At 40.6% G+C, this 115343-nt stretch carries 97 protein-coding genes, 5 tRNA genes and 1 rRNA gene (1 of these 103 only partly in view); 59 read left to right on the top strand and 44 right to left on the bottom strand.

Annotation, left to right across the window (positions count from 1 at the left end; genetic code table 11):
• Together pstS and GSQ84_RS08790 are read right to left on the bottom strand one after the other, a co-directional pair.
• Window positions 1-1013, bottom strand: partial view of a phosphate ABC transporter substrate-binding protein PstS gene (gene pstS / locus GSQ84_RS08795; protein WP_158796861.1) — the 5' portion only. It extends 97 nt beyond the left edge of the window; only the first 1013 of its 1110 coding nucleotides appear in the window; it begins with the start codon at window positions 1011-1013; its stop codon lies off the left edge, out of view.
• A 201-nt stretch (window positions 1014-1214) separates the two neighbouring features.
• Window positions 1215-2966: a lysophospholipid acyltransferase family protein gene (locus GSQ84_RS08790; protein WP_158796860.1), complete on the bottom strand. Its 1752-nt coding sequence runs from the start codon at window positions 2964-2966 to the stop codon at window positions 1215-1217.
• A gap of 81 nt (window positions 2967-3047) precedes the next feature.
• On the opposite strand from GSQ84_RS08790, the gene GSQ84_RS08785 reads away from it, so the two are divergent.
• The 21 genes from GSQ84_RS08785 (at window position 3048) to GSQ84_RS08685 (ending at window position 21353) form a co-directional block, all read left to right on the top strand.
• Window positions 3048-3929: a helix-hairpin-helix domain-containing protein gene (locus GSQ84_RS08785; RefSeq protein ID WP_158796859.1), complete on the top strand. Its 882-nt coding sequence runs from the start codon at window positions 3048-3050 to the stop codon at window positions 3927-3929.
• Complete coding sequence (locus GSQ84_RS08780) at window positions 3922-4449, top strand: adenine phosphoribosyltransferase (RefSeq protein WP_158796858.1); 528 nt, start codon at window positions 3922-3924, stop codon at window positions 4447-4449. The genes GSQ84_RS08785 and GSQ84_RS08780 overlap by 8 nt, the downstream gene beginning before the upstream one ends.
• Before the next feature lie 164 nt (window positions 4450-4613).
• A complete protein-coding gene (locus tag GSQ84_RS08775; protein WP_174238638.1) occupies window positions 4614-5786 on the top strand; it encodes an acyl-CoA dehydrogenase family protein in 1173 nt (390 codons plus the stop codon).
• A gap of 193 nt (window positions 5787-5979) precedes the next feature.
• A complete protein-coding gene (gene rpsU / locus GSQ84_RS08770; protein WP_041878250.1) occupies window positions 5980-6174 on the top strand; it encodes a 30S ribosomal protein S21 in 195 nt (64 codons plus the stop codon).
• 116 nt (window positions 6175-6290) lie between these two features.
• Window positions 6291-7175 (top strand): tyrosine-type recombinase/integrase, encoded by an 885-nt coding sequence (locus GSQ84_RS08765; protein WP_158796856.1) that lies wholly within the window; start codon window positions 6291-6293, stop codon window positions 7173-7175.
• Between the two features lie 14 nt (window positions 7176-7189).
• On the top strand, window positions 7190-7537 hold the full coding sequence (hpf, locus tag GSQ84_RS08760; RefSeq protein ID WP_158796855.1) for a ribosome hibernation-promoting factor, HPF/YfiA family: 348 nt from the start codon (window positions 7190-7192) through the stop codon (window positions 7535-7537).
• Window positions 7538-7714: 177 nt separating this feature from the next.
• Window positions 7715-7787: transfer RNA gene (locus GSQ84_RS08755), tRNA-Thr, on the top strand.
• A 42-nt stretch (window positions 7788-7829) separates the two neighbouring features.
• A tRNA-Tyr gene (locus GSQ84_RS08750) sits at window positions 7830-7912 on the top strand.
• A 10-nt stretch (window positions 7913-7922) separates the two neighbouring features.
• A tRNA-Gly gene (locus GSQ84_RS08745) sits at window positions 7923-7995 on the top strand.
• 75 nt (window positions 7996-8070) lie between these two features.
• A tRNA-Thr gene (locus GSQ84_RS08740) sits at window positions 8071-8142 on the top strand.
• A gap of 129 nt (window positions 8143-8271) precedes the next feature.
• On the top strand, window positions 8272-9459 hold the full coding sequence (gene tuf / locus GSQ84_RS08735; protein ID WP_158796854.1) for an elongation factor Tu: 1188 nt from the start codon (window positions 8272-8274) through the stop codon (window positions 9457-9459).
• Window positions 9460-9573: 114 nt separating this feature from the next.
• A tRNA-Trp gene (locus tag GSQ84_RS08730) sits at window positions 9574-9644 on the top strand.
• A 13-nt stretch (window positions 9645-9657) separates the two neighbouring features.
• A complete protein-coding gene (gene secE / locus GSQ84_RS08725; protein ID WP_158796853.1) occupies window positions 9658-9855 on the top strand; it encodes a preprotein translocase subunit SecE in 198 nt (65 codons plus the stop codon).
• Between the two features lie 7 nt (window positions 9856-9862).
• Window positions 9863-10405 (top strand): transcription termination/antitermination protein NusG, encoded by a 543-nt coding sequence (nusG, locus tag GSQ84_RS08720; protein ID WP_041878241.1) that lies wholly within the window; start codon window positions 9863-9865, stop codon window positions 10403-10405.
• A 75-nt stretch (window positions 10406-10480) separates the two neighbouring features.
• Window positions 10481-10924, top strand: coding sequence for a 50S ribosomal protein L11 (gene rplK / locus GSQ84_RS08715; protein ID WP_158796852.1), 444 nt, complete (start codon window positions 10481-10483; stop codon window positions 10922-10924).
• 23 nt (window positions 10925-10947) lie between these two features.
• Window positions 10948-11646 carry a 50S ribosomal protein L1 gene (gene rplA / locus GSQ84_RS08710; protein WP_158796851.1) on the top strand — a complete coding sequence of 233 codons (699 nt, stop codon included), beginning with the start codon at window positions 10948-10950 and terminating at the stop codon, window positions 11644-11646.
• A gap of 2 nt (window positions 11647-11648) precedes the next feature.
• On the top strand, window positions 11649-12176 hold the full coding sequence (gene rplJ / locus GSQ84_RS08705; RefSeq protein ID WP_158796850.1) for a 50S ribosomal protein L10: 528 nt from the start codon (window positions 11649-11651) through the stop codon (window positions 12174-12176).
• 64 nt (window positions 12177-12240) lie between these two features.
• Complete coding sequence (gene rplL / locus GSQ84_RS08700; RefSeq protein WP_158796849.1) at window positions 12241-12615, top strand: 50S ribosomal protein L7/L12; 375 nt, start codon at window positions 12241-12243, stop codon at window positions 12613-12615.
• A 153-nt stretch (window positions 12616-12768) separates the two neighbouring features.
• Window positions 12769-16572: a DNA-directed RNA polymerase subunit beta gene (gene rpoB, locus GSQ84_RS08695; RefSeq protein WP_158796848.1), complete on the top strand. Its 3804-nt coding sequence runs from the start codon at window positions 12769-12771 to the stop codon at window positions 16570-16572.
• Between the two features lie 75 nt (window positions 16573-16647).
• A complete protein-coding gene (gene rpoC / locus GSQ84_RS08690; RefSeq protein WP_158796847.1) occupies window positions 16648-20940 on the top strand; it encodes a DNA-directed RNA polymerase subunit beta' in 4293 nt (1430 codons plus the stop codon).
• Window positions 20941-21038: 98 nt separating this feature from the next.
• Complete coding sequence (locus tag GSQ84_RS08685; protein WP_158796846.1) at window positions 21039-21353, top strand: DUF3467 domain-containing protein; 315 nt, start codon at window positions 21039-21041, stop codon at window positions 21351-21353.
• A gap of 12 nt (window positions 21354-21365) precedes the next feature.
• Here GSQ84_RS08685 and miaA read toward each other — a convergent pair whose 3' ends face one another.
• The 6 genes from miaA to GSQ84_RS08655 all read right to left on the bottom strand — a co-directional run bounded on the left by miaA (window position 21366) and on the right by GSQ84_RS08655 (window position 27064).
• The gene (gene miaA, locus GSQ84_RS08680) at window positions 21366-22283 is read right to left on the bottom strand and encodes a tRNA (adenosine(37)-N6)-dimethylallyltransferase MiaA (RefSeq protein ID WP_158796845.1); all 918 of its coding nucleotides are present in this window, start codon (window positions 22281-22283) and stop codon (window positions 21366-21368) included.
• Window positions 22284-22292: 9 nt separating this feature from the next.
• A complete protein-coding gene (locus tag GSQ84_RS08675; protein WP_158796844.1) occupies window positions 22293-22952 on the bottom strand; it encodes a hypothetical protein in 660 nt (219 codons plus the stop codon).
• Window positions 22953-23002: 50 nt separating this feature from the next.
• On the bottom strand, window positions 23003-24418 hold the full coding sequence (locus GSQ84_RS08670) for a CCA tRNA nucleotidyltransferase (protein WP_158796843.1): 1416 nt from the start codon (window positions 24416-24418) through the stop codon (window positions 23003-23005).
• A 107-nt stretch (window positions 24419-24525) separates the two neighbouring features.
• The gene (locus tag GSQ84_RS08665; RefSeq protein ID WP_174238637.1) at window positions 24526-25092 is read right to left on the bottom strand and encodes an L-threonylcarbamoyladenylate synthase; all 567 of its coding nucleotides are present in this window, start codon (window positions 25090-25092) and stop codon (window positions 24526-24528) included.
• Window positions 25093-25118: 26 nt separating this feature from the next.
• On the bottom strand, window positions 25119-26246 hold the full coding sequence (locus GSQ84_RS08660; protein ID WP_158796842.1) for a glycosyltransferase family 1 protein: 1128 nt from the start codon (window positions 26244-26246) through the stop codon (window positions 25119-25121).
• The gene (locus tag GSQ84_RS08655; protein WP_158796841.1) at window positions 26246-27064 is read right to left on the bottom strand and encodes a 2,3,4,5-tetrahydropyridine-2,6-dicarboxylate N-succinyltransferase; all 819 of its coding nucleotides are present in this window, start codon (window positions 27062-27064) and stop codon (window positions 26246-26248) included. The genes GSQ84_RS08660 and GSQ84_RS08655 overlap by 1 nt, the downstream gene beginning before the upstream one ends.
• 79 nt (window positions 27065-27143) lie before the next feature.
• On the opposite strand from GSQ84_RS08655, the gene GSQ84_RS08650 reads away from it, so the two are divergent.
• Window positions 27144-27554, top strand: a complete 411-nt coding sequence (locus GSQ84_RS08650; RefSeq protein ID WP_158796840.1) for an RNA-binding S4 domain-containing protein — start codon at window positions 27144-27146, stop codon at window positions 27552-27554.
• Here the strand turns inward: GSQ84_RS08650 and GSQ84_RS08645 are convergent.
• Entirely contained in the window at window positions 27548-28030 is a 483-nt protein-coding gene (locus tag GSQ84_RS08645) for a nucleoside deaminase (RefSeq protein ID WP_158796839.1), read from the bottom strand. The two genes, GSQ84_RS08650 and GSQ84_RS08645, sit on opposite strands and share 7 nt — an antisense overlap.
• A 105-nt stretch (window positions 28031-28135) precedes the next feature.
• On the bottom strand, window positions 28136-28747 hold the full coding sequence (locus GSQ84_RS08640; RefSeq protein WP_158796838.1) for an OmpH family outer membrane protein: 612 nt from the start codon (window positions 28745-28747) through the stop codon (window positions 28136-28138).
• Between the two features lie 224 nt (window positions 28748-28971).
• On the opposite strand from GSQ84_RS08640, the gene gyrB reads away from it, so the two are divergent.
• Window positions 28972-30930: a DNA topoisomerase (ATP-hydrolyzing) subunit B gene (gene gyrB / locus GSQ84_RS08635; protein WP_158796837.1), complete on the top strand. Its 1959-nt coding sequence runs from the start codon at window positions 28972-28974 to the stop codon at window positions 30928-30930.
• 416 nt (window positions 30931-31346) lie between these two features.
• Here the strand turns inward: gyrB and GSQ84_RS08630 are convergent, their stop codons facing one another.
• Both GSQ84_RS08630 and GSQ84_RS08625 read right to left on the bottom strand, forming a co-directional pair.
• Window positions 31347-31781, bottom strand: a complete 435-nt coding sequence (locus GSQ84_RS08630) for a retropepsin-like aspartic protease (protein WP_158796836.1) — start codon at window positions 31779-31781, stop codon at window positions 31347-31349.
• Window positions 31781-32719 (bottom strand): malate dehydrogenase, encoded by a 939-nt coding sequence (locus GSQ84_RS08625; protein WP_158796835.1) that lies wholly within the window; start codon window positions 32717-32719, stop codon window positions 31781-31783. The genes GSQ84_RS08630 and GSQ84_RS08625 overlap by 1 nt, the downstream gene beginning before the upstream one ends.
• 201 nt (window positions 32720-32920) lie before the next feature.
• Here GSQ84_RS08625 and GSQ84_RS08620 point away from each other — a divergent pair, with 201 nt between their 5' ends.
• From GSQ84_RS08620 to trxA, 3 genes are all read left to right on the top strand, one after another.
• Window positions 32921-33403: a lipocalin family protein gene (locus tag GSQ84_RS08620; RefSeq protein ID WP_254070809.1), complete on the top strand. Its 483-nt coding sequence runs from the start codon at window positions 32921-32923 to the stop codon at window positions 33401-33403.
• A 139-nt stretch (window positions 33404-33542) separates the two neighbouring features.
• Window positions 33543-37976 (top strand): DNA polymerase III subunit alpha, encoded by a 4434-nt coding sequence (gene dnaE / locus GSQ84_RS08615; RefSeq protein WP_158796834.1) that lies wholly within the window; start codon window positions 33543-33545, stop codon window positions 37974-37976.
• Window positions 37977-38110: 134 nt separating this feature from the next.
• Window positions 38111-38440, top strand: coding sequence for a thioredoxin (gene trxA / locus GSQ84_RS08610; RefSeq protein ID WP_158796833.1), 330 nt, complete (start codon window positions 38111-38113; stop codon window positions 38438-38440).
• An 88-nt stretch (window positions 38441-38528) separates the two neighbouring features.
• Here trxA and GSQ84_RS08605 read toward each other — a convergent pair whose 3' ends face one another.
• Window positions 38529-38948, bottom strand: coding sequence for a GNAT family N-acetyltransferase (locus GSQ84_RS08605; RefSeq protein WP_158796832.1), 420 nt, complete (start codon window positions 38946-38948; stop codon window positions 38529-38531).
• Between the two features lie 29 nt (window positions 38949-38977).
• A complete protein-coding gene (locus GSQ84_RS08600; RefSeq protein ID WP_158796831.1) occupies window positions 38978-39409 on the bottom strand; it encodes a hypothetical protein in 432 nt (143 codons plus the stop codon).
• A gap of 39 nt (window positions 39410-39448) precedes the next feature.
• Between GSQ84_RS08600 and GSQ84_RS08595 the strand changes: the two genes are divergently transcribed.
• The gene (locus GSQ84_RS08595; protein ID WP_158796830.1) at window positions 39449-40372 is read left to right on the top strand and encodes a DUF58 domain-containing protein; all 924 of its coding nucleotides are present in this window, start codon (window positions 39449-39451) and stop codon (window positions 40370-40372) included.
• Here the strand turns inward: GSQ84_RS08595 and GSQ84_RS08590 are convergent.
• The 9 genes from GSQ84_RS08590 to GSQ84_RS08550 form a co-directional block, all read right to left on the bottom strand.
• Window positions 40369-40821 (bottom strand): hypothetical protein, encoded by a 453-nt coding sequence (locus GSQ84_RS08590; RefSeq protein WP_158796829.1) that lies wholly within the window; start codon window positions 40819-40821, stop codon window positions 40369-40371. The genes GSQ84_RS08595 and GSQ84_RS08590 overlap by 4 nt on opposite strands.
• Before the next feature lie 10 nt (window positions 40822-40831).
• Window positions 40832-41494, bottom strand: a complete 663-nt coding sequence (locus GSQ84_RS08585; protein WP_158796828.1) for a hypothetical protein — start codon at window positions 41492-41494, stop codon at window positions 40832-40834.
• A gap of 92 nt (window positions 41495-41586) precedes the next feature.
• Window positions 41587-42147: an RNA polymerase sigma factor gene (locus GSQ84_RS08580; RefSeq protein WP_158796827.1), complete on the bottom strand. Its 561-nt coding sequence runs from the start codon at window positions 42145-42147 to the stop codon at window positions 41587-41589.
• Between the two features lie 3 nt (window positions 42148-42150).
• Window positions 42151-43107 carry a transketolase family protein gene (locus tag GSQ84_RS08575; RefSeq protein WP_158796826.1) on the bottom strand — a complete coding sequence of 319 codons (957 nt, stop codon included), beginning with the start codon at window positions 43105-43107 and terminating at the stop codon, window positions 42151-42153.
• 76 nt (window positions 43108-43183) lie between these two features.
• Window positions 43184-44029, bottom strand: coding sequence for a transketolase (locus tag GSQ84_RS08570; RefSeq protein ID WP_158796825.1), 846 nt, complete (start codon window positions 44027-44029; stop codon window positions 43184-43186).
• Window positions 44030-44243: 214 nt separating this feature from the next.
• On the bottom strand, window positions 44244-44708 hold the full coding sequence (gene bcp / locus GSQ84_RS08565; RefSeq protein ID WP_158796824.1) for a thioredoxin-dependent thiol peroxidase: 465 nt from the start codon (window positions 44706-44708) through the stop codon (window positions 44244-44246).
• Between the two features lie 4 nt (window positions 44709-44712).
• Window positions 44713-46431: a M23 family metallopeptidase gene (locus GSQ84_RS08560; RefSeq protein WP_158796823.1), complete on the bottom strand. Its 1719-nt coding sequence runs from the start codon at window positions 46429-46431 to the stop codon at window positions 44713-44715.
• Between the two features lie 5 nt (window positions 46432-46436).
• Window positions 46437-47048 carry a fumarylacetoacetate hydrolase family protein gene (locus GSQ84_RS08555; protein WP_158796822.1) on the bottom strand — a complete coding sequence of 204 codons (612 nt, stop codon included), beginning with the start codon at window positions 47046-47048 and terminating at the stop codon, window positions 46437-46439.
• A gap of 87 nt (window positions 47049-47135) precedes the next feature.
• Window positions 47136-47591 carry a T9SS type A sorting domain-containing protein gene (locus GSQ84_RS08550; protein WP_254070808.1) on the bottom strand — a complete coding sequence of 152 codons (456 nt, stop codon included), beginning with the start codon at window positions 47589-47591 and terminating at the stop codon, window positions 47136-47138.
• Window positions 47592-47830: 239 nt separating this feature from the next.
• On the opposite strand from GSQ84_RS08550, the gene GSQ84_RS08545 reads away from it, so the two are divergent.
• Complete coding sequence (locus tag GSQ84_RS08545; RefSeq protein WP_158796821.1) at window positions 47831-49786, top strand: KUP/HAK/KT family potassium transporter; 1956 nt, start codon at window positions 47831-47833, stop codon at window positions 49784-49786.
• Window positions 49787-49832: 46 nt separating this feature from the next.
• A complete protein-coding gene (locus GSQ84_RS08540; RefSeq protein WP_158796820.1) occupies window positions 49833-50750 on the top strand; it encodes a DUF3078 domain-containing protein in 918 nt (305 codons plus the stop codon).
• Between the two features lie 74 nt (window positions 50751-50824).
• On the opposite strand, the gene GSQ84_RS08535 is transcribed toward GSQ84_RS08540, so the two are convergent.
• From GSQ84_RS08535 to yihA, 4 genes are read right to left on the bottom strand one after another with little or no spacing between them, the layout of a single operon-like run.
• Window positions 50825-52777 (bottom strand): amino acid permease, encoded by a 1953-nt coding sequence (locus tag GSQ84_RS08535; RefSeq protein WP_158796819.1) that lies wholly within the window; start codon window positions 52775-52777, stop codon window positions 50825-50827.
• 50 nt (window positions 52778-52827) lie between these two features.
• The gene (locus GSQ84_RS08530; RefSeq protein ID WP_158796818.1) at window positions 52828-54543 is read right to left on the bottom strand and encodes a M3 family oligoendopeptidase; all 1716 of its coding nucleotides are present in this window, start codon (window positions 54541-54543) and stop codon (window positions 52828-52830) included.
• Window positions 54544-54548: 5 nt separating this feature from the next.
• Window positions 54549-55415, bottom strand: a complete 867-nt coding sequence (locus GSQ84_RS08525; RefSeq protein WP_158796817.1) for a UbiA-like polyprenyltransferase — start codon at window positions 55413-55415, stop codon at window positions 54549-54551.
• Window positions 55416-55427: 12 nt separating this feature from the next.
• Window positions 55428-56057, bottom strand: a complete 630-nt coding sequence (gene yihA, locus GSQ84_RS08520; protein WP_158796816.1) for a ribosome biogenesis GTP-binding protein YihA/YsxC — start codon at window positions 56055-56057, stop codon at window positions 55428-55430.
• 52 nt (window positions 56058-56109) lie between these two features.
• Between yihA and ubiE the strand changes: the two genes are divergently transcribed.
• From ubiE to GSQ84_RS08450, 14 genes are all read left to right on the top strand, one after another.
• The gene (gene ubiE / locus GSQ84_RS08515) at window positions 56110-56844 is read left to right on the top strand and encodes a bifunctional demethylmenaquinone methyltransferase/2-methoxy-6-polyprenyl-1,4-benzoquinol methylase UbiE (protein ID WP_158796815.1); all 735 of its coding nucleotides are present in this window, start codon (window positions 56110-56112) and stop codon (window positions 56842-56844) included.
• Window positions 56845-56855: 11 nt separating this feature from the next.
• Window positions 56856-57605, top strand: coding sequence for an outer membrane beta-barrel protein (locus tag GSQ84_RS08510; RefSeq protein ID WP_158796814.1), 750 nt, complete (start codon window positions 56856-56858; stop codon window positions 57603-57605).
• Between the two features lie 58 nt (window positions 57606-57663).
• A complete protein-coding gene (locus GSQ84_RS08505; RefSeq protein WP_158796813.1) occupies window positions 57664-58419 on the top strand; it encodes an SDR family oxidoreductase in 756 nt (251 codons plus the stop codon).
• A 14-nt stretch (window positions 58420-58433) separates the two neighbouring features.
• Window positions 58434-58880 carry a GatB/YqeY domain-containing protein gene (locus GSQ84_RS08500; RefSeq protein ID WP_158796812.1) on the top strand — a complete coding sequence of 149 codons (447 nt, stop codon included), beginning with the start codon at window positions 58434-58436 and terminating at the stop codon, window positions 58878-58880.
• Between the two features lie 143 nt (window positions 58881-59023).
• Window positions 59024-59788 carry an alpha/beta fold hydrolase gene (locus GSQ84_RS08495; protein ID WP_158796811.1) on the top strand — a complete coding sequence of 255 codons (765 nt, stop codon included), beginning with the start codon at window positions 59024-59026 and terminating at the stop codon, window positions 59786-59788.
• Entirely contained in the window at window positions 59788-60450 is a 663-nt protein-coding gene (locus GSQ84_RS08490) for a CBS domain-containing protein (RefSeq protein WP_158796810.1), read from the top strand. Before GSQ84_RS08495 ends, GSQ84_RS08490 begins: the two co-directional genes overlap by 1 nt.
• A gap of 9 nt (window positions 60451-60459) precedes the next feature.
• Window positions 60460-61341 carry an NAD kinase gene (locus tag GSQ84_RS08485; RefSeq protein ID WP_158796809.1) on the top strand — a complete coding sequence of 294 codons (882 nt, stop codon included), beginning with the start codon at window positions 60460-60462 and terminating at the stop codon, window positions 61339-61341.
• A gap of 2 nt (window positions 61342-61343) precedes the next feature.
• Complete coding sequence (locus GSQ84_RS08480; RefSeq protein WP_158796808.1) at window positions 61344-62138, top strand: DUF6089 family protein; 795 nt, start codon at window positions 61344-61346, stop codon at window positions 62136-62138.
• Between the two features lie 275 nt (window positions 62139-62413).
• Window positions 62414-63154, top strand: a complete 741-nt coding sequence (locus tag GSQ84_RS08475) for an isoprenyl transferase (protein ID WP_158796807.1) — start codon at window positions 62414-62416, stop codon at window positions 63152-63154.
• 63 nt (window positions 63155-63217) lie between these two features.
• Window positions 63218-65806 (top strand): outer membrane protein assembly factor BamA, encoded by a 2589-nt coding sequence (gene bamA / locus GSQ84_RS08470; RefSeq protein WP_254070807.1) that lies wholly within the window; start codon window positions 63218-63220, stop codon window positions 65804-65806.
• A 7-nt stretch (window positions 65807-65813) separates the two neighbouring features.
• Window positions 65814-66347 (top strand): OmpH family outer membrane protein, encoded by a 534-nt coding sequence (locus GSQ84_RS08465; protein WP_158796806.1) that lies wholly within the window; start codon window positions 65814-65816, stop codon window positions 66345-66347.
• A gap of 39 nt (window positions 66348-66386) precedes the next feature.
• Window positions 66387-66974 (top strand): OmpH family outer membrane protein, encoded by a 588-nt coding sequence (locus GSQ84_RS08460; RefSeq protein WP_158796805.1) that lies wholly within the window; start codon window positions 66387-66389, stop codon window positions 66972-66974.
• Between the two features lie 59 nt (window positions 66975-67033).
• On the top strand, window positions 67034-67864 hold the full coding sequence (gene murI / locus GSQ84_RS08455; protein WP_158796804.1) for a glutamate racemase: 831 nt from the start codon (window positions 67034-67036) through the stop codon (window positions 67862-67864).
• Window positions 67865-68045: 181 nt separating this feature from the next.
• Window positions 68046-69947 carry a class II glutamine amidotransferase gene (locus GSQ84_RS08450; protein ID WP_158796803.1) on the top strand — a complete coding sequence of 634 codons (1902 nt, stop codon included), beginning with the start codon at window positions 68046-68048 and terminating at the stop codon, window positions 69945-69947.
• A gap of 83 nt (window positions 69948-70030) precedes the next feature.
• Here GSQ84_RS08450 and GSQ84_RS08445 read toward each other — a convergent pair whose 3' ends face one another.
• Complete coding sequence (locus GSQ84_RS08445; protein ID WP_158796802.1) at window positions 70031-70657, bottom strand: LysE family translocator; 627 nt, start codon at window positions 70655-70657, stop codon at window positions 70031-70033.
• Between the two features lie 150 nt (window positions 70658-70807).
• Here GSQ84_RS08445 and GSQ84_RS08440 point away from each other — a divergent pair, with 150 nt between their 5' ends.
• The 5 genes from GSQ84_RS08440 to GSQ84_RS08420 are packed head-to-tail and all read left to right on the top strand — an operon-like array spanning window position 70808 to window position 76759.
• Window positions 70808-72415, top strand: a complete 1608-nt coding sequence (locus GSQ84_RS08440) for an MFS transporter (RefSeq protein ID WP_158796801.1) — start codon at window positions 70808-70810, stop codon at window positions 72413-72415.
• Between the two features lie 4 nt (window positions 72416-72419).
• Entirely contained in the window at window positions 72420-72872 is a 453-nt protein-coding gene (locus tag GSQ84_RS08435; RefSeq protein ID WP_158796800.1) for a dCMP deaminase family protein, read from the top strand.
• An 8-nt stretch (window positions 72873-72880) separates the two neighbouring features.
• Window positions 72881-74410: a glutamine-hydrolyzing GMP synthase gene (gene guaA / locus GSQ84_RS08430; protein ID WP_158796799.1), complete on the top strand. Its 1530-nt coding sequence runs from the start codon at window positions 72881-72883 to the stop codon at window positions 74408-74410.
• Window positions 74367-75599, top strand: a complete 1233-nt coding sequence (locus GSQ84_RS08425) for an ABC transporter substrate-binding protein (RefSeq protein ID WP_158796798.1) — start codon at window positions 74367-74369, stop codon at window positions 75597-75599. The genes guaA and GSQ84_RS08425 overlap by 44 nt, the downstream gene beginning before the upstream one ends.
• Entirely contained in the window at window positions 75596-76759 is a 1164-nt protein-coding gene (locus tag GSQ84_RS08420; RefSeq protein WP_158796797.1) for an RsmB/NOP family class I SAM-dependent RNA methyltransferase, read from the top strand. Before GSQ84_RS08425 ends, GSQ84_RS08420 begins: the two co-directional genes overlap by 4 nt.
• Before the next feature lie 58 nt (window positions 76760-76817).
• Here the strand turns inward: GSQ84_RS08420 and GSQ84_RS08415 are convergent, their stop codons facing one another.
• From GSQ84_RS08415 to GSQ84_RS08405, 3 genes are all read right to left on the bottom strand, one after another.
• Window positions 76818-77384, bottom strand: coding sequence for a MarC family protein (locus GSQ84_RS08415; protein ID WP_158796796.1), 567 nt, complete (start codon window positions 77382-77384; stop codon window positions 76818-76820).
• A gap of 96 nt (window positions 77385-77480) precedes the next feature.
• Complete coding sequence (locus GSQ84_RS08410) at window positions 77481-78995, bottom strand: amino acid permease (RefSeq protein ID WP_158796795.1); 1515 nt, start codon at window positions 78993-78995, stop codon at window positions 77481-77483.
• A 132-nt stretch (window positions 78996-79127) separates the two neighbouring features.
• On the bottom strand, window positions 79128-81380 hold the full coding sequence (locus GSQ84_RS08405; protein WP_158796794.1) for a sodium-translocating pyrophosphatase: 2253 nt from the start codon (window positions 81378-81380) through the stop codon (window positions 79128-79130).
• A 202-nt stretch (window positions 81381-81582) separates the two neighbouring features.
• Between GSQ84_RS08405 and GSQ84_RS08400 the strand changes: the two genes are divergently transcribed.
• Together GSQ84_RS08400 and GSQ84_RS08395 are read left to right on the top strand one after the other, a co-directional pair.
• Window positions 81583-83004, top strand: coding sequence for an APC family permease (locus GSQ84_RS08400; protein WP_158796793.1), 1422 nt, complete (start codon window positions 81583-81585; stop codon window positions 83002-83004).
• 692 nt (window positions 83005-83696) lie between these two features.
• Entirely contained in the window at window positions 83697-84653 is a 957-nt protein-coding gene (locus GSQ84_RS08395) for a TIGR01212 family radical SAM protein (protein WP_158797376.1), read from the top strand.
• Here GSQ84_RS08395 and GSQ84_RS08390 read toward each other — a convergent pair.
• Window positions 84632-85114 (bottom strand): SRPBCC family protein, encoded by a 483-nt coding sequence (locus tag GSQ84_RS08390; protein ID WP_158796792.1) that lies wholly within the window; start codon window positions 85112-85114, stop codon window positions 84632-84634. The genes GSQ84_RS08395 and GSQ84_RS08390 overlap by 22 nt on opposite strands.
• A gap of 327 nt (window positions 85115-85441) precedes the next feature.
• Here GSQ84_RS08390 and GSQ84_RS08385 point away from each other — a divergent pair, with 327 nt between their 5' ends.
• A complete protein-coding gene (locus GSQ84_RS08385; RefSeq protein WP_158796791.1) occupies window positions 85442-86818 on the top strand; it encodes an ammonium transporter in 1377 nt (458 codons plus the stop codon).
• A 235-nt stretch (window positions 86819-87053) separates the two neighbouring features.
• Here the strand turns inward: GSQ84_RS08385 and GSQ84_RS08380 are convergent, their stop codons facing one another.
• Window positions 87054-87527, bottom strand: coding sequence for a ribonuclease H-like YkuK family protein (locus tag GSQ84_RS08380; RefSeq protein WP_158796790.1), 474 nt, complete (start codon window positions 87525-87527; stop codon window positions 87054-87056).
• A 215-nt stretch (window positions 87528-87742) separates the two neighbouring features.
• On the opposite strand from GSQ84_RS08380, the gene GSQ84_RS08375 reads away from it, so the two are divergent.
• Window positions 87743-89935 carry a bifunctional alpha,alpha-trehalose-phosphate synthase (UDP-forming)/trehalose-phosphatase gene (locus GSQ84_RS08375; RefSeq protein WP_158796789.1) on the top strand — a complete coding sequence of 731 codons (2193 nt, stop codon included), beginning with the start codon at window positions 87743-87745 and terminating at the stop codon, window positions 89933-89935.
• A 65-nt stretch (window positions 89936-90000) separates the two neighbouring features.
• On the opposite strand, the gene GSQ84_RS08370 is transcribed toward GSQ84_RS08375, so the two are convergent.
• On the bottom strand, window positions 90001-91782 hold the full coding sequence (locus GSQ84_RS08370; protein WP_158796788.1) for a glycoside hydrolase family 15 protein: 1782 nt from the start codon (window positions 91780-91782) through the stop codon (window positions 90001-90003).
• A gap of 230 nt (window positions 91783-92012) precedes the next feature.
• Between GSQ84_RS08370 and GSQ84_RS08365 the strand changes: the two genes are divergently transcribed.
• From GSQ84_RS08365 to GSQ84_RS08350, 4 genes are all read left to right on the top strand, one after another.
• Window positions 92013-92231, top strand: a complete 219-nt coding sequence (locus GSQ84_RS08365; RefSeq protein WP_158796787.1) for a hypothetical protein — start codon at window positions 92013-92015, stop codon at window positions 92229-92231.
• A 50-nt stretch (window positions 92232-92281) separates the two neighbouring features.
• Window positions 92282-93589, top strand: a complete 1308-nt coding sequence (locus tag GSQ84_RS08360) for a DEAD/DEAH box helicase (protein ID WP_158796786.1) — start codon at window positions 92282-92284, stop codon at window positions 93587-93589.
• 2 nt (window positions 93590-93591) lie between these two features.
• Window positions 93592-93840, top strand: a complete 249-nt coding sequence (locus tag GSQ84_RS08355) for a DUF1456 family protein (protein WP_158796785.1) — start codon at window positions 93592-93594, stop codon at window positions 93838-93840.
• A gap of 162 nt (window positions 93841-94002) precedes the next feature.
• Window positions 94003-96672: an outer membrane beta-barrel protein gene (locus GSQ84_RS08350; RefSeq protein WP_158796784.1), complete on the top strand. Its 2670-nt coding sequence runs from the start codon at window positions 94003-94005 to the stop codon at window positions 96670-96672.
• 1 nt (window position 96673) lies between these two features.
• Here the strand turns inward: GSQ84_RS08350 and ettA are convergent, their stop codons facing one another.
• Window positions 96674-98353: an energy-dependent translational throttle protein EttA gene (gene ettA / locus GSQ84_RS08345; RefSeq protein ID WP_158796783.1), complete on the bottom strand. Its 1680-nt coding sequence runs from the start codon at window positions 98351-98353 to the stop codon at window positions 96674-96676.
• Between the two features lie 556 nt (window positions 98354-98909).
• On the opposite strand from ettA, the gene GSQ84_RS08340 reads away from it, so the two are divergent.
• Window positions 98910-101435 (top strand): ATP-dependent Clp protease ATP-binding subunit, encoded by a 2526-nt coding sequence (locus GSQ84_RS08340; RefSeq protein ID WP_158796782.1) that lies wholly within the window; start codon window positions 98910-98912, stop codon window positions 101433-101435.
• An 808-nt stretch (window positions 101436-102243) separates the two neighbouring features.
• Here the strand turns inward: GSQ84_RS08340 and GSQ84_RS08335 are convergent.
• The 9 genes from GSQ84_RS08335 to GSQ84_RS08295 all read right to left on the bottom strand — a co-directional run bounded on the left by GSQ84_RS08335 (window position 102244) and on the right by GSQ84_RS08295 (window position 112530).
• Window positions 102244-103317 (bottom strand): PA0069 family radical SAM protein, encoded by a 1074-nt coding sequence (locus GSQ84_RS08335; RefSeq protein WP_158796781.1) that lies wholly within the window; start codon window positions 103315-103317, stop codon window positions 102244-102246.
• A 43-nt stretch (window positions 103318-103360) separates the two neighbouring features.
• Complete coding sequence (locus GSQ84_RS08330) at window positions 103361-104590, bottom strand: carboxypeptidase-like regulatory domain-containing protein (RefSeq protein ID WP_158796780.1); 1230 nt, start codon at window positions 104588-104590, stop codon at window positions 103361-103363.
• A 136-nt stretch (window positions 104591-104726) separates the two neighbouring features.
• The gene (gene recN, locus GSQ84_RS08325; RefSeq protein WP_158796779.1) at window positions 104727-106388 is read right to left on the bottom strand and encodes a DNA repair protein RecN; all 1662 of its coding nucleotides are present in this window, start codon (window positions 106386-106388) and stop codon (window positions 104727-104729) included.
• Window positions 106389-106610: 222 nt separating this feature from the next.
• Window positions 106611-108485: a M56 family metallopeptidase gene (locus tag GSQ84_RS08320; RefSeq protein WP_158796778.1), complete on the bottom strand. Its 1875-nt coding sequence runs from the start codon at window positions 108483-108485 to the stop codon at window positions 106611-106613.
• A gap of 2 nt (window positions 108486-108487) precedes the next feature.
• Window positions 108488-108871: a BlaI/MecI/CopY family transcriptional regulator gene (locus tag GSQ84_RS08315; RefSeq protein WP_174238636.1), complete on the bottom strand. Its 384-nt coding sequence runs from the start codon at window positions 108869-108871 to the stop codon at window positions 108488-108490.
• A 112-nt stretch (window positions 108872-108983) separates the two neighbouring features.
• Window positions 108984-109883 (bottom strand): DUF4835 family protein, encoded by a 900-nt coding sequence (locus tag GSQ84_RS08310; RefSeq protein ID WP_158796777.1) that lies wholly within the window; start codon window positions 109881-109883, stop codon window positions 108984-108986.
• A gap of 146 nt (window positions 109884-110029) precedes the next feature.
• Window positions 110030-111229, bottom strand: a complete 1200-nt coding sequence (coaBC, locus tag GSQ84_RS08305; protein WP_158796776.1) for a bifunctional phosphopantothenoylcysteine decarboxylase/phosphopantothenate--cysteine ligase CoaBC — start codon at window positions 111227-111229, stop codon at window positions 110030-110032.
• A 45-nt stretch (window positions 111230-111274) separates the two neighbouring features.
• On the bottom strand, window positions 111275-111601 hold the full coding sequence (locus tag GSQ84_RS08300; RefSeq protein ID WP_158796775.1) for a DNA-directed RNA polymerase subunit omega: 327 nt from the start codon (window positions 111599-111601) through the stop codon (window positions 111275-111277).
• Window positions 111601-112530: an outer membrane protein assembly factor BamD gene (locus GSQ84_RS08295; RefSeq protein ID WP_158796774.1), complete on the bottom strand. Its 930-nt coding sequence runs from the start codon at window positions 112528-112530 to the stop codon at window positions 111601-111603. The genes GSQ84_RS08300 and GSQ84_RS08295 overlap by 1 nt, the downstream gene beginning before the upstream one ends.
• Window positions 112531-113233: 703 nt before the next feature.
• On the opposite strand from GSQ84_RS08295, the gene GSQ84_RS08290 reads away from it, so the two are divergent.
• Together GSQ84_RS08290 and GSQ84_RS08285 are read left to right on the top strand one after the other, a co-directional pair.
• Window positions 113234-113392, top strand: a complete 159-nt coding sequence (locus tag GSQ84_RS08290) for a hypothetical protein (RefSeq protein ID WP_158796773.1) — start codon at window positions 113234-113236, stop codon at window positions 113390-113392.
• Window positions 113393-113649: 257 nt separating this feature from the next.
• Window positions 113650-115169: ribosomal RNA gene (locus GSQ84_RS08285) — 16S ribosomal RNA — on the top strand.
• The last annotated feature ends 174 nt before the right edge of the window (window positions 115170-115343 follow it).

Below are 115343 nucleotides of genomic sequence, written 5' to 3'. Positions count from 1 at the left end.
GCACAGTTCTTTTGTCCTTCATGGATATTCCACCATAATAATTTTAACAACTGTTCTGCTTTAGTTGCAGATCTGCTATTGTAGTTTTGTTCTTTATAGATCAGTGCCCAGGTAAAACTGCTGATTGGGTAACCATCAGGACTGCTGGTATCCGTTAAAGATACTTTAGCATCGGCAGGCAGCTCGATATTGCTGGCTGCTGTGATCGAAGCTAAATTAGGCGTGATGAATTTACCAGCTTTGTTTTTAATCTGTGCAACAGGCATTTTATTTTGGATAGCATAAGCTAATTCTACATACCCTACAGCACCTGGTGTTTGTTTAACCAAACCAGAAACGCCTTCGTTACCTTTGCCGCCTAATCCTGCAGGCCAGTTTACAGCAGTTGCTTTACCAACTTTTTTAGCCCACTCAGGACTAACCTTTGTTAAGTAATCTGTGAAAATATAAGAAGTACCACTACCGTCAGAGCGGTGAACAACTACCAATGGAAGATCGGGAAGTTTGGTACCCGGGTTGGCTGCTGCAATTTCAGGACTGTTCCATTTGGTAATTTTGCCCAGATAGATAGACGCGATCAGTTCAGGTGTCATTTTAAGTGATTCTTTAACATCCGGAAGATTGTAAGTAATAACATCGGCTCCTGAAGCCATCGGGATATGTAATACAGGGGCACCAATTTTAGTAGTCTGTTCTTCATTTAATGGTGCATCTGAACCGCCGAAGTCTACGGTTTTATTGGTTAACTGAAGGATGCCGCCACCTGAACCTATCGATTGGTAGTTTACTTTTACATCGTTGGTTTTACCATATTCTGCAAACATTTTAGAGAACAACGGATATACAAAGGTACTGCCGGCTCCTAACAATGCATTTTCTTGATTAGCACCTTTAGCTGCTGTGCTGTCGGCCGTACTTTTAGGGGTTGAGCTATTGTTGCATGAGCTAAACAGCATACTGCTGCCGGATGCAATGATCAGCCCCGCGATGAGTAAAGATTTTGATTTTAACATAGTAAGATTTTTGATGTTTTATTCGGTAAATAATAAATCAAAAATACAGCTATATTAATTCGATTTACGCTGATAATTAAAGCTTAACATAAGCTTAACATTGGTCTTTTACATTTGTGGTATAAATATTTGGTTAGTATTTATAAAGTTTAGGTTTAGTTGATAAACAAAAGGCCACGATGGATGTCGTGGCCTTTTGGATTAAAAGTTTTTACCAATTTTTTCCAGCATCTCTGGGGGTATATTTCTCATGTCTACCAACAGAAATCCATCCAGGCAATCTGAAAATTTAGGATCTATATTGAAACAGATAATTTTAGCATTGAGGTTCATGTACTGCCTTAACATTACAGGAATTTTAATATGTGAGTTTTCTATATCCGAGATCAGCCCATCGAGATCTTTCAGTGATTCACTGCTTTCAATCAGGAGGTCTTTATCTATGGCAGACAGGTCTGCTTTAAATTTGTTTCTCGGTTTCACATATTGGCCCAGCTCATAATCAAAATGGTTTTTGGTAATAAAATTAACAATCAGCTCTTTGGAGAACTTGGAAAAATTATTGCTGATACTTACCGGCCCAAACATATAACGGTAGTGCGGGTTATCCAGCAGATATTTTAAGATCCCTTTCCATAAGAGGAAAAGGGGTAAGGCTTTTTGCTGATATTCTTTGCGTATCCATGAGCGGCCCAGTTCTATTCCCTTATTTAGTATAGGGTAAAACTCGTCCTGTATTTTAAAGAGTTCTGAAAGATAAAAACCTCTTTTGCCCATGGTGTTTAGGATCTCATCTCCTTTACCGATACGGTAAGCCCCTACAATATTATGCAGTTCTTTATCCCATATAAAAAGGTGATGGTAATAGATATCATAATTATCCAGATCAATCTTTTTATTAGTGCCTTCGCCCACTTCCCTGAAGGTGATTTCCCGTAAGCGGCCTATTTCCCTTAATATATTGGGAATACTGGCTGTAGGAGATATATAAACTTCATACTGCTTTTCTGTCCATACGCGGAAAGTTTCCAGCTGTGCAACCTCTTCTACGATCAGGCTCCTCGGTGTTTCTTCTACAACAGGCTCCGGTTTCTTTTTGATCTTGAAAAGGTTGATGGGGTTAAACAGCTTTTTTTCCTGTTCTATACCGGTACCCAGCGCATAGGTGCGGGCGCGGAGGAAGTCGAGCAGTTTATTGGTGTTGTTACGGTAAGAAATATCTTCAATATGGATAGGCTTACCGATCCTTACTTTTATTTTTAGTCCCTGTTTGTTCAGGAATTCTGACGGCAGCTTAGCCGTGCGCAGGGTAGGATGAATAAAACTCAGGATATTAAATAATACGCCGTTGTTACCATGGAAATAAATAGGTACAACCGGCAATTTTGCCCTCGCAATCAGCTTTCCTACCACGGGATGCCATAACCTGTCGGTAATTTCCTGTTTGTCCAGGCTAAAGGTAGAAACCTCACCGGCAGGGAAGATTCCTATAGGCGTTCCGCTTTTCAACAGATCGAAGGTTGTTTTTAATCCGCTGATACTGGAGGAGTGCTGTACGTTTTCGAAGGGGTTTACAGCTACAAAAAATTCATTCAGGTTAGGTATCTTCTGAAGGATAAAGTTGACCATCACTTTAGATTCAGGCCGCACCGTACATAACAATTTTACCAGTGCCAGGCCTTCCACACCACCATAAGGATGATTGGCAATTGCAATGAAAGCACCGGTTTTAGGTATGTTTTTCAGATCATCATCATCGAAGTCAATAGATACCCCTATAGTTTCCAATATTTTATCCACAAATTCCAATCCGTTGAAGTGCTGGTTTTGTGAGAAAACTTTATTAATGTCATTTAACTTCATTACTTCCATCAGCAAAGCCGCCAGCCCGGGAACCCCCAGTTTGTCGATCTTAGTGGCTTTTGCAAATTCTTTGGTTGTGATGATTTTCATAGTTAGGTTTAAAGTGAATCTTACTTCGATCTCAAAAATAAGATTTATATTTTTAAAATAACCGAAGTACATTAGAAGGTCATGAGAAAATGGCTAAATAGTTACTTCAATATCTCCAAACGGGAATATAATGGCTTAATGATGATGGTTCTTTTAATTGCGGTGGTCACCGTACTCCCCGATGTGTATGAATTTTTTGTACCTGAGCAGGAAGACCTGGTTGCAGAACGCGCTGCGATAGGGAAATTATCACTCGTAGAGGCCGAAAAAAAGAGGGTAGGGGTGTATAGGAAACCCTCGCGTGCAAAAATAACGTTGTTCAATTTTGATCCCAACCAGCTCGATCTTTCCGGTTGGCAGCGGCTGGGTTTATCTGTCAGGCAGGCGGCTGTGATGGCGCGTTATCAGGCTAAAGGCGGAAGGTTCCGTAAAAAGGAAGATCTGCAAAAGATGTACCCGATCAGTGCGTCCTTATATGAGCGGTTGATACCTTATATACATATAACGCCTCTACCTTCTGTCGAACATTCGTTTTCAACCGCAGTTAAGCGGCAAGCTGTGGTCGTGGCCCTCAATTCTGCTGATACACTGGCTTTGGATGAAGTGAGGGGTATAGGTCCTGCTTTTGCAAGACGGATTGTAAAGTACCGCGACCGGTTGGGGGGCTTTTGTAAAAAGGAGCAGCTCCTGGAAGTATTTGGATTGGATAGTGTAAAATATCGTGAAATTAAGGATCAGGTGAGCATTGACGAACATTCTATAAAAATGATTTATATCAACAGGGTTGAGTATGCCGACTTGCAGCATCATCCTTATTTAAATTTTAAACTCATAAATGCTATCTTACAATATAGGAAACAACACGGAAATTATGGTAATATTGCTGACTTAAAAAAGATAGCTATCCTGCCTGCTCAAATAGCAGATAAATTAGCTCCCTATATTTCTTTTGATCATGATTGAAGCCAGAATAAAACAGACCGTCCGTGATGTGAATGATTTTCCAAAGCCCGGAATTATTTTTAAAGATATTACCCCTATTTTAAAAGATTCGGTTTTATGCGGAGAGATCACAGCGGCACTAGCTGAACAGCTTTCGTCTATACAAATCGATGTTGTTGCTGGAATTGAAAGCAGGGGCTTTTTGTTTGGCATGTCGCTGGCCAATTTACTGGGTGTTCCTTTTGTACCGATGCGTAAAGCGGGGAAGTTACCTTATAAAACTGTACAGCACTCTTATGATCTGGAGTATGGCAGTGCAACGCTTGAGTTACATGAAGATGCTTTTCTTCCTGGACAGCGTGTGCTGATCCATGATGATCTGCTGGCAACCGGTGGTACAGTAGTGGCAGCTTCTCACCTGATCCATAAACTGGGTGCAGAGGTGGCAGGTTATTCTTTTATTATCGCGCTCGACTTCCTGAACGGAAGGGAAAGACTGGATGTTTTTTCTCCAAACCATTTTGCACTGGCTTCTTATTAGTTTGTGTGAAAAAATAAAAAAATAATTTCCGGCTGTTTTTAGGCATCTAAAACATTAAGGTCAGGTAATTGGACTAAATACCATTTCGTTCTGTTTAAGGGCAAATATTGCATTGTTGCTTCCGTGGTTATAATTTCTATACTTGCCACATGCAAACAGCAATCATGCAAGATCCAGAGTCACAAACTATAGGATATAATTTTACAACTTCTGAAAACCAGGAGATGGTCAGAAGTATGGTTAAACATTTTGCGGAGAAAAATATTCGTCCCCATGTAATGGAATGGGATGAAGTACAACATTTTCCTCTGGAAGTTTTTAAACAGCTTGGTCAGCTTGGGCTGATGGGCGTTCTGGTACCTGAAATTTACGGCGGGTCTGGATTTGGCTATCAGGAATATGTTGACGTGATTGTTGAAGTAGCTAAAGTTTGCGGATCTATAGGTTTATCACTGGCGGCGCATAATTCTTTGTGTACCGGGCATATCCTTGCTTTCGGAACCGAAGAGCAAAAACACAAGTGGTTGTCTAAGTTAGCTACAGCCGAGTGGATTGGAGCCTGGGGCTTAACGGAAGCAAATACAGGGTCTGATGCATTAAGAATGATGACCACCGCTACGTTGGATGGAGATCATTATGTGCTGAATGGTGCCAAAAATTGGATTACTCATGGTAAATCTGGCGATATCGCTGTAGTGATGGTGCGTACCGGAGAAAAAGGGGATTCCAAAGGTATTTCTGCCATCGTGGTAGAACGTGGAACTCCTGGTTTTTCTGCCGGTAAGAAAGAGAATAAAATGGGTATGCGTGCTTCTGAGACTACGGAGATGATATTCGACAATTGCCGTGTACCTGCTGCCAATTTATTAGGCAAGGAAGGTGAGGGTTTTAAACAGGCGATGAAAGTGCTTGACGGAGGAAGGATTTCTATTGCTGCGCTTTCCCTGGGTATTGCCAAAGGCGCTTATGAAGCTGCTCTGGCTTATGCACAGGAAAGACATCAGTTTGGTCAGCCGATATCAAGTTTTCAGGCGATCAGTTTTAAACTGGCAGATATGGCTACGGAGATTGAAGCGGCAGAGTTGCTGATTAGACAAGCCGCAGATATGAAAAACCGCGGGTTGAAAATGACTAAAGAATCAGCCATGGCTAAATACTTTGCTTCTGAGGTTGCTGTAAGGGCTTCTACAGAAGCGGTACAGATCTTTGGGGGGTATGGTTATACAAAAGACTTTCCTGTAGAGAAGTTTTACCGTGACAGTAAGCTGTGTACGATAGGGGAAGGAACTTCAGAAATTCAAAAGATTGTTATTGCAAGAGAAATACTGAATGGGTAAGTCCCGTTCCATCAAAAATACTATTCTAACCAAACAGTAAATATTCTAACCAAATATACTATGAATGGCCCGGTGCGTGAAAACGCACCGGTTTTTTTATTTAATGCCTGATTTTCAAATTAATATTTAATATTAAATATTATTGTGCTATCTTTGCAATCCTAAAAACAACGAGAGGAGGTATTTTAACGTTATGATCATTATTAATATTAAAGACGGCGAATCACTTGACAAAGCCCTTAAACGTTTCAAAAAGAAATTTGAGAAAACTGGTGTGTTGAGAGAACTTCGTAGCCGTCAGGCATACGAGAAAAAATCTGTAGCTCGTCGTACACTAGTTAAACACGCTATTTACAAAGAAAATATGCACCTGGAAGGAAAGATTTAATCCAGTCTATTTTTAAAACATATGAGTAAAACGCCGAAGGAATTTTCTTTCGGCGTTTTCTTGTTTATAGGCAAAATTGTGTACATTCACTTCACAGGATACATAAATTTGATGAGATGCCGGTTGAATCCTTTATCACCTATATTCAGCATGAGAAGCGTTATTCTCCGCACACCATTCTCGCCTACAGGACAGATCTGGTACATTTCGCTGCCTTTATGAGCCACACTTATGAACTGCAGCCTGAAGAGGCTAAGTATGTACATATACGCGACTACATGGTGCAGCTGATGGACGAAGAGATTGGCCCAAATTCTATCGGCAGAAAATTATCCAGTCTGCGCAGTTTCTATAAATTTCTGCAAAAGCGTAAAATTATTCCCGCAAGCCCAATGTCGCTGATCAGGGCGCCAAAATCACCGGAACGTTTACCTGTATTTGTAGATGCGGAAAAAATGGACCATTTACTGGATTCCGGAGAATTTTTTGATGATAGCTTTCCATCGGTGCGCGACAAACTAGTAATAGAAGTATTATTTGGGACCGGCATGCGTTTAGCGGAGTTGTTGGGATTAAAGAACGGTGACATTGATTTTTATGAAGAAACCATCAAAGTTTTTGGAAAGAGGAAAAAAGAAAGAATTATTCCAATCACCAAACAGCTTGTAAATCAGTTGAAAGAATACATCGAACTGAAATCAGTGCAAAAATTTAATAACAAAACGGAAGATTTATTCGTTACAGATAAAGGAGCGAAAATTTACCCTTTGTTCATCTATAAATTAGTGAAAAGTTATTTGACATATGTATCCACACAAGATAAAAAAAGCCCGCATGTACTGCGGCATTCATACGCAACCAGCCTGCTGAACAGGGGAGCGGACCTGAATGCCATTAAAGAGCTGCTGGGGCATGCCAGCCTGGCGGCTACGCAGGTATATACACACAATTCCATTGAAAGATTAAAAACAATATATAAACAAGCCCATCCAAAGGCATAAAAAAGGAGGAAAACATGAAAATTACAGTTCAAGCAATCCATTTCAGTGCAGACCACAAATTGTTAGATTTCATTCAAAAGAAAGTTGACAAACTGGAACAGTTCCACGACCAGATTATAAGTGGGGAAGTCTATTTAAAGTTAGAGAATGTAGAAGATGAGGCGAATAAAATAAGTGAGATAAAACTGAGTGTTCCGGGCGGTGTATTGTTTGCCAAGGAACAATGCAAGAGCTTCGAAGAAGCAACAGATTTATCGATTGAATCGTTAAAAAAGCAAATCACCAAACATAAAGATAAAACAAGAGCAAAACTTTCAGAGCATAAAGCTTTGTTAAATGCTGATGAAGTGACTGATTATTAGGAGACTATTTTCAGATCTTTAAAGATTAAAACCGGCAGTGACAAAACTGTCGGTTTTTTTTTGAAAATAGTTTTGCAAGTGTTAAATATTCTCGTAGATTTGCATTCCAATTCGGAACAAGGGTTAACCTTTAAAGAGCTGGTTTGTTCTGTGAATGTTTAATAAAAAATAATAAAAGCCTCCTTAGCTCAGCTGGTAGAGCAACTGACTTGTAATCAGTAGGTCATTGGTTCGATCCCGATAGGAGGCTCTTTTAAACTTACATCTCTGGATGGGACGGTTTATTAGAAATGGGGGGATACCAGAGTGGCCAAATGGGACAGACTGTAACTCTGTTGTCGCGAGACTTCGAAGGTTCGAATCCTTCTCCCCCCACATTATAAAAGCGAAAGTAGCTCAGTTGGTAGAGCGATAGCCTTCCAAGCTATAGGTCGCGAGTTCGAACCTCGTCTTTCGCTCTTACATTCAAAGAGCAGTCGGTAGGAAGGTCACCGTTAATACCGGACCGGTATAGATTGTGAAGAGAATAAAAAGCCGACGTAGCTCAGCGGTAGAGCACTTCCTTGGTAAGGAAGAGGTCATGGGTTCAATTCCCATCGTTGGCTCAGGAATAAAAATAAGCAGGCTTTGTTAACTCTGTAAGATATAGACAGAATCAACAAGGTTTTTTGTATTGAAATTGTATCAAAGCAATAATTAAAAATAAAAGTTAACCTACTAATAAGTATAAAAACATGGCAAAAGAAAAGTTTGACCGCAGCAAGCCGCACTTAAACATCGGCACTATCGGTCACGTTGACCACGGTAAAACAACCTTAACAGCAGCTATCACTAAAGTGTTATCTGATGCTGGTTTATCTGAGGCGCGTTCATTTGAATCAATTGACTCTGCTCCAGAGGAAAAAGAAAGAGGTATCACTATTAACACTGCACACGTTGAGTATTCAACAGCTAACCGTCACTATGCACACGTTGACTGTCCAGGTCACGCGGATTATGTGAAAAACATGGTTACTGGTGCTGCGCAAATGGATGGTGCTATCATCGTTGTTGCTGCTACAGATGGTCCGATGCCACAAACTCGCGAGCACATTCTATTGGCTCGTCAGGTAGGTGTACCTTCATTGGTGGTTTTCATGAATAAAGTGGATATGGTTGACGATCCTGAATTACTAGAATTAGTAGAGATGGAAGTTCGTGAATTATTATCTTTCTATGATTTCCCTGGTGATGACATCCCTGTGATTCAAGGTTCTGCCTTAGGTGGTTTGAACGGCGATCCGAAATGGGTTGGTAAAATCATGGAACTAATGGATGCTGTAGATAGCTACATTCCAATTCCTCCACGTTTAACTGAACTTCCATTCTTAATGCCTGTTGAAGATGTATTCTCGATCACTGGTCGTGGTACTGTTGCAACTGGTCGTATTGAGCGTGGTGTAATCAACTCTGGAGATCCTGTTGAGATCCTGGGTATGGGTGCTGAAAATCTTAAATCAACTGTAACAGGTGTTGAGATGTTCCGTAAGATCCTTGATTATGGTGAAGCTGGAGATAACGTAGGTCTATTGTTACGTGGTATTGAGAAAACTGATATTCGTCGTGGTATGGTTATCTGTAAACCAGGTACTGTAACTCCTCACACTGATTTCAAAGCTGAGATCTATGTATTGTCAAAAGCAGAAGGTGGACGTCACACTCCATTCTTTAACAAATACCGTCCGCAATTCTATTTCCGTACCACAGACGTTACTGGAGAGATCACTCTTCAAGAAGGAACTGAAATGGTTATGCCAGGTGATAACGTTACTATCAATGTTAAATTGATCAACGCAATCGCAATGGAAAAAGGTTTACGTTTCGCTATCCGTGAGGGTGGTAGAACAGTAGGTGCTGGTCAGGTAACTGAAATTGTAAAATAATTTCTAATCCTCAGGGAAAAGAGATTGAATAATACACAAAGTACTCAGGAATTAACCCCTGAGTACTTTGTTCTAATAAAATGTTTGTATTGGCCTTTAGGCTCAATAAAATACACGGGAATAGTTCAACGGTAGAATAGAGGTCTCCAAAACCTTTGATCAGGGTTCGAATCCTTGTTCCCGTGCAAAAACTTAGATATGGCTGGCATAGTTCAATTTATTAAAGAATCGTATGAGGAGATGACCCAGAAGGTTACCTGGCCTACATGGGGAGAACTGCAAAGTTCTGCAGTGCTGGTTCTGGTAGCATCATTAATCATTGCAGTAGTTGTTTTTGCAATGGATAAAGGGTCTACATTTGTGTTGGATACTTTTTATAAATCACTTTCTAATTAATAGCTAAATGAACGATCAGTTAAAATGGTATGTAGTTAGGGCGGTAAGCGGAAAAGAGAAGAAGGTAAAACAGTATATCGATTCTGAGATTAGTCGTTTAGGTTTCTCTCACTTAGTTCCGCAGGTATTGATCCCAATGGAGAAATACTACCAGATGAAAGAAGGTAAAAAGATTGCAAAAGAGCGCAACTTTTATCCTGGATACGTTTTGATCGAAGCTACATTAGACGGGGAATTAGAACACATTATCAAAAATGTGAACAGTGTAATCGGCTTCTTAGGCGATAAAGGTGGTAATCCGGTTCCAATGCGTCAGGCAGAGGTTAACCGCATCTTAGGTAAAGTAGATGAAATGAGCCAGCAGGGTGAAACCATGAATGTGGCTTATTATGTTGGAGAAAACGTCAAAGTAATGGACGGTCCATTCAACGGATTTACCGGGGTGATTGAAGAGGTGAACGAAGAGAAGAAGAAATTGAAAGTTATGGTTAAGATATTTGGACGTAAGACCCCACTGGAACTTAACTACATGCAAGTAGAGAAAGAATAGAAATATTATATAGACCTTAAATGTTACATGCTTCCAACATTTTAACATTGAGTATTACAATTAACAAATCAGAAAATGGCAAAAGAAGTCAGTGCGCTTGTTAAATTACAGATCAAGGGTGGAGCCGCAAATCCATCACCACCAGTAGGACCTGCATTGGGTGCTAAAGGGGTGAACATTATGGAATTTTGCAAGCAATTTAATGCTCGTACCCAAGATAAGCCTGGTAAAGTATTACCCGTTGCTATAACTGTTTACGCTGACAAGTCTTTCGAATTTATCATCAAAACCCCTCCGGTTGCTATCCAGTTAAAAGATGCAACTAAATTAACGAGTGGTTCTGCTGAGCCCAACCGTAAGAAAGTTGGTTCGGTGACTTGGGATCAGGTTAAGTCAATTGCTGAAGATAAAATGACTGATTTAAATGCATTCACTATCGAATCGGCAATGAGTATGGTTGCCGGTACAGCACGCAGTATGGGAATCACCGTTAGCGGCGATGCACCCTGGACAAATTAATTAACAAAAAACAGTTTACAACAGTGGCTAAATTAACAAAAAATCAAAAAAAGGCACATGCTAAACTAGAATCTGGTAAAACGTATTCTTTACAGGATGCGGCTGCATTGGTAAAAGAGATCACTACCACCAAATTTGATGCTTCGGTTGATATCGACATCGCTTTAGGTGTTGATCCGCGTAAAGCGAATCAAATGGTACGTGGTATCGCTACTTTACCACACGGTACAGGTAAAACTGTACGTGTATTAGTTCTTTGTAATCCTGATAAGGAAGAAGAGGCTAAAGCAGCAGGTGCAGATTTCGTGGGTTTAGACGAATATGTAGCCAAGATTGAAGGTGGATGGACTGATGTTGACATTATTATCACTACTCCTGCTTGTATGGCTAAAGTAGGTAAACTGGGCCGCGTTTTAGGTCCACGTAACCTTATGCCAAACCCTAAATCAGGAACTGTTACCAACGATGTTGGAAAAGCAGTTACTGACGTTAAAGGCGGAAAGATTGATTTTAAAGTTGACAAAAGTGGTATCATTCATGCTTCAGTAGGAAAAGTATCATTCCCAGCGGATAAAATATATGAAAACGCATTAGAAGTACTTCAGGTAATTTCTAAGCTGAAACCATCATCTGCTAAAGGAACTTATTTTAAAAGCATTCACGTGTCTTCTACAATGAGTCCTGGAATTGCAATCGAAACTAAATCAGTAGCGGGTATTTAATTATGAACAGAGAAGAAAAAAACGAAGTAGTTTCGGCTCTTCAAGAGAAGATGCAGGAATTCGGTAATTTCTATATTGCCGACACATCAAGCTTATCTGTTGAGAAAATTAACAACATCCGTCGCAAATGTTTCGAAAGCGGTATTGAAATGCAGGTTGCTAAAAATACTTTGATCAAAAAAGCGATCGAAGGATTAGAAGGCGATAATTCAGAAATATTTGAAGCATTAAAAGGTCAGTCGGCTTTATTATTTTCAAAAACAGGTAATGGTCCAGCTAAGCTGATCAAAGCTTTGAGAAAAGTTAAAGGCGCAGATAAACCACTTTTAAAAGGTGCGTTTATTGATACGGCTATCTTTGTTGGTGATCACCATTTAGATGCATTAGTAAGCTTGAAATCAAGAGAAGAGCTTATTGGAGACATCATTGGATTATTACAGTCACCAGCTAAAAATGTTATTTCTGCCCTTAAATCAAGTGGTGGTAAAATCGCAGGAATTGTTAAAACTCTTCAGGAAAGAGAAGGTTAAGGAACACCTCATAAGTTCTATATTAATAAATCTATTTTACGTAAAATTTTAAAAACTCTATAAAATGGCAGATTTAAAAGCGTTTGCTGAGCAATTGGTAAACTTAACAGTTAAAGAAGTTAACGAATTAGCTCAAATCCTTAAAGACGAGTATGGTATCGAACCAGCTGCTGCTGCAGTTGCTGTTGCAGGTCCTGCTGGTGATGCTGCTCCTGCAGCTGAAGAAAAATCTACTTTTGATGTAATCTTGAAAGAAGCTGGTGGTGCTAAACTAGCAGTTGTTAAGTTGGTAAAAGACTTAACTGGATTAGGTTTGAAAGAAGCTAAAGACTTAGTTGATGGTGCACCTAAAGAAGTAAAAACTGGTGTTTCTAAAGACGAAGCAGAAGCTTTGAAAAAACAATTAGAAGAAGCTGGAGCTGTAGTTGAAGTTAAGTAATCACTTAATCTCAATATAACTTTAAACATAGACTCCGACTGTACAGTCGGAGTCTATACCTGTTTATATACATTTCATCTAAGTTTGGTTGATGAGATGTTCACGGCAAACCAAACAAATAGTTTATTCTTAAACTAAATTAACTTTAGTACCTTGGCAAATAAAGTCGACCAAAGAGTAAATTTTGCACGTAGTAAGCACATCATAGATTATCCCGATTTTCTAGATGTACAGTTGCAATCATTCAGAGAATTTTTCCAGATAGAAACTACTTCAGACAACCGTCACACAGAGGGTTTGTTTAAAGTATTTGCTGAAAACTTTCCAATCACTGATTCCAGAAATATTTTCGTTTTGGAATTCCTTGATTATTTTATTGACCCGCCGCGTTATGATATACCTGAGTGTATCGACCGTGGGTTAACTTATAGTGTTCCCTTAAAGGCAAAGTTGAAATTGTCTTGTAATGATGCGGAACACGAAGATTTTGAAACCATCATTCAGGATGTATATTTGGGAACTATCCCATATATGACTCCTAAAGGTACTTTCGTGATCAACGGTGCAGAGCGTGTAATTGTTTCTCAGTTACACAGGTCTCCAGGTGTGTTCTTCGGCCAAAGCCGTCACACTAATGGTACCAAGCTTTATTCTGCCCGTGTTATTCCTTTCAAGGGATCATGGATCGAGTTTGCAACTGACGTGAACAACGTCATGTATGCTTACATTGACCGTAAGAAAAAGTTCCCGGTTACTACCTTGTTGCGTGCTATTGGTTATGATTCTGATAAAGACATCCTGGAGCTGTTTGACCTTGCTGATGAAGTAAAGGTGAGCAAATCTGGTTTGAAAAAATACATCGGACGTAAACTGGCTGCAAGAGTTTTAAGAAAATGGGTTGAAGATTTTGTAGATGAAGATACCGGTGAGGTAGTTTCTATTGATCGTAACGAAGTGATCTTGGACAGGGATACTGTTTTAGAAGACGAACACATTGATATGATCATTGACGCTGGTGTTAAAACTATTATCCTATCTAAGGATGATGGTGCCAGTCAGGCAGATTATACTATTATATATAACACATTACAGAAAGATACTTCAAACTCTGAAAAAGAGGCGGTTGAAAACATCTATCGTGCTTTGCGTAACGCAGAACCACCTGATGAGGAAACTGCAAGAGGTATCATTGAACGTTTGTTCTTCTCGGATAAACGTTATGACTTAGGAGATGTTGGTCGTTACCGCATCAACCGTAAGTTGAAAATGGATACCCCTGATCACGTGAAAGTATTGACAAAAGCAGATATTATTGCGATTGTTAAATACCTGATCAAACTGATCAACTCCAAAGAAGAGGTCGATGATATCGATCACTTATCAAACCGTCGTGTACGTACAGTAGGTGAGCAGTTATATGCTCAGTTTGGTGTAGGTCTGGCGCGTATGGCCCGTACTATCCGTGAAAGAATGAACATCCGTGATAACGAGGTTTTCACTCCAACAGATTTGATTAATGCCCGTACTTTATCGTCGGTTATTAACTCTTTCTTTGGTACTAACCAGTTGTCTCAGTTCATGGACCAAACCAATCCTCTGGCAGAGATTACGCACAAGCGTCGTCTGTCAGCCTTAGGCCCAGGTGGACTTTCCCGTGAAAGAGCAGGTTTTGAGGTACGTGACGTTCACTATACCCACTACGGCAGGTTATGTACTATTGAGACACCAGAGGGACCAAACATTGGTCTGATCTCGTCTCTTTGTGTACATGCGAAGATCAATACGCTAGGATTTATAGAAACTCCATACAAGATCGTAAGAGACGGTATCGTTGCTGTAGATGAAGATGTTATTTATCTTTCTGCTGAGGATGAAGACGGTAAAACGATTGCGCAGGCAAACGCGGCATATGATGATAAAGGTAACTTCACTACAGCACGTGTTAAAGCACGTTATGAGGGTGACTTCCCGATTATTGAGCCTGAGAAATTAGACTTAATGGACGTGGCTCCGAATCAGATTACTTCGATTGCTGCTTCACTGATCCCGTTCTTAGAACATGATGATGCGAACAGGGCCCTGATGGGATCCAACATGCAACGTCAGGCTGTACCATTATTACGTCCTGAAGCGCCGATTGTTGGAACTGGTCTGGAAGGCCGTGTAGCACGTGATTCAAGAACACTGATCAATGCTGAAGGCGATGGGGTTGTTGAATATGTTGATGCTAACGAAATCACCATTAAATATGTACGTAACGATGCAGATCGTTTGGTATCATTTGAAGGTGACAGCAAAACTTATAAATTAATCAAATTCAAGAAAACCAATCAGAACACTTGTATCAACTTAAAACCAATCGTTAAGAAAGGTCAGAAAGTTGTTAAAGGACAAGTATTATGTGAAGGTTATGCAACTGAAAATGGTGAGCTGGCTTTAGGCCGTAACTTAAAAGTAGCGTTCATGCCTTGGCAGGGATATAACTTTGAGGATGCGATCGTAATCAGTGAGCGTATTGTTCGTGAAGATATTTTCACTTCATTGCATATTGAAGAGTTTGAATTGGAAGTTCGTGATACAAAACGCGGGGAAGAGGAGTTAACACCAGATATCCCTAACGTTTCTGAAGAAGCGACTAAAGATTTAGATGAAAACGGTATCATTCGTATCGGTGCTGAAGTTAAAGAAGGCGATATCCTTATCGGTAAAATTACCCCTAAGGGAGAGTCTGATCCTTCACCGGAAGAGAAGTTACTGCGCGCAATCTTTGGAGATAAAGCAGGTGATGTGAAAGATGCATCACTGAAAACACCTCCATCAATCAAGGGTGTAGTAATTGATACTAAGTTGTTCTCAAGAGCTAAGAAAACTACTAAAGCTGAAGAAAAAGCAGCGATAGAGAAATTAGACAAGAGATATAACCTGGCGACAACCAACTTGAAAAATGAGCTGGTTGACAAATTGTTCCAGATTGTGAATGGTAAAACATCGCAGGGTGTTTACAACGTTTACAAGGAACTGTTGTTCGCTAAAGGTGCTAAGTTTACACAGAAAAGTTTAGCTGATCTTGAATTTGCACACATCAACCCATACAAATGGACTACTGATGATGACAAAAATGATCAGATCAAATTGTTGATCCATAACTATGGTATCCGTGTAAACGAAGAATTGGGTGCTTATAAACGCGATAAATTTGCAATTAGTGTAGGTGATGAGTTGCCTTCAGGTATTGTTCAAATGGCAAAAGTTTATGTAGCCAAAAAACGTAAATTGAAAGTAGGAGATAAGATGGCTGGTCGTCACGGTAATAAGGGTATTGTTGCCCGTATCGTTCGTGATGAAGATATGCCGTTCCTTGATGACGGAACTCCGGTTGATATCGTGTTGAACCCACTGGGTGTACCTTCACGTATGAACCTGGGCCAGATCTACGAAACTGTATTGGCGTGGGCCGGTAAAGAACTGGGTGTGAAATTTGCAACCCCGATCTTTGATGGTGCTAAACATGACGAGGTAGAAGAGTGGATCGCCAAAGCAGGTGTTCCTGCATCAGGAAGAACCTATTTACATAATGGTTTAACAGGTGAGCGCTTTGACCAGCCAACTACAGTAGGTATTATCTACATGCTGAAATTGGGTCACATGGTTGATGATAAAATGCACGCCCGTTCAATCGGACCATATTCATTAATTACACAACAGCCATTGGGTGGTAAAGCTCAATTTGGAGGTCAGCGTTTTGGTGAGATGGAGGTTTGGGCATTAGAGGCATTCGGTGCAGCTAATATTCTTCAGGAAATCCTGACTGTGAAGTCGGATGACGTGATTGGAAGAGCTAAAACTTACGAAGCAATTGTAAAAGGCGAGAACCTGCCGACTCCTGGTGTACCGGAATCATTTAATGTACTGGTACATGAGCTGCGCGGATTAGGTTTAGATATTACGTTAGACTAATGTTGAATTTTTTAATGCTGGGACAGGTTCATCCTGTTCCGGCTTTTTAAATTTTCAAATTCAAACAACAGAGCTATGTCTTACAAAAAGGATAATAAATTAAAAAGCAATTTCACCTCGATTACCATTAGTTTGGCATCGCCGGAGGCTATTTTAGAGCGCTCTAGTGGTGAGGTGTTAAAACCTGAGACTATTAATTATCGTACTTACAAACCAGAACGTGACGGTTTGTTTTGCGAGCGTATTTTTGGTCCGGTAAAAGATTACGAATGTCATTGCGGTAAATACAAACGTATCCGTTATAAAGGTATTGTTTGTGACCGTTGTGGTGTTGAAGTAACGGAGAAGAAAGTACGTAGAGAACGTATGGGACACATTAACTTGGTAGTTCCTGTTGCGCATATCTGGTATTTCCGTTCACTGCCAAATAAAATCGGTTATTTATTAGGCCTTCCTACCAAAAGATTAGATTTGATCATTTACTACGAGCGTTATGTAGTTATTCAATCTGGTTTAATGGAAGAACAAGGTATCCAGTATATGGATTTCCTTACTGAGGAAGAGTATTTAGATATCTTAGATAAATTACCAAAAGAAAATCAATATTTAGACGATAAAGATCCTAATAAATTCATCGCCAAAATGGGTGCTGAAGCATTAGAAGATTTGTTGAAACGTATTGACTTAGATACTTTATCTTACAACTTACGTCACCAGGCAGCAAACGAAACTTCACAACAACGTAAAAACGAAGCTTTAAAACGTTTACAGGTTGTTGAAGCTTTCCGCGGTGCAAGAACACGCATTGAGAACAATCCAGAATGGATGATCATCAAAATTGTTCCTGTTATTCCACCAGAACTGCGTCCGTTGGTACCTCTTGAAGGTGGTCGTTTTGCGACTTCAGATTTGAATGATCTGTACCGTCGTGTGATTATACGTAACAACCGTTTAAAACGTTTGATCGAGATTAAAGCACCGGAAGTTATTTTACGTAACGAAAAACGTATGTTACAGGAAGCTGTAGATTCGTTATTTGACAACTCACGTAAAGTAAATGCAGTAAAAACCGAAGGTAATCGTGCATTGAAATCTCTTTCAGATATCCTGAAAGGTAAACAAGGCCGTTTCCGCCAGAATTTATTGGGTAAACGTGTGGATTATTCAGCACGTTCTGTAATTGTTGTAGGTCCGAACCTGAAATTACACGAATGCGGTTTACCTAAAGATATGGCTGCCGAGCTGTTCAAACCGTTTATCATTCGCAAGATGATTGAACGCGGAATTGTGAAAACAGTTAAATCTGCAAAGAAAATTGTTGATAGAAAAGATCCTTTAGTTTGGGATATCCTGGAGAACGTTTTAAAAGGACACCCTGTATTACTGAATCGTGCGCCTACGCTGCACAGATTGGGTATACAATCTTTCCAGCCTAAATTGGTTGAAGGAAAAGCTATTCAATTACACCCGTTGGTATGTACTGCATTCAACGCGGATTTTGACGGTGACCAGATGGCTGTGCATTTACCTTTAGGTCATGCTGCTATTTTGGAAGCCCAGGTATTGATGTTAGCTGCACACAACATTCTGAACCCAGCAAACGGTACTCCGATTACTGTACCATCTCAGGATATGGTTTTGGGTCTTTATTATATTACTAAAGGCCGCAGAACTGATGAAGGACGTGTAGTTAAAGGTCAGGATTTCTCTTTCTATTCTCCTGAAGAAGTGATTATCGCTTATAATGAGAAAAGAATTGATCTTCACGCATTTATCAAAGTAAAAGTAAATGTTAAAGATAGTGATGGTAACATCGTTAACAAATTAACAGAAACCACTGTAGGCCGTGTATTGTTTAACCAAATGGTACCGGAAGAAGTTGGTTATATCAATGAGTTACTGACTAAAAAATCACTGAGAGATATTATCGGTGATGTAGTAAAAGTAACTGGTATGTCTCGCGCAGCAAGATTCTTAGATGATATTAAGGAATTAGGTTTCCAAATGGCATTTAGAGGCGGGCTGTCATTTAACCTGCAGGACGTTAACATCCCGGTAGAGAAACAAGTTCTTTTAGAACAAGCTTCTGCTGAGGTTGAAGAGGTAAGGAATAACTATAACATGGGATTCATTACCAACAACGAGCGTTACAATCAGATCATCGATATCTGGACCCGTATCAATAACCGTTTAACATCATTCGTGATGACACAGTTATCGAGCGATAACCAGGGCTTTAACTCGGTTTACATGATGCTTGACTCCGGAGCACGTGGATCTAAAGAGCAGATTCGTCAGCTTTGCGGAATGCGTGGTCTGATGGCAAAACCTCAGAAATCAGGTTCAGGTGGTGAGATTATTGAGAATCCGATTTTGTCTAACTTTAAAGAAGGACTATCAGTATTAGAATACTTTATCTCTACCCACGGTGCGCGTAAAGGTTTGGCGGATACAGCGTTAAAAACTGCAGATGCTGGTTACCTTACACGTCGTTTACATGACGTTGCTCAGGATATGATCGTGAATGCAGCTGATTGTGGTACGTTGAGAGGTATGTATACTACTGCATTAAAAGATAACGAAGATATCGTGGAGCCGTTATATGACAGGATTTTAGGTCGTATCTCACTGCATGATGTATTCAACCCGCTTGATGGAGCGTTATTAGTTGGTGCCGGACAGGATATAGACGAAGATGTTGCGAGAGCAATTGAAGAGTCTCCACTGGAAGGTGTTGAAATACGTTCTGTATTAACCTGCGAGAATAAAAGAGGTGTTTGTGCTTTATGTTACGGACGTAACTTAGCTACTGGTAAACGTGTTCAAAAGGGTGAAGCTGTCGGTGTAATTGCTGCACAGTCAATCGGTGAGCCGGGTACACAGTTAACACTGCGTACATTCCACGTGGGTGGTACTGCATCAAACATTGCTGCTGAATCTCAGATCAATGCGAAGTTTGATGGTATCATTGAATTTGAAAACGTTCGTACTGTAGCTAATGATACAGGTGAAGAAGGTGTAAAACAAATTGTTTTAGGTCGTTCAGGCGAGTTCAAAATCGTTGAAGAAGGTACTGGTAAGATTATCATGACCAACAATATCCCTTACGGTTCATTCTTGTACGTTGAAGAAGGAGCTAAAATACAAAAAGGCGACAGGATTTGTTCATGGGATCCGTACAATGCGGTAATTATCTCGGAATTTGCCGGTAAGATTGAATTTGACGCGATCATCGAAGGTGTTACCTTCCGTGAAGAGTCGGATGAGCAAACTGGTCACCGTGAGAAAGTAATTATCGATACACGTGATAAAACTAAAAATCCATCAGTAAGGGTTGTAGATAAAAAAGGTGAATTGATCAGACAGTATAACATCCCGGTTGGAGCTCACGTTTCAATTGACGATGGAGAAGCTGTTAAAACTGGTCAGATCTTAGTTAAAATTCCTCGTGCAACGGGTAAAACAAGAGATATTACGGGTGGTTTACCACGTGTAACTGAGTTGTTCGAAGCACGTAACCCATCTAACCCGGCTGTAGTAACCGAGATTGATGGTGTGGTAACTTTAGGTGGTGTGAAACGTGGTAACCGTGAGATGACCATCGAATCAAAAGATGGTGAGATCAAAAAATACCTGGTTCCATTGTCTAAACACATCCTGGTTCAGGATAACGATTTCGTGAAAGCTGGTATGCCATTATCAGACGGATCTATTTCTCCTGCGGATATTTTAGCAATCAAAGGACCTGCTGCTGTTCAGGAATACTTAGTGAATGGTATCCAAGAGGTTTACCGTTTACAAGGTGTGAAAATCAACGATAAACATTTTGAGGTTATCGTTCACCAGATGATGCAGAAAGTTCACATTGAAGATCCGGGAGATACCACATTCTTAGAGAATAACTCTGTAGACCGTTGGGATTTCATGATCGAAAATGATGAGATCTATGATAAAAAGGTTGTTATTGATGCTGGTGATTCAAATACCGTTAAACCAGGTCAGATTCTTTCCCTGCGTAAATTAAGAGATGAAAATTCTCAGTTAAAACGTAAGGATTTGAAACAGATCGAAGTTCGTGATGCAAGATCGGCAACTGCCAGTTCTGTATTGCAGGGTATCACCCGTGCTTCATTAGGTACTAAATCATTCATCTCTGCAGCTTCCTTCCAGGAAACTACAAAAGTATTGAACGAAGCTGCAATTGCAGGTAAACGTGATAATATGCTTGGATTGAAAGAGAACGTAATTGTAGGTCACCTAATTCCTTCTGGAACAGGTGTACGTGGTTACGAGCGTATCATTGTAGGTTCACAGGAAGAGTACGACAAATTATTAGCTTCGAAACAAGAAGAAGAGGTAGAAGCCTAATTTTTTCTCAAATATCATTCAAGTCCTCCCTGGTTTCAGGGGGGACTTTTTTTTTGTTCAAATGACCGGTATAAAAATTTAAAGATTAGTTTTGCGGTATGGAAGATCAAAACAACGAGAATCAGATCAATATTGAATTGTCTGAAGAAATAGCAGAGGGTGTATTTTCTAACCTGGCGATTATTACACATTCCAATACGGAATTTGTAGTGGATTTTATCAGGGTAATGCCTGGGGTTCCGAAAGCAAAAGTGAAATCCAGGATCATATTAACGCCTGAACATGCTAAACGATTAATGATTGCGATGCAGGATAACATAGAGAAATTTGAAGCACAAAACGGTAGGATTAAAACCCAGGATGAGCCTTCAGGATTTCCATTAAACTTTGGGGGGCCTACAGCACAGGCTTAGTTTGTTCCTGGTTTAGTCAGCTTTTAAGGATTGCTCAAGGAAATCGATAATGGATTGGGGTTGGGTATGGGGTTCGAACCATTTGATCTGATCATCTCTCCTGAACCAGGTTAACTGGCGTTTGGCAAAACGGCGTGTATTTTGTTTGATCTTATCAACTGCCATTTCATAAGAGATCAACCCATCCAGATAATCGAAAAGCTCCGCGTAACCAACAGTTTTTAATGCGTTAAGGTCTTTGTATGGTTCGAGGGCTTTGACTTCTTCCAGGAGGCCATTTGCAAGCATGAGATCCACTCTATGGTTGATACGTTCATAAAGCAGAGGCCTTTCTATGTTTAATCCGATCTTGATGATATCAAATGGTCTTTCTTTTTTGCTGTTGGTTAAAAAAGAGGAGACCTTTTTCCCGGTAGACAAAAAGAATTCCAGGCCGCGTATCATACGCTGTGGATTAGACTGGTCTACTTTAGCATAATATTCTGGGTCGGCTTCGGCTAGTTTTTCCCTGATTGGTTCAATTCCCTTCTTTTCAAATAACAAATTGAGTTCTTCCCTGATCTGCATGTCTGTATCCGGCAATTGATCCAAACCTTTGGTTACTGCATCCAGGTACAGGCCGGAACCTCCTGCCATAATTGCTACATCATGCCTGCTGAATATTTCAGCCAGTACTTCCAACGCTTGTTTTTCAAAATCACCTGTGCTGAAAAGCGTATTGATGGAATGTGAATCAATAAAATGGTGTTTAGCCATTGCCAGTTCATCTGCACTTGGCTTGGCCGTTCCAATGGACATCTCTTTAAAGAATTGCCTTGAATCGGCAGAGATGATCTCTGTAGAAAAATGCCGGGCCAATGTAATAGCTAAAGCTGTTTTACCTATAGCAGTTGGACCGGCAATTACGATTAACGTTTTATTTTTTGCCATTATATGGCATTAGTAATCTTCCTTACTATCATATTCTTCATCTCCGAAATCATCTGATTCAGAGAAATCGTCTGACTCATCTTCCTCTTCTTCTTCATCAGCATCTTCACTTTTTGATGAAGTGGTGATACCCCTGCCATCCATTGCTTCGATTTCTTCTGTATCTCCCGGAACAAAATCCATCTCGTTTAAAAAGTCGAAATCCGTTGACACAGGAGCGGCCACTGCTGCAGTTGCGGCAGCGATATTGTTGGCATCAAAGATTTTTGGCGCTTCACCAATACTTTTGAAAAGCACCGGATATTCTATGTTAGGATCTGTCTGAAGGATGATCTTGATCAGTTCAACATGAAAATCAAAAGGACGTTCAAAATTGTAGATATAATAGAATTTCTGATGCGGGTCTTCAATGTAACTGCTTAGTTTGGCATTTTCCATCAGGATGACACCATTATCAGTTTTCCTTTGAACAGGTAAATAGGCGATTTCATCACCTTTGATCCAGTGATCAGAACTTACGTAAAAAGAAGATGATTTTTCAGCGGTATAACCTGTTGAGCGGTGCACTGCCTTATGTAAATCTTCAAACGTTTGTGATGACTTGATATCGATCTCTCTAATCACTTCGTCGTAGTCTTCAAAACTAATTCTAAATCTATAAATTGCCATTTGAGCTGTATTTCTATTTATAAAATTATGAAATAAAATATATTTATTTATTATTTGGATGGATTAGTTACGGGCAATAGTCCCAATTCTTTTCCTTTGACCAGCATAAATGCTAACGCTTCATCATAGGAATTTGTTATTTCGCCTTCCAGTATTGCTTCACGTATCGCATTTTTAATCAACCCGACTTCTTTTCCTGCAGTTAATCCGAAGATTTCCATAATATCGGTTCCTGTTACGGGAGGCTGCCAGTTTCTTAATTTATCCCGCTCTTCTACATCTTTTAGTTTCTGTTTGACCAGTTCAAAGTTGTTGCGGTATTTTTTTACTTTGTATTCGTTTTTAGTGGTTACATCCGCATTGCAAAGCATCATGAGGCTATCAATATCTTCGCCGGCATCAAATAATAAGCGCCTTACTGCAGAGTCTGTTACCACTTCCTGTGCCAGTACAATAGGACGAAGATGCAGCTGTACCAATTTTTGCACGAGCTTCATTTTTTCATTCAGCGGAAGTTTTAGCTGGGCGAAGATCTGCGGCACCATTCTGGCGCCTTTATCTTCATGGCCATGAAATGTCCATCCATGGTTTTCTTCAAAACGTTTGGTAGGTGGTTTAGCTATATCATGCAGGATAGCCGCCCATCTTAACCAAAGATCATCGGTAACCTCGCAAATGTTATCCAATACCTGTAAGGTATGGTAAAAATTATCTTTGTGACCTTTCCCATTGATAATTTCCACGCCGTAAAGCGCAGTCATCTGCGGAAAGATGAGGTGTAGCAATCCGGTATTAAACAAATGTTTGAAACCGATGGACGGAACAGGGGAGAGGATGATCTTATTCAGTTCATCGGTAATACGTTCTTTGGAAAGGATGCTGATCCTTTCTTTCTGTTTTGCGATGGCAGCCAGTGCCTGTTCATCAATCTTAAAATTCAGCTGTGTAGCAAAACGTATAGCGCGCATCATACGCAGGGGATCATCAGAAAAAGTGATTTCAGGATCCAGCGGAGTGCGTATCAATTGTTGTTCTAGATCTTCCACGCCTTTGAAAGGATCGATCAGTTGTCCGAAGTTTTCTTTGTTGAGTGAGATAGCCAGCGCATTGATCGTAAAATCCCTTCTTAACTGATCGTCTTCAATGGTGCCATTTTCTACGATAGGTTTACGGGAATCTGATCGGTAGGATTCTTTGCGGGCCCCAACAAATTCAAGTTCCAGCTCTTTGTATTTTAGCATGGCCGTACCAAAACTCTTGAATACGGCAACTTTACTCTTTAAGGCTTTACCGGCCAGTTCAGCAAAGTTTATCCCATTTCCTAAAACTACGATGTCAATATCTTTAGAAGGCCTGTTCAGGAAAATATCCCTTACATACCCGCCAATGATATACGCTTCAATATGATTTTCAGCCGCAATATCAGCAAGTACCTTGAAAACAGGATGTCCTAGATTTTTTTTCAAAATGATATTTAATGTCGTTAATTACCCAGATTAAGCATAAACTTATGGATTGATGTTATAAAATAAGCTCACGATTGGTTTCATGGAGTTTGCAAAAGTACTAAAACTTACTTTCTAATAAAGGAAAATTGCCCGGATGGACTTAATTTCATTATTGTTGAAGGTTTTTTGTTATTTCTTAGGTTTTGTTCCCAATCCACAATATAATCTACGGATTCTTTAATCTCTTCGCTAATATCGTCAAAAAATTGCGGGGTAGGTTCTCCCGAAATGTTGGCTGAGGTTGAAGTAATAGGCTTTCTGAACCTCTGCAGCAATTGTTCTACGAAATCATGTTTAATGATCCTGATGCCAACACTTCCATCAGCGTTAATCACATTTTTAGCTAAATTCTTTGCGCCCGAAAAAATGATGGTCAGCGGATGTTCGGCATATTCTATCAGATCATAAGCCACTTCGGGCACTTCATTGATATAACTTTGCAGTTTAGAGTCGTTATCCAGCAGGACGATGAAACTTTTATCCGCTTGACGTTTTTTGATGGTATTGATCTTCTCCACAGCTTCAGCATTGGTCGCATCACATCCAAGGCCCCATACGGTATCAGTAGGATAGAGAATTACCCCGCCATTTTTGAGTACAGTTAATGCCTTTTCAATTTCGGTTTTTAGCATGCGGTAAATTTATTAAAATATCTCCGTTATTTTACCGCCAATGTGATGTTCGTATAACAATCCATCAGCTGATGTGCCAGTGTATAGGCATTGAATTTTTGTACATAAAGCAAGCCCTTCTCTTTCATTTGTGTAGAAAGAGCTTCATTATGGAGAACTTTATTTATAGCTTCACTCAATGCTGAGGGGTCATTTGGATGGATATAAATACTATCGGGCCCGCCAGCTTCTTCCAGGCAGGAGCCGGTTGCAGCAATTACGGGAACCTTACCATAGAGGGCTTCGATGATCGGGATGCCAAAACCTTCATAAAAGGACGGGTAAACAAATAAGGAAGCCAGCTGATAGATGGAGGGAAGGTCTGTAAAGGGAATATCTTTCAGGAAAATCACTCTTTCACTCAATCCCTGCCGCTTAATCTCGGCATGTACCTGTTGTGCATAAGCTTGTTGTCTCCCTACTACAACAAGTTTGTAAGCAGGGTCGACAGTTTTTAAAGCCTGTATAATGAGCAATAGATTTTTTCTGGGTTCAATGGTACCTACATTCAGCAGGTATTTTTCCGGCAGGTTATAGGTTGTACGGACATTGCTCTTTATCCTGTTAGAAACGATATGTTTAAAGGATTCATCGCAGGTCTGGTAGATCACCTGGATTTTTGAAGGATCGGTCTGATAGTATTCAATGATATCTTTTTTTGTCTGTTCGCTGATCGCAATAATCTGATCTGCATGTTTACAGGCATACTCACTTTTGAGGTTATAGATAGTCCGGTCTATAAATTTATAATGCTGAGGAAAGCGCAGGTAAATGAGGTCGTGGATGGTGACCACAGTCTTTACCGCATTGCTGATACCTACTGGGATTTCGTTGCTTAGCCCGTGGAAGATATCGATATGATCTTTTACCAGTTGTTCTTTGATACCGAAAGTCCTCCACAAAGGCCTGAATGCAAATTTCGGAGGGAGCTCCAGGTGGATATTTTCCTTTTCAAAAAAGGAACTGATCTGTTTATCGGCTTTAATTTTTGGCGTGTAAACAAAATAATGGTCTTGATGGAAAAATTCTGATAGCTGTAGGATCAGCGATCTGCTGTAATTCCCTAATCCTGTCAGGTTATTTGCAGCCCTTTTTCCATCAAAACCAATATTCATTAAACTGCTACGTTGTTTTCTCTTAATGCGTCATTAAGGGAAGTCTTTTTATCTGTAGATTCTTTACGTTTTCCGATGATCAATGCACAAGGAACCTGGTATTCACCGGCAGGGAATTTTTTAGTATAACTTCCCGGGATCACTACTGATCTTGCAGGAACAATACTTTTATATTCAACAGGTGAGCTTCCGGTTACGTCGATGATTTTTGTAGAGGCCGTAAGTACAACATTTGCACCTAAAACAGCTTCGCGTTCTACGCGTACACCTTCAACTACAATGGCACGTGACCCAAGGAAACAGTTATCTTCAATAATTACCGGTGCACCCTGAACAGGTTCTAGAACACCGCCAATACCTACACCACCGCTTAGGTGAACATGTTTTCCAATTTGCGCACAAGAGCCCACAGTAGCCCAGGTGTCAACCATTGTACCTTCATCAATATAAGCGCCAATATTTACATAAGATGGCATTAAAATCACTCCTTTTGCTATAAATGCACCATAACGGGCACTCGCACCAGGAACAACCCTTACACCCAATTCTTTATAATTGGTTTTTAACTTCATTTTATCATGATAGGTAAAAGGACCAACTATAGTTTCTTTCATTTGTCTGATAGGAAAATAGAGGATAACTGCTTTTTTAATCCAGTCATTAACGCCCCAAGAATTCAGAATAGGTTCTGCAACACGAATTTCTCCTTTATCTAACTGCAATACTACAGTTTCAATAGCTTCACAGTATTCATTATATTCCAATAAAGATCTGTCTTCCCAGACAGCCTCTATTAACTTTTTCAATTCTTTAATCATTGTCAATTATTAATTTTTCACAAAATAAATCAATTTTATGTATTGAGCGGTCTTTTATCTTACGTATTTTTGATTTTTTATGGCAGAGCAGGAAAAACTACGGATAGATAAATACTTGTGGGCAATCAGATTGTTCAAAACAAGAACTTTAGCGACAGAAGCATGTAAGGCCGGACGTGTTAAAATGAACGGACAGAACATCAAGGCGTCGGTGGTGGTGAAACCAGGCGATGTTTACCAGGTGTCTAGAGGAATAGAAAAAAAAGTGATCGAAGTAGTGGAGCTGCTGTATACCAGGGTAGAATCCAAGATCGCTGTCACTAAGTATAAGGATATTACCCCGCTGGAAGAAACGCATGCCTATAAATCGATGTTCCACTCACCTGTTTTAACCAGGGACAGAGGGGCGGGAAGGCCGACTAAAAGGGATAGGCGAGAGATTGACGACCTGACCGATAATCTTTTCGACGAGGAGAAAAAAGATCAGTAATCTGTTTTCATTTCAGATTGTTCCCACAGTTTAAAGGCCTGCTGTGCCTCTTCCTGTAGTAGCTGAAAGGTGGCAACTTTACGTTTATCCGGAGATTTTTCAAATTCTTCATAGATGAACTGATCATCAAAGCCGACGTTGCTGGCATCTGTTTTAGTGTTGGCATAGTAAATACCATCAAGATGCGCCCAGTAAATGGCGCTTAAACACATCGGGCAGGGCTCACAGCTGGTATAGATCACGCATCCTTTAAGATTAAAGGTTTTGAGTTTTTTACAGGCCAGTCTGATTGCAGATATTTCTGCATGAGCGGTAGGGTCGTTGTTAGGGACTACCTTATTTCCGCTTTTGGCTATCACCTTTCCTTCTCTGACGATTACAGCGCCAAAAGGCCCTCCAATGCTTTCCAGTACGTTTTTTTCTGATAGCCCTATAGCCATCCGCATGAATTTTTCGTGTTGCTGCTGTTTCTTCATTGAGTTTGGGGATGTTTTTTAGCCTGATACGTAAATCATCAATCTAAAATATTTTACAAAAAAAATGCCCCGATATACGGAGCATTTTTTGGAATGGTTTTCAACTTATTTTTTGTCTGCTTTATAACCTTCGTTTAAGCCTACAATTACTTCGCTGGTTACATCCAGTGAAGGATCTGCAAATAAAATAGCGCTGTTACCTTTTTGGTAAGTTAACACCATTTTGAAACCTTTGTCTTTTGCATAGATCTTAAGGTAGTCTGCAATTTTGTTGTATAATTTCTCTTGTTCAGTAGCTTGCTCACTTTGTAAAGCCTGACCAGCATTTTGCTGATAAGCCTGTAATTCCTGTTGTTTACGTTGCAGTCTTTGTTCTGTTGCAGCTTTCTGATCAGCAGGCAAAGTGTTCTGTGTTTGCTGATATTGGGCTACTTCACGCTGAAAAGCTTGTTGTTTACCTGCAAGGTCAGCTTGTGCGGCTTTAGATTTAGCATCTAATTTAACTTTCAGGTCTTTGAAATACTCATATTTAGTTAGCAACGAATCAGAGTTTACATAAACAATAGGTTCGCCTGTTTTTACAGCAGCAGGAGTTTCAGTTTTAGCTGAGGTACTTGTGGCGGCATCTTTATTGTCTTTATTCTGGCATGAAGCCATTACGGAAACTAATGCTACAGCTGTAGCCAGAGTGCTTAGTTTGAAGGAGGTTCTGTTCATGAATGATTTTCTTTTGTAATTGGTATGTTTTTCTTTTCAGGTCTCTCAATTATTGCGCAGCTGAAGAGATATATTTCAGCAAATATAAAATTTCCATTTTAGTATCCTAAATAAGTCGTTTTTTTTGCGTCATTAATATACGAATTCGTCTAAATAGTTATCCACAATTTGCCGTTAATTGCCCACAAATGGTTATTTTTGACTCTTATTATTTATTAACATATATGAGCGAAGAAAAAGATTCAAAGTCAAATTATTCGGCAGATAATATACAGGTATTAGAAGGTTTAGAAGCGGTGCGTAAGCGCCCTTCAATGTATATAGGGGATACTGGTGTAAAAGGTTTACACCATTTGGTTTATGAAGTAGTAGATAACTCTATTGATGAGGCTTTAGCAGGACATGCAGATACCATTACTGTAAATATTCTTAAAGACAATTCGATCAGGGTAGAAGATAATGGCCGTGGTATTCCAACGGGCATTATGCAGAAAGAACAAAAATCTGCATTGGAGATCGTAATGACGGTTCTTCACGCAGGTGGTAAATTCGATAAAGACACTTATAAGGTTTCCGGTGGATTGCATGGTGTAGGGGTAAGTTGCGTAAATGCCTTATCTACACACTTAAAAGCTGAAGTTCACCGTGAAGGAAAGATCTGGGAGCAGGAATATGCGATGGGTAAACCTCAGTACGACGTTAAAGTTGTAGGAGAAACTGAAAAAAGAGGTACGGTGATCACTTTTACACCAGATCCTACCATTTTTACCCAGACTACAGAGTATCGTTATGATACATTGGCTTCCCGTTTAAGAGAGTTATCCTTTTTAAATAAGGGAATCAGTTTAACCTTAACTGATGAACGTGAAGTGGATGAAGATGGAAAATTCTTAACAGAACTTTTCCTTTCTCAGGGTGGATTAAAGGAGTTTGTTCAGTTTTTAGATGGAGGACGTCCTTCACTGATTGCTGAACCCATTTATGTTGAAGGTATAAAAAATGGTATTCCTGTTGAACTGGCTTTGCAGTACAATGACAGTTATGCTGAAAATGTACACTCTTACGTAAATAATATCAATACACATGAAGGCGGTACACACATTGCCGGTTTCAGAAGAGGATTGACCCGTACGCTGAAAGCTTATGCTGATAAGTCGGGTTTGTTGAAAAACGTTAAGTTTGAGATTACAGGTGACGATTTTCGTGAAGGATTAACTGCTGTTATTTCTGTAAAAGTACAGGAACCTCAGTTTGAAGGTCAGACGAAAACAAAGTTGGGTAACTCTGAGGTTATGGGTGCGGTAGATATCGCTGTTGGTGAAGCCCTGGGCATCTATCTGGAAGAATATCCAAGAGAAGCCAGGATGATCGTAAACAAAGTGATCCTGGCGGCAACCGCACGTGCTGCTGCACGTAAGGCCCGTGAAATGGTTCAGCGTAAAAGTGTAATGGGCGGCTCCGGATTACCGGGCAAGCTTGCCGATTGTTCGGATAGCGATCCTGAAAAATGTGAGTTATACCTGGTGGAGGGAGATTCTGCGGGTGGAACAGCGAAACAGGGACGTGACCGTAATTTTCAGGCTATTCTTCCATTGAAAGGTAAGATCCTCAATGTAGAGAAAGCAATGGAGCATAAGATCTATGAAAATGACGAGATCAAGAATATGTTTACTGCCCTTGGTGTAAGTATAGGTACTCCGGAAGATGATAAAGCATTGAATATTACCAAACTTCGTTACCACAAAATTGTGATCATGACGGATGCGGATATTGACGGATCACACATTACTACACTGATCCTTACCTTCTTCTTCAGGTACATGAAAGCGCTGATCGAAGCAGGATATGTTTATATCGCAGCTCCACCGCTTTACCTGGTGAAAAAAGGAAAAGACCAGGAATATTGCTGGAATGATCAGCAGCGTGATGCAGCAGTACAACGACTAAAAGGTCAGGGTAAGGAAGAAAGTGTTCACATCCAGCGTTACAAAGGTTTGGGTGAGATGAATGCAGAGCAGCTTTGGGATACTACTTTGAACCCGGCTAACCGTACACTGATGCAGGCTACCATTGAGAACGCTGCAGAGTGTGATCATACTTTCTCTATGTTAATGGGAGATGAAGTAGCACCGCGCAGAGAATTTATCGAGAGAAATGCTAAATATGCTAAGATTGATGCATAAAATATAGAAGCTTATGCGGGCTTCGCTTAAACCGGTTTACTTTTTTGTTGCTGAAATCTTTGCTCGCTGTGCTTGCAAAATTTCGAGGCGACAAAAGGGTAAACCGGTTTTTTTTATCATCTACTTTGGGTGATGTTTATTAAAAAGCTTCTCCGGGCTTCGCTCAAAACAGATATGCTCTTTTGTTGCTGAAACCTTTGTTCGCTGCGCTTACAAAATTTCTAGGCAACAAAAGAGCATATCTGTTTTTTTTAGATCATCCATTGCAGGGTGGCTTTAGACGATTTATAGAAAAAACTGTAAGACGAGCCCTGTAGGATAATCTCTTAAAAAAAGAACTGCTTTATTAAGGCCTTCAAACGCGTTTCAGCGGTTGGTAGCCTTAATAAAGCAGTTCTTTTTTAGGGTTGATGATCTTAGTGTTTTCCTTTTTGAGAAAACAGGATCTTCAGTTTTTTATAATTGATCTTGGCCTGATACTGATGAAAAATATCACTGCCAAGAATGGCAATAATTCTGGGATGCCCCAACAGGGTGTAGGCTTCATTTACCGACTGCAGGTCAAGACCTACAGCAGGGTAATTTTTAATGATCAGCTTTCCTATCTTCAGTTTAGGGATCACAGCCTGTATTGTACTGGAAGTGGTAAATAACGTGGTTGCATTCGTATCATCTGCAGTGACAATTTCATCACTGTTGATCTCCATAAAACCTTTATCGAATACAGATCTTGAAGCACCGGTATCCACCACCGCCCAATTTTTCTTTCCAAAAACGGAAATTTCCACCAAAAGGTGGAAACCATCTTCATTCAGGCTGATTAAAATCAGCGGAACTGCAATTGTACGCATTAAACGAGGTTCATTTCTTTAAGGACATTATTCATATTTCTAACGGCATCAGCACTTTTATTAAACGTTAGCTGTTCATCTTCGCTTAAGCTATAATCCATGATCTTTTCCCATCCATTACGACCAATAATTACCGGTACACCCAGGCAGATATCATTTTGCTGATACTCTCCTTCAAGGGAAACACTGCAGGTAAAGAGCTTTTTTTCATCACGTACGATGCTTTCTACCAAAGCGGCGACAGCGGCACCCGGGGCATACCATGCAGAAGTACCGAGCAGGGCGGTCAATGTAGCTCCGCCAACCATTGTATCTGCAGCAACCCTGGCCAGTATATCCTCAGCTAAAAGTTCTGTAACCGGGAGGCTCTGGTAAGTAGCATAACGTGTTAAAGGGATCATGGTCGTGTCTCCATGTCCGCCAATCACGAAACCTTGCAAATCGTTGGCATTACAGTTCAGGGCAACACTTAGGTAATACTTAAACCTTGCGCTATCCAGGGTGCCGCCCATACCGATGATCTTGTTTTTAGGCAGGCCCAGGGATTTTAGTGCCAGATAAGTCATAGTATCCATCGGGTTACTCACCACAATAATAATAGCATCGGGAGAAAACTTAAGTATATTTTCAGCTACTCCTTTAACAATACCAGCATTGATGCTGATTAACTCCTCTCGGGTCATTCCGGGCTTGCGAGGCAATCCGGAAGTGATCACTGCTACGCGTGATCCTGAGGTTTTACTATAGTCATTGGTTACCCCTTTAATCTTTGTATTAAAACCGAGCAGAGCAGCCGTTTGCATCATATCTATAGCTTTACCTTCGGCAAAACCTTCCTTAATATCCAGTAAAACTAATTCTTCGGCCAGTTCTTTCCTGGCGATATTATCTGCACAGGTAGCACCAACTGCGCCTGCGCCAACAACTGTTATTTTCATAGGTCTATTTTTTTATTTGGTTAGATAATCAGACTAAACGTGAGCCCCTTGTAATAAACAAATATGGTAAAACTTCAGATACAAGTTATAAATTTAACACAGTTATAAAAAATGCTTTTTAAAACTTTATTATTGTTTGTGGGTTTTATGTGAAAGAATTTACATTTGCTTAACGCCGGCGAAATAAATAAAAAGGGGAAGATGATGGACAATACACCTGTTGAAAAAGTTGATATAATGTCTTATGCAGGAAAATGGTATTCACTTTATTCTATACCAACTTTTATGGATAAAAACTGGCGTGAAACCACGGAAACCTACGTTATACATCCTGATGGTTATTACGCAGTTTTCACCACTTATAAATCGATTGGTGAAGATGCGCTCAAATATATCAGGTCTAAACTTTTTGTGGTCAGGGGAACCAGAAATGCGGAATTGAGAGCACAGTTTGTATGGCCTGTAAAAGTTGATTACTGGGTGATAGAACTGGCAGAAGATTATTCTTATGTCGTGGTAGGCCACCCTAAGCACAAGTTTCTTTTTATCATGTCGCGTAAGCCTGAACTACCTAAAGAATTACTCGAAGAAATTATTGAGCGTTGTCATGCCAGGGGTTATGATACCGAAAAGCTTGTTTCCCAGGAGCACAAACAGCTCCTTCAAAAGGGGCAGCCACACTGAATAGCGACATCTGATAAACTATGCCTTTAGGATACAAGACCTTCCCTTTAATTTAACTTTTATGTATAGTTAAGCATTTAAAAAAACGTAATTTTGTGTATCACTTTGTTTAAAAACAGGGATTCTTAATTACCCATCTATGTATTTAATTTTTGATACCGAAACTACAGGTTTACCTGCCAATTATAACGCTCCGGTAAGTGACACCAATAATTGGCCCAGGTGTATCCAGATAGCCTGGCAGCTGCATGATGAATTGGGAAACCTGATCGAGCATCAGGATTACCTGGTAAAACCTGATGGTTTTAATATCCCTTATGATGCAGAACGCATACATGGGATCTCAACAGAACTAGCCGCCGAACAGGGTATTGAACTTGCAGAGGTGCTGGAGAAATTTAACATCGCGCTTTCTAAATCAAAGTTCGTTGTCGGTCAGAACATTGGTTTTGATGTGAACATCATGGGGTCTGAATTTTACCGTATGGGCGTAGAAAGCCCTATGGCGCAGATGCCTGTTTTAGATACCTGTACAGAAGTTACCGCAGACTTATTGAAAATACCAGGCGGCCGTGGTGGCAGGTTTAAACTGCCTACGCTGACTGAACTGCATAGTTACTTATTTGGTGTTCCTTTTGCTGAAGCCCACAATGCAACAGCGGATGTGGAAGCCACTACCCGCTGTTTTCTGCAGCTGGTTAAAATGGAGGTCTTTACTCCTGAGCAGTTGCAAAGGGACCACGACTATCTCCGTCTATTTAAAACGCATAACCCCGAAGTAATACAGGGTGCCGGCCTCAAACACTATAATCTTAAAGGAGCTTCTGACGAGATCAGAAAAAGACAGGAGAAATCAGAAGGACCAGGAGTTTCCAGACAGACCATCAAAGAAAATCAGGAAGAGCTTAAACAGGCCACTTTTGTCCACCTGCATAACCACACCCAGTTTTCGGTATTACAGTCCACCATTAACATTCCTGGCCTGATTGCGGCAGCAGCGGCTGATAAAATGCCTGCTGTGGCGATGACCGATCATGCCAATATGATGGGGGCATTCCATTTTGTAAACCAGGTACTTAACCACAATAAGGGGGTAGAAGCAAGAAATAAAGCAGCTGAGGAAAAGGGTGAGGTAGCTGGAGAAGTGCCGATCACACCAATTGTAGGCTGTGAATTTTTTGTCTGTGAAAATCACCTGGATAAATCCAGAAAAGATAACGGGTACCAGATGGTGCTGCTGGCAAAAAATAAAAGAGGTTACCATAACCTGGCAAAAATGTCTTCCACTGCTTATACCAAAGGATTCTATTATGTCCCAAGGATAGACAGGGCTGTTATTGAACAGTTTAAAGAAGACATCATTGTACTTTCCGGAAACCTTTACGGTGAAATATCCAGCAAGTTGCTGAATATGGGTGAAAAACAGGCTGAAGAAGCATTGATCTGGTGGAAAGGACTGTTCGGCCCTGATTTCTATATCGAGATCATGAGACATAACCAGGACGATGAAAATGTGGTGAACAAATCGCTGATTTCCATGGCGAGAAAACACGACGTAAAACTGGTTGCCACTAACAATTCCTATTACATCAATAAAAAAGATGCCAACGCACACGATATTTTGCTGTGCGTAAAAGATGCTGAAAAGCAGGCTACACCGATAGGCAGGGGAAGGGGATACCGCTATGGTCTGCCAAACCAGGAATATTACTTTAAATCTTCTGCGGAGATGAAAGCATTATTTGCTGATCTGCCGGAGGCAATTTTAAATATCCAGGAAGTAATCGATAAAATAGAGATATATAAACTGGCCAGGGAAGTTCTCTTACCTAAATTTGATATTCCTGAGCAGTTCCTGGTGGCAGAAGATGAAACTGACGCGGGTAAAAGAGGGGAAAACAAATACCTGCGCCATCTAACTTATGTAGGTGCAGAAAAAAGATACGGGGTAATTACCCCTGAAATAGAAGAGCGGCTCGACTTTGAGCTGCAGACGATCGAGAAGACCGGTTATCCGGGTTACTTCCTGATTGTGCAGGATTTTATCCGCGAAGCGCGAAACCTGGATGTTTCTGTAGGCCCGGGAAGGGGTTCTGCGGCAGGTTCAGTTGTTGCGTATTGCCTGTGGATCACCAATATAGATCCTATAAAATATGATCTCCTGTTTGAGCGTTTCCTAAACCCTGACAGGGTGTCAATGCCCGATATTGATATCGACTTTGATGATGAGGGCAGGGGACGCGTTATGGACTATGTTATCAGCAAATACGGGGCAAACCAGGTAGCACAGATCATTACCTATGGAACCATGGCTGCCAAATCGTCTATAAAAGATACGGCGAGGGTATTGGATCTTCCTCTTTTTGAGGCAGATAAAATAGTAAAGCTAATTCCTAACCTAAAACTGGCAAAGATCTTTAATCTGGATGAAAAAGCACTGAAAGGTGTACTTCGTGCAGATGAATATGAAAAAGTTGTAGAGCTCAAAGTTATTGCAGATTCCAAGAATTTAAGTTCTGAGACGATTCAGCAGGCAAGGATTCTCGAAGGCTCTTTACGTAATACCGGTATCCATGCTTGCGGAGTGATTATCACCCCGGATGATATTACCAATTACGTACCCGTGGCGATGGCCAAGGATTCGGACCTCTATGTGACGCAATTTGATAACTCTGTAGTAGAGAGTGCCGGATTACTTAAAATGGACTTCCTGGGGTTAAAAACGCTAACCCTGATTAAGGATACGGTGAAGCTGGTAAGGCTGCGTACAGGTATTCAGCTGGACCCTGATGAATTTCCTATAGATGATGTAAAAACATACGAGCTTTTCCAGCGTGGTGAAACGATAGGGATTTTCCAATACGAGAGTACTGGGATGCAGAAGTACATGAAGGAATTAAAACCTACCGTTTTTGGAGATTTAATTGCCATGAATGCACTATACCGCCCGGGACCGCTGGAGTATATCCCAAGTTTTGTACGCAGGAAAAATGGAGAGGAAGAAATTAAATACGATCTGGATGCCTGTGAAGAATATTTAAAGGAAACCTACGGAATTACCGTATACCAGGAACAGGTGATGCTCTTGTCGCAGAAACTGGCAGGTTTTACCAAAGGTGAAGCCGATGTACTGAGAAAGGCAATGGGTAAGAAACAGAAAGAGGTACTGGATAAGATGAAACCTAAATTTGTGTCGCAGGCCGCAGAAAAAGGTCATTCACCAGCTACTTTAGAGAAGATCTGGAAAGACTGGGAAGCATTCGCTTCTTACGCTTTTAATAAATCACACTCTACCTGTTATGCCTGGATTGCCTACCAGACAGCTTATTTAAAGGCGCATTATCCGGCAGAATACATGGCTGCGGTACTGACGAATAATATGAGCGACATCAAGCAGGTTGCATTTTTCATGGAGGAGTGTAAACAGATGGGTGTACAGGTACTCGGACCTGATGTAAATGAGTCTATTCTGAAATTCTCAGTTAATGTAAATGGTGAAGTACGTTTTGGCCTTTCGGGAATAAAAGGGGTAGGTGAAAAAGCGGTCGAAAGTATTATTGAGGAACGTGCAAAAGGACATTATACCAGTGTATACGATTTTGCCAAACGATCTAATACCAGGACGGTAAATAAAAAAGCATATGAGAGTTTTGTTTACAGTGGTGCTTTTGATAGTTTTAAATATCACCGTGCGCAGTATTTCTTTGTAGGACAGAACGATAAATTGAATGGGATAGAGAAACTGATCAAATTCTCTAACGATTTTCAGAATAACGAATCTTCTTCACAGTCATCATTGTTTGGCGGCACCATTGCAGATATGATCCAGGAACCTACTTTACCGGTTGCCGCAGAATGGAGTTTGATCGACAGGCTGAAATACGAAAAAGACGCCATAGGAATCTTTTTAAGCGGCCATCCGCTGGATAATTATAAAGTTGAATTAAAAGAGTTCTGCCAGCATTCTGTGCGGCACCTCTCCCTGGTGAATAAGATCAGAATGGGCGATACCAATGAAGAAGTGCTTGCAGAGTTCTCCTCTATAAAGAACAGGGAGCTGGTTGTAGGAGGGCTGGTTGTCCTTTCTGCGCAGCGCATGACAAAAACAGGAAAACCGTTTGGGACTATTGTCTTTGAGGATTATAATGATAGCTGTGAGCTGGCTTTATTTGGAGACGATTTTGTGAAGTTCAAGCAATACATGGCCGATGGATACTTTCTGCGGATTCGCGGGCAGGTGGGGGAGCGCTTCCGTAAGGAGGGCGACTGGGAGTTTAAAATCTCCTCTATTGAGCTGTTATCTGAATTAAGGGATAAATATGCAAAAGGAATTAAGCTCCATCTTCCGATCCATGGAATAAATGATAACCTGATTGCGCAGATTTATGCCATAATAGAGGAAAATAAGGTCAATACAGAACAGCAAAAGTGTACACTCAATTTTATTATTCATGATACGGAAAAAAGTATTAATCTGGAATTACCGTCCAAATCATTAAAAGTTAATCCGAATAATGATTTTCTTGATCAGCTAACTGCATTAAATACAGTTAATTATGAAATCTGTAAATAATGTTTTGGGCATGCGATCAGTTAATCGACATATCGTAAAGCATAGATATAAGTTGAACTAATGTCATTTTGACATTCAAAAAATTGATGGCATTACAATTGATTATATCTTTGTATATAAATAAATAGATAATTATGGCTTTAGAAATCACAGATGCCAACTTCGAGGAAGTTGTGTTGAAATCAGATAAACCCGTTTTAGTAGACTTTTGGGCAGAATGGTGTGGTCCATGTCGCATGGTAGGTCCTGTAGTAGATGAAATATCAAAAGAATACGAAGGAAAAGCGATAGTAGGGAAAGTGAATGTAGATAACAACCCACAGATCGCTACTCAGTTCGGTATTCGTAATATTCCTGCTTTATTATATTTTAAAAATGGAGAAGTAGTTGATAAGCAAGTTGGTGCTGTTCCTAAATCTGTATTAGCAGGTAAACTGGATAAGCAATTAGAACCAGTTGCATAAGCAATTCTAATTAATATACACGAGCAAAATGAGCTGCCTTCATTCATGGAGACAGCTTTTTTTATGTCCTGATTTTAAATTCAGATTATCAGGAATTGACCAGTAAATAATACCTGCCCATTACATCATCACCTGTCATTTCAAATTTCCAGCCCTGAGATTTGTAAAATGTTACTGCACTTTTATTTTTAACCAGGCATTTTAGCCTTACTGGCTGATGAAGCATGACAACAGCTGCGTTTAAGAGTGCTTTTCCTATTCCTTTTTTATGATAATGTGCATCCACATATAAATGATGGATAAAACTTTCTTGCGGGTAAAAGGCAATAAAGCCCGCCAGTATAGATTGATCTTCGGCAACAAGGATTTGCTCACCGGCAGTGGCTGCATCGAAATCTTCCAATGTATAGGAAGAGATATCTACCCAATTAAACGTTGCTATACGTCCATTAAGATAGATCTTTTGCATCACCTTACGATCTTCTTCTTTAAAGGGCCTGATGTTCATAAAATAGCTTTAATGGCAAGTAATTGATCTTATTCCTGCCTGGTTTCTATCTTCAGGATGTAATCACTCCAAAAACAAAACAGCGTCATCAAAATTAAAATACCAATTTGAAGGTTACTCACTGGTGCGGGCTGCTGTTTAGTCATATTGAATATACCGGTTCTGGCTGCTATGGCGATAACAACGGCAATGACGAACAGCCATTTGAAATTAGCCGTGCTTGTGGCCAGCCTGGTTACAGCTAGCGGTGTCAGCATAAACGCACGCAGCGTATTTACAATCAGTACCAGGAACAGGATGCATAACAATAGATATTTTAAAAACGTTATCAATATAATCGGTTGCTCCTGAATAGTTTTGCCTAACAGATAACCTGAAGTAACTATAGCGCTAAGAAACAAAAGCAGGTAAAGTATAACAATAACTCTTAAGGTTATCCGGTGTTTAACAGGTTGGTTCATTATAGGGGCAAGTTATATTTCTTTTGTTAAATTTACAAAATGGAGTCTTTTACAGATCAGTCTAGCGGGCAACCGGTCAGTAACCTGGAGTTATTGGCCAGGCACGTAGTGGAAGGTTTTATCACTGGCTTACACAAGAGTCCGTTTCATGGGTTTTCAGTAGAATTTGCGGAGCATAGGGCATACAATGCAGGCGACAATGTAAGGAACATCGACTGGAAGTTATTTGGGCGAACAGAGAAATTATATACCAAAAGATATGAAGAAGAAACAAATCTGCGCTGTCAGTTTGTAATTGATACCTCTTCGTCGATGTACTTTCCTCAGGGAGAAAAGGAGAATAAACTCAGCTTTTCTGTGCAATCGGTAGCCGCACTGATCTACCTGCTGAAAAGACAAAGAGATGCTTTCGGACTGAGCTTATTTAATGATGAAATTAAACTGAGCACGCCTGCAAGGTCAACAACGGTGCACCAGCAATTCCTGTTGTCCCGTTTGCAGGAAGTATTAGCTGCCCCTTCGCTTCATGCGGGGACTAACCTGAAACGGTCGCTGCACCAGATTGCCGAATCTATCCATAAACGCTCTTTGGTAATTGTCTTTAGCGATCTGCTGACCACTATTTATGATGAAACGCAGCAGGCTGCATTATTTTCTGCCCTACAGCATTTAAAATTTAACAAACATGAAGTGATTATCTTCAGCGTAAGTGACCATGCGAAAGAAGTAGAATTTAATTTTGAAAACAGGCCTTATGAATTTGTTGATATGGAAACGGGAGAAACTGTAAAAGCGAATGCTTCCACAGTGAAAGAGGTTTATTTAACTGCTTATCAGGCCTACCGGAAAATGATCGCCCTGAAATGCGCGCAATATAAAATAGATTTGATTGAGGCAGATATAGCCGAAGGATATTCAGCAATTTTATCAGCCTATCTGATCAAAAGGCAAAAAATGAATTAAGGTCTTTTGTTTTCCCTGTATTTGCTTAATAATTCTCTTTTAAATGTTTCCTGGGCACGGTAATATTTACCTACCGTTTTGATAGGAAGGCTATTTTTAAGCTTGGTATAATACTTACGTTCAATATTAAGGTCTCTTTGTTTGAAGTCAAGTTCATTGGTAATTAGGGTTTGTACTTCAGTATCCGAAAGGTTATCAATTTCATTGATCTTTCTAAAACTGATCATTTTCTCCCTGCGTTCCTGGCGTAATTCAGCCTGTTCACGTTGCCATGCTGTGTATATGGGCCAGAAAATCCTCGCTTCTTCTGGAGTAAGCTCTAACTTTTCTTTTAAATAAGAAACTTTGTAGGCATTGATCTCATTCATCCTACCACCATTATCAGGTCGCTGTGCAGCAACTAAAAAGGGTAAGAAAAGTAAAAAAACGGCGGCAAGTATGTTTTTCATGGTGAATTAATTATAATGCAGAAGACAGGTCACTTTGAGAATAATTGTTTAGAATGTAAGTCTCCAGATCGGTATTCGTTGTATTAGTACTTTGGGCATCTACATTGGTGCCCTGGATATTATCGATGATATCCTGTTCATCTATATCATATAACATTTGCTCATTAGCAACCTCTGTATTCATAGATTCCCTTTGGTGATTGATATACAATCCAAATGTGCTCACTAAAACAAAACATGCTGCAGAAGCATATTTTAGCAAACCTGAATGCCATAAACGGACTATTTTAGAACTTTTTTTTCCAGAAATATTGTGTCCTGTTGTTTTTTCCAGAATTCTGGAGGATAACGTTTCAAAATAAAGATCAGGAGTAGTATACCCGTCAGCTTTAGGTAGAGAGAAAGTGATAGCTTCATCAGCTTCCTCATCGTCTATATCACTTGCAATTGCTTTAGCAAAGCGCGACTGTGCATCGCTGAAATATGAAGAAGGGACGGTAAATCCGGACGCAGGAATAGCGTCTTTCAACTCCTCGAAATAAACCGAGCTGTTAATTAAATCAGGTAACGAGTTGAAATATTGTTCCGGAATAAGGAATGGGTTTTGTATAGGCAGACTGGCCAGGTAAGGGGCTTCTGCTTTCCATTCGTTGTTTTCTGCATCAGTTTTCATCTATCAATAATTTAAGCTAGTCGGGCAAATTCAGACAGGGGAAAATTCCCTGTGGTTTTTCAGTTATATGGATGTATAAAAACGCAAAAGGTTTAAAAGGAAATGTCATCATTTAGCATAAAAACTTCAATTTTTTTTACGGCAATATGAAATGATGCTTTTAATGCCCCAACCGATGTACCGAGTATGTCAGAAATCTCTTCATACTTCAGATCGTCATAATATTTCATGTTAAATATCAGGCGCTGTTTCTCCGGCAGGGTAAGTAGTGCCTGCTGTAATTTCATCTGAATCTTATCACCGTTGAAATAAGAGGCGGCTACCAAACTTTCAGAGAGTTCTTCAGAAACTTCATCCAGCGGTGTATTGTTCTGCTGTTTCTTTTTATTCAGAAAGGTAATACTTTCGTTGGTGGCGATGCGGTAGATCCAGGTATACAGCTTAGAATCGCTGCGGAATTTGGCCAGGTTTTTCCATACTTTGATAAAAACCTCCTGTACCAGGTCGTCTGCATCATCATGGTCTATTACCAGTCTGCGTACATGCCAGTAGATCTTTTCCTGATATTTTGTGATAAGCAGGTTAAAGGCTTCATTACGTGTCTTCTCAATTGAGAATTTTGCTAATATTTCTTCGTCTTCAACCTGCTTCATCAACTATTTTTTTCTTTTTATTACTTTTTGAGCTGCCTCAACGATGTTGATGGTATCCAGCCCGTATTTGGTCATTAATTCATCTGGAGTTCCACTTTCTCCAAAACTGTCGTTTACTGCAACGAATTCTTGTGGAGAAGGCAATTCTGTAGTTAACAAACGAGCTACACTTTCACCCAATCCGCCAAATTTGTTGTGCTCTTCGCAAGTCACTACACATCCGGTTTTTTTCAACGATTTAAGGATCGCCTCTTCATCTAACGGTTTAATGGTGTGAATGTTTATAATTTCTGCATCAATACCCAGTGCCGCCAGTTGTTCGCCTGCTTCAATAGCTTTCCAAACCATGTGTCCTGTAGCAATGATCGTTACATCAGTACCTTCATTTACCATCCATGCTTTACCGATCTCAAACTTTTGATCAGGATCTGTAAATACCGGAATACTTGGTCTTCCGAAGCGAAGATAAACAGGACCTTCGTATTCTGCAATAGCTAAGGTTGCTGCTTTAGTCTGATTGTAATCACAAGGGTTGATCACTACCATACCAGGAAGCATTTTCATCAGGCCTATATCTTCCAGGATCTGATGGGTAGCACCATCTTCACCCAAAGTTAAACCTGCGTGTGAAGCACAAATTTTTACGTTTTTGTAAGAGTAAGCAACAGATTGTCTGATCTGGTCATAAACCCGTCCCGTAGAAAAGTTCGCAAATGTACCTGTGAAAGGGATTTTACCTCCAATGGTCATGCCTGCTGCTATACCGATCATGTTCGCTTCAGCAATTCCTATCTGCACAAATCTGTCAGGAAATTCGTTTGCAAAAGCATCCATCTTCATTGATCCTTTCAAATCTGCTGTTAATGCGATGATGTTAGGATTTTTCTGACCTGCCTCATGTAAGCCAACGCCAAAACCAGAACGTGTATCTTTCTTTTCTGTATATGTATATTTTTTCATTATTGAGCTATTTTTTGAATGGTGATTTTGTATCACCTGTTATTGTCATTTTAATGGACCTGTTAACGGGAAGCGATTAGTAATCTCCTAATGTTTCTTTGTTCTGTGCCAATGCTGAAGCCAATTGCTCATCATTTGGCGCAGTACCGTGCCATTTGTGTGAACCTACCATGAAATCAACACCGTTACCCATTTGAGTGCTCATTAAATTCAAAATAGGTCTTCCTTTACCTGTTAACGATTTAGCATACTCCAAAGATTTCACGATTTCTCCCATGTCATTTCCGCTGGAAGTGATCACATGCCATCCAAAAGCTTCAAACTTAGCCTGAAGGCTCTCTAATGATAATACTTTTTCTGTAGGGCCATCAATTTGCTGTCCGTTATAATCAATGGTAGAAATCAGGTTATCCACTTTATTGAACGGGGCAAACATGATAGCTTCCCAGTTTTGACCTTCCTGTAATTCCCCGTCACCGTGTAAAGTGAATACCAAAGAATGGTCTTTGTTTAGTTTTTTAGTTAATGCCGCACCAATGGCAACAGACATACCCTGACCTAAAGATCCTGAAGCGATCCTGATACCAGGCAATCCTTCATGTGTAGTAGGGTGTCCCTGAACCCTTGAATTTAATTTTCTGAAAGTAGCAAGTTCACTTACTTCGAAATAACCAGATCTGGCTAAAACGCTATAAAAAACAGGAGAAATGTGGCCGTTAGAAAGGAAAAACAAATCTTCTCCTATACCATCCATCTTGAAATCTGTGGAATGGTGCATGGTTTCAAAGTAAAGTGCTGTCATGAATTCCGCACAGCCCAGCGATCCACCAGGGTGTCCTGACTGGCAGCCGTGTACCATTCTAACAATATCTCTTCTTACCTGAGAAACAATGTCCTCTAATTCATTGATTGTATGTTTCATTCGTATAAATTGTTTTTTACCGTTTTATATTCATGGCCCTGCAGGCCCGTTAATGTGATTACGCTTGCATTTGCTTAAAGCAGATTAGAAATCAGGAAACTTAAACATTTTCCTGATTTGGATTGCTGACCAATTATGCTGGCAAATATAGTTTATTCTGTCACTTATCGCTTACAATTAGGCCTTTAAAGGCTCTTTTAATGCTGATTGTTTGTCATTTTTCTAAAAGTTCCAGCACTTGTGCAGTTGAGTTTTTAGTGTCAACTTTTTTAATGATATGACTAAGGCCCCCATCTTCATCAATGATAAACGTAGTACGGTTGATGCCCATATATTTTTTGCCATACATGTTCTTCTCTGCCCAAACACCATAAGCTTCTACAATTTTATGATCTGTATCTGCCAGCAGGGTAAAAGGAAGACTATGTTTGGCAGCAAATTTCTGATGTGATTTCTCATCATCCACACTTACGCCTAAAACAACAATTCCTTTGGCCAGTAATCCCTGGTAATTATCCCTGAAATCACAGGCTTCAGCAGTACAGCCCGGGGTGTCATCCTTGGGATAAAAATACAAGACTACTTTTTTACCTTTAAACTGATCCAGGCTTACAGTTTTTCCGTCCTGGTCTAATCCTGTAAATTCAGGTGCCTGCTGACCTTCTTTTAATTCACTCATATGCTTATTTATAAAAAGTAATGGAATACGTTCTAACGTTCTCTTTCATGTCCTCTACTACCAGCTTCAGCTGATGTTTCCCGGTAGCAGTACGTTCATCAAAAGAGTGCCATAATGTGGATGTTTTGGTATCAAATTCCATCAATACCCAGTTGCCGTCTATATAACCGTTAAAACTTTTGATTCCTGAAAGGTTATCGTGGAGCTTAAACATCATTTTTGCGATGCCAGCCATATTCTTGCCCGAAGCTATGTTTAGCGGGGTGATGCTTGGTGCAACAGTATCTACAGCAATGTAGAAACTGCCAAAATTCCTTGGTGATGCTTTGATATAACCGTCATCCACAATTCCTCCCTGGCTCGATCCGCCGGCGCTTACAATCACAGCTTTCCCAGTTAAGCTACCCAGGCTGGCGTCTGGTTTAATCCAGAGATCAAAGCCTTTATGCAGTGGTGTCAGGTTGTTATGGATTTGATAAATGGAGGAGTAGGCTCCTCTGGCTGGTTTAGGCTTAACTTTATAAATCAAATTCAGGTCATTGTATAAAGTTCCTTTCGGTACCACAACTTTAACCCCATCTGCAGCAAATGTATTGTCTTTGTTATAAGAAAAAGGAACACCTGCGGGCTGATCTGGTGTAACAGGAGTTTTGCCATCTGAGTGCACTGTAAAAGACAAAGTACTTTTATTTCCCCTGGCATCCGTTACAATGTAATTTAGGGTATGTACCTGCTGGTCGTCAAATTCTATCCTGCCATTGTTAACCAGGTTGCTGTAGATCTGTAAAGGATTGCCCGGATCCACAAAACTCTTCTGGATACTGATCCTGGAGTTTTTAAATGTCGGATAATCAATATGGGAGTTTACGGCAATACTGTTTTCAAAGGCGAACCTTTCCAGCGAAGAAGTATATATCGTTTTCGTATCTGCTGCCAGTTCGATAGAATAAATACCTATGATTCCTGAATGGCCATTGTGCCTGTCTGTGGTGATTATTCCGAACCCAACTTCTCCACTCACGTTAATCACGCCCGGATGCATCAGGTGAAACTTGCCGGCAGCACCGGCAACCTGAAAGTATTGTTTTGGCGTGTATTCATTAAAAGGTTTTTTATTCAGCTTATAGACATATAAGGAATAAATAATCGGTGGTATATCATCTGGCACCTGGATGCCGAATAACTGCGGATTGATGGTGTTTTCTGTTTTCGTATCCCTGATCTCAAAATGCAGGTGCGGGCCACCGGAACTTCCCCTGTTTCCCGAATAGGCAATGATATCACCTTTATGTACGGGAAAAGCATCGGCTGCAGGAAATTCATCCAGTTCAAAGGTCTTCTTCTCGTATTGCAGGGCTTTCACTGCTGCGGCTATTTTTGGCGCAAAGCGCGATATATGGCCGTATACAGAAGTAAACCCATTAGGATGATTGAGATAAATGGCCTGTCCGAAACCACTGTTCTGTACCCTTAACCTGGATACATATCCATCGGCAGTGGCGTAAACAGGATAACCTTCCCGCTGATTGGTACGGAAGTCCATACCTGAATGGAAGTGGTTAGGCCTTAGTTCGCCAAAAGATCCTGCAAGGGCAGGAGGTTCAATATCCAGCGGTTGACGGAAATCTACAAGCGGATACTTGTTGCCACTAAAAATTTGCTGCGCTTCGCAGCTGAGAGTAAATGCGCTAAATAGAAAAAGGAAAATACCTGCTTTAATCATTCAGCTTATTTTATATCAAAATTTAGAAATTGTTCGGTACCTATCCAGGCTTCCAGTTTATCTCCCTGGTGCACCTGTCCAACACCTTCGGGTGTTCCCGTAAAAATAAGATCGCCTTTTTTTAGGGTAATATATTGTGAAACGAAAGCGATGATCTGCTCAAAAGAGTAAATGACATTTTTTGTGTTTCCATTCTGGCGGGTTTCATTATTGATTTTCAGTTCAAACTCAAGGTCTTTCAGGTCGGGGATCTGCGCTTTAGGAATAAAATGACTGATGGCTGCGGAATGGTCAAAAGCCTTTGCCAGCTCCCAGGGCAGGCCTTTTGCCTTTTGCACGTCCTGAATGTCACGGGCAGTAAAATCTATACCCAGGCCAATTTCATCATAATAATTGGCGGCGAATTTTTCGGCAATGTGTTTTCCTTCTTTACATACTTTAAGCACTACTTCCAGTTCATAATGGATGTTTGATGAAAATTCGGGAATATAGAATGGCTTATTGTCTTTAAGGACAGCGGTGTCTGGTTTTAAAAATATAACAGGGCTGGAAGGCAGTGGATTATTTAATTCTTTAGCGTGTGCTGCATAGTTGCGGCCAATGGCAATTATCTTCATTATGTAAGTTCGTTTTATCCTCTCATGCAGGCGCATGATGCGTAAAAGTAACTTTATATCTATTAAAAAAGGAAGGAATAATGAAAATTATAGCACAGAAATACGTTTTACCACGGTTTCTGAACCGGCAACAAAACGCAGAAAATAAATACCACTGTTCAGGCGGTTCGGGATAGTAAAGGTTTTGGTTTGTTCCCCGGCAGATAAGCGTTCATTAGAAAGCGTAACCACTTCGTTCCCCAATAAATCCATTATTTTAATAGAAATAACAGATTCGCGTTCCAGGCGTAAAATCAGGTTGATCTGATCGTCAACAGGATTAGGATAAACCCTAAGCACGGAAAGGATCTTGTCGGCCTTGCCACTGATTTTATTATGGGAAACTAAACTGTTGTAAGGGGTTAAAGCACCACCGGGAGTATAACTTGGTCTGTAAGAAGGTACATCGCCCTTAATCTGAGGGGTCTTGACAATCCTTTTATATTTCGAGCTATTGTTGATGCTGTCAGAACGCTGGGCAAAAACTGGGGCACTGCATAACATACTGATGCATAATATGCAAATTAAGTATAGGAGTGAGACCGTTTTAGTTTTTGTATTCATCTATCTGTCCGTAAAAGTAGAAATAATTCCACAGAAAAATTAAAGATTTTGAAGTATAAACAATATTTAACACAATTTAACAGTTGTAAATGTTTAATCTATGTGATAAATCTTGACATCAATCAAACTTATTTGTTGTGAGTCCGTTTAATTGAAATTATATATAAAATATTTTAAAATTGTCTGAACATAAAGATCTGAACAAACTTTCGGCAGCTGGTCTGCTGATTAGTTTGGGAATTGTATACGGTGACATAGGGACTTCTCCATTATATACCCTAAGAGCGATATTTAATACAGTGAGCGAAGGTGGTCAAACCATTAATCCGATGATGGTGCTGGGTGCGTTATCCTGTATTATCTGGACACTTACTTTACAAACAACGATTAAATATGTAGTGATCACATTGCGTGCAGACAATAAGGGAGAGGGTGGAATATTTTCGCTGTACTCGTTGGTCCGTAAAAAGGCAAAGTGGCTGGTGATCCCCGCTGTGATTGGCGGCTGCGCAATGCTGGCCGATGGTATCATTACTCCCAGTATCACCGTTACAACGGCCATTGAAGGGCTTCAGGTAAAGTTTACGCACATGAGGGTTATTCCAATCGTACTGCTTATTATTACGCTATTGTTCGTAATCCAGCAGTTTGGTACCAGCCTGGTTGGTAAATTATTCGGGCCGATCATGCTGTTATGGTTTGCCACGCTGGGTATATTGGGAATGGCCTATGTGGTACAGGACCTGAGTATTCTAAAGGCGCTTAACCCTTATTATGCTGCACATCTGATTATCACAAATCCCATGGCACTGGTGATCCTTGGCGGCGTATTTTTATGTACTACCGGGGCCGAAGCTTTATACTCAGATCTTGGACATTGCGGAAGGAATAATATCCGGGTAAGCTGGGTTTTTGTAAAAGCTACGCTGATCCTCAATTATCTTGGGCAGGGGGTATGGCTATTGCAGCACCCGCATTATGATCTTCGTCTTAATCCATTTTTCCAGATCGTACCGGAGCCCTACCTGCTTTTTATGGTCGCCTTGTCTACCATCGCCGCGATCATTGCCAGTCAGGCTATGATCAGCGGTTCATTTACCCTGATCTCGGAAGCTGTAAGGCTTAATCTATGGCCCAAAGTGAGAATTAATTACCCCAGTAACGAAAGAGGGCAGATTTATGTACCTTCAATTAACTGGTTATTGTGCGCAGGCTGTTTGTTAATTGTGCTCATTTTTAAAAGATCTGTAAATATGGAGGGGGCATACGGCCTGGCCATCAACATGACATTTTTAGCCACTACCATCTTGGTGGCCGCCTATATGATCTCCAAAAAGGTTCCCCGTTATGCAATCATCATATTTGTAGCGGTTTACGGCGCAATTGAATTTACCTTCCTGGTTGGTAATATGACTAAATTTTTTCATGGCGGGTTTGTAACGGTCATGATTGGTGCAGTATTGTTTTCTGTGATGTGGGGATGGTATGTGGCCAGAAGGATAAAAAGCAGGTTTGTTAAATATGTGGAGGTTGAAGATTATTTTGAAATCATCAGCGAACTCAGCGAGGATGAATCTGTTGCTAAATACTCCTCACAACTGGTTTACATGACCAATGCCAATTTTAAAACAGAAATAGAATCCAAGATCATCTATTCTATCCTTCAAAAAGAACCCAAGCGGGCAGATATCTATTGGCTGGTGCATGTTGATGTGGTGGATGAACCTTTTACACAGGATTACAAGGTCACCTTCTTAATTCCCGGAAAGCTGGTCAGGATAGACTTTAAATTAGGCTTCAGGGTAGAGCAGCGGGTAAACTTGTTATACCGGAAGGTGATTGAAGAACTGGTGAAAAATGGGGAAGTAGATATTATCAGTAAATATACATCGCTGCATAAACATAAAATTGCGGGCGACTTCAGATTCATCCTGCTGGAAAAACACCTGTCTAAATTCTCTAAACTGAGTGTTTACGAACGGAGTGTAATGTGGTGGTATTACTTTGTGCTAAAGAAATTAAGTCTGTCAGAAGAGAAAAGCTTTGGCCTGGATTCCAGTTATGTTGAAATAGAAAAAGTGCCTCTTATTTTCGTATCTGCGGAAGATATTATACTCAACCGTTTACCCGCCTAATCATGAAATTCAGAAATAAAATATATATAAAACAAATCTACAGCCTATGAAAAATGTTGCCCTCTCTCTATTATTGACCTGTGCCAGTGTAGTCACTTATGCACAGCAAACCCCTGCAGCTAAAAAAGACACCAGCAAAGCCGATACCGCCAAACGATGGACCATTCACGGGGAAAATACTTTCCTGATCAATCAAAGCTCCTTTTCCAACTGGGCAGCAGGCGGTGTAAATTCTGTAGCGGGGAATATTGTTTTGAATTATGATTTCAATTATAAAAAGGACAAATGGAGCTGGGATAACAAAGCCATCTTTGGTTATGGCTTAAGTAAGCAAGCGGACGTGGGTACCCGTAAAAATGACGACAGGCTCATATTGAATAGTTTACTGGGTTATCAGGCAGCACCACACTGGTTATATACTTTTTATGCCAACTTTCAAACCCAGTTTACAAAAGGCTGGCAATATAACGGTGATGCAAGAACGCTGATCTCAGATTTCCTTGCGCCTGCGTATCTTACTTTAGGGCCTGGTTTTGCGTATAAAAAATCGGACAACTTCAGGGTCAATTTCTCTCCCGTTGCTTCCCGCTTAATCATCGTCCGTAACGATTCTTTGTCTAATGCCGGCGCGTTTGGTGTCGACCCTGGACAAAAATTACATTATGAATTTGGTGCTTCGTTAGATGCTTACTATAAATTCAACATTATGCAAAACATCAGCTTAGAAAATATTTTGAAACTCTATTCAAACTATCTGGATAAGCCACAAAACGTTTATACCGATTATACCGCTAACCTATTTATGAAGGTGAATAAATTTGTAACGGTGAATGCAGGAGTAGAGATGATCTATGATGATAAAACGAATATACCTGTAGTAGATAATACGGGTACAGTAACTGGCAACAAGAAAGCTTTACAGGTAAAACAGATCTTTGGCGCTGGCTTAACCTATAAATTCTAGCCGGACGAATAAAAAGAAAAGCGGGTATAAGATCACTGACCCTATACCCGCTTTTCTTTTACCATAAACTCTTTTTATGCCAGGTTATTCTTTGGATTCAGTTTACTGTGATGGTAACCATACATAAAGTAAACCACCAGGCCAATAACCAGCCAGATGCCAAATCCTATCCAGTTGGAGATACCGAGTTCACACATCATATACAGGCAACTTAATAAGCCTAATACAGGAATAAGGGATAAGTTCTTGGTGATGCAGTAATAGGTGATCATCACACAGAGGATAAAAAAGATCCACATCGGGATCTTATGTTTAAACAAACTCCACCCGCTTTCAAACTTTTTATCGGCACTTACCTTGCTTTTTTCTACAAAACTTTGGTATTGTTCGGGAGTTAACCCGTTTAAATAAGCTTCAGCGTCAATATTCCTGGCAATCAGCTCAGGTTTATTCTGTTCTTGTTTAATCTGGTCCTGCACATTGTCCAGTTCGTTTTTGTCCAGCAGCGTAATAAAGCTGATGGGCTCCTGAACTTTGGCTTTGTTGGTTAGAAATTCCGTGGTTTCAACTTTATAAGTGGTAAATCCGGCGATGATCATTCCTGCAAATACCACTGGTATAATGTACTTTGAATTGGCATAAGGGATTTTGAACTTCCGCTGAATGTTGGGCTTGTTCTGTAAAACCAGTACACCTGCGCAAACCAGTACAAAGGCAAACAGTGTTCCTATAGAACAAAGGTCTGTAACGATGGTCAGGTTCATAAATAAAGACGGAACTGCAACCACAAAACCCACAACGATAGTCGCAAAAGATGGTGTTTTGTAAACAGGATGGATCTTAGAGAATTTTTTTGGCAGTAAACCATCACGGCTCATGCTCATCCATATCCTTGGTTGCCCCATTTGAAAAACCAGCAGTACACTGGCCATGGCAAAAACTGCGCTGACAGCAATGATGCCGCTCATCATTTTAAGGTTCACCTGGTCAAATACAAACGATAGCGGGTCACCAACAGCCAGGTGGTCATATCTTACCATTCCTGTTAATACCAGTGCAATGGCCACATAGAGAATGGTACAGATAATAATAGCCCACATCATTCCTCTTGGCAGGTCCCTTTGCGGATTTTTACACTCTTCGGCAGTGGTAGATATCGCATCAAAGCCAATATAGGCAAAGAATACAGCCGAAACACCTTTCATGATTCCAGAAACGCCATTGGGTGCAAATGGGTGCCAGTTTTTTGTGTCTATATAAAAAACGCCGACAGAAAGTACCAGTAAAATTACTACCAGTTTAACGATCACCATCGCATTACTTGCATTTTTTGATTCTTTCATTCCCCTGTATACCAGCCAGGTGATCAGGGTAATAATTCCCAGTGCAGGCAGATCTGCCACGATATGAAAATTCCCGATCTTTGGTGCTGTTATCCAGGCATTATTACTAATCCGGATGGCTTCATCAAGATTTGCGTAGTTTTTTCCGGCATTTACCAGTGCTTCAGCATGCTGATGGCCGTTATAGGCCGTCAGGTAATCCATCGTCATCCAGTCGGGCAGGTTGATACCATTGATCCCCAGTGCGGGTATGTGGATGGAGGAGAGTAGTCCGGTGAAATAGTCCGACCAGGAGATAGCCACAGTGATATTACCTACAGCGTATTCCATGATGAGCGACCAGCCAATGATCCAGGCTACCAGCTCCCCGAAGGCTACATAAGAATAGGTATAAGCACTGCCTGAAACAGGAACCATAGAGGCAAACTCTGCATAAGCAAATGCAGCAAAACTACAGGCTATCGCTGTAAAAATAAACAGGAATATTACCGCCGGCCCACCATCTGCACTTGCTTTTCCTATGGTGCTGAAAATACCTGCGCCAATGATTGCTGCAATTCCGAAAGCAGTAAGGTCCCTTACGCCAAGCGTTTTGCTCAGTGCCGAATCATGGTCTCCATAGCCCTTTTCTGCATCTTCTAATATTTTAGTGATGGACTTTTTCCGGAAGAGATTTTCAAGCATTTTTGATTAATTGGTTAGTTTTTTTGTTGAAATTATAAATTATAAGCAAACTAATCTAATTTATTCAATTCGTTTTTAACAAATAAGGCTAATTCTTTAATATAACTGCTGCTAAAATCAAATTTAATACCTGCAGTTTCGTAGATCTCATTCATTGGTTTAGTATAACCCAATGATAAGGCATCAAGATACTGCTGAATCGCTTTTTCAGGGTTTTCTTTATAGTTTTTCCAGATGGCAATAGCACCTAACTGGGCAATGCCATATTCAATATAATAAAAAGGCAATTCAAATACATGCAACTGTTTTTGCCATAGGTTTCCGAACTCATTTTCCAAACCATCCCAATTGGCAAAACCCGCACCGAATGTGCTGTAAATTTGTTTAAATGCTTCTTCCCTGTCGGCCGCATTATGCGAAGGGTTGGTATAGATCCAATGCTGGAACTGATCAATTACTGCTACCCATGGCAGTGTTTTCAGTACATCGATCAACTGTTCTTTTTTAGCCCTTACCAGATCTTCTGCGTTATCGAAATAAATATGCCATTGGTCCATAGAGATCAGTTCCATACTCATGGAAGCTAATTCTGCTACTTCAGAAGGGCAGTGTTTAAAATCATTCAATTCCAGGTTCGCAGTTAAAAAAGTATGTACTGCGTGGCCGCCTTCATGAACCATTGTGGTCAGATCTCTCATTGAACCTGCAGAGTTCATGAAAATAAAAGGGGCACCGGTTTCTGCCAGGGGATAGTTATATCCTCCCGGAGCTTTTCCTTTTCTGCTTTCTACATCAAACAGATTGTTTGCTTTCATGATAGACAGCATCTGACCTAATTTAGGATCGATGGCATTAAAAGCAGCGATACTTTTTTCTATCAGCTCTTCTCCGTTATGAAATGGTTTTAAAGCCGGTTTGCCGGAAATATCTACTTCAGTATCCCATGGTTTTAACACTTCCAGTCCCAGGGCCTCTGCCCTTTTTGCAGCCTGCTCTTTTAAAATAGGAACAATCTCGTTTTCTATCGCTTCATGGAAATCGTAACAATCTTTAACATCATAATCAAATCTTCCCAATGCCTGGAACATATAGTCCCTGTAGTTTTCAAAACCAGCATTCAGTGCTACCTGATGACGCATTTTTACCAGTTCGTCAAAGATGATGTTCAGGTTGTCCTTATCTACCAGACGTCGCTGCTGGATAGTTTCCCATGCCTGCTGACGAACCTGGCGGTTTACATCCTTAATGAAATTTGATGCTTGTACCAGCGTATATTCCTGTCCGTTGATCGTCACACTCATGGCACCGCTTGCTGCCTGGTATTTTTGTTGTGTAACCTGGATCTTAGTGAACAACTCTACATTTTCCTCTCTGTATATTTCAAGGGCTTTTTTTACTGCCCTTAAATAAACAAAATATTTATCCTTATCCAGTTCATCAATAAAAGGGCTTTCTACGAATTTTTTATTGAGCAGGTTCCCTACAGGGGAGATCTTCGGTTCTATTTCTGTGGCAAAATACTGGAAGCTGCTTACCAGCTCTTCATTGGCAGTGTCACAGCTCATTTTAATATATCTCCAGGCAAAATCTTCTTCAAGCGCTGCTTCCAGTTCACTTTTGTCCTTCAACCAGTGCTCCAGCTCAGTTACATCATTAATTGTTCTGTTCAGCAGTTCATCCAATATTGGAGAAAGGGTGTCCCATTTAATCTCTAATTCCTGAGGAATATAAGTTCTTGTTTTTTTTGGTATAATCAGGTCGATCATTTCGTTTAAAATTTAAAATAGGTTCTTAAAAAAATATCCACCAAAAAGCAAACGGCAAAAATAACCGATGCAAATCCATTGGTAGTGGCAAAGGCCCTGTTCACTTTACTGATATCATTGGGTTTTACCAGCAGGTGCTGGTAGATCAGCATGGAGCAAAAGAAAGCTACCCCTACAAAATAAGCCCAGCTAAAGGGAATATAAAGGATAGGCAGAAACACGCTAACTGCCGAAAAGAAATGTAATACTTCAGAAAGGCGCAGTGCATTTTTCCTTCCTATTGCAGAAGGTATAGAATGCAGCTTCTCCTCTTTGTCAAAGTCTTCATCCTGCAGGGCATAAATAATATCGAAGCCGCTTACCCAGAACAATACGGTCAGGGAATAAAATATGGGTACAATATTAAAATGTCCGGTTACGGCAATGTAAGCACCTATCGGGGCAAGGGATAAGCCCAGGCCTAGCACCATATGGCACAAAGCGGTAAATCTTTTGGTGTAACTGTAAAAGAGGACCACAAAGAGCGCTACAGGTGAAAGATAAAGGCATAACCTGTTGATAAAAGCAGTGGTGATGATAAACAGCACACAATTGATGATCACAAAAAGCAAAGCTTCATTGGCAGAAACCTTTCCGGCCGGGATATCGCGCATATTGGTACGCGGGTTTTTGGCGTCAATATCCCTGTCGAGGTAGCGGTTAAAAGCCATAGCAGAGTTCCTGGCAAATACCATACAGAGTAAAACCAGCAATAAGATAAACCAGTTAAAGGGATGATCTGTAGTGGTTACACCTAAGAAAAAGCCAATCATGGCAAAGGGTAATGCAAATACGGAGTGTGCAAAAAGCACGAGCGAAAAATACTTCTTCATTTTTAAAACGCTTTATAGATCTTCTCTGGGGGTCAGTATAGGCATAGCAAAATCAAGATTGGTCTGCTCTATAAAATGCAGGATCTCGTCTTTTCCTAAACCTTTTTCTCCTGAGGTGGCAAATATTGGAGGGATCTCTTCAAACCATCCTGAAAGTTCTTTTTTGAAGAGGGAAATCGACTGATTTGTTTTGGTAACAGACTGTTTATCTGTTTTGGTAAAGGCCAGGACAAAAGGAATCTGGATCTCTCCCATCCAGCAGCAAAACTCGATATCTATCTTTTGCGGCGGGATACGGCTATCGATCAGGACGAATACACACTGTAAACTCTCTCTTTTGGTGATGTAATTACGGATAAATTTTTCCCAGCTCTCGCGGCTGTTCTTAGAAACTTTGGCATATCCATAACCGGGTAAATCCACAATGTACCATTTTTCGTTAATCAAAAAGTGGTTGATTAACTGTGTTTTTCCTGGTTTCTGGGAGGTTTTTGCTAATCCATGCTGGTTTACCAGCATGTTGATCAGTGATGACTTTCCTACGTTTGAGCGACCGATAAAAGCGTATTCCGGCATGTTCGCAACCGGGAGCGCTGAAATCTTAGTGTTGCTACAAATAAATGTTGCTGATTTTATAATCATTTGACAAAGGTAGAAAATTAGTTTTCAACAATACTTATCTTTGCCGCTTACCATGAACGAAAAAATAACTCCGTACCATTCTGAAAGCCTAACCAAAAAGGAACAAGTGGCCACTATGTTTAATAACATATCGGGCACTTACGACTTTCTGAATCATTTTCTTTCCGCAGGAATAGATATTATATGGCGTAAAAAGGCAATCAGGGAATTATCTGCGTTAAAACCACGTGTGATTCTCGATGTGGCTACCGGCACAGGCGACTTTGCTTTTGAGGCGATTAAGATCCTGCATCCTGAAAAGATTGTCGGTGTAGATATATCGGTAGGCATGCTGGATGTAGCCCGTAAAAAAATAGCAGAACGCAATTTGCAGCATGTATTTAGCGTGCAGACGGGAGATTCTGAAGGATTGCACTTTGAGGATAATCATTTTGATGCGATTACCGTTGCTTTTGGAGTGAGGAATTATGAAAACCTGGAAAAAGGATTGGCAGATATGCTGCGGGTATTAAAACCGGGTGGAAAGATCGTTATCCTTGAATTTTCCAAACCAACAGTTTTTCCGGTAAAACAATCTTATAATTTTTATTTTAAGTACCTTTTACCAGTATTTGGTAAGCTGTTCTCCAAAGATGCCAGGGCCTATACCTATTTAAATGAATCTGTAATCGCTTTCCCTGATGGGAAATCATTCACTCAGTTAATGGATAAGGTAGGTTATCAGCAAGCTAAACACCGGTCGCTGACTTTCGGGATCAGTGCCATTTATACAGGTATTAAAGAGTAGCAGAATTATTTATGAGGATAAAAATAAGCCTGATGGTGATCTTATTGTTAACATTTGCTTCCGCCAGGGCCCAAAACTGGGGCGGTGGGGTAGATGATGAAAATATCCATTTTGGCTTTGCTTTCCAGTCAGTTAGTTCTCTATATAAGGTACAGAAGAAATCTAACTGGAGGGAACGCTTCAGGGACCCTCAAACCAAACAGCCGCTTACAGACTCTTTGTCTTCCTTATATGGTAAATCTTCTTCCGGTTACGGGATAGGTTTTGTGGTGAACGGCAGGATCAGTAACCATGTGGATATCCGCTTAACGCCTACGCTGATCTTCACGAATAATTTAATGGAGTATGATTATACACAGCCGACTGCGGTTGGCATGCCATTTAGCACCACAGAGCAAAAAGTTGCGGCTTCCATGGCAGAGTTTCCTTTAAGCATTAAAATCAAATCAGACAGGAGGAATAACTTCAGGGCCTATATGTTATATGGAGTAAAGTATTCTGCGGATGTGAGCTCTAAGAAAAAAACAGACGATTCTGACCAGGATTATTTATATAAATACCTGAAAAACGATAGGAGTTATTTGTCTTATGAAGCGGGGATTGGGATGGACCTTTATTTTGAATACTTTAAAATGTCTCCAGAAATTAAGTATTCCCATACTTTTAGCAGTATTCTAAATAATAGCGAATCAAATCCCTACAATACCCCGATTGATAAGCTTGGATTACGTCATGTAACATTCAGTTTATTCTTTGAATGATGTGCCACTGTTAAAAAATCATAGCTTTGGCGATATAGCTGATAAAAACATATAACCTATGAAGACTGCATTGATTACAGGAGCAACTTCAGGAATTGGTGAAGCTTGTGCACATTTGTTTGCGCAGCAGGGTTACCGCCTGATACTGGTTGCCAGAAGACAGGATAAACTGGAAAAAATAGCGAAACACTTTGCTGATAAATATGCCGTAGAGATTAAAACTCTGATTGCAGACGTTAGGGATAAAGCAGTTTTATCAACCGTATTGGAAGTTTTGCCCGAAGAATGGAAAGCCGTTGACGTGTTAATCAACAATGCAGGACTGAGCCAGGGTCTTGAGCCTATCGATAAAGGGGATACCGACGACTGGGATACCATGATCGATACCAATGTAAAAGGATTGCTTTATGTAACCAAAATAGTTTCTAACTGGATGATCAAGCATCAAAAAGGACATATTATCAATATTGGCTCTATAGCGGGTAAAGAAGTATATCCTAATGGTAGTGTATATTGTGCGTCAAAACATGCAGTTGATGCACTGAATAAAGGAATGCGTTTGGATTTGCTGCCACACGGAATTAAGGTTACTGCAATTAACCCGGGGATGGTAGAAACAGAATTTTCTGTAGTCCGTTTTAAAGGAGATGAAGAGAAAGCGAAAAAAGTATATGATGGATTTGACCCTTTGCAGGCAATTGATATTGCTGATGCGATCTGGTTTGCAGTAAGCCGTCCCGCTCATGTAAATATCAACGATATGTTAATTATGCCAACCGCGCAGGCTTCTGCAGGTCTGGTCAACAGAAAATAAAAAAATACAACATTATGATTTCAACAACGATTGATCAGGAAATAAAAAAAGCAATGTTAGCTAAAGATCAGGCACAATTAAGAGGCCTGCGTGCAATAAAAGCTGCTTTATTACTGGCCAGGACAGAAAAAGGATCTTCGGAAGAAATGACGGAAGAGACTGAATTGAAGATTCTGCAACGATTGGTTAAACAAAGAAGAGAGTCTGCTGATATCTATAAACAACAAGGCAGGGAAGATCTTTCTGTGATTGAAGATGAAGAGATCGAAGTAATCAGCCGGTTTATGCCGGCACAGTTAGGAAGGGAAGAACTGGAAGGTTTAATTGCTAACCTGATCAAAACATCGGGCGCTACTTCTGCAAAGGATATGGGTAAAGTAATGGGCCTTGCCAATAAAGAGCTGGCGGGAAAAGCAGATGGTAAACTGATCGCTGAAATTGTAAAAAGTCAATTGGCATAAATTGTGTTACTAACTTTTTTTAAAACTTTATTTTTAAAATTAACAGTTTATTTTGTTTAAAATTAACTTTAGCCGTTAACTTAGTAGCTGATCCTTATCATTTATTGGTTTGGAGAGAACCAAAATCAAATAATTATATATACATGAAATACGAGGTAATAGAAGAGGATGGGTTTAATTATATAGAAGCCGGTGCAGGCGAAACCCTGGTATTACTTCATGGTTTGATGGGAGAACTGAGCAACTGGGAACCTGCAATTGATCATTTTAAGCAAAATTACCATGTTTTTGTACCGATCTTACCTATATACGAACTACCCCTGCTAACACTGGGCGTAAAAAGCCTGGCCAAATATGTTCATAAATTTATAAAATTTAAAAAGCTGGGCCAGGTTGTGCTGATTGGTAATTCCCTGGGCGGACATGTTGGTCTGGTGATTACCGCCGGACACCAGGAAAGTGTAAAAGCATTGGTATTAACCGGTAGTTCGGGATTATATGAAAATGCTTTTGGCGGTTCTTTTCCAAGAAGGGAAAGTTATGATTACATTCGTGAGAAGGTTGAATTTACTTTTTATGATCCGGCAATAGCGACAAAAGAACTGGTAGATGAAGTTTACAAATCTGTTAATGATCGTTCAAGAGTAATTCGTATTTTAGCATTAGCAAAATCGGCCATACGACATAACATGGCCAAAGAGCTTTCTAAAATAACGATTCCTGTTTCACTGATCTGGGGTAAACAAGATAAAGTAACACCTCCGGAAGTAGCTGAAGAATTTCATCAGCTGCTGCCCAATTCAGAGTTGAACTGGGTAGATAAATGCGGCCATGCACCGATGATGGAACAGCCGGAAATTTTTAACACCTATCTGAGTACTTTTTTAGATAGAATTTTACTGAAATAATGTTTGCATCTGAACTCATATCCAACGCCATCCACCCTCTGCATAATGCGGATACGGTGCAGACTGCACTGGATAGATTGGCTGAGTTCAAGTTATATCACCTGCCTATTGTTAACGACTCCCAGTTTCTGGGTATCATCAATGAAGATGAATTGCAGCAGGTGAGACATCCGGAGGAAGCAATCGGCAGCCTTTCGTTAACGATTATCAATGCCTTTGTTTACGAAGATGTACACGTTTATGATGTAATCAAGCTGTTTCACCAGCTGCATCTTTCTATTGTGCCCGTACTCGATTATAAAAAAAACTACCTTGGTGTAATTTCTGTACATAACTTACTGGATTATACCTCAGAAATATACGCTGTTAAAGAACCCGGAGGAATTATCGTCCTGGAAATTAACAATAGAAATAACTCTTTGTCACATATGGCACAGATCGTAGAAGCAGACAATGCACAAATACTATCTTCCTATGTACAAACCTTCCAGGATTCTACACGCATAGAAGTAACCCTTAAGATCAATAAAACTGAGCTTTCCGGGATCATATCTTCATTTGAGCGATATGATTATCAGGTTAAAGCTGTTTTTAACAGTACCAGAGCTGATGACGGAACAGAAGACAGATACAATTCATTGATGAATTATTTAAATGTATAAACCCTTCTAATGAAGATTGCAATATACGGCAGAGAATTTAATAACAGTGTTCTACCTTTTGTTCAAGATGTTTTCGATGCCCTGCAGTACGATGGAATAGAAACCCTGGTACATCATGAATACAATACTTTTATCCAGGATAAAGTAAAACTGCCCCCAAATCTTAAAACTTTTTCTAACTCGAAGGAACTTTGCAACAATGCAGATGTACTGATCAGTTTAGGTGGTGATGGCACCTTGCTGGATACACTTGCCCTGGTAAGGGATTCGGGGGTTCCCGTTATCGGAATTAACTTTGGCCGCCTGGGCTTTTTAGCCAGCATCAATAAAAACGAAATCAAAAATGCGATCCAGGCATTGATCAATCATGAGTATACCCTGGATAAAAGAACATTGCTGAATGTAGAATCCAAGCATAATCTTTTCGGCGACGAAAATTTTGCACTCAATGATATCACCATTCACAGACGCGACAATACGGCCATGATGATCATTCATGCCTATATGAATGATGAATTTATCAATTCATACTGGGCCGATGGATTGATCATTGCTACCCCAACCGGATCCACTGCTTATTCCTTAAGCTGCGGGGGACCGATCATTTTTCCCAGTGCGCAGAACTTTGTCATTACCCCAATTGCCCCTCATAACCTCAATGTAAGACCGGTAATCATTCCTGATGATGTTTCACTCAGGTTTGAAGTAGAAGCCAGAAGTGCAAAATTTCTGGTATCTTGTGATTCGAGAACGGCAACTGTTGACCGCTCGGTTAAAATAACAATTAACAAAGCGGCTTTTCACGTCAATCTGGTTCGTTTAAATAATGAAAGTTATTTGACTACCCTGAGAAACAAACTGCTGTGGGGCATTGACACGCGTAATTATTAAGAATGGGCATTAAAAAGATACTTTCTGTTGTTTTATTTTTCCTGTTGCCCTGGGCTGCTCTGGCACAAACCACAGAAGTAGGTGTCAATGTGGGTGCTTCGGGATATATGGGTGATTTGAACACCAGCAATCCCTTTGACTTTAGTGGTGCAGCCTTTGGGGCTTACGTAAAGAAAAACCTTAATCCTTACTGGGGAGTGGGAATTTACTATGAGCATGGCAGGGTAAAAGCAAATGATGCAACGTCTTCAGATGCCAGCTTCAGAAGCCGGAACCTTAACTTTACTACCCCGCTAAACGAACTGAGCCTCCAGGTAGATTTTAATTTCCTTGATTATTTTGCCGGTGGCGGGACTAAAAATTTCACCCCCTATATATTTACCGGAGTAGGAGGGGTGCTGTTTAATCCAAAGGCTACTTACCAGAACCAGGAATATGAGCTGCGTTATTACCATACAGAAGGTGTAAATTATAAGAACTATGCAATGAGTATTCCTTATGGTGTAGGGATGAAATACAGGATCAGTGACCACCTGGGTTTATTTACCCAAATGGGATACCGTACTGCATTTACAGATTACCTGGATGATGTAGGGGATAAATACCCTGTGGTGAGTGTTTATGGAAAAGTGGATGCAGCCCACCCTCAGGAGATTAATCTTTCAGATCCATCCCAGCTGCTCCATACCCATAATCCGGGAGGCCAGAGAGGTGATTACAATAAACATGATACTTACTTTTTTCTCCATGTAGGAATTTCCTATACCTTTCTGTCGGATAAATGTTATGCTTTTTAATTCGCCAGGCGATTAAAAACTAATCTTCCTTTCTTTACTGCATCAATTTTTGGCAGAAATAAACAAATATCTTATAACTTTGAAATCTACTTTTGGGAGTGGTATAACTAACAATTTGATTAGCAAATTATTAAAAACCTGCCTTTACAAAGCTGATCAGGTGAAAAATGGGTGAACTAATGAAGATTTGAGGACTAAAAAAATTGATAAGTAATTTGAAAATCAATTTTGTTTCTTCTGATTGTTAGACATTTTAGCCATATTTGCACAATTATATGGGATTTAAAGAACAGATCGATACTAGCCGCTTGCCAGAACACATCGCTATTATAATGGATGGTAATGGAAGATGGGCTAAAAATCAGGGCAAATTCAGGTCTTTCGGGCATGAAAGCGGGGTGTTATCCATAAAGGATGTAGTAGAAGGCTGCTCTGATATTGGAATTAAATACCTGACTATTTATGCTTTTTCAACGGAAAACTGGAACAGGCCCATTGATGAAGTCAATGCGTTGATGGAATTATTAATTTCAACCATTAATGCGGAGATCGCTACCTTGCATAAACATAATATCAGGCTCAATGCCATAGGCGATATCGCTTCCTTACCTCAGAAATGTATTGACGACCTTAAGTTTGCGATGGAAGACACCGCAAAAAATAACACTTGTACTTTAACGCTGGCCTTAAGTTATAGCGCTAAATGGGAGATCCTGGAAGCCGCAAGGAAACTGGCGTTGCTGGTAAAAGAAGACAAAATGAAGATCGAAGAGATCAATGAAACAGTTTTTTCTTCTCAGTTAACTACCGTAAATATGCCCGACCCCGAACTGATGATCCGCACCAGCGGAGAGCACCGGGTAAGCAATTTCCTGTTGTGGCAAATGGCCTATAGTGAACTATATTTCACCGAAGTTTTATGGCCCGACTTCAGAAAAGAGGACCTTTTTGAAGCTATTGTAGACTACCAAAAGCGCGAACGCCGCTTCGGTAAAATTAGTGAACAGTTGAACTAATTTTACTTTTAACACTTTTTAACATGTGTTTAAATTAACTTAGCAACGTTTTTTAGATTGTAAATGAAAAGAATATACCAACTCATATTATTGTTATTGGTCGGCTTACCGACAATGGCACAGGTTACCCGTCCAAAGTCAAATCCAGCCACCCCAAGCCTAAAAGTAGCCGGTACGGATTTAGATTATTTTCAACCTAAAGAATATATCATAGGAGGAACAACTTTAAGTGGTGCTAAGTTCATCGATAAAGAGGTAATTATTACACTTTCCAAATTAATTAAAGGAGAAAGGATTTTACTTCCTGGTGAAGCTACCGGCGCCGCTATTAAAACACTCTGGGCGCAAGGTTTGTTTGATGATGTTGAATTAAATATCGCCAAGGTAGATCAGGATACGGTTTACTTTGATATCAGGGTGCAGGAACGTCCGCGTTTAAGCTCATTCGAATTGAACGGATTGAGCAAGTCGCAGAAAACCGACATCACCGAAAAACTGAATTCGAAATCAGGAAAAACGATCATTAATGAAAATACCTACAACAGTACAACGGGTATCATTAATAAATACCTGGCAGAAAAAGGTTATTTTTTTACTAAAATCGATTACAAAACAAAACCCGATCCAAACATGGAGAACGGGGTTGTGCTGCAGATATTTATTGACCGCGGTCCAAAAGTAAAGGTTCATCAGATCGAGTTTACAGGTAATAAAGCTTTCAGCGCTAAACAGCTGCGCAAGTTCCTGAAGAAAACCCATCAGCAGGCTTTCTATAAAGTATTTGGTTCAGGAAAATACAGTAAAGAAAAATTCAATACAGATAAAGAGACACTGGTTTCTAAAATGCAGGCCAAAGGTTACCGTGATGCGGCGATCATTAAAGACACCACTTACAGGTACAATGAAAAATCTGTTGGTATCAAGATCGAAGTATATGAAGGCCCTAAATATTATATCGGAAATATTACCTGGTCTGGAAATGCAAAATATGCAACCAAAGATTTAAGCCGGGTACTCTCTCTTGAAAAAGGACAGGTTTTCAGTGAAGAGAAACTGAATACTAAACTTCACGGTGAAGGCGGCGAAAGTGATGACGTGTCCAGCGTTTACCTGAATGATGGTTACCTTACTTTTAACGTGGAGCCTGTTCAGACAAGAATTTACAATGACACAGTAGACCTGGAGATCAGGATCTATGAAGGACCTCAGTATACCAACAACAGGATTACCGTTAAAGGTAATACGATTACAAACGACAGGGTGGTATTACGTGATGTACGTACAAGACCTGGAGACAAATTCTCCAAAGCAGATTTGGTACGTACCGTACGTGAAATTGGTCAGATGGGAAATTTCGAAGAATCAAAAACTGTTCCTACACCAAAACCTAACCCTTCAGATGGTACGGTTGATATCGAGTATGCAGTAGAAGAAAAACCTTCAGATCAGGTTGAATTATCAGGTGGTTTTGGTGGTGGTAGTGTAATCGGTACACTGGGACTTACCTTTAACAACTTCTCTTTAAGAAACCTGTTAAACCCTAAAGCTTACAAACCGCTTCCTAAAGGTGACGGACAAAAATTAAGTTTACGTGGTCAGACAAATGCCAAGTACTATCAATCTTACAGTTTCTCTTTCACTGAGCCATGGCTGGGCGGTAAGAAACCATTAAGTTTTGGTTTAAGTGCCTACACTTCCCTTTCAACAAACGGAGGCGTTACAGATGCTACCGGTACTGTTGTTAACCCAACTTCAACAGCTTACCAGAAAATACGTCTGAATGGTTTAACTGTAAGTTTGGGAAGAAAATTAAACTGGCCGGATAACTACTTCCAGTTAACCCATGCGATCAACTTAAATCAGTACATCCTGAATAACTATCCGGGTTACTTATTTACAACAGGTACATCTTATAACTTTAACTTATCTCAGGAACTGAGCAGGGACTCCAGGAACTCACCTATTTTCCCTACAGAAGGATCTTATTTTAAATTTACTATACAGGCAACACCTCCTTATTCATTATTTAACAATACCAATTACGCCACTGCATCTGATAAACAACATTATGAGTTTACAGAGTACCACAAATGGAAATTTGAGGGACAATGGTTCCAGAGGTTGGCAGGTAAATTCGTGATCAAGGCTCAGGCACAGTTCGGTTTCTTAGGATCGTATAACAAAGCTGTTGGTCAGTCTGCTTTTGAAAGGTTTAAACTGGGTGGTGATGGTATGACCTCATACGATTATCTGCAGGGATCTGAGTTGATCACACAACGTGGTTATGCCAACAACGTAGTTATTCCACAGTCGGCTACTACACAGGCACAGATTGCAGTTGCTGAAAACTCAGGTAGTCCGATTTTCAGTAAATATGTAATGGAAGTAAGGTATCCTGTGATCGCAAGTCAGCAGGCTACTGCCTACCTGATCGGCTTTGCTGAGGGTGGTAATACATGGAATTCATTCTCTGAATATAATCCTTTTAACATTAGAAGGTCTGCAGGTATTGGAGCTAGAATATTTTTACCGATATTTGGAATGTTGGGTATCGATTACGGACATGCATTTGATAAAATTCCGGGAGTTAGTGACGGGGGTAAACAATCATTTACATTTAGTATCGCTCAGCAATTGGGTGGATTTAATTAATACAAAAATGAAAAAAGTTATTTTAATTGGTTTTTTAGTAATATTTGCAGGATTTGGAGCGTTTGCTCAGAAGTTCGCTTATGTGGATACAGAATATATTCTTAAACATTTACCAGAATATAAGTCTTCGCAGAATCAAATGAATGTGTTGTCTGAACAATGGCAGAAACAGGCAGATGCCAACTTTGCTGATATTGATAAAATGTACAAAGCTTACCAGGCAGATCAGGTTTTATTAACTGATGATATGCGCAAGCGCCGTGAAAATGATATCATTGAAAAGGAAAAAGCCGCGAAAGAATTTCAGCGTCAGAAATTTGGTCCTGATGGAGAGCTTTTCCAAACCCGTAGCAAATTGCTGAAACCTATACAGGATAAAGTTACTGCAGCGATTGCAGATCTTGCAAAAAGTAAATTCCTGGACTTTATCTTTGATAAAAGCAGTGAATCTACGATGATGATTTACTCCAGTAGCAATTATGACCTGAGTAATGACGTTATCATTAAATTAGGTTACAAACCCGGTTCAGTAGCTAAATAAAGACACACATAGATAAATTAAAAAAAAAGAACAATAGAAATGAGAAAGTTAATTAACGTATTTTTTGTAGCAGCTGGCTTAGTGTTTACTGCTAACGTTGCGAGTGCCCAGCAAAAAATTGCACACCTGGATTCTGAAGCTATCTTTTCAAGCATGCCTGAAGCAAAAACTGCTACTGCTACTTTAGAAGCCTTAAAAAATCAGAAACAAGCTGAAATCGAAAAAATGAAAACTGAGTATCAGACCAAATATGATGCTGCAGTTGCTAAAAACAAGACTTTAAGTGAAGCCAATAAAGAAACAGTGACTAAAGAACTGCAGGTAATGAGCGGTGAATTAGAAGATATGCAAAAACGTATTGGTGAAGCAACTCAAAAAGCTCAGCAAGACCTGGCTACTAAACAAGGTGAATTGTTAGCTCCTTTGAACACTAAATTCGTTACAGCAGTTAAATCTGTTGCTAGAGAACAAGGATTCGCTTACATATTTGATATCTCTGCACAACAAGGTGCAAACAACCTGTTAGCATGGGAAGGTGGTGACGACGTTACTGCTGCCGTGAAAACTAAATTAGGTATCTCTGGAACAGTTGCTGCTGCTCCTGCCGCTGCTGCAAAGAAAAAATAGTTATAAAAAAATATTAAATTGCGGAATCAGATATAAATCTGGTTCCGTTTTTTTTTGTCATGAATACTACAAAGTCTATAGGCGTTTTTGATTCTGGTTATGGAGGATTAACTGTTTTTAAATCCATCGCTGCCAAACTGCCTGATTACAATTATATCTATATGGGCGACAATGCCCGTTCGCCCTATGGCGATCATTCTTTTGAAACCGTTTATCAGTACACCCTCGAATGTGTAGAGTGGTTATTTGCACAGGGTTGCCCGCTGGTGATCCTGGCCTGTAATACGGCTTCTGCAAAAGCCCTGCGTAACATTCAGCAAAAAGTACTTCCTGTTAAATATCCTGATTACAGGGTGCTTGGCGTGATCAGGCCTACGGCCGAAGTGATTGGCTCCTTTACCGAATCAAATACCATAGGGGTGATGGGTACCAGAGGGACGGTAAATTCTGAATCCTATCCCATAGAGATCCACCATTTTTATCCTGAACTGGAGGTGGTGCAGCAAAGCTGCCCTTTATGGGTACCCCTAATTGAAAACAATGAACATATTCATGAGGGAGCAGATTATTTTGTAAAGAAATACACGGATGAATTATTAGCTAAATCCCCGGCTATTGATACCATCCTTTTAGCCTGCACCCACTACCCGCTGCTGATTCCTAAAATTGCGGCTGTAGTGCCCGAAGGATTTAAGCTGGTTGCCCAGGGTGATATTGTTGCGGATAGCCTGGCCGATTATTTAACCCGTCATCCTGAAATTGAAAGCCAGCTGGGCAAAGCCTCCGAAAAGAAGTTTTATACTTCTGGAGACGAGCAGGTGTTTGATAAAAATGCATCCATTTTTTTTGATGAAAAGATTGTTTCTGCAAGGGTGAATTTAAAAATATAATATCAATTACCGTTTTAGCTGAGCTTTTTAGCGGGATAATCGAACTTAATTTCTTGCTCAGCAGGGCATTAAAGAGCTTTCAAGTAGATGTTTTAACATTAAGTCAGCCCAATGAAAGATTCTAATTCTTTCTAGGTTCATACTGTTATTAACTCTAAATTTGCGGCTCAAACCCCAAACAATGAGTGACTCGATAAAACATGAATGTGGAATTGCCTTTATCCGCCTTTTAAAACCGCTCTCATTCTATCAAAAAAAATACGGTACAGCACTTTACGGATTGAATAAGCTGTATCTTTTGATGGAGAAACAACACAACAGAGGACAGGATGGTGCAGGGATTGCGACAATCAAATTAGATGTAAAACCAGGCCACCGCTACATCAGCCGTTACCGTTCAATGGCACAAAATGCCGTTGCAGATATCTTCGGTTACGTTCACAACAAATTTGTAGACATCCAGAATGAAACACCTGAACTAATGCAGGATGCTGAATGGCTAAAACAAAACGTAAGTTTCATTGGTGAAGTTTTGTTAGGACACCTTCGTTATGGTACCCACGGACAAAACAGTATCGAAAACTGTCACCCTTTTCTTCGTCAGAACAACTGGATGACACGTAACCTGGTAATTGCAGGTAACTTCAACATGACCAATGTAGATGAATTACTGGAGCAATTGTATGAATTGGGACAGCATCCCAAAGAACAGGCTGATACAGTAACCGTATTGGAAAAAATCGGTCACTTCCTGGATGATGAAAATCAGGAACTGTTTGATACCTACAAAAAAGAGGGACTCTCAAATGTCGAGATTACCCATAAAATATCAGAAAATTTAAATATTGCCCATATCCTTCGCCGTTCGGCCAAAACATGGGATGGCGGTTACGCTATTTCAGGAATTGTAGGAAATGGTGATGCCTTCATCCTGCGTGATCCTTCAGGTATCCGCCCGGCTTATTTTTACCAGGATGACGAGATCGTAGTGGCTGCTTCAGAGCGCCCTGCTATCCAGACTGCATTTAATATTCCTTTTGGTTCTGTTCAGGAAATTAAACCCGGACATGCCTTAATCGTTAAAAAAGACGGAACGGTAACTCAGGAAGAATTCAGGGAGCCTCAGGAAAAAAGGGCATGTTCATTTGAGCGTATCTATTTCTCCCGTGGCAGTGACGCCGAAGTATATAAAGAAAGAAAAGAACTGGGTAACTTACTGATTGATCAGATCCTGACTGCCGTTAAATCAGATTTGAAAAATACAGTATTCTCTTTTATTCCGAATACAGCCGAGATCTCCTTTTACGGACTGGTAGAAGGCTTACACAAACACATCAGGAAGATCCAGAAGGATACGCTGATTGAACGCAAAGAGAGTCTTACAGACGCTGAAATGGATGAGTTGTTGTCTATGACTCCCCGTGTAGAGAAACTGGCTATTAAAGACGTAAAACTACGGACCTTTATTACCGCTGATGCCGATCGTAAAGAAATGGTTGCCCACGTATATGATACTACTTATGGTATTATCAACAATGATGTGGATACACTGGTTGCGATCGACGATTCTATTGTTAGGGGAACAACCCTGAGACAGAGTATCATTAAGATCATCGACAGGCTGCACCCTAAAAAAATTATTATTGTTTCCTCTGCGCCGCAGATCCGTTATCCGGATTGTTACGGTATTGACATGTCTAAAATGGGACAGTTTGTTGCTTTTGAAGCGGCCATTCAGCTGCTAAAACAACGTGGTATGGAACATATTATTGAAGAAGTATACCAGAAATGTAAAGCTTCTTTACTATTGCCTAAAGAACAAATTGTTAACCATGTAAAAGATATATACAGGCCTTTTAAACAGGAAGAGATATCTGCACAGATCGCTAAGATCATCACTCCTGAAGAAACAATAGCTGAAGTAGAAGTAATCTATCAGACCTTAGATAACCTGCATGTGGCTATTCCTAATCATTTGGGAGACTGGTATTTTTCAGGTAACTATCCTACTCCCGGTGGAAATAAAGTAGTGAACAAAGCGTTTGTAAACTGGAAAGAAGGAAACAATCAAAGAGCTTATTAATTAAACAAGCAATAATAAGAGAAAGGCCGGTGCAGCAATGTAACGGCCTTTGTTATGTCTTAAATTATTCAGAGCAATATCTATTACTTGTGATATTTAATGATTACTTCTATAAACAGGCGTAAAGCAAAGATAATGATCACTGCACCTGCAATGCGGTTGAGTGTCCTGATGTTTTTTTCCTTGATACGGTACCTCAGCTTGGCTGCGTAATAAGTTTTAATGAAGTCGACGAATAACTGGGTGCACATGGCAACGGCAAAGAAGACTACCTTTTCTGCCATTTCGTAATGCAGCTGTCCGGATACGATCCCTCCAACCATGATCCAAAACATTAAGGTAGTAGGGGATAACAGGCACATTAAAAAACCCTTAATGATATAACCGGCCCGCCGCACTTTGAGAATTTCAGAAGTCTCGTAATTTACTTTTACCTTATTGATCAGGTAATATAATCCCACCCCAAGGAGAAATAAACCTCCAACGATACCTATATATAGATTATAATTCGCGTTGTAATCCACAAACTGTGAACTAAAGATCGTAAGGCTGATAAAAATCATATCGCTTAGAACAACCCCTATAGCCAAAGAAAAACCAGCTTTAAAGCCTTTTTCTATACTGGTTTTGATCATAGAAAAGAAAACCGGGCCTGTTAAAAACGAAAACAAAATACCAGCACCAATCCCTTGTAATATTGCTTCAATCATTCAACTCACATATATTTGTCGCTAATATCCGATTTTAATTATAACTAGCTCTATTTTTTTTGCTTCATTTATTGTGTACACTAAACGTTTTAACAAACAGTTTATTTTATTTAAGTTTATCCCCTGTAAACAAAAGGACTTTCAAATTATATGGAAAAACAAACACAAAAAAATTATGGAACGGCGCTGTATTCATTGATCACCGTTTTCTTTTTCTGGGGATTCGTGGCCGCGTCGAACGGTATCTTTATACCTTTCTGCAAGTCACACTTTCACCTTACACAATTTGAGTCTCAACTGATCGACTTTACTTTTTACGGTGGATATTTCATCGGGTCACTGATTTTGTACTTCGCCTCTCAGGCAAGTAAAGTAGATATCTTAAATAAGATAGGCTATAAAAAAGGTATCATTTCCGGACTGATCATTTCTGCTGCCGGTGCCTTATTGATGGTTCCAGCTGTACATTCGGGATCATTTTTCTTTATTCTGGTAGCTTTCTTTGTGATTGCGCTGGGCTTCTCTCTACAGCAAACGGCTGCACAGCCATTTGTTGCAGCCTTAGGCCCTGCAGAGAGTGGTACACACCGTTTAAACCTTGCAGGTGGTGTAAATAACATTGGAGCTTTAATGGGTCCTGTTATTGTAAGTATCGTGCTTTTTGGCTCTGCCAATGATGCTGTAGCTAAAGTAGTGGATATTGCTTCTGTAACTACGTTATATTACGCACTAGCCGGATTATTCTTACTGGTAGCTATATTTTACAGCGTGATCACTTTACCTAAAGTAACCAGTGACGAAAAAATTGAAGGCAGTCCTAAATCAAACGGACCGATTGTAGTAATGATCCTTGGCTTTTTAATGGTACTGGCGGCAACACCTCTGGGTAAACTGACAGGAATTGCGGAAACAAACTTTGTCTACTCTTCCCTGGTGATTATCATGGGTTCACTGGTTTATGCTTATCTTAAAAAGAAAGACAACCTGAATGAATGGGGTGCAATGCAGTATCCACAACTTATTCTGGGGATGATCGCTCTTTTCGCTTATGTAGGTGTAGAAGTAACCATTCAAAGTAACCTGGGTGCTTTATTAAACCTGAAAGAATTTGGTGGTTTTGCCGAATCGGCGATTAAACCATACATCGCCCTGTATTGGGGAAGTATGATGATTGGACGTTTAACCGGTGCGGTGAGTGTATTTAACCTGACTAAAACCTGGAAAAATATTTTAACTGTAGTTGTGCCTTTTACCTGTTTTGGCGTGGTACTGCTGGTGAACCACTTTACCGGTACTGATGTAGGAAACCTTTACATCTATGGTGTTTGTGTAGCTGTCTTAGTGATCGGATTTTTCCTGGGTCAGGAGAAACCAGCCAAAACACTGGCCATCTTTGCTACACTGGGTGTGATTTGTATGGTAGTTGGTCTGTTAAATACAGGAGAGCTGGCTACACTGGCCTTTATCAGCGGTGGTTTATGCTGCTCTATCATGTGGCCTTCAATCTTTGCCTTGTCTATTACCGGATTGGGTAAATATACCAGTCAGGGTTCATCTTTCCTGATTATGATGATCCTGGGTGGTTCTATCCTGCCTCCGGTACAAGGTAAACTGGCAGATGCTCAAGGTATCCACCACTCTTATATTGTTCCTGCCATTGGTTTTGCTTACCTGATCTTCTTCGCATGGAAAGTAAGTGCGGTATTAAGAAAACAAGGAATTGACGTAGAAGATATAGCCGCAGAAGGCGGTCATTAAAAGAATGAAAGTGAAACCTGGTTTCAATGAAATATACATGAATCTGGCAGTCGACCTGGCTGCCAGATCTCATTGTGTGAGGGCACAGGTAGGTGCTGTACTCACAAAAGACACCCGAATTATTTCTATTGGTTACAACGGCCCTCCTTCAGGTACACATAACTGTGACGAAGAATGGCCTGAAACCGGTTGTGCAAGAGATTCCAGGGGCAGCTGTTCCCTCGCCCTGCATGCGGAAGAAAATGCAATTCTGTATGCTTCCAGGAACGGGTCTAAAATTGAAGGCGGAACATTGTATACTACTTTGTCGCCCTGTATTGCCTGTGCACGATTGATCTTATCGGCAGGAATAAAAGTTGTATTCTTTAGAGACTCCTATGCAGCCTATAAAGGTCTGCCTAGTGATGAAGGCGTGGATTTCTTAAAAAGATTCGGTGTTGAAGTGAATAAATACTAACTTTGGCCATGCTAGAAAAAATCCTCATTATCGATTTTGGATCTCAATTTACACAATTGATAGCCCGCAGGGTACGTGAATTGAATGTTTATTGTGAGATACATCCATTTAATAATATTCCGGAAATTTCCTCAGATGTTAAAGGTATTATCTTTTCAGGTAGCCCTTACTCTGTTCTTCAGGAAGATGCCCCACAAATAGATCTGCCGCTTTTCCATCAAAAGTATCCTGTTCTTGCCGTATGTTACGGTGCTCAATATCTGGCACAGCATTCTGGCGGCCAGGTTCATGCTTCATCCACACGTGAATACGGAAGGGCTAATCTAAACTTTGTTCAATCTGACAATAAGTTATTAAAAAATATAAATTTAGGTTCACAGGTATGGATGTCACATGGTGATACCATTAACGCTGTTCCTGAAAATTTTGAAATCATTGCAAGTACAGACAGTGTAAAAGTTGCCGCTTTCCAGGTGAAAGATTCTTCTACTTATGCCATTCAGTTCCACCCTGAAGTTACCCACAGTACCGATGGAAAACAATTACTGGAAAACTTCCTGGTTGATATCTGCGGATGCAGCCAGAACTGGACTGCCGATGCTTTTGTGGAAACTACCATTGCTGCCTTACAGGAAAAATTAGGAGACGATAAAGTTGTTCTTGGTCTTTCTGGCGGTGTTGATTCGAGTGTTGCCGCAATTTTACTGCACAAGGCTATCGGCACCAATCTTCACTGTATTTTTGTTGATAATGGTTTATTGCGTAAAGATGAGTACGAGCAGGTTTTAGAGCAGTACAAACATCTTGGCTTAAACATTAAAGGCATTGATGCTAAGGATCGCTTTTTAAGTCAGCTGGCTGGCGTTAAAGATCCTGAGCTGAAACGTAAAGCTATCGGCCGTGTGTTCATCGAAGTATTTGATGATGCTGCACATGAAGTACAGGATGTGAAATGGCTTGCACAGGGTACAATTTATCCCGATGTGATCGAGTCTATTTCTGTAAAAGGTCCTTCAGCAACGATAAAATCTCACCATAATGTTGGTGGTTTGCCCGACTTCATGAAGCTTAAAATAGTTGAACCCCTCAATACTTTATTTAAAGATGAAGTGAGAAGGGTAGGTAAATCACTGGGACTGGCGGATTTTATCTTAGGCCGTCATCCTTTCCCTGGTCCGGGATTAGCGATACGTATCCTCGGTGATGTGACCGCAGAAAAAGTAGCTATCCTTCAGGAAGCGGATGCGATTTACATCAATAATTTAAAAGAGGCCGGATTATACGACCAGGTTTGGCAGGCAGGAGCGATATTTCTTCCGGTACAGTCTGTTGGTGTAATGGGCGATGAACGTACTTATGAAAATGTAATTTGCCTTCGTGCAGTAGAGTCTGTTGATGGTATGACTGCCGATTGGTGTCATTTACCTTATCCGGTACTTGCGAAAATTTCTAATGAAATCATCAATAAAGTAAAAGGTATTAACAGAGTTGTTTATGATATTAGTTCAAAACCGCCAGCTACAATTGAGTGGGAATAAATTCCTCTATCTGATATTGGGTTGTTTTTGCCTGGCGGCCTGTTCGCCAAAGGTGAAAACAACTCCATCAGCAAAAAATGCTACCGTAAAGAAGGAAGAAAAACCGGCAGAGGATAATAGAAAGCTTACTGAAGCTGATATATCACTGCTGATTCCCTTTGACCTAAAAAGTGCCAGGATCAAAACAGGCAGCAAAGCCGATCTGGAAAGGTCTGCTATGGCTATTGATTTTTACCAGGGATTTAAAATGGGGGTAGATTCTGCCGCTGCTTTGGGCCTCAGCTTTAAAGTTAAGGTGCTGGATACCCGTGATAATGATGCACAGATAGCTACGCTGCTCAAAGAAGGACAGCTTACGGGCAGCAATTTGATTGTTGGCCCTGTTTTTCCCGAAGGGATGAAAGCCGTTACCGCTTTTTCTATTGCGAATACGATACCTGTAGTGTCTCCGCTGGCAGCCACACATCCTTCAGAGTTTAATAATCCTAACCTGATCTCTGTAGTTAACAATATAGATCTGCATGCGCAAAAAATGGGGGACTATATTACCAATGCCTATAACGAGGAAAAAACGGTAGTAGTGCTGATCAACACCCGCAAGTCCGGAGATGAATTGATGGGGGCACCTATCCGTAAATATTTTCAAAAGGGCAATGGCTCCAGGTTTATTTTTCAGGAATATAGCTCCGTTTTTACTATGGAAACCCATTTGATTCCCGGTAAACAATATGTAGTGCTGGTTTCTTCCTCAGATAAACCTTTTGTGATCGCTACGCTGGACAAGCTGGTGAAAATGAAAAACAGTGGTATTACCATTGATCTGTTTGGTCACCCGAACTGGGGCAAGCAGGACTATAATACCGATAAACTGCAGCTGCTGAACACAAAGGTCACCTCTTCTTACCGGGTGGATTATAAAAGTCAGGCAGTGACCGCATTTATCAGGAAATACCGTCATGATTTCGATTTTGAACCCAGCGAATATTCTTTTAAAGGTTTTGATGAAGGGTTTTATTTTGGTACGATGCTGGCTAAATATGGCAGAGGTTATTTAAAACACCTCACCGAGGAGAAGTATAAAGGCCTGCAAAATTCATTCTCTTTTGTAAAGGACGACCAGTTGGGTTATATCAATACCGAGCTGTTCCTGCTGGAATATAAAAACTATACCCTAAACCCGGTACAATGAAAATAGAACATCAGATCCGTTCCTTTGAGCAGGTCTTTAGCAAGTACGATGGCGTTTTACCGTTACACCGGTTTCTGTTTACTTATTTTAAACAGCATAAAGGCATGGGCTCATCAGACAGGCGCTGGGTGAGCAGGTATCTGTACAGCTATTTCAGGCTTGGTCAGGCTTTAAAAAAAGAAGATCCGCTCATGCGTCTGGCTATTGCAGATTTTCTCTGTAACCAGACAGTTAGTTTGGTAACTGAGCACTATCTGCCGGCATTAAAAGATCAGGTGCTGCTGCCTGTACAGGCTAAGCTGGCGCTGATTGAAACTGCTTTCCCTGAGTTTAAGCTTGCAGATGTTTTTCCTTTTAAAGAAGCCCTTTCTGAGGGGATCAATAACATAGAATTCTTACAATCATTTTTTATACAGCCTGATTTATTTATCCGGATAAAATCCGATGATCATCAGCGGATCTTTGATTTGCTGGTGAAAGCAGAAACCGGGGTTAAAGAAATTACCGACCAGACACTGGCGCTGCCAAATGGGACTAAACTGGAAAATATAATCTCAGAAAATCAATATTATCAGGTTCAGGACCTGTCATCTCAAAAAACAGGCGAATTCTTCCAGCCACAGCCTTATGACTACTGGTGGGACTGTTGTGCTGCTTCGGGAGGAAAGTCTCTTCTGCTGTACGGAATAGAGCCTAAAATCCAGCTCCTGGTGAGCGACCTGAGAGAGAACAGCCTGTTTAACCTGGATGAACGATTTCGGGCAGCAGGATTAAAGAAATATCAGAAGAAAGTACTCGACCTTCAAAAAAATAACGAACAGGACCTGCATGACTATGCCTTTGATGGAATTCTGCTGGATGCCCCTTGTTCGGGATCGGGCACCTGGGGGCGTACACCAGAAATGCTTTATCATTTTGAAGAACATAAGATTGCCTTTTTTAACGGTTTGCAAAAGAGTATAGGCGGCAATGTGGTCCAGTATTTGAAATCAGGTAAACCCCTGATCTATATTACCTGTTCTGTATTTAAGAAAGAAAATGAAGATGTTGTAGCCTATCTGACTGCTAATTTTCCACTTAAACTGGAAAGTATGCAGTCTATTACAGGATACAATGACAAGGCCGATACGATGTTTATCGCCAGGCTAATTAAAGAATAACCCTTAATCGGCTGTTATTATTAATTCAATGACAACAGCTATCCTAATCTGCTTTAATTTATAGACCTGTATTGCTCCTGAACAATTTAATAGCAATAGCCAGCAGGATAATTCCAAAAGCCTTTCTCAACACATTTAAGCCCGACTGGCCGAATAATTTCTCCAGGCGCTCTGTGTTTTTTAGTACGATATAAACGAAAATCATATTGATCAGAATACCTGCTACAATATTCTGAGGGGCATATTCGGTTTTAAGGGATAGTAAAGTGGTCATCGTTCCTGCTCCTGCAATCAGTGGGAAGGCCAAAGGAACAATAGAAACAGTTTCGGGTGCATCTTCGTTAAAAATAGTTAAGCCCAATACCATCTCCATGGCGATAACGAAAATAACAAAGGAACCGGCGATGGCAAAAGATTTCACATCCAGTCCGATAATCTTAAGCAGACTTTCACCGGCAAAAAGGAAAATGATCATCAGTGCCGTGGCTACTAAAGTTGCTTTTTCTGACTCGATGTGTCCTGCCTTGCTGCGCAGCTGGATCACTACGGGGATGGCACCTAAGATATCAATGATAGCAAAGAGCACCATTGAGGTAGAGAGTATTTGGCTGAGATTAAATTCCATGGGAGCTGTTTGATGTAAAGGTAAAAAAATGCTTATAAAAAAAGGCGACTAATTATAGCCGCCTTTTTTTATAAGCATTCAGAACAGCGTTCTTTATTATTTTAGCGTATCCTGATAAGCATTTCTTATCTTACTGTGTTTCTTGCTATAGGCGTAATAGATAACGATACCGATACCCATCCATAATGCTAAACGTCCCCAGCTAATCAATGGTAATGAAGCCATCATCAATACACATACAACAATTCCTAAGATAGGAACTAATGGTACCCATGGTGTACGGAAAGGTCTTTCCAAATCAGGATCTGTTTTCCGAAGGATCAATACACCGATACATACCAGAGAAAAAGCGAATAAAGTACCGATACTAACCATATGTCCTAAATCTGAAACCGGAACAAAACCTGTGAAAAGACTCACGAAAATCATGAACATTAAATTGGTTTTATAAGGAGTTTGATTTTTAGGGTGCAGGTCTGAGAATACTTTAGGCAATAAACCATCTTTACTCATGCTATAAAACACACGGCTCTGTCCCAATAACATCACCAGGATCACTGAAGTATAACCGGCAAGGATAGCTACAATTAAGAATTTATTCAGGAAGGTATAACCCGTATGTGCAAAGGCAGAGGCCACAGGTTTGGCATCACCAGCAAATTTGGCGTAATTTTCCAGACCTGTCATTACATAAGAGAAGAGCACATATAAGATAGTACATACGATCAGTGAACCGATAATGCCAACAGGCATTCCTTTTTGCGGATTTTTAGCTTCCTGCGCAGCAGTACTTACGGCATCAAAACCGATAAAAGCAAAGAACACTACAGCTGCACCGCGAAGAACGCCGCTAATACCGAAATGGCCAAACTCATCACTGGCGAAAAATTCAAAGAAACCTTTCGTTCCAGCTTTTACAGCCTCTTCACCAGCATTTGTAGGGATGAAGGGATGGTGGTTGGCAGGATTGATAAATGCCCATCCAAGCGCTATAAATACCAAAACAACGGCAACTTTTACAATCACCAGAATATTATTTACAGTAGAAGATTCTTCTGTTCCTTTCATTAATAATAAGGATAACAAGCAGATGATTACAATGGCCGGAAGATTAACAATTCCGCCAGCGTTAACCATTTGACCGGCAACTTCTATTTTATCCCAAGGGCCATGTAACAGCGCCGTAGGGAAGTGCATGCCAAATCCTTCAATAAACTCGGAGAAATATTGCGACCAGCTGGCTCCTACGGTAGCGGCACCCAATGCATATTCCAGTACTAAATCCCATCCAATGATCCAGGCCATAAATTCGCCCATGGTGGCATATGAATAAGTGTATGCACTACCTGCAACAGGTATCATGGAAGCAAATTCTGCGTAACATAGTCCGGCGAAACCACAACCAACAGCAGCAATGATAAATGATAAAATTACTGCAGGCCCTGCATTATCAGCCGCTGCTATACCTGTTAGGGAAAATAATCCCGCACCGATGATAGCACCAACGCCCAGGGCAACTAAATTGAAACTGGATAAGGAACGTACTAATGTACCCTCACCACTCTCATTAGCCTCGGCCAGTAATTGTGGAATAGATTTTTTAAATAACATAAGTTAGTTTGATAATTAAGTTTTTATTTTTTTAATTGCGTGAATTCAACTTCAAACCTAATTAAAAAAAAATTAAAAGTAAAAGGGATTTTTTGCGGAAATCCCTTTTATTCAGAACAATGTACTTAATTATTAAGGATTATCCAATGAGTTAGCCTTATTTTTAACTGTAAGAAGATAGATTTTGCCCTTAGAATCAGTCGTTTTGCTAATTTGTGTCTCTTTTTTGGCCTCTGTTTTGATATTGTTACCAATTCCTATAGAAATGTGCGGTGCAATAATCAAAGAAACAATAGACATAAGTTTAATCAGGATATTCATGGACGGTCCGGAGGTATCTTTGAAAGGATCGCCCACAGTATCACCGGTTACCGAAGCCTTATGAGTGTCTGATCCCTTGTACTCCATCACTCCGTTAATCAGTACACCTTTTTCAAAAGATTTTTTGGCATTGTCCCATGCGCCACCCGCATTGGATTGAAAGATACCCATCAATACACCCGATACCGTCACGCCCGCGAGCAAGCCTCCCAGTACTTCAGGCCCAAAAGTAAAACCTACAATCAGCGGTACAATTAACGCAATAGCGCCGGGCAGTCTCATCTCCCGGATAGAGGCTTCAGTAGAGATGGCTACACATTTTTCATATTCCGGTTTTGCTTTGTATTCCATGATACCGGGAATTTCTTTAAACTGCCGGCGTACTTCCTGTACCATGGCCATGGCCGCGCGGCCAACAGCAGAGATACAAAGCGAAGAGAATATAAAAGGGATCATCCCTCCTACAAATAACCCCGCAAGCACATTGGCTTTATAGATGTCTATAGATGTGATACCGGAAATACCGGCGAAGGCCGCAAATAAAGCGAGGGAAGTCAGCGCAGCGGAAGCAATAGCAAAACCCTTGCCGGTTGCGGCGGTGGTATTTCCAACGGCATCCAGGATATCTGTCCGTTCCCTTACTTCTTTAGGTAAACCGCTCATTTCTGCAATTCCCCCGGCATTGTCGGCAATTGGTCCGAAAGCGTCAATCGCCAGCTGCATGGCAGTGGTTGCCATCATGCCTGCAGCGGCAATGGCAACGCCATAAAAGCCGGCGAAATAGTAGGAGCCATATATGCCGGATGCAAGCACCAGGATAGGCAATACCGTAGATTCCATACCAACGGCCAGTCCGCCAATAATATTGGTGGCATGGCCGGTAGAGGATTGCTGAATGATCGAGTTGACAGGCCGGTTACCTATAGCGGTATAGTATTCTGTGATCAGGCTCATGAGTGTACCTACTGCCAGGCCTACAAGGATAGCGTAATAAACAGACAAGGGGGTAAATTCGAAACCACGGATAGACATTACCGGTGGCAGGAGCCATCGCACAGCAAAGAATGAAGAAATACCTGTTAATGCAATAGATAACCAGTTACCCAGGTTAAGCGCATGCTGTACGCTGTCGCTGTCTTTATTGATCTTCACAAAAAGAGAAGAGAGGATAGAAAAGATCAGTCCCATTCCGGCGATCAGCATAGGCAGCAGTACCGGCGCCATTCCTCCAAACTGGTCTTCTGAAACAATTTCCTGGCCTAAAACCATGGTGGCCAGTATCGTAGCTACATAAGAACCGAAGAGGTCTGCACCCATACCGGCTACATCCCCAACGTTATCTCCCACATTGTCTGCTATGGTAGCCGGATTTCTTACATCATCTTCGGGAATTCCTGCTTCCACCTTTCCTACAAGATCGGCCCCTACATCTGCCGCCTTGGTATAGATGCCTCCGCCAACCCTGGCAAACAGGGCAATACTTTCTGCCCCAAGCGAGAACCCGGCCAGTACTTCAATGGTTTTTTTTAATTCAGCAGCAGATGCCGGCGTGCCCGGATGAACAAAGGAATGGTAGAGCACAATGAATAATCCCCCTAAACCCATTATGGCTAAGCCCGCTACGCCGAAACCCATTACTGTTCCACCCCTGAAGGAAACTTTAAGTGCCTGTGCCAGGCTGGTTCTTGCGGCCTGTGTGGTCCGTACATTTGCTTTTGTGGCGATGCGCATACCTATATATCCTGCAAAAGCGGAAAATACAGCGCCTATTAAAAAGGCAATGGCAATTACAGGGCTGGAGTGTATCGGGTTGGAGGGGCTTCCTTTTAGTGTGCCCGACCAGGCCAGTAAAATTCCCGCGATGACAACGAAGTAACTGAGTACTTTCCACTCCGCTTTAAGAAAGGCCATGGCCCCGTCTGCAATATAGCCTGCCAGTTGAGACATGTTTTTGTCGCCCGCATCCTGCCGAGTTACCCAGGCACTCTGGAATAACATCACGATGAGGCCGATGATCCCGAACAGGGGAATGAAATAGATGAGATGTTGCTGTAAATAATTCATATGTTGTTTATATTTGGTTGCTCAGTATAAGGCAGATAAGGGCCTTTATACAAAATAACAAGAGTTTCTGATATTCCCAAATTAATCCGCTGTAGCAGTGATGGCTTTCCGCGCAAAACAATTTTCAAATCACTCTTTGTTTTGATATTTTAATATATTAGCAAAATAAAACCGTCATTTAACCACTCAAATAAATTTTGTAATGAATAACGAAAACCAGGATACTTCTTTTAAGAGAGAACTCGGACTCTTAGATGGTACCATGCTTGTTGTTGGGTCGATGATCGGCTCAGGTATATTTATCGTTAGTGCTGATATTGCCCGGCAGGTAGGCTCTACAGGCTGGCTTATCCTGATCTGGCTGATCTCCGGACTCATCACCATGATCGCTGCAGTAAGTTATGGAGAGCTAAGCGCTATGTTTCCAAAAGCAGGCGGACAGTATGTTTATTTGAAGGAAGCTTATAATAAGCTGACTGCTTTCTTATATGGCTGGAGTTTCTTTGCGGTGATACAAACAGGGACTATCGCTGCGGTAGGTGTAGGTTTTTCCAAGTTTGCCGCCTATTTATATGAGCCCTTCAGTGAAAATAATATCCTTTATCATATCGGATCTTTTAATTTGAGCGCTGCGCAGTTGGTTTCTATCGTAACGATCATCCTGCTGACGTATATCAATAGCCGCGGGGTTAAGGAAGGCAAGATGCTGCAAACCTTTATGACTATCATTAAGATCCTTTCTCTATTTGGATTGATTATAGGAGGCTTTTTCATTGGTGCAAAAACTGAGGTTTGGAACGCCAACTGGCATGATGCCTGGAATACCAGGGCTTTTAACGTAAGCAGTAATTCATGGGTTTCCATTGGCGGCGGCGCACTGCTGGCCGGTATTGCCGCTTCTATGGTAGGATCATTGTTTTCCAGTGATGCCTGGGTAGGGGTTACTTTTATTGCCGGAGAGATTAAAGACCCGAAGAAAAATGTAGGTTTAAGTTTGTTCTTCGGAACGTTCATTGTAACCTTGATTTATTTGCTGGCTAACCTGATGTACATTTCGGTAATGCCGTTTAATGAAGTAGCCTTTGCAAAGTCTGATCGTGTAGCGATTGCTGCTGCCCAGCATATCTTTGGCGATATGGGCACCAAAATTATGGCTGTAACGATTATGATCTGTACGTTTGCCTGTAACAATGGGCTGATCATGGCGGGGGCAAGGGTGTATTATACCATGGCGAAGGATGGGTTGTTCTTTAAGAAAGCTGCAGAACTGAATAAGGCGAGTGTGCCTGCTTATGCGTTATGGTTTCAGTGTATCTGGGCTTCTGTGCTTTGTCTGACCGGAAAATATGGCGATTTACTGGATTTTGTAATGATCATTGTGATCATCTTTTATATCCTTACTATTTATGGGATTTTTATCTTACGCAGGAAACAGCCTGATACGGAACGTCCGTATAAAGCTTTTGGTTATCCGTTTTTGCCAGCTTTATATATTGTAGTTGCTTCGGCGCTTTGCATAGGCTTGCTGATCACCAGGTTTAGTACCTGCGGGTGGGGAGTGCTGATTATGCTGTTGGGTATTCCTATTTATTATATATCTAAGCCCGCTGCTGCTGAAGAGTAGGTTTTCTTAATAACTACTGTATCCGGAGAGGTTTCTTCTTCTCTTGAAAAAAAGAACAGGCTCCTTTACTCCCCGTTCCTTTGAAAAAAGGACCGCATCTTGTAAAGGAGCCTGTTCTTTTTTTTAAGATTATCGTTCAGGGAGTTCAGTAAGATGATGTATTGATGGGGAGAAGGTATTGATGGTAATATAAGGATGACTGGTTGTGGGTATACAGCTACCATATTTAAACCCGAAAGTCTGTATTCATCGGCAAAACATCAACCGGATTTTGAACAAGGTTTAGCCAAAATAAAGAACCACTTTAAGACGCCTCAGCAACGCCTCCGGAACGCCATTTAGCCGTTCCGGAGGCGTTGCTGAGGCGTTCCAAACCCGTTCCAAACCCGTTCCTCATTCCCGTTAAACCCCGGCTAAAGTTTGTCTGAAATTCCCTTAACGTATAATTGTTTTCCTTTGCATTTCTTTGTCTTATATGGCTTAAGTTTCACAAAAAACGAACCTATTTCAGGATTAGTTTCACCATGGTACCCGGATCGTATACACCCCCGAATTTGGAACGTTATTTAATTATTGTGTTTATTGGTGATGAGCTTGATTTTTAGGGTAATGGGCTGTCTGATTTACAATTCTTACCTTTCCGTGTCGGTAAGTATAAATTAAAAGCTGTATTTTTGCCAAAAAACAAGCAATTGGGAACTCCACTGGATTTAGGTATAAAAGGATATAATCACTACGGTGCTCACCTTAAAGAAAAGTACAAAGGGCAACGGGTATTTAAGGTCATTGTTGATGGCGGGTTTACTTGTCCTAACCGTGATGGCAGTAAAGGTTATGGCGGCTGTACCTATTGTAATGTGGATTCTTTTACACCCGAACTTTCCAGGAAATTACCCACTATCCGCGAACAGCTGGAGCAGGGGATGGAACGCGGTAAAGGTTTTTATAAGGCCGATAAATTCATAGTTTATTTTCAGCCGAACACCAATACCTATGCTCCTGTACATTACCTGAAAATGATGTATGATGAAGCTTTATCAATCAATACACATGACGTGGTAGGCTTTTCTGTAGGTACACGCCCGGATTGTATCGATGCGGAAAAGGTAGCGCTGTTAGAGACTTATGCTGATCGTTTTGACGTAGATCTGGAAATGGGTATGGAATCCATCTATGATGAAACATTAAACCAGATCAACAGGGGCTGCAGCCATGCTGAGTTTGTTGCCGCTGTTCAATTGCTGGAAAACAGTAAACTTGATCTGTGTGTGCATACTATTTTTGGTTTTCCGTGGGAAACTGAAGAAATGATGCTAGGTTATATCCACGAGATCAACAGGTTTCCGCAGATCAAATTTGTGAAATTTCATCACCTTCATATTGTTGAAGGATCAATCATGGGTGCCAAATATAAAAAGGAACCTTTTAAATTATTTACTCTCGAAGAATATACAGATCTGTTGTGTAAACTGATCCCTTTGTTACGACCTGATGTAGTGATCCAGCGTTTGTTTGGTATATCAGACTGGGATTTATTGATTGCACCTAACTGGGGTTTAAATAAATCTGCTATTCAAACTTATATTGACAAAGAGATCGAAAAAAGGGGAGTAGTACAGGGCTCTGCTTATGTCCCTGTTTTGGTATAATCTCCAAATAGCTCAATTACCTTCTTTTTTCTAAATTCAAAGATCTGCTGTAGCTTTCCGGCAACAAATACGCTATTGGCAATATTTCCGAAAATTCCCATGGGCAAGCCATAGGTCAGCAAGTCATTCATTTCTACACCGCCGGGGATTTCTTTGAAATGATGCTGGTGGTGCCAGAACTTATAAGGGCCAAAACGCTGCTCGTCAATAAAATATTTATGGTCTTCTACCTGGGTAATCTCCGTCATCCAGTTCAGTTTAATACCGGTAATGGGTGCCACTTTATAGGTGATGATCATTCCCGGGTACATCTTCTGATCGGGCTGGAGTTCTGACGTGACGGTAAAAGCCATCTCTTTAGGCGTGATCTTAGCCAGGTTCATTGGTGAAGAGAAAAAGTCCCATGCTTCAGCAAGACTAATAGGGACGCGTTGAGAGAATTTGAGGTGGTAAGCTTTCATAAGGGAAGCATAAATATGCTTATTTGTTCGAACAACAGATTTAAATTTGATTTTGTTTCCAATTTATTGAATATAATTATCTTGTGGTTTTTGAGTTTATATGTGATTATTTTAATCAATTCTATAGAAATCAGGCTGATTCGATCCTATAAATTTCATAATTACATTTCAAAGGGTATTTTATTGGATACAATTCAATAGTTTGTACAAATCCATGATTATATTTTGAATGATTGTTGATTATTATTATCTTTATTGAATTTATTTAATGTTTTTAATTTATTATCCAAATTAAACTTATCTACAAATCAATAAAATCAAATTTACATGAACAAAGTTCTATTTAAACAGGTTGTCCCCTTCGTAATTCTTGCGATTGTAGCAATAGCGGCGTTATTTGTACCTCTGCATCCAAACTTTGATGAGGGGAAATACAATTCGGCTGACGTAGCCTGGATTCTGGTGTCTACAGCCCTGGTATTTTTAATGACGCCCGGTCTTGCTTTCTTTTACGGTGGTATGGTCCACAGAAAGAACGTATTGTCTACCATGATCAAGAGTCTGGTTTCTGCCGGAGTGATCAGCGTATTATGGGTAGTAGTAGGTTTCAGTCTGGCTTTTGGTACCAGTATTCATGGTTTAATAGGTAGTCCCAGCACATTTTTGTTTTTTCAGAATGTAAATTCTGGACACGCATGGATTGGTGCACCAACTATTCCTTTAACCTTGTTTGCTTTATTCCAGCTGATGTTTGCCATTATCACACCGGGACTGGTTGTAGGAGCTGTTGCTGAACGTATTCGTTTTACCTCATATATCTTATTCATTGTATTATTTGCCCTGTTCGTTTATTCACCGCTGGCACACTGGACCTGGCATCCTGATGGCATCTTAGCTAAAATGGGTGTGCTGGATTTTGCCGGTGGTACAGTAGTACATATTTCTGCCGGTATGGCTGCATTAGCAGGCGCACTGGTATTAAAAAGAAGAAAAGTACATCAGGATCACCAGGAGATTCCTCCTGCAAATATTCCCTATGTACTGATCGGAACAGGCCTGTTATGGTTTGGATGGTTTGGTTTTAATGCAGGTTCTGCACTGGGATCAAATAGCTTGGCCGTATCTGCTTTTGCAACAACTAATATCGCGGCCGGAGCTGCCGGACTTTCCTGGATGTTCTTCGACGTATTAAGAGGAAGAAAACCTTCTGTGCTTGGATTCTGTATCGGTGCTGTAGTAGGCCTGGTAGCCATCACCCCTGGTGCAGGTTATGTAGCCATCCCTCATAGCATCTTTATCGGTGTAATCGCAGCGATCATCTCAAACCTTGCTGTTTCATGGAAAGGTAAAACTAACCTGGATGATACACTGGATGTTTTTCCTTGTCATGGTGTAGGAGGTATTGTTGGTATGCTGTTAACCGGCATTTTTGCTACTAAAACGGTTAATCCTGCAGGTGTTGACGGTTGGTTCTACGGAAACCCGGCTTTCTTCTTTACACAGCTCAAAGGTGTCTTAATTGTAGCCATCTTCAGTTTTGTAGTTTCCTTCCTGATCTTTAAAATCATCAATATGATCCAACCGATCCGTGTAACTTCTGAAGAAGAAGAAGAAGGACTGGATGTAAGTCAGCATAATGAAAAATATTCTCAGGGTACTTTAGTAGTTGCGTCAACAGGAATAGAGATGGAGCATCACGGATAATCCTCAATAGGGGATCTCCACCGGAGGTTATGCCGCATGCTATATAGCCTCCCAACAGGCTCAGCATGCTGCTAAATAAACTCCTCGCAGGCTCACCTCCCTGCTGGATAGCCCCCCTGCTGTAGGATATCCTAAAAAAAACGGAAAGCCTTATTTTGATGCCTTCAAGCGCGTTTCAGCGGTTGGCAGCATCAAAATAAGGCTTTCCATTTTTTAGCGAAGCCGGAAGCCCCCCTTAATGTACCATTTTATCCGCACAGGTAGAACTCGCAAAAGCTTCCGGTTTAGCCTTAAATATGAATCCCATACTTAAAATATAACCCATCGCTTCATTCAATGCTTTGTTTGATTTAAACATAGGGTTCGTATTAATATCGGCATGGACTTCAAGGTCTACATTATAAAGGTCCAGCAGATCGCAAACCGCATACGCTGTTTCTATAGATTTCTGCACTTCAATCAGCATTCTCTCTTTGATACTCATTTTCTGCTGACTTTTTTCCTGGTGGATATACATAAATCCCCCATGCTGTTCCCTAAGCAATACGATGACTGTAGCAAAGTCTGTGAAGGAGCCCTTCACTTGTGAGTCTGTGCCGATACATACTTTGAGATGATAGCCGTTTTCAGTTTCCCTGATGATAGCTTGTTCTACTTCTTCTAAGATTGGTGCGTGGATCACTTCACCATTAAATTTCTTCCAGGTCATACGTTATTGGTGTTAGGTAACAACCCGTATACAGGTTTTCTAAAAATAAGTTGATTATGTTAAAGATACATTAAATCTGCGTTGTTTATTTGCTAACAATCAGATGGTTGTCAACAATTATGTAATTTTTTACAAAGATCCGGGTAATGACCTGTTTTCTCCAAACTCAGAATAATCAAACAATATGTGAAGTCAGTAGTTATTTATAGTATAATATGGTAAACAAGACAATAATAGTTTCGAACCGGTTACCCGTTAAGATAGCAGAGCAGGATGGAGAATATGTCCTTAGCCCGAGTGAGGGAGGTCTGGCTACTGGCCTGGGATCGGTATACAAATCGGGAGAGAACATCTGGATAGGATGGCCCGGAATAGATGTGCCTGAAAACAGGCAGCAGGAAGTGATTGAAAAACTGGCAGTTTTGAACCTGATCCCGGTATTTTTAAGTTCTGATGAGATCAATCTGTATTACGAAGGATTTTCCAATGAGGTTTTATGGCCGGTTTTCCATTATATGGTTACCTATGCCAATTTTGAACAGGGTTATTGGGATTCCTATCAAAGTGTAAATAATAAATTTGCTTCCATTGTCATTGCCCATCTGAAAGAAGGGGATACGATCTGGGTGCACGACTACCAACTGTTGTTGCTGCCTGGTTTGATCAGGACCGCCCAGGCACATGTAACCATTGGATTTTTCCAGCATATTCCTTTTCCTTCATTTGAAATCTTCCGCGTGATTCCCTGGAGAGAGGAGCTGATCACCGGTATGTTTGGTGCCGACTTATTAGGCTTCCATACTTTTGATGATGTACGCCATTTTCTGAATGCCTCCTCACGTCTTTTACAGGCAAAGGTATCGGATAATATGATCACCTATCAGGACAGGCAGATTGTGGTAGAATCTTTCCCTATGGGAATTGATTCGGATAAGTTTGAAGAAATGGTGAGTGACCCTACCGTAGAAGAGCATATAGAGTCGATCAGGGAGTCTGTACAGGACGGTAAGATCATTTTAACGATAGACAGGCTGGATTACAGTAAGGGCATCTTACAGCGTTTACAGGCTTATGAATTGCTATTGCATACTTATCCTGAATATATCGGCAGAATATCATTATATATGATCGTTGTTCCTTCCAGGGATACAGTTCCGCAATACAAAGAGCTGCGTGATCAGATCGACCAGTTTGTGGGGAATACCAATGCTAATTACAGAACTTTAAACTGGCTTCCGGTACATTATTTCTACCGATCATTCCCTATAGAATTTTTATCGGCCTTATATAGCACTGCTGATGTCTGTCTGGTTACCCCGATGAGGGATGGGATGAACCTGGTGAGTAAAGAATATGTGGCCAGCAGGGTAGATGATACCGGTGTGCTGATTTTGAGTGAAATGGCCGGTGCTTCCAAGGAGCTGAATGATGCGCTGGTTGTTAACCCTAACAATATTGGTGAGGTAATGCGTGCCATTGTTCAGGCGGTAAGTATGCCGGTTGAAGAACAGAAAACGCGGATGTCTGTCATGAGGCGGACGGTTAAGAAATTTAATATACATTTTTGGGTAAGTAACTTTATGGATAAGCTGGCGGAAGTAAAAAAGATGCAGGAGTCATTATTGACTAAACATGCGGTGAGAGTAGTGAGGGAGCAGATTGCCGCAGATTATGCCGGGTCGGCTGATCGTTATATCTTTTTGGATTATGACGGAACGCTGGTAGGCTTTAACAGCAATATCGATAAGGCTTCACCTGACGAAGAACTATATCAAATATTAGAAAACCTTTCTTCTGATCCTTCCAACCGTATCGTTATTGTCAGCGGAAGAAGACATCAGACTTTAGAAGAATGGTTTGGCCACATGAAGCTCGACCTGATTGCAGAACATGGGGCATGGCAAAAACACTACAAAGAAGAATGGAAGTCGCTGCCTTTGCTAACCGATAAATGGAAGCAGGAAGTGCGGACTGTTCTGGAGACTTATGCCGACAGGACACCGGGTTCATTTATTGAAGATAAAAGTTACTCGCTGGTTTGGCACTATCGTAATGTAGAAGAAGGATTAGGAGAACTTAGGGCCAATGAAATTATGAATCACCTGAAAAATACCATAACTGATAAAGGCTTGCAGATGATGCCCGGAAGTAAGGTCATCGAATTTAAGAATATCGAAGTAAACAAGGGAAAAGCAGCGGTAAACTGGTTATACGGAAAGAACCCTGATTTTATCATTGCACTGGGCGACGATTATACAGACGAGGATATCTTTAAAGCATTGCCCCCTGAAGCATATACCATCAAAGTAGGTAGTAATATTTCAGCAGCCAGGTATTACCTGAGAAACTTTATGGAAGTGCGCGACCTGCTGCAAATGTTATCGGCGACAACTAAACAGGTTCATTAAAAACATTCGAATTTTAAGAAAGCGGATGGTGGAACTCAGGTTCTGCCATCCGCTTTTTTGTTGGCCTAAAGGAAAATTGGCTGATCTAATTTTATAGCAATTCTATGTGCTGCATTCATCAATCCTACATGACTGTAGGCCTGAGGGAAGTTCCCCCACTGGCTGCCATCGTTTTCATCAATATCTTCTGCAAACAGATCAAGGTGGTTACCATAGCTGGCCAGGGAGTTAAATTCCCTCACAGCATCATCCACTCTGCCTACAATAGCTAATGCTTCTACATACCAGAAAGCACAGATCAGGAAAGTGGTCTTGGGTTTGCCAAAATCATCCGTGTGGCGATACCTGTAAAATAGCCCGTTTTTGCCCTTTAATTCCCCCTCTAAAGCAATCAGGTGATCTTTGGCACGCTGTGAGTTAGGATCAAGGTAATTCATTAAGATCAGCTGTAAGGTGCTGGCATCCAAATGCGCACTGCCTACCGCATGATTATATACTTTCCGTTCCGGATCATAACAGGCTTCGATATGCGCGGCTGCCCGGTCTATCAGTTTGGTAGCCCTGTCCATGAATTCTTGATTGCCAATCGTTTTTGCCATTTTTAAAGCAGCCTGGGCACCGGCCCACTGGAACAGGTTGGTATAACAATGTATGTTGGCCATATTTCTGAACTCCCAGATTCCGGCATCTTTTTCATCAATGGTATTCTCAATTTTTGTGAGCAGGTAATCCATCCACTTGGTAGAGTCCTGACGTTCGCTGTAAATGAAACGCTTGTCAGTATATAAAGGCAGCATCGAAATGAGCACCTGACCATAAATATCGTTCTGGATGTGTTCAAACGCCTGGTTGCCTACGCGCACAGGCTGATTGCCCATATAGCCAGTCAGGTTCGTTAAAATACGTTCGGTAAGTACCCTTTCTCCGGCGATGCCGAAAAGGGGCTGATAACGTTTGTCGTCCCTAAAGGAAATATCAGTCACATAATTAAAATAACGCTCCATTTCTTCAAAATGGCCTACGTGGTTTAATGCGGTAATTACATAATAGGTGTCGCGCATCCAGCAATAGCGGTAATCCCAGTTTCTGGTACTGCCCGGTGATTCTGGTAAACTGGTTGTACTTGCAGCGATAATTGCCCCCGTATCTTCATACTGGTGGATTTTCAATACCAGCGCAGAGCGGATCACAAGGGATTGATGAAAACCTGCTATGGTAGAGTGTTTAATCCAGGTTCTCCAGTATTTCTTAGTTTCTAAAAGAAATCTTTCTGCCGTGCTTTCAATAGGTGCTTCCAGGTTATAACCGTAAGTCAGGATCAGGTATTTGGTATCGTTCAGCGTGAAGTACTTTTCATCTTCGATATAAGACAAGGATATATTGGTACTCAACTGCATGTGGTGCTCGCTGCCCGTAAACAGGATGTGGTTGCTTCCCCTTGATCCCTGCTGGAAACCTTCGCCATAACTGAAAGTTGGTTTACAGGTAACTTTAATCCGGGGGTTGCCTTCTATGGGCTCAATCTTACGGATCAGCATCAAAGGCTTGTAGTAGCGTTCATATTGATAGAACCGCGGAGCAAAGTCGGTTACCTTATATTTACCTTCCTCATTAGTGATCTCTGTGCAAAGGATATTGGTATTTTCCAGGTAATGTTGTTCTGAAGTATACTCTCCGCCAGGGAGGATAGAAAATTCACCGCCTACTTCTTTGTCCAGTAGTCCGCCGAATACAAATGAGCTGTCAAACCTGGGCCAGCATAACCAATCAATATTTGTGTTTTTGTTAATGTGTGCAAGGAAAGCGCAGTTACCGATTATTCCGGTTTGATAGGTATGTTTGGTCATTAATAGTGTTTTCTGAGATGGTTTATATTTATAGAACAACTTAGCAGATCATTTGTTGTGCCAAACAAATATTTTGGACAGCAGCATCAATTTTATGAACAATAATTTGTGATGATAAATGTAGCATTTGATTTTTTTTATTAAATTTAGATGAGCGTTAACGGCAATATCATTTGTTGCCAGTCGTTAAATTCTTTAATTAACCGAACACGTATTTAAATCAGACAGACATGAACACAGAACTAATGAATGAATTCTATTTATTGCAGCAAAGTAGGTCTAATGCAAAATATCTGGAGATCCTGGAAGAAAGAATATACTCCCCAATCCAGGAAGCGAATACTAAAATGACTTCCTGGATGCATAAAAGAGGGAAAATGCTGATGAAACTGGAAACCAAAACCCAGATCAGGATGAAGAAAATCAGGAAGAAATTTCTGCAATACTAGCCCTTCTTCTTTTGCCCTTAATCTTAGCTTAATTCCCGTATCTTTGCGGTATGATGGTTGAAAAGATACTGGGTAATTTAAAAATCACTTCTTTAAATGAAATGCAGCAGGCAGCAATTGCAGCTGCAGATAAAGGAAAGGACGTTGTTTTACTCGCCCCTACAGGTTCTGGTAAAACAATAGGCTTTTTATTGCCCGTTTTAAAAAATCTTCTGAAAGATGTAAAAGGTGTTCAGGCATTGATCCTGGTTCCTTCAAGAGAACTGGCGCTGCAGATTGAACAGGTGTTTAAGCAGATGGGAACGGGTTTTAAAGTGAACTGCTGTTATGGTGGCCACCCGGTGAAAATTGAAAAAAACAATTTTGAACAACCGCCTGCGGTATTGATAGGAACACCCGGCAGAATTGCCTATCACCTGAGAAAAGAAAATTTCGACGAATCTACGATTACCACGCTGATACTGGATGAATTTGATAAAGCACTGGAATTTGGTTTCCAGGAAGATATGGCTTATATCATTGGAAACCTGCGCTCCCTGAAACAGCGGATGCTGACTTCGGCTACGCCGATGAATGATATCCCTGAGTTTACCGGGCTAAAGTCTTCACTGGAAGTGAATTTCCTGAAAGATGTAAAGGTAGCACCCGACTTGAAGTTAAAGAAGATCATTACTACGGCAGAAGATAAATTGGACGTTTTGTTTGACCTGATCTGTAAGATCGGTGCACAGACTTCACTGATTTTTTGTAACCACCGGGAAACGGTAGACCGTATCAGTGACCTGCTGATCGATAAAGACCTGGCCCATGATATTTTTCATGGCGGTATGGAACAGGATGAGCGTGAGCGGGCATTGCTGAAATTCAGGAATGGAAGTATTAAAATATTAATTACCACAGACCTTGCCGCCCGCGGATTGGATATCCCTGAAGTAGGCAATATTATCCATTATCAATTGCCTTACACAGAAGATGCTTTTCTACACCGTAACGGACGTACTGCCCGGATGAACGCTAAAGGAACAGCCTATCTGATCATGACAGAAGAAGAGAAGTATCCTTTTCTGAAAGGTGATATAGAAACTGAAAAACTGAAAGGCAGTTATGAATTGCCAAAGGATAGCCAGTGGCAAACGCTTTATATTGCGGCAGGTAAAAAGGATAAAGTCAACAAAATTGATATTGTTGGTTTACTGTTAAAAAAAGGTGGATTGCAAAAGGATGATGTAGGATTGATCGAAGTGAAAGATCAAAGTTCATATGTAGCCATCAAAAGAAACATGGTGAACAAAGTACTTTCATCGCTGCGCGATGAGAAAATTAAAAATAAGAAGGTGAAGATAGAAGTAGCGATGTAATTATGAGCAACAACGACATTTTAAAGAAACTGCGCGTAGCGCTGGAGCTGAACAACGAAGATATTATCAAAATATTGGAACTGGTGAATTTTAAGGTAACTAAAAGTGAGCTGGGTTCTTTTTTCAGAAGTGATGACCACCCGAATTTTAAACCTTGCGGTGATCAGATCCTTCGTAATTTTTTAAATGGGCTGGTAATTTACAAAAGAGGTCCAAGAACTGAAAAAGCAGATCTTCCGAAAGCCGATTAGTCGGTAATCCTTTCAAAAACGTTGAAATTCGAGTATATTCTTGAATATTCAGATAATTTATTCGTTCAAACTGGTATACTTGTGGAGTGAAGGCTTTTCTTTTTTCTTTTTATATAGAAAATGAATTATCTAATACCCGGGGTTAATAGGATTGCATGAAAAATGATTAAGTTTTTGAAATTTCCTGGAGAATTGGGTTATTTAAAATGTATCATTTTATTTCATGCTTTTTTGCTGATCTGCTCTTCCGCAGATGCGCAAATTCAACATAAGCTAAGTGGAAGCCTCATTGATTCCCTTAAAGAGGTAGTGTCTGGCGCAGATGTTTACCTCGTGGCAAACAAGGACACGTTAAACTCCGTTACCGACAATCAGGGTAAATTCTTCTTTTCAGGGTTCACAAGTGATCACATCTCTATATTGATTATACGGGTAGGGTTTAAGCCTTATGCCAGATCTTACAATTATCTTCCTGAGGAGGAAAGCCTGGATCTCGATCCGATCATGCTGCATACAGAATCAAATTTATTGGATGAAGTAGTGATTAATGGCAGGGATAAACCCATTAAGCTAAAGAAAGATACCATTGAATATAATGCAGATTTCTACCAGGTTTCTGAAAATGACAGGGTAGAAGACCTGCTTCGGCAGCTGCCTGGAGTGGAAGTAGACCTGGAAGGAAATGTAACTGCCATGGGCAAACCCCTGCTAAAGCTGCGTGTAAACGGGGAGGATTTTTTCACCAATAGCGTGAAGGACTTTATTCGTCAGCTTCCCGCCAGTGTAATTGATAAATTGCAGATCATCAATGATTATGGTGATGAAGCAAATTTCACCGGCGTAAAAGGGGATTCTGAGAAAATGCTGAACCTGGTGACAAAAGAAGGCCAGAATAAAGGAACTTTTGGCAATGCCGCTGCCAGTGGTGGTACCAATCACCGCTATTCCCTCCAGGGAAATGGCAATTTATGGGAAGGAAGTAAACAGATTGGCTTTAGCAGCGGATCGAACAACACCAGCAATGATGCAGGAATCAACACCACTACGGTTGCAGGTGTCAATTACAGGGATAAGCTGTTCAATGGAATCACGGCCAGTGCAAGTTATAATTATGGTTATACCAAAAACCAGTCCAGCCAGCTGAGCCACATCGAAACGATAAATCCCGGAGGATTGATCAACAATAACTCTACCACAGAAAGTAATTCTCAGAACAATACCCATAATATCAATTTTAATATTCAGTCTATTGCTGATAAAAGTTATTTCCAGGCCTCACTGGGTGGTTCATTGGTTAAAAAACACCGGGAGGGCGATACAAATTCTGATCAGACTGGGTTGATCACACAAAATCTGTTCAATAATACGGCCACCGCTACAGAAACACCAAGCCTGACCGGTAATTTTGCCTGGGCCAGGAGTTTTGAGAAACCGGGCAGAAGTATGTCTGCCGGAATTACCCTGAGCAGCAGTATTAACCAGGTGAACGATGCACTGGATAACCGCATCAGCTATTTAAATCAGCAGGGCGGACAAGCTATAGCCGATTCTTTAGTGAACCGTTTTGTAGATACCGAAAACAGGACCAATGCTATCTCGGGAGAATTCAGGTATAGTGAACCCTTACGTGCTGATAAAGATTCACTGGTGAAAAGAAATATCGATTTTTCCTATTTTTTCTCTTTTAATAAAACCCGGAATAGTTTATATACCCGCACCAATAGCAGCAGCAGCTCAGTAGTAGATTCACTGAGCTCTTTGTATTCTACAGCTTTTTTGATCAACCGCTTTGCCGTGAGTTACCGGTATCAGGCAAAAAAGCTGAACTATACCCTGGGTGTAACCGCTCAGCCTACCCAGTTGACAGGTGAGCAGGTGGGCAATACAACCAGGATCGATCATGTAGAAGTTAATATCTCTCCAATCATTAACCTGAGTTATAATGTGTCTGACTGGGACAATCTGGCTTTTGTCTATACCGGGGTAAGTACCGCTCCTGATTATTACCAGTTACAACCGGTACCTAATATCAGCAATATTCAGAACCTGGTATATGGTAATCCGAACCTGAGATCCAGTTTTACGCATTCCGGGGTTTTAAGTTATCAGCATACCAGTGAACAAACGGGATCTATATTTATGCTGACCTTAAATGGAATGGTGGTTAGGGATCAGGTAGTGAGTAATGTGTCATTGGTTGCGGATACGCTAAATACCCTCAAACAGGAAACACGTTTCAGAAATGCAAATGGTTCTTATTCATTTGGTGGCACCTATACCTATTCCATGCCTTTTGACCATAATAAATTCAATGCCGAATTGAAGGGTAACTGGGATTATGTAAATATGGTCTCTTATGCTGATTCCGTACTGAACACGAATAAGAGCTTTAATTATTCCCAAACGCTGCGGTTAAGAATGAACCAGCGGAAACTTATTTTGTCGGGTTATGCTACTTATAATTACAGTAGTAACCGCTATTCAATAGACCTGCTGAGACTGAGAAATATAGAAACCTGGCAGTTTAACATCAGTGGAAGGATCATTTTAACAGAAGGTTTGTCTGTTACCGCTGATGTGTTGAAAAGGATAAATTCTGGCTATTCGCTGGATGCCCCTAATCCTACGCTGATTAACTTTAGCATGGAAAAAACGATGTTTAAAAATAAACGTGGAAGTATTACCTTCCACGCTTATGATTTGCTGAACCAGGGAAATAACCTGATCAGGAGTGTTTCTGACAATTCAATTGCGGACAGCCGCTACAATCAGATCACCAGGTATTTTCTCGTGGGCTTTAACTATCGCCTGGAGCATTTCGGGCAGAAATAGATTAGCCCAGTTTTTTATATTTTATCCGATGGGGACTTACATCACCCAAACGTTTTTTACGGTTTTCCTCGTAGTCACTATAGTTACCTTCAAAGAAGTAAACCTGTGAATTGCCTTCAAAGGCCAGGATATGGGTACAGATACGATCCAGGAACCATCTATCGTGACTAATCACTACTGCACAGCCGCCAAAGTTTTCCAATGCTTCTTCCAGTGCACGTAAGGTGTTCACATCAATATCATTGGTAGGCTCATCCAGCAGTAATACATTTGCTCCCTTTTTCAGGGTAATTGCCAAATGCACCCTGTTGCGCTCACCCCCTGAAAGGATGTTTACTTTTTTCTGCTGGTCACCACCATTGAAGTTGAATTTGGAAACATAGGCACGTCCGCTTACCGCTTTGTTGCCCAGCTGAATGTTTTCCAGTCCGTCGGTAATATTTTCATACACTGTTTTATTGCCATCAAGGTCGTTGTGCATCTGGTCCACATAACCCAGCGCAACAGTTTCACCAACCCTGAATGTGCCTTCATCAGGCGTTTCCTGTTCTGTGATCAGACGGAAAAGTGTAGTTTTTCCTGCTCCATTGGGACCAATGATACCCACTATACCAGCCGGAGGTAAAGAGAAACTCAGGTTTTCAAACAGGATCTTATCTCCATAAGCTTTTGTTACGTTGTTCGCTTCGATCACCACATTTCCTAACCTTGGTCCTGCAGGTATAAATAGTTCCAGTTTGTCTTCTCTTTCCTTAGAATCTTCTGAGGCGAGTTTATCATAGTTAGATAAACGTGCTTTGGATTTTGCATGTCTGGCTTTTGGCGCCATACGTACCCACTCCAGCTCGCGTTCCAGTGTTTTCTGACGTTTGCTTTCTGTTTTCTCTTCCTGTGACAAACGTTTGGCTTTCTGATCTAACCATGATGAGTAATTCCCTTTCCATGGAATACCTTCTCCACGGTCAAGTTCAAGGATCCATCCGGCTACATTATCCAGGAAGTACCTGTCGTGGGTTACTGCAATAACAGTTCCTTTGTAGTCTTTCAGGAATTTCTCCAGCCAGTCAATACTTTCTGCATCTAAGTGATTCGTTGGCTCATCCAGTAACAATACGTCAGGTTCCTGTAAAAGTAATCTGCACATGGCTACGCGGCGACGCTCACCACCCGATAGTACACCAATTTTGGTATCCGGATCAGGACAGCGTAAAGCATCCATGGCGCGTTCCAGCTTATTATCCAGCTCCCATGCGTTGGATGCATCAATTTTATCCTGCAGTTCACCTTGTTTGGCCATCAGTTTATCCATTGCATCGGCATCTTCATAAACTTCAGGTAAGCCAAACTGCTCGTTAATTGCTTCGTATTCTTTTAAGATAGCAGTGATCTCGGCAACGCCTTCTTCTACTACTTCACGAACAGTTTTGTTTTCATCCAGCTCCGGTTCCTGTGCCAGGTAACCTACGGTATAACCCGGTGAGAAGACTACTTCACCCTGGAAAGCTTTGTCTATTCCTGCAATGATTTTCAGCACAGATGATTTACCTGATCCGTTTAAACCGATAACGCCAATTTTGGCGCCATAGAAAAAGGAAAGGTAGATGTTTTTTAATACTTGTTTTTGGGGAGGATAGATCTTGTTGACCCCCGCCATTGAAAAGATTATTTTTTCGTCTGACATTTTTGGTTTTTATGTTTACGCCTTTATTACGACGTTATAATTTGAAATCTGTTTTATTACTAATTAGGCTAACAATTACAAATATAAACAAGGTAAGGAAGTAACGAAATTGTTTATCAGCCTAAATTGATGAATTTAACACATCATTTGAAGTAAATATTATAAAACCAGCAATTGAAGCAGCTAAATCGCTATAGTTACATGCTTTGTTGAGACTGCCATTTTTAGCAATTAAATCCGCTTCAGGGTACAAAATGACAGGTCAGATTTGCGTAAAAAATGATTACATTACCGGGACAATTCTCCCATAACACCCGCTCTTTTATAAAGTAATGATTATTTAAACTACCTTAGAGGTAGTTTTTATTTTTTTAGTGCAAATAAAATATTATTGCTATTGGTGCCAAAAGTTAGTAAGTTTAGTGAAATAACGTCAGCAGTGAAATCTTTTATTGAGTATATGGCGTAATTGTTGATAAAATAAATCGTATTGGTGACGCTTGTTTATAAAACAAATTTTATAGTTTAGGGCGTTCCGTTTTAATAAAAGGTATATATGGAAGCTAAATTTTCACCACAAGTAAAAGACGTGATTTCGTTTAGCAGGGAAGAAGCCCTGAGATTAGGTCACGATTATATTGGCGCAGAACATCTTTTGTTGGGCCTGATTCGCGAAGGCGATGGAATGGCTATCAAAATATTGAAATCGCTGGGAGTAGATACCTCTAAATTACGCCGCTCAATTGAGGAAGCTGTTAGAGGTACATCCAGTGTTACGGTTAATCTGGGAAACATCCCGCTAACTAAACAAGCCGAAAAAGTTTTAAAAATCACTTACCTTGAAGCTAAGATCTTCAAGAGCGATTTGATTGGGACAGAGCATTTGCTGTTGTCTATCCTTCGTGATGATGATAATATTGCTTCTCAGATTTTGTTGCAATACAGCATCAATTACGAAATCTTCAAACAGGAAGTTGAAGTAAATAAAAATGGTTTCAGAGATGAAACTCAGGGGAGCGCTTCTACCGGTGGTGATGATGATTATCGTGAAGAAGAAAGTTTCAGCAGCCCTAAGAAAGTTTCTGATATCAAATCTAAAACTCCCGTGCTGGACAATTTTGGAAGAGATTTAACGAAAGCCGCAGAAGAAGGCCGTTTGGACCCTATTGTTGGTCGCGAGAAAGAAATTGAGCGTGTTTCTCAAATCCTGTCACGTCGTAAAAAGAACAATCCAATTCTGATCGGTGAACCCGGTGTAGGTAAATCAGCCATTGCTGAAGGTCTTGCACTGCGTATTGTTCAGCGTAAAGTATCAAGGGTATTGTTCAACAAACGCGTAGTTACTTTAGACCTTGCTTCTTTGGTTGCAGGTACTAAATACCGCGGACAGTTTGAAGAACGTATGAAAGCCGTAATGAATGAACTGGAGAAATCAACTGATGTGATCCTGTTCATTGATGAGATCCACACTATTGTTGGCGCTGGCGGAGCTTCAGGTTCACTGGATGCATCGAATATGTTCAAACCTGCTTTGGCAAGGGGAGAGATTCAATGTATTGGTGCAACAACTCTAGATGAATACCGTCAGTATATTGAGAAAGATGGTGCTTTAGACCGTCGTTTTCAAAAAGTAATGATCGAGCCCGCTTCGCCGGATGAGACCATTGAGATCCTGAACCGTATCAAGGAAAAATATGAAGAACACCATGGTGTAACTTATACCAATGAAGCTATTAATGCCTGTGTGGCCTTAACTTCAAGGTATATTACTGACAGGTTCCTTCCTGATAAAGCTATTGATGCTTTGGATGAGGCTGGTTCAAGAGTCCACCTGACAAATATTCACGTTCCTGAAAACATCATTGATATTGAGAATAAAATCGAAAATATCAAAGTTGAAAAGAATAAAGTAGTTAAAAGTCAGAAGTATGAAGAAGCTGCCAAATTAAGAGATACTGAAAAGAATCTATTGGAAGAACTTGACCGTGCAAAATCTGCATGGGAAGCGGAAACTAAAACCAAACGTTACACCGTAACTGAGGATAATGTTGCTGAAGTTGTTTCCATGATGACCGGTATTCCTTTGCAGCGTGTTGGTCAGACTGACAGTGTGAAGTTGCTGAACATGCAGGAAACTGTTGCTGCGAAGATCATTGGTCAGGATGAAGCCATCAAGAAACTGACAAAAGCTATCCAGCGTACAAGAGCCGGACTGAAAGACCCTAAAAAACCAATTGGTTCATTCATTTTCTTAGGCCCTACAGGTGTTGGTAAAACTGAATTGGCAAAAGAGTTGGCCAGGTTCATGTTTGATAGTGATGATTCACTGATCCAGATCGATATGAGTGAGTACATGGAGAAATTCGCTGTTTCACGTTTAGTGGGAGCGCCTCCGGGATACGTAGGTTATGAAGAAGGTGGCCAGTTAACTGAGAAAGTTCGTCGTAAACCATACGCAGTTATCCTGCTGGATGAAATCGAAAAAGCTCACCCTGATGTTTTCAATATCCTATTACAGGTGCTGGACGAAGGTCAGCTGACTGATAGCTTAGGCCGCAAGGTTGACTTCAGGAACACGATCATCATCATGACTTCAAATATTGGTGCCCGTCAGCTGAAAGATTTTGGACAAGGCGTAGGTTTTTCTACTACCGCCAAAACTAATCAGGTAGATTCACATTCAAGAGGAGTAATTGAAAATGCGCTTAAACGTGCTTTTGCCCCTGAGTTCCTGAACCGTGTTGATGATGTGATCGTATTTAATACTCTAGGTAAAGAAGAGATCTTCAAAATCATTGATATTGAGTTGAAATCATTGTTCGGTCGTGTACATACACTGGGTTATGAAGTGAAGCTGACAGATGTAGCAAAAGAGTTTATCGCTGATAAAGGTTTTGATAGTAATTTTGGTGCACGTCCTTTGAAACGTGCGATACAGAAATATTTGGAAGACCCAATTGCTGAAGAGATACTTAAAGGAGAGATCAATGAAGGTGATACACTGGAGATCGATTACAATAAGGAGACAGATTTGATTGTTGTAGAAAACAAGAGTCCGGGTAAAAAGAAAAAAGAAGTATAAGCTTACGATTTTTCATCAGATAATCAGGCTGCCTATCCGGGCAGCCTTTTTTTGTGGAAAATATTCTGGTCTGTTGTTTTTCAGGCTGCGTTCCCTTTTCAATGGAACAAGGCCTGAAAAATAACAGGCCAGAATATTTTTTCTTGAAAAACAGATCTTGCATTGGAATATCCTACTGATCATCTGATGAAAAGCGCAAGTGATACTCCAGAGGGGGGAGGTCCAGCATGATGCATAAGCATGGCGTCTATTTTCATTATTTATTTTATTAATCATTTTATGAAAAGCGCAAGTGATACTCCAGAGGGGGAGGTCCAGCATGATGCATAAGCATGGCGTCTATTTTAATTATTTATTTTACTAATCATTTTATGAAAAGCGCAAGTGATACTCCAGAGGGGGGAGGTCCAGCATGATGCATAAGCATGGCGTCTATTTTAATTATTTATTTTACTAATCATTTTATGAAAAGCGCAAGTGATACTCCAGAGGGGGGAGATCCAGCATGATGCATAAGCATGGCGTCTATTTTAATTATTTATTTTACTAATCATTTTATGAAAAGCGCAAGTGATACTCCAGAGGGGGAGGTCCAGCATGATGTATAAGTATGGTGTATTTTTATTTATAGAATTACAGGTAAAGCGTTGGGTTGTTACGGTGGCAGGGTTAGACCCAACTCGATGATGAGCTGCCAAGAAAAATAATAAGCTGCTCGAAGGCCTTCAATGTTTTGTTTTTTCAACAAAAGATTGGCAGCCGAGAGGAGTATATTATTTTTCTTAAATCAGTATTTACTCCCTGGATTTTAGAATAAGCTTAGTTGTGGTTTTGGAACCTTGAAAAGACTTGAGTCAAGTGTTATTGACTGAACGTTGAGTTGGTTAAGCCTGCAATGGAGTTTAAAGGTATCATTGATTAGCTGTGCAATGTTTCCATCGCCTTTCATGCGCTGGCCGAAACGGCTGTCATTGACGTTGCCGCTATGGCAGGACTGTATGGCATGCCATACTTTATCAAACCTGTCGGGGAAGTTCTGACGCAGCCAGTCCTCGAAGATAGGGCCAATGGCTCCATTTAGCCTGACGATCGTGTAGCCGGCTTTTATGGCACCGGCGGAAGCGATGGTTTTGAGTATTGCGGGTATTTCATGGTCGCTTAGCCCAGGTATCAGGGGGGCTACCATGACTCCGGTTGGGATGCCTGCTGTACTGAGTTCTTCCACTACTTTAAGCCTTTGTTTGATGGTGGTGGTTCTGGGCTCCATCACTAACCTTAGCTTTTCATTCAGGCTGTTAATGGAGATATAAACCATACAGAGGTTCAGTTTGGCCATTTCCTGCAGGATATCTTTGTCGCGCAGGATCAGCGAGTTTTTTGTGATCATGCCAATTGGCTGCCTGTATTCCAGGGCGATCTCTAATAGCTGACGGGTAATCTTGTATTCGCGTTCTGCAGGCTGGTAGCAGTCGGTATTTCCTGAAAGGGATATCGTTTCGGCATTCCATCCTTTCTTTTCCAGGAATTTTTTGAACAGGGCAGGCGCATCTTTTTTGACAATGATCTTGGTTTCGAAATCAAGACCGGCACTAAAGCCCCAGTACTCATGGGCGTTTCTTGCATAACAGTAAGTACAGCCGTGTTCGCATCCCTGGTAAGGATTGAGGGAATAGGCCATCCCTACATCGGGACTATCAACTTTGTTGACAATGGATTTTGATTGCCCGATAATGAAGGTTGTTTTTTGATTTTCTACCTCCCAGTCGTCAATTCCCTCAACATGTTCTTTTACATAGGTATTTGCCGCAAAACGGTTATGCGGATTGAATTGTGCACCCCTGCCTTTAAGGTAATTGTCCTTTGTTTGATCATCTACTATCATTAGCTAAAAATACTAATAATATTAGTAATATCAAATAGGTTATTTACCTTTTACTCACAGGGACATAATCCATCGGAACCATGTCTCCAATCTTCTCATAGGCCCAGAAGCCTTCGTACAATAATGATTTTGAATCCCGGATTCCTCCGTTTGCATAAAAATTAACTGGCCCCTGAAGCATTTTTACAACGGATATCTCGTAGTTTGGAATAGTTAACGGCCTCATGATATAGTGGCCGGTATTGGAATACTTTATACTTTCCTCTTCTTTGGTATACATTACGTATAATTCATCCTTGTAATTGATGGTCTTCATATCCGGATAAATGCTTTTGACCAATGTATCTGTAGATACGCCAGACATATCAAGGGTGGCAAATTCTTTTGGCAATTGCATGTAATGTTCTATCAGTGCTATCGAATCTGCAAGTACACCATGAGCACTGATGGTGCCATGCACTTTTTTCATCAGCCTTGCTTTTGTTGCTAACAATACCGCATCAGGTGGCCTGTTCGGGTTTTTAGTCATGATCCTCTTGTAAATAATAAAGCCCTCTTCTTCTACTTTATTTCTATACAGCGATTGAAAGAAATGCTGCGGTGATCCGGCATAGGCGATTTCGCGGTTTTTCAACCATGTTTTTCTTTTTCCTCCGCCACCCTTAAGGTCTTCAAATACAGGAAGGCCTGAAAAATAGATGATCCTTGTATTGTAATTGTACTCAAACATGTTAAGCATATATTTTAAGCGGTAACCTAATGCTTTATTTTCTACGACCAGAAATTCGTTACTGGTAACCCTCAGTATCTCCTGGTCGCCATCGTACTTGATGTACAATACATTAGGGTTTAAGATCTTACATTTGGCAGAATTTGGGGTCTTGCCGATAAAGAAGTCTTTAAATATCTGCAGATTTTTTTCCCTGTTAGGATCGGCTGTAATCACTACCTCATGGAGCTGTACCGTGTTTTCGGACAGCTCGATGGAAATTTTAATATCCTGATTATCTATGATCACACTTTTGCTGTAAGGGAGATAACCTATCATTTGTACTACCACTTCATAAGAGCCTGGTTTTAGTTTGCCTAAGTTAAACAGACCGTCTCCGTTACTTACAGTAGCGGTGGTATAACCACTTAAATATATTCCTGCCCCGGGAAGTGTTTCTCCCTTTTTATCCTTTACCGTACCGCTGATAGAGTATAGTTTTTGGGCCTGAATGTTAAGGCAAAATAATAACAGCAAACCTGTCCCGAGGAGATATTTAATCATGGAGCTAATTTAACTCATCTTTAAGTTATTTTGCAATAAAAAAAAGCCCTGTCTGGGCTTTAAATATGTTAAAATACGTTAAAAGGGCTTTGTAAGCGGGTTGCTAACTTATTGATATACTGATTTTAATGAAATTTTAATGCTGGAGGTCCAATAGATCCTGTGCGTTTTTTAAAGCAGACTCCCCCGGGTTCTTGCCACTCAGCATCTCTGCAATGGCAAATATGCGTTCCTGGGTGTTTAGCCTGCGGATTCCTGTTGTTGTTCTTTCTGCATCTTCTTTTTTATAAACAAAGTAATGCGCTTCGCCTTTTGCTGCAATCTGTGGAAGGTGGGTAATGCAGATCACCTGCATGTTTTGTTCCAGTTCACCAATCACATCGCCTACACGCAAAGCTGTTTCTCCGGAAATACCAGTGTCAATTTCATCAAAAATAAGCGTAGGCAGGGAGGTATGTTTTGAAATAACCGATTTGATAGCCAGCATCAGTCTGGAAAGTTCTCCGCCTGAAGCTACTTTGCCTACCGGTGCAGGAGCCTGTCCTGCATTTGCCGAGAACAGCAGGGAGATCATATCCTTTCCGTCTTTATTGAGATTTTCTACTACAGATTGCTCAATTTTGATCTTTGCATTGGGCATACCTACGCGTACCAGGATTTCGCCCACTTGCTTTTGTGCTGTATCTATAGCCTTACTGCGGTTTTTTGATAAGGTATCAGCTATTTTTTCCAATTCGGTTTTGAGGCTGTTGATCACCCTGATCAACTTTTCAATTTCTTCATCGCTATTTAACAGCGTATATAGATTGTTAGACAATTCTGTCTGAATGGCGATCAGTTCATCAATTGTATTTACCCTGTGTTTTTGCTGAAGGGTATAAATAAGGTCGAGCCTCAGATTAATTGCATCAATCCTGGCAGGGTTGAAAACGATATTTTCTTCCAGGCTTTCTGTTTCCTGTGCGATATCCCTGATCTCGATCAATGCAGAACGGAGGCGCTCATTTACTGCGGTGTATAAGGGATTGAATTTCTCTACAGACTGGATCTGGCTGATGACTTCTTTTAAAATAGGAATTACTGCGGTTTCTTCTCCATCAAGTAACGTATGACCATTTACCAGCCCTCTCTTGATACTTTCGGCATTGTTTAATGCTTCCAGTTCCAGTTCCAGTTCGGCCTGTTCTCCTGGCTGCAGGTGTGCATTTTCCAGCTCGTTGAACAGGAATTGTTCATAATCCTGTTTACTCCTGGCTTCATCGGCTGATGTTTGCAGGTTGATCAGGTGCTGCAGGCCATTTTTATAGTCTTTGAATTTTTGTCTGTACTCACTAAGCAGAGGGGCATGGTTGGATAAGGTATCTACTACCGAAAGCTGAAATCCAGGATCGTTCACTTCAGAAGTAGCATGCTGGGAATGTATATCAATCAGCTTTTCGCCAATTTGTTTCATTACAGCAAGTGTAACCGGGGTATCATTTATAAATGCCCTTGATTTACCATCAATAGATATTTCCCTCCTTAAGATACTGTCGGGAAGAAAATCCACATCGTATTCTTCAAAGAAAGCTTTTAACGCAGTACCGGAGAGGTTAAACTGTCCTTCAATGACACATTTTTTATCCTGGTTGAAAAAGTATTTTGTTTCTGCGCGCTGACCCAAAATTAAGGACAGTGCACCTAACATAATAGATTTACCTGCACCTGTTTCGCCAGTGATGATATTTAAACCTTTGTCGAGTTCAAGATCAACACTATCTATCAGCGCATAGTTCCGTATAGAAAGTTTTTGTAGCATATCTGGATGCTAAATTATGAAAACTTAGTCAATGGATGTTTATTCTTTTTTAACAAAACCCGGGCAGGCAGCTAAAGTCAAAAAAACAAATCAATTTAAGAGGAACCTGGCTATCAAAAAAAGTCAAAAATGAAAGCGGAGCACGGTTGAAAAATAAACAGGCATAAAAAAAAGGCAGAGGAATATCTTCTGCCTTGGAGGTTTCTGTGTGAAAAGATAAAATTAATTGTTGCCTTTTTTGAGTTTTTTGTTAGCCAGCTCTTCTACATCTTTATCAAATTTCTTTTTTAGTTCGATATATTCCGGCGACTGTTTAATCTTTTGCTGATCATCGGTTTCTGTAAAAACTACATCTGGCACCGCAACATTAAATTTAAAATCCTGCATTCTCATATCGGTAGCGGCCATCGCTTTTTGTGCAACTTTCATCTGCAATTGTGCATTTTGCTGCATTTCTGCCAAATGTTTTCTTTGCTCCGGTGAGTTGTACATAGCCTGCATTTCCATGGCGTATTTTTCCAGTTTAGCCCTTTGCTCGGGTGTATTGTACCTGGCTTCAATTTCCTTCGCAAACTTGTCCCACTTGGCTTTCTGTTCCGGAGAATTGGATTTAGCCTGCATCTCCTGTGCATATTTATCCCATTTGGCTTTTTGTTCCGGGCTATTGTATCTTGCTTGCATTTCTTTACCGTACTTTTCCCATTTAGCTTTCTGCTCCGGAGTGTTAAATTGTTTTTGAAGCTGCACACCACTTCTTTCAATCTCTGTTTTCATTTGCTCCAGCTGCGCAGGGCTAGGGCTTCCTGCCATTACCATATCCTGTACTTTTATTGAAAAGTCTGTTATTGCTTTTGAAAGCTCAGGCATTTCAGGGGCTTCGGGTGCTTCTGGTTGATGAACTTTAGGATCAACGGGTGCAGGCGGCGGTGGAAATCTTACCGGTTCAACAGGAGGAGGTGGAGGAGGAAATCTCATCTTAGATTTGGGTTCCACTGGCGGTGGTGGCGGAACTCTAAACCCTTTTTTAATCTTTTTCTTCGCGGTATCCAGTGGGCTCAGGTCGTACAGCGGAGCACTAACATTATTTTGTACAATTACTTTTTTGATGGGTTTGTCATTCTTTTCAGGACTGATCCAGGCTAATGAAACTATAGTAGCCAGGGTTAAGGTTACAGTGAAAAGCTTTTGTTTGGAATTCATGTAGTTCGTTTTCATATCTGTGATTCTTTTAATGCGTTGATATAAATGTTGATTTGTTCCAGTGGCCGCTAAGGCAAGTACGGGACTATGCTTATCGGTTAACAGTTCCAGTTTTAAAAGGGCGTGTGCATAGGTAAGCGGTTGATCGGTCAGCTTGACTACCAGGTCATCACAGGCATGCTCTCTTTCGATGTCTATAAATTTTCCGGTAAGCCATATAAAGGGATTGAAAAATAGTACTGTGTCAATCATTGTCCTGATCAGGTTAAACAGGTAATCATTTCTCCTGATATGGGATAGTTCATGTATCAGTATCGCTTCTACGTGGTTAAGTTCCATTTGTGCTGCCAATGCTACCGGAAAAAGGATAACTGGTTTCAGGAAACCGATCACAAGAGGGACGTTTACATGATCAGAAAGCCGGAAATCAATATGTTTTCTGATATTCATATTTCTTGTAAGGTTTTGAAAAAGCTTTGCCCATTCTTCAGGAACTTTTGAATAGTTAGCCTTTTTAAGCTGGTTTACCTTTTTATATCCCTGAACGACAATAACAGACTGTATAAGCAACCCTATCAGATAGAGCAGGACCAGGGCAGGAAACAAACGCTCTGCGTATTTTATAAAAATCGGTGTTGCGATAGCTGGAAATGCGGCTGGCATATCGGATACAGCTGAAGCTGACGGCCAGTGAAAGACAGAAATAAATGTGCATACAAAACAGATAAACATTAAACAGTTTGCCACATAGGCCAGTTTATATTTTAGTTTCGCATTTAGCTTAAATACATTCAGCTGGCTGGGCAGCAGCAAAGCGTAGATGAGGGCACCTTGCCATAGGGAGTGGAGTATGCTCCAGCCTGTTGCCTGTATGAGATTGTTTACTAAGGTTTCCATAATTATTTATGATCTAGTTCATCCAAATATTTCTTTATTGCTTCTATTTCATCCTTACTGGAGTTATGATTTCCAAGTGCCTGCATAACCAGTCTTGCCGCCGATCCGTTAAATGCATTGTCTATCAGTCTTGATACTAAATGTTGCTGGGTTTTCTGCTGACTGGCCAGCGCGCTGTAGATATGTGTTTTTGAGGTCGTATCTCTTGTCACCAGGCCTTTTTCATGCATGATCTGCATTAGCTTTAGCGTAGTGGTATATCCTGCTTCTTTATTCCTGGTTAGGATCTCGTGTACATCCCTTACTGTACAGTTACCCTTTTCCCATAAAATCTGGAGTATTTCCAGTTCGCTTTCCGTTGGTTTTGTAGTAATTTCTGAAGACATAACATTTGAATACGAATTGTTTCGTATTCAAATGTACGAATATATTCGTATAACCAAAATAAATTTTAATTTATTTTTAAACGGCTAGTAATTAGGTAGGATAGCCTGGGGATCAGTTCTTTTTAAGAACCTCGTATTTGTTGATATTTGCAGGGTCAATCTGGCTCAGCAGGGTATATCCATCTGTTTTATCCTGTGAGCTTCCCAGCATCAGGATGTTTGCTGTTTCTTCCGCTTTGGTTGCAAAATATACGTTCGGGAAAATAGAGCCTAATTTTTGTTTATCCATTTGCTGCAGGTCTGAAAGGTAACCCAGCATTAATTTTGCGCCTTTACCGGGATCTTCCTGCATATGGTCGAGCGTGTTTGTATGATAATTGTAAATGAACACCCTCAGCTCCTGGTAGCTTTTGTTCAGCAGGTTTTCGTTGAGCCAATAGCGGTTACGCAACCCATCAAATGCTTTCCATCCTGTATTACCGGAAGCTTGTGCAATATTCAGGATGTTTTGGGCTTTCAGGTAATAGGGGGTGCCTCCAAGCTTACTGAAACTATCTTTATCTAAGCCAATGACCGTATAGGCATAATAAGAAAGTAGTGAACTCAGATTGGTCAGGTAATTCTGATCAGAGAAATCAATCGGCTGGCCATCATTATAACTAAAATCGAAATCCTTATCGTTTAAATTGAGCAGCGTGCTGCTATAGGTTGTTCCGAAAATAGGCCTGCTGGTTTGTATTTGTGCGTCGGCTGTATAACTGGAGCCACCGTCCCAGGAATTAATGGTAATGACAAGGTTGCAGTCGATCTTTTCCTGTGGACGATAATTTTCATTTGTCCATTTATTGTTATTGAGGAAATCCCTGATGATGGTACGAAGCTGATCTATATTGTTTTTATTGATGTTTGGTACTTTTGGTGCTGACACCTGTACCCTGAAGTTTAATTCCTGCGTATGCGCTGTAATGCAGAATAAGAGGAGAATGAAAAGTAAGGAGAAGATCTTTTTCATTTGAGTGTTATTATCTTTTAATGGTTATGAAGCTTACATGATCTTGTATTCATGGCTGTATATGAACGCTAAGCTCATGCAGGTTTCATCAGCCTACATTTGTTTTTAATCTTCAAACTGCCTGCGGCGATTATCGCATGATGGTTTTATGCCTGGTATAGTTTTAATATTTGGTTACAGATATCTTTGGCAACCTCAGTCTTGGATTTGACAGTGTATACCGTTTTTTCTTCTGCACGATTAAAGATAGTGATTTTGTTGGTATCTTTTTGAAAGCCTGCTCCCGTATCATTCAATGAATTGAGCACAATCAGATCGAGGTTCTTTTTCTTTAATTTGTACTTCGCGTTTTCTTCTTCATTTTCTGTTTCCAGGGCAAAGCCGATCAGGATTTGTGCGGGACTTTTGAGCTGACCGAGGGTGAGCAGAATATCAGTTGTTTTTTTCAGGTCGATAGAAAATTCTTCTTCTTTCTTTTTGATTTTCTGCAGGGCAGGATGTTTTGGCGTATAATCGGCCACTGCGGCACTCATGATACTGATCGTGCTATGGGCGAAATTTGAAGTACAGGCTTCCAGCATCTCAGCGGCGGTAGTTACATCTATCCGCTGTACCTGCCGGACACTTTTTTCTGCTGTAGGTCCGCAAATTAGTGTTACCTCTGCACCTAAACCAGCCATTTCATCTGCAATAGCAAAGCCCATTTTGCCAGAAGAGTGGTTGCCAATAAACCTTACAGGATCTATAGGTTCATAAGTAGGGCCGGCGGTTACCATTACTTTCACACCAGCTAAGGGAAGATCTTTTTTAATATGATCAATAAGGAAATTTATAATTTCTTCGGGTTCTGCCATTCGGCCTTCGCCATACAAACCACTGGCCAGTTCTCCGCTGCTTGGGGATATGATCTGGTTGCCAAAACTATTCAGTTTTTCTACATTGGCCCTGGTGCTTTCGTGTTTCCACATATCGAGGTCCATAGCGGGGGCATAATAAACCGGGCATTTGGCAGAAAGATATACTGCACTTAATAAGTTATCACATAAGCCATTGGCCATTTTGCCCATCGTATTGGCACTGACAGGTGCGATGATCATATAATCGGCCCAGAGGCCTAATTCTACATGATTGCTCCATACACCGGTTTCTTCTTCGAAGTATTTGGTGTAAACAGGATTTTTAGATAAAGTTGCGAGGGTGAGCGGGGTGATGAAATTTTCCGCATCTGCAGTAAGAATTACCCTGACGTTTGCACCAGCTTTAATCAGTAGCCTGATTAATATTGCCGATTTATAAGCTGCGATGCTGCCGCAAACGCCAAGGATGATGTTTTTATTTTTGAGCATGGTCTATTAATGCAATGGTAATGCAAGTTAATGCCTGCGCAGGTATTATTGAGGATCTTTAGCCGGATTTCTGTAATAAACTTTGTCGTTCAGAAATTCGTCGATTGCGATCAGCGAAGGTTTAGGCATACGCTCATAGTGTTTGCTGATTTCAATTTGCTCCCTGTTTTCGAAAATCTCTTCCAGATTGTCGTTAGAAGAAGCAAACTCAGCTAATTTACCATGTAGCTCTTCTTTCATATTGTTAGAAATCTGATTAGCCCTTTTAGAAATAATCACTAAAGACTCATAGATATTCTCTGTCTTCTGATCTAAATCGTTAACATTTCTGGTTACCGTAGTGTTTGGTATTGCGGGTTTATTCGTATTCATTATTGGTTGGGGGTTTTAATCAAGTTAATGGTACTGTCTCTTTTCGATTCTTTAGCTGCTATGGCTTTGTATTTTGCGATTTGGTTAGCTTCAAGTGTCATCATCTGTTTGGCGTTTACTACACCAGCTTCACTATCGCTTTTCAAAAATTTCGCTTCATCAAGATACTTACTCTGAGGGTATTTTTCAATAAATTCATTGGCATAACCAATAGCTTCAGTAAATCTGTCTTCCTGACGGAAAGGGAAACTATGTTTAGCATAGTTATATTGAGATTTAACAATCAGCAAGTCCATGTCTTCTGCATATTTAATATCCGGAAAATCAATCTCTCCGTTTTTCAAAGAAATCACAGACGCTTTAAAGTAAACAATCTGGTAACTTCCCAAATCATAATATAACCTGGCGTTTGTATATGCTTTTAATTCCAGTTTAGCACGCAGATCGGTAATATACTGACTTGCTTGCGTAACTCTTTCACTTTTAGGGTATAAGTTGATAAATAATTGAAGGGCATCAATTGCTTTATAGGTGTTTTCCTGATCCAGTGAATATTCCGGAGAATCCAGGTAAAAGCAATAAGCGCCCATATAACGGCATTCTTCTGCGTTTTTACTGGTAGGATAGGTATCCGCAAAGTATTTAAACTGATAACGGGCAGTAGTGTAATCTTTTAGCCTGAATAAGGTATAAGCATAGTAATAATTCAAATCTTCTGCTTCTGTTCTTCCCCTGTATTTCTGAGAAAGATCTTCAAATAAGATCAAAGCTTTTGAATAATCCTTCTTGTTATACAGTTTAATCGCCTCCTGGTATTTTTTAGCTACATCATTACTCAGCCTGATTTTCTCAAACCGGCTTTTGCAACCTGCAATACTCAAGGCGATTACGGTAAAACTTAATATAAAAACGTGTTTAATTTTAAACATTGTGCAAAGATAAGTTAATAATACGATAACGTCAATTAAAAATAATTGTCCGCTAAGCTAGATAAAGGCTTTATATCAGTCAAGCGGTTAACATAATTTAACAAATAGGATTTGAAACGCGTTTTTTATGAGTTGTATATATATATACTGTAACCGTTGATCTGATTTGAAATTTTTGTTTTTCAGGATGTGTTGTATAGAAGATTATAGATTGAAGCGGGTTAAAGTAAAGGTTGTGCTTGGGGTGTGGGCAAAATGCAAACAGCTTTGATACAGTATCAGTACAATGTTTTCGAATTAGTTGCAACGGTTGTACGCTAATTGTACTCACATTGTTCACATCCCGAATACTACCCGGCCAATTTTCCCCTATCTGATCCGTCCTGATATACCTATAACTTATGTTTAAAGACGCAGTAAAGAGTAGTTATCCTTATTATCTGAATTGAATTGATTTTTTGGAATGCTGTCGCATTTGTTGTCAGCTAGCTTTAACTGGTTCTTTTAAATCTATCCTTAAGTTTTTATGCTTGAAAAACAATGGGTTAGGTGGGTGATACAATTATATTGGTATTATTGTTTGGTGTAACCTATATTTTTCCTACATTTGCATCCCGCTTCGGAGGAAGGGAAACAGTGAGAGTGATAAAAAGAGAAGGATTTGAAAGGTTGTAAAGTAGGACGTTAGTTTAGCTTTGAAATAATGGAAAGAAGGATTAAAACTTCTGAAAATAAAAAAAAGAAAAAGCTTGACAGAACGAAAAATATTTCTACCTTTGCAGTCCCAACAAAAACGGGAAAACAAAACGCTGTTGACGGATGTCAGCTGAGCGAAACAAACAAGATTGAAACGATAGAATGAAAAGATCAACAAAGGAACATAAAGACCTTTGAAAATTGATTCAAACTATTGCAACATATACAAGGCCGCCGTGAGGTTTGCGCCGAGAAGTTCATTAAAGAGATGTCATTTATAAAAACGCAGAGCGGGATAAATCAGTACGAGTTCAAAGTACATGATCCGCAATGATTTTTCAAGTTAGATCTGTCAGACAAATAAGAATACAGACTATTATTAATACAAGTTAAGAATGGTCAGTGATTCAAACACAACATTTTACAATGGAGAGTTTGATCCTGGCTCAGGATGAACGCTAGCGGCAGGCCTAATACATGCAAGTCGAACGATATTTCTAGCTTGCTAGAGAAAAAGTGGCGCACGGGTGCGTAACGCGTATGCAACCTACCTTAATCAGGGGGATAGCCCGAAGAAATTCGGATTAAGACCGCATAAAATCACAGTACAGCATTGTACAATGATCAAATATTTATAGGATTAAGATGGGCATGCGTGACATTAGCTAGTTGGCGGGGTAACGGCCCACCAAGGCTACGATGTCTAGGGGATCTGAGAGGATGACCCCCCACACTGGTACTGAGACACGGACCAGACTCCTACGGGAGGCAGCAGTAAGGAATATTGGTCAATGGAGGGAACTCTGAACCAGCCATGCCGCGTGCAGGAAGACAGCCCTCTGGGTCGTAAACTGCTTTTATTCGGGAATAAACCTACTTACGTGTAAGTAGCTGAATGTACCGAAGGAATAAGGATCGGCTAACTCCGTGCCAGCAGCCGCGGTAATACGGAGGATCCAAGCGTTATCCGGATTTATTGGGTTTAAAGGGTGCGTAGGCGGCTTTTTAAGTCAGGGGTGAAAGACGGTAGCTCAACTATCGCAGTGCCCTTGATACTGAAGAGCTTGAATGGACTAGAGGTAGGCGGAATGTGACAAGTAGCGGTGAAATGCATAGATATGTCACAGAACACCGATTGCGAAGGCAGCTTACTATGGTTTTATTGACGCTGAGGCACGAAAGCGTGGGGATCAAACAGGATTAGATACCCTGGTAGTCCACGCCCTAAACGATGAATACTCGCTGTTAGCGATACACAGTTAGCGGCTAAGCGAAAGCGTTAAGTATTCCACCTGGGGAGTACGGTCGCAAGATTGAAACTCAAAGGAATTGACGGGGGCCCGCACAAGCGGAGGAGCATGTGGTTTAATTCGATGATACGCGAGGAACCTTACCCGGGCTTGAAAGTTAGTGAATGATTTAGAGATAGATCAGTGAGCAATCACACGAAACTAGGTGCTGCATGGCTGTCGTCAGCTCGTGCCGTGAGGTGTTGGGTTAAGTCCCGCAACGAGCGCAACCCCTATGTTTAGTTGCCAGCACGTTAAGGTGGGGACTCTAAACAGACTGCCTGTGCAAACAGAGAGGAAGGAGGGGACGACGTCAAGTCATCATGGCCCTTACGTCCGGGGCTACACACGTGCTACAATGGATGGTACAGAGGGCAGCAAGCTGGTAACAGCAAGCAAATCTCCAAAAGCCATTCACAGTTCGGATAGAGGTCTGCAACTCGACCTCTTGAAGTTGGATTCGCTAGTAATCGTATATCAGCAATGATACGGTGAATACGTTCCCGGGCCTTGTACACACCGCCCGTCAAGCCATGGAAGTTGGGGGTACCTAAAGTATGTAACCGCAAGGAGCGTCCTAGGGTAAAACCGATAACTGGGGCTAAGTCGTAACAAGGTAGCCGTACCGGAAGGTGCGGCTGGAATACCTCCTTTCTGGAGCAAGATAGATTACCCGCTGCGTAAATGATATAAATGACAATAAATCTCAAAAAGAAAAACCCATAGGATGAAACAAAGTGAAAGTGTTTCAAACTGAAGGAAGGTATTACAGAGGTAAAGGCATTGTGAAGAGACACCTCGAAACAATAAGTACCGTTACTGCTGATA

Origin of the sequence: Pedobacter sp. L105, assembly GCF_009765875.1 — a bacterium.
In the GTDB taxonomy this organism is placed as follows: domain Bacteria; phylum Bacteroidota; class Bacteroidia; order Sphingobacteriales; family Sphingobacteriaceae; genus Pedobacter.
Note: the sequence above shows the minus strand (reverse complement) of the source record. Positions and strands in the feature narration are given on the sequence as shown.

Excerpts from the sequence above, each read along its gene's own strand:
- GSQ84_RS08790 (WP_158796860.1), bottom strand. The coding sequence starts at position 2,966 with ATGAAAATCATCACAACCAAAGAATTTGCAAAAGCCACTAAGATCGAC.
- GSQ84_RS08785 (WP_158796859.1), top strand. The coding sequence starts at position 3,048 with ATGAGAAAATGGCTAAATAGTTACTTCAATATCTCCAAACGGGAATAT.
- GSQ84_RS08780 (WP_158796858.1), top strand. The coding sequence starts at position 3,922 with ATGATTGAAGCCAGAATAAAACAGACCGTCCGTGATGTGAATGATTTT.
- GSQ84_RS08775 (WP_174238638.1), top strand. The coding sequence starts at position 4,614 with ATGCAAGATCCAGAGTCACAAACTATAGGATATAATTTTACAACTTCT.
- rpsU (WP_041878250.1), top strand. The coding sequence starts at position 5,980 with ATGATCATTATTAATATTAAAGACGGCGAATCACTTGACAAAGCCCTT.
- GSQ84_RS08765 (WP_158796856.1), top strand. The coding sequence starts at position 6,291 with ATGCCGGTTGAATCCTTTATCACCTATATTCAGCATGAGAAGCGTTAT.
- hpf (WP_158796855.1), top strand. The coding sequence starts at position 7,190 with ATGAAAATTACAGTTCAAGCAATCCATTTCAGTGCAGACCACAAATTG.
- tuf (WP_158796854.1), top strand. The coding sequence starts at position 8,272 with ATGGCAAAAGAAAAGTTTGACCGCAGCAAGCCGCACTTAAACATCGGC.
- secE (WP_158796853.1), top strand. The coding sequence starts at position 9,658 with ATGGCTGGCATAGTTCAATTTATTAAAGAATCGTATGAGGAGATGACC.
- nusG (WP_041878241.1), top strand. The coding sequence starts at position 9,863 with ATGAACGATCAGTTAAAATGGTATGTAGTTAGGGCGGTAAGCGGAAAA.
- rplK (WP_158796852.1), top strand. The coding sequence starts at position 10,481 with ATGGCAAAAGAAGTCAGTGCGCTTGTTAAATTACAGATCAAGGGTGGA.
- rplJ (WP_158796850.1), top strand. The coding sequence starts at position 11,649 with ATGAACAGAGAAGAAAAAAACGAAGTAGTTTCGGCTCTTCAAGAGAAG.
- rplL (WP_158796849.1), top strand. The coding sequence starts at position 12,241 with ATGGCAGATTTAAAAGCGTTTGCTGAGCAATTGGTAAACTTAACAGTT.
- rpoC (WP_158796847.1), top strand. The coding sequence starts at position 16,648 with ATGTCTTACAAAAAGGATAATAAATTAAAAAGCAATTTCACCTCGATT.
- GSQ84_RS08685 (WP_158796846.1), top strand. The coding sequence starts at position 21,039 with ATGGAAGATCAAAACAACGAGAATCAGATCAATATTGAATTGTCTGAA.
- miaA (WP_158796845.1), bottom strand. The coding sequence starts at position 22,283 with ATGGCAAAAAATAAAACGTTAATCGTAATTGCCGGTCCAACTGCTATA.
- GSQ84_RS08675 (WP_158796844.1), bottom strand. The coding sequence starts at position 22,952 with ATGGCAATTTATAGATTTAGAATTAGTTTTGAAGACTACGACGAAGTG.
- GSQ84_RS08665 (WP_174238637.1), bottom strand. The coding sequence starts at position 25,092 with ATGCTAAAAACCGAAATTGAAAAGGCATTAACTGTACTCAAAAATGGC.
- GSQ84_RS08660 (WP_158796842.1), bottom strand. The coding sequence starts at position 26,246 with ATGAATATTGGTTTTGATGGAAAAAGGGCTGCAAATAACCTGACAGGA.
- GSQ84_RS08655 (WP_158796841.1), bottom strand. The coding sequence starts at position 27,064 with ATGATTAAAGAATTGAAAAAGTTAATAGAGGCTGTCTGGGAAGACAGA.
- GSQ84_RS08650 (WP_158796840.1), top strand. The coding sequence starts at position 27,144 with ATGGCAGAGCAGGAAAAACTACGGATAGATAAATACTTGTGGGCAATC.
- GSQ84_RS08645 (WP_158796839.1), bottom strand. The coding sequence starts at position 28,030 with ATGAAGAAACAGCAGCAACACGAAAAATTCATGCGGATGGCTATAGGG.
- GSQ84_RS08640 (WP_158796838.1), bottom strand. The coding sequence starts at position 28,747 with ATGAACAGAACCTCCTTCAAACTAAGCACTCTGGCTACAGCTGTAGCA.
- gyrB (WP_158796837.1), top strand. The coding sequence starts at position 28,972 with ATGAGCGAAGAAAAAGATTCAAAGTCAAATTATTCGGCAGATAATATA.
- GSQ84_RS08630 (WP_158796836.1), bottom strand. The coding sequence starts at position 31,781 with ATGCGTACAATTGCAGTTCCGCTGATTTTAATCAGCCTGAATGAAGAT.
- GSQ84_RS08625 (WP_158796835.1), bottom strand. The coding sequence starts at position 32,719 with ATGAAAATAACAGTTGTTGGCGCAGGCGCAGTTGGTGCTACCTGTGCA.
- GSQ84_RS08620 (WP_254070809.1), top strand. The coding sequence starts at position 32,921 with ATGATGGACAATACACCTGTTGAAAAAGTTGATATAATGTCTTATGCA.
- dnaE (WP_158796834.1), top strand. The coding sequence starts at position 33,543 with ATGTATTTAATTTTTGATACCGAAACTACAGGTTTACCTGCCAATTAT.
- trxA (WP_158796833.1), top strand. The coding sequence starts at position 38,111 with ATGGCTTTAGAAATCACAGATGCCAACTTCGAGGAAGTTGTGTTGAAA.
- GSQ84_RS08605 (WP_158796832.1), bottom strand. The coding sequence starts at position 38,948 with ATGAACATCAGGCCCTTTAAAGAAGAAGATCGTAAGGTGATGCAAAAG.
- GSQ84_RS08600 (WP_158796831.1), bottom strand. The coding sequence starts at position 39,409 with ATGAACCAACCTGTTAAACACCGGATAACCTTAAGAGTTATTGTTATA.
- GSQ84_RS08595 (WP_158796830.1), top strand. The coding sequence starts at position 39,449 with ATGGAGTCTTTTACAGATCAGTCTAGCGGGCAACCGGTCAGTAACCTG.
- GSQ84_RS08590 (WP_158796829.1), bottom strand. The coding sequence starts at position 40,821 with ATGAAAAACATACTTGCCGCCGTTTTTTTACTTTTCTTACCCTTTTTA.
- GSQ84_RS08585 (WP_158796828.1), bottom strand. The coding sequence starts at position 41,494 with ATGAAAACTGATGCAGAAAACAACGAATGGAAAGCAGAAGCCCCTTAC.
- GSQ84_RS08580 (WP_158796827.1), bottom strand. The coding sequence starts at position 42,147 with ATGAAGCAGGTTGAAGACGAAGAAATATTAGCAAAATTCTCAATTGAG.
- GSQ84_RS08575 (WP_158796826.1), bottom strand. The coding sequence starts at position 43,107 with ATGAAAAAATATACATATACAGAAAAGAAAGATACACGTTCTGGTTTT.
- GSQ84_RS08570 (WP_158796825.1), bottom strand. The coding sequence starts at position 44,029 with ATGAAACATACAATCAATGAATTAGAGGACATTGTTTCTCAGGTAAGA.
- bcp (WP_158796824.1), bottom strand. The coding sequence starts at position 44,708 with ATGAGTGAATTAAAAGAAGGTCAGCAGGCACCTGAATTTACAGGATTA.
- GSQ84_RS08560 (WP_158796823.1), bottom strand. The coding sequence starts at position 46,431 with ATGATTAAAGCAGGTATTTTCCTTTTTCTATTTAGCGCATTTACTCTC.
- GSQ84_RS08555 (WP_158796822.1), bottom strand. The coding sequence starts at position 47,048 with ATGAAGATAATTGCCATTGGCCGCAACTATGCAGCACACGCTAAAGAA.
- GSQ84_RS08550 (WP_254070808.1), bottom strand. The coding sequence starts at position 47,591 with ATGTTATGCAGTGCCCCAGTTTTTGCCCAGCGTTCTGACAGCATCAAC.
- GSQ84_RS08540 (WP_158796820.1), top strand. The coding sequence starts at position 49,833 with ATGAAAAATGTTGCCCTCTCTCTATTATTGACCTGTGCCAGTGTAGTC.
- GSQ84_RS08535 (WP_158796819.1), bottom strand. The coding sequence starts at position 52,777 with ATGCTTGAAAATCTCTTCCGGAAAAAGTCCATCACTAAAATATTAGAA.
- GSQ84_RS08530 (WP_158796818.1), bottom strand. The coding sequence starts at position 54,543 with ATGATCGACCTGATTATACCAAAAAAAACAAGAACTTATATTCCTCAG.
- GSQ84_RS08525 (WP_158796817.1), bottom strand. The coding sequence starts at position 55,415 with ATGAAGAAGTATTTTTCGCTCGTGCTTTTTGCACACTCCGTATTTGCA.
- yihA (WP_158796816.1), bottom strand. The coding sequence starts at position 56,057 with ATGATTATAAAATCAGCAACATTTATTTGTAGCAACACTAAGATTTCA.
- ubiE (WP_158796815.1), top strand. The coding sequence starts at position 56,110 with ATGAACGAAAAAATAACTCCGTACCATTCTGAAAGCCTAACCAAAAAG.
- GSQ84_RS08510 (WP_158796814.1), top strand. The coding sequence starts at position 56,856 with ATGAGGATAAAAATAAGCCTGATGGTGATCTTATTGTTAACATTTGCT.
- GSQ84_RS08505 (WP_158796813.1), top strand. The coding sequence starts at position 57,664 with ATGAAGACTGCATTGATTACAGGAGCAACTTCAGGAATTGGTGAAGCT.
- GSQ84_RS08500 (WP_158796812.1), top strand. The coding sequence starts at position 58,434 with ATGATTTCAACAACGATTGATCAGGAAATAAAAAAAGCAATGTTAGCT.
- GSQ84_RS08495 (WP_158796811.1), top strand. The coding sequence starts at position 59,024 with ATGAAATACGAGGTAATAGAAGAGGATGGGTTTAATTATATAGAAGCC.
- GSQ84_RS08490 (WP_158796810.1), top strand. The coding sequence starts at position 59,788 with ATGTTTGCATCTGAACTCATATCCAACGCCATCCACCCTCTGCATAAT.
- GSQ84_RS08485 (WP_158796809.1), top strand. The coding sequence starts at position 60,460 with ATGAAGATTGCAATATACGGCAGAGAATTTAATAACAGTGTTCTACCT.
- GSQ84_RS08480 (WP_158796808.1), top strand. The coding sequence starts at position 61,344 with ATGGGCATTAAAAAGATACTTTCTGTTGTTTTATTTTTCCTGTTGCCC.
- GSQ84_RS08475 (WP_158796807.1), top strand. The coding sequence starts at position 62,414 with ATGGGATTTAAAGAACAGATCGATACTAGCCGCTTGCCAGAACACATC.
- bamA (WP_254070807.1), top strand. The coding sequence starts at position 63,218 with ATGAAAAGAATATACCAACTCATATTATTGTTATTGGTCGGCTTACCG.
- GSQ84_RS08465 (WP_158796806.1), top strand. The coding sequence starts at position 65,814 with ATGAAAAAAGTTATTTTAATTGGTTTTTTAGTAATATTTGCAGGATTT.
- GSQ84_RS08460 (WP_158796805.1), top strand. The coding sequence starts at position 66,387 with ATGAGAAAGTTAATTAACGTATTTTTTGTAGCAGCTGGCTTAGTGTTT.
- murI (WP_158796804.1), top strand. The coding sequence starts at position 67,034 with ATGAATACTACAAAGTCTATAGGCGTTTTTGATTCTGGTTATGGAGGA.
- GSQ84_RS08450 (WP_158796803.1), top strand. The coding sequence starts at position 68,046 with ATGAGTGACTCGATAAAACATGAATGTGGAATTGCCTTTATCCGCCTT.
- GSQ84_RS08445 (WP_158796802.1), bottom strand. The coding sequence starts at position 70,657 with ATGATTGAAGCAATATTACAAGGGATTGGTGCTGGTATTTTGTTTTCG.
- GSQ84_RS08440 (WP_158796801.1), top strand. The coding sequence starts at position 70,808 with ATGGAAAAACAAACACAAAAAAATTATGGAACGGCGCTGTATTCATTG.
- GSQ84_RS08435 (WP_158796800.1), top strand. The coding sequence starts at position 72,420 with ATGAAAGTGAAACCTGGTTTCAATGAAATATACATGAATCTGGCAGTC.
- guaA (WP_158796799.1), top strand. The coding sequence starts at position 72,881 with ATGCTAGAAAAAATCCTCATTATCGATTTTGGATCTCAATTTACACAA.
- GSQ84_RS08425 (WP_158796798.1), top strand. The coding sequence starts at position 74,367 with ATGATATTAGTTCAAAACCGCCAGCTACAATTGAGTGGGAATAAATTC.
- GSQ84_RS08420 (WP_158796797.1), top strand. The coding sequence starts at position 75,596 with ATGAAAATAGAACATCAGATCCGTTCCTTTGAGCAGGTCTTTAGCAAG.
- GSQ84_RS08415 (WP_158796796.1), bottom strand. The coding sequence starts at position 77,384 with ATGGAATTTAATCTCAGCCAAATACTCTCTACCTCAATGGTGCTCTTT.
- GSQ84_RS08410 (WP_158796795.1), bottom strand. The coding sequence starts at position 78,995 with ATGTTATTTAAAAAATCTATTCCACAATTACTGGCCGAGGCTAATGAG.
- GSQ84_RS08405 (WP_158796794.1), bottom strand. The coding sequence starts at position 81,380 with ATGAATTATTTACAGCAACATCTCATCTATTTCATTCCCCTGTTCGGG.
- GSQ84_RS08400 (WP_158796793.1), top strand. The coding sequence starts at position 81,583 with ATGAATAACGAAAACCAGGATACTTCTTTTAAGAGAGAACTCGGACTC.
- GSQ84_RS08390 (WP_158796792.1), bottom strand. The coding sequence starts at position 85,114 with ATGAAAGCTTACCACCTCAAATTCTCTCAACGCGTCCCTATTAGTCTT.
- GSQ84_RS08385 (WP_158796791.1), top strand. The coding sequence starts at position 85,442 with ATGAACAAAGTTCTATTTAAACAGGTTGTCCCCTTCGTAATTCTTGCG.
- GSQ84_RS08380 (WP_158796790.1), bottom strand. The coding sequence starts at position 87,527 with ATGACCTGGAAGAAATTTAATGGTGAAGTGATCCACGCACCAATCTTA.
- GSQ84_RS08375 (WP_158796789.1), top strand. The coding sequence starts at position 87,743 with ATGGTAAACAAGACAATAATAGTTTCGAACCGGTTACCCGTTAAGATA.
- GSQ84_RS08370 (WP_158796788.1), bottom strand. The coding sequence starts at position 91,782 with ATGACCAAACATACCTATCAAACCGGAATAATCGGTAACTGCGCTTTC.
- GSQ84_RS08365 (WP_158796787.1), top strand. The coding sequence starts at position 92,013 with ATGAACACAGAACTAATGAATGAATTCTATTTATTGCAGCAAAGTAGG.
- GSQ84_RS08360 (WP_158796786.1), top strand. The coding sequence starts at position 92,282 with ATGATGGTTGAAAAGATACTGGGTAATTTAAAAATCACTTCTTTAAAT.
- GSQ84_RS08355 (WP_158796785.1), top strand. The coding sequence starts at position 93,592 with ATGAGCAACAACGACATTTTAAAGAAACTGCGCGTAGCGCTGGAGCTG.
- GSQ84_RS08350 (WP_158796784.1), top strand. The coding sequence starts at position 94,003 with ATGATTAAGTTTTTGAAATTTCCTGGAGAATTGGGTTATTTAAAATGT.
- ettA (WP_158796783.1), bottom strand. The coding sequence starts at position 98,353 with ATGTCAGACGAAAAAATAATCTTTTCAATGGCGGGGGTCAACAAGATC.
- GSQ84_RS08340 (WP_158796782.1), top strand. The coding sequence starts at position 98,910 with ATGGAAGCTAAATTTTCACCACAAGTAAAAGACGTGATTTCGTTTAGC.
- GSQ84_RS08335 (WP_158796781.1), bottom strand. The coding sequence starts at position 103,317 with ATGATAGTAGATGATCAAACAAAGGACAATTACCTTAAAGGCAGGGGT.
- GSQ84_RS08330 (WP_158796780.1), bottom strand. The coding sequence starts at position 104,590 with ATGATTAAATATCTCCTCGGGACAGGTTTGCTGTTATTATTTTGCCTT.
- recN (WP_158796779.1), bottom strand. The coding sequence starts at position 106,388 with ATGCTACAAAAACTTTCTATACGGAACTATGCGCTGATAGATAGTGTT.
- GSQ84_RS08320 (WP_158796778.1), bottom strand. The coding sequence starts at position 108,485 with ATGGAAACCTTAGTAAACAATCTCATACAGGCAACAGGCTGGAGCATA.
- GSQ84_RS08315 (WP_174238636.1), bottom strand. The coding sequence starts at position 108,871 with ATGTCTTCAGAAATTACTACAAAACCAACGGAAAGCGAACTGGAAATA.
- GSQ84_RS08310 (WP_158796777.1), bottom strand. The coding sequence starts at position 109,883 with ATGAAAAAGATCTTCTCCTTACTTTTCATTCTCCTCTTATTCTGCATT.
- coaBC (WP_158796776.1), bottom strand. The coding sequence starts at position 111,229 with ATGCTCAAAAATAAAAACATCATCCTTGGCGTTTGCGGCAGCATCGCA.
- GSQ84_RS08300 (WP_158796775.1), bottom strand. The coding sequence starts at position 111,601 with ATGAATACGAATAAACCCGCAATACCAAACACTACGGTAACCAGAAAT.
- GSQ84_RS08295 (WP_158796774.1), bottom strand. The coding sequence starts at position 112,530 with ATGTTTAAAATTAAACACGTTTTTATATTAAGTTTTACCGTAATCGCC.
- GSQ84_RS08290 (WP_158796773.1), top strand. The coding sequence starts at position 113,234 with ATGGAAAGAAGGATTAAAACTTCTGAAAATAAAAAAAAGAAAAAGCTT.